Origin of the sequence: Antarctobacter heliothermus, from assembly GCF_002237555.1 — a bacterium.
Classification (GTDB): domain Bacteria; phylum Pseudomonadota; class Alphaproteobacteria; order Rhodobacterales; family Rhodobacteraceae; genus Antarctobacter; species Antarctobacter heliothermus_B.
The window spans coordinates 2,597,586-2,710,825 of record NZ_CP022540.1; the positions used below are offsets into that span (position 1 = coordinate 2,597,586).

99 protein-coding genes, 2 tRNA genes, 1 pseudogene and 2 riboswitches (2 of these 104 cut by a window edge) are annotated in these 113,240 nt (G+C 60.6%); of the genes and pseudogenes, 58 read left to right on the forward strand and 44 right to left on the reverse strand.

Going from position 1 to position 113,240, the window contains the following annotated elements; genetic code table 11:
- Positions 1 to 1,823 carry the 5' portion of an acetate--CoA ligase gene (acs, locus tag ANTHELSMS3_RS12400; RefSeq protein ID WP_094035132.1) on the reverse strand. The gene continues 151 nt to the left of window position 1, outside the view, so only the first 1,823 of its 1,974 coding nucleotides appear in the window; the start codon lies at positions 1,821 to 1,823; its stop codon lies beyond the left edge, outside the window.
- 434 nt (positions 1,824 to 2,257) lie between these two features.
- Between acs and ANTHELSMS3_RS12405 the strand changes: the two genes are divergently transcribed.
- From ANTHELSMS3_RS12405 to ANTHELSMS3_RS12415, 3 genes are all read left to right on the forward strand, one after another.
- A complete protein-coding gene (locus ANTHELSMS3_RS12405; RefSeq protein ID WP_094035133.1) occupies positions 2,258 to 3,274 on the forward strand; it encodes a C4-dicarboxylate TRAP transporter substrate-binding protein in 1,017 nt (338 codons plus the stop codon).
- Positions 3,275 to 3,388: 114 nt separating this feature from the next.
- Entirely contained in the window at positions 3,389 to 4,021 is a 633-nt protein-coding gene (locus ANTHELSMS3_RS12410; protein WP_094035134.1) for a TRAP transporter small permease subunit, read from the forward strand.
- Entirely contained in the window at positions 4,018 to 5,421 is a 1,404-nt protein-coding gene (locus tag ANTHELSMS3_RS12415) for a TRAP transporter large permease (protein WP_094035135.1), read from the forward strand. Before ANTHELSMS3_RS12410 ends, ANTHELSMS3_RS12415 begins: the two co-directional genes overlap by 4 nt.
- A 68-nt stretch (positions 5,422 to 5,489) precedes the next feature.
- Here the strand turns inward: ANTHELSMS3_RS12415 and ANTHELSMS3_RS12420 are convergent, their stop codons facing one another.
- Positions 5,490 to 6,689 carry a PLP-dependent aminotransferase family protein gene (locus ANTHELSMS3_RS12420; RefSeq protein ID WP_094035136.1) on the reverse strand — a complete coding sequence of 400 codons (1,200 nt, stop codon included), beginning with the start codon at positions 6,687 to 6,689 and terminating at the stop codon, positions 5,490 to 5,492.
- Positions 6,690 to 6,857: 168 nt separating this feature from the next.
- Between ANTHELSMS3_RS12420 and ANTHELSMS3_RS12425 the strand changes: the two genes are divergently transcribed.
- The 3 genes from ANTHELSMS3_RS12425 (at position 6,858) to arsJ (ending at position 10,010) form a co-directional block, all read left to right on the forward strand.
- Positions 6,858 to 7,685 (forward strand): arsenate reductase/protein-tyrosine-phosphatase family protein, encoded by an 828-nt coding sequence (locus ANTHELSMS3_RS12425; protein WP_094035137.1) that lies wholly within the window; start codon positions 6,858 to 6,860, stop codon positions 7,683 to 7,685.
- Complete coding sequence (locus tag ANTHELSMS3_RS12430; RefSeq protein WP_094035138.1) at positions 7,682 to 8,680, forward strand: ArsJ-associated glyceraldehyde-3-phosphate dehydrogenase; 999 nt, start codon at positions 7,682 to 7,684, stop codon at positions 8,678 to 8,680. Before ANTHELSMS3_RS12425 ends, ANTHELSMS3_RS12430 begins: the two co-directional genes overlap by 4 nt.
- A gap of 70 nt (positions 8,681 to 8,750) precedes the next feature.
- Positions 8,751 to 10,010, forward strand: coding sequence for an organoarsenical effux MFS transporter ArsJ (arsJ, locus tag ANTHELSMS3_RS12435; protein ID WP_094035139.1), 1,260 nt, complete (start codon positions 8,751 to 8,753; stop codon positions 10,008 to 10,010).
- Positions 10,011 to 10,017: 7 nt separating this feature from the next.
- On the opposite strand, the gene ANTHELSMS3_RS12440 is transcribed toward arsJ, so the two are convergent.
- From ANTHELSMS3_RS12440 to cobU, 4 genes are all read right to left on the reverse strand, one after another.
- Positions 10,018 to 10,473: a MarR family winged helix-turn-helix transcriptional regulator gene (locus tag ANTHELSMS3_RS12440; RefSeq protein WP_094035140.1), complete on the reverse strand. Its 456-nt coding sequence runs from the start codon at positions 10,471 to 10,473 to the stop codon at positions 10,018 to 10,020.
- Positions 10,474 to 10,551: 78 nt separating this feature from the next.
- Positions 10,552 to 11,304: an adenosylcobinamide-GDP ribazoletransferase gene (gene cobS / locus ANTHELSMS3_RS12445; RefSeq protein WP_094035141.1), complete on the reverse strand. Its 753-nt coding sequence runs from the start codon at positions 11,302 to 11,304 to the stop codon at positions 10,552 to 10,554.
- Positions 11,301 to 12,308: a nicotinate-nucleotide--dimethylbenzimidazole phosphoribosyltransferase gene (gene cobT / locus ANTHELSMS3_RS12450; RefSeq protein ID WP_094035142.1), complete on the reverse strand. Its 1,008-nt coding sequence runs from the start codon at positions 12,306 to 12,308 to the stop codon at positions 11,301 to 11,303. Before cobT ends, cobS begins: the two co-directional genes overlap by 4 nt.
- Positions 12,305 to 12,817: a bifunctional adenosylcobinamide kinase/adenosylcobinamide-phosphate guanylyltransferase gene (cobU, locus tag ANTHELSMS3_RS12455; RefSeq protein ID WP_094037096.1), complete on the reverse strand. Its 513-nt coding sequence runs from the start codon at positions 12,815 to 12,817 to the stop codon at positions 12,305 to 12,307. The genes cobT and cobU overlap by 4 nt, the downstream gene beginning before the upstream one ends.
- A 45-nt stretch (positions 12,818 to 12,862) precedes the next feature.
- On the opposite strand from cobU, the gene ANTHELSMS3_RS12460 reads away from it, so the two are divergent.
- Genes ANTHELSMS3_RS12460 through cobD form a run of 4 tightly spaced genes read left to right on the forward strand, consistent with a single transcriptional unit; the run spans position 12,863 to position 16,177 of the window.
- The gene (locus ANTHELSMS3_RS12460) at positions 12,863 to 13,447 is read left to right on the forward strand and encodes a histidine phosphatase family protein (protein ID WP_094035143.1); all 585 of its coding nucleotides are present in this window, start codon (positions 12,863 to 12,865) and stop codon (positions 13,445 to 13,447) included.
- A gap of 37 nt (positions 13,448 to 13,484) precedes the next feature.
- Positions 13,485 to 14,243, forward strand: coding sequence for a propanediol utilization protein (locus ANTHELSMS3_RS12465; protein WP_254694730.1), 759 nt, complete (start codon positions 13,485 to 13,487; stop codon positions 14,241 to 14,243).
- A complete protein-coding gene (gene cbiB / locus ANTHELSMS3_RS12470; RefSeq protein WP_439098645.1) occupies positions 14,240 to 15,175 on the forward strand; it encodes an adenosylcobinamide-phosphate synthase CbiB in 936 nt (311 codons plus the stop codon). Before ANTHELSMS3_RS12465 ends, cbiB begins: the two co-directional genes overlap by 4 nt.
- A 9-nt stretch (positions 15,176 to 15,184) precedes the next feature.
- Positions 15,185 to 16,177 (forward strand): threonine-phosphate decarboxylase CobD, encoded by a 993-nt coding sequence (gene cobD / locus ANTHELSMS3_RS12475; protein ID WP_094037098.1) that lies wholly within the window; start codon positions 15,185 to 15,187, stop codon positions 16,175 to 16,177.
- Here the strand turns inward: cobD and ANTHELSMS3_RS12480 are convergent.
- Genes ANTHELSMS3_RS12480 through cobO form a run of 4 tightly spaced genes read right to left on the reverse strand, consistent with a single transcriptional unit; the run spans position 16,174 to position 19,724 of the window.
- On the reverse strand, positions 16,174 to 17,619 hold the full coding sequence (locus tag ANTHELSMS3_RS12480; RefSeq protein WP_094035145.1) for a cobyric acid synthase: 1,446 nt from the start codon (positions 17,617 to 17,619) through the stop codon (positions 16,174 to 16,176). The genes cobD and ANTHELSMS3_RS12480 overlap by 4 nt on opposite strands.
- Positions 17,616 to 18,224 carry an HAD family hydrolase gene (locus ANTHELSMS3_RS12485; protein WP_094035146.1) on the reverse strand — a complete coding sequence of 203 codons (609 nt, stop codon included), beginning with the start codon at positions 18,222 to 18,224 and terminating at the stop codon, positions 17,616 to 17,618. Before ANTHELSMS3_RS12485 ends, ANTHELSMS3_RS12480 begins: the two co-directional genes overlap by 4 nt.
- Entirely contained in the window at positions 18,221 to 19,111 is an 891-nt protein-coding gene (locus ANTHELSMS3_RS12490; RefSeq protein WP_094035147.1) for a DUF1289 domain-containing protein, read from the reverse strand. Before ANTHELSMS3_RS12490 ends, ANTHELSMS3_RS12485 begins: the two co-directional genes overlap by 4 nt.
- A 4-nt stretch (positions 19,112 to 19,115) precedes the next feature.
- Positions 19,116 to 19,724 carry a cob(I)yrinic acid a,c-diamide adenosyltransferase gene (gene cobO, locus ANTHELSMS3_RS12495; protein WP_094035148.1) on the reverse strand — a complete coding sequence of 203 codons (609 nt, stop codon included), beginning with the start codon at positions 19,722 to 19,724 and terminating at the stop codon, positions 19,116 to 19,118.
- A 119-nt stretch (positions 19,725 to 19,843) separates the two neighbouring features.
- Positions 19,844 to 20,036: riboswitch (cobalamin riboswitch) on the forward strand.
- A 78-nt stretch (positions 20,037 to 20,114) separates the two neighbouring features.
- On the opposite strand from cobO, the gene ANTHELSMS3_RS12500 reads away from it, so the two are divergent.
- Genes ANTHELSMS3_RS12500 through cobJ form a run of 7 tightly spaced genes read left to right on the forward strand, consistent with a single transcriptional unit; the run spans position 20,115 to position 28,141 of the window.
- A complete protein-coding gene (locus ANTHELSMS3_RS12500; RefSeq protein ID WP_094035149.1) occupies positions 20,115 to 20,507 on the forward strand; it encodes a DUF1636 family protein in 393 nt (130 codons plus the stop codon).
- Complete coding sequence (cobW, locus tag ANTHELSMS3_RS12505; RefSeq protein WP_094035150.1) at positions 20,504 to 21,559, forward strand: cobalamin biosynthesis protein CobW; 1,056 nt, start codon at positions 20,504 to 20,506, stop codon at positions 21,557 to 21,559. The genes ANTHELSMS3_RS12500 and cobW overlap by 4 nt, the downstream gene beginning before the upstream one ends.
- A gap of 29 nt (positions 21,560 to 21,588) precedes the next feature.
- Positions 21,589 to 24,888 carry a cobaltochelatase subunit CobN gene (gene cobN, locus ANTHELSMS3_RS12510; RefSeq protein WP_094035151.1) on the forward strand — a complete coding sequence of 1,100 codons (3,300 nt, stop codon included), beginning with the start codon at positions 21,589 to 21,591 and terminating at the stop codon, positions 24,886 to 24,888.
- On the forward strand, positions 24,885 to 26,030 hold the full coding sequence (locus tag ANTHELSMS3_RS12515; RefSeq protein ID WP_094035152.1) for a hypothetical protein: 1,146 nt from the start codon (positions 24,885 to 24,887) through the stop codon (positions 26,028 to 26,030). Before cobN ends, ANTHELSMS3_RS12515 begins: the two co-directional genes overlap by 4 nt.
- A 4-nt stretch (positions 26,031 to 26,034) precedes the next feature.
- Positions 26,035 to 26,664 (forward strand): precorrin-8X methylmutase, encoded by a 630-nt coding sequence (locus ANTHELSMS3_RS12520; RefSeq protein ID WP_094035153.1) that lies wholly within the window; start codon positions 26,035 to 26,037, stop codon positions 26,662 to 26,664.
- The gene (locus ANTHELSMS3_RS12525) at positions 26,661 to 27,389 is read left to right on the forward strand and encodes a precorrin-2 C(20)-methyltransferase (RefSeq protein WP_094035154.1); all 729 of its coding nucleotides are present in this window, start codon (positions 26,661 to 26,663) and stop codon (positions 27,387 to 27,389) included. The genes ANTHELSMS3_RS12520 and ANTHELSMS3_RS12525 overlap by 4 nt, the downstream gene beginning before the upstream one ends.
- On the forward strand, positions 27,386 to 28,141 hold the full coding sequence (cobJ, locus tag ANTHELSMS3_RS12530; protein WP_094035155.1) for a precorrin-3B C(17)-methyltransferase: 756 nt from the start codon (positions 27,386 to 27,388) through the stop codon (positions 28,139 to 28,141). Before ANTHELSMS3_RS12525 ends, cobJ begins: the two co-directional genes overlap by 4 nt.
- On the opposite strand, the gene ANTHELSMS3_RS12535 is transcribed toward cobJ, so the two are convergent.
- Positions 28,114 to 28,869, reverse strand: coding sequence for a cobalt-precorrin-6A reductase (locus tag ANTHELSMS3_RS12535; RefSeq protein WP_094035156.1), 756 nt, complete (start codon positions 28,867 to 28,869; stop codon positions 28,114 to 28,116). The two genes, cobJ and ANTHELSMS3_RS12535, sit on opposite strands and share 28 nt — an antisense overlap.
- On the opposite strand from ANTHELSMS3_RS12535, the gene cbiE reads away from it, so the two are divergent.
- From cbiE to ANTHELSMS3_RS12570, 7 genes are all read left to right on the forward strand, one after another.
- Positions 28,868 to 30,067: a precorrin-6y C5,15-methyltransferase (decarboxylating) subunit CbiE gene (gene cbiE / locus ANTHELSMS3_RS12540; RefSeq protein WP_094035157.1), complete on the forward strand. Its 1,200-nt coding sequence runs from the start codon at positions 28,868 to 28,870 to the stop codon at positions 30,065 to 30,067. The genes ANTHELSMS3_RS12535 and cbiE overlap by 2 nt on opposite strands.
- On the forward strand, positions 30,064 to 30,441 hold the full coding sequence (locus ANTHELSMS3_RS12545) for a cobalamin biosynthesis protein (RefSeq protein ID WP_094037099.1): 378 nt from the start codon (positions 30,064 to 30,066) through the stop codon (positions 30,439 to 30,441). The genes cbiE and ANTHELSMS3_RS12545 overlap by 4 nt, the downstream gene beginning before the upstream one ends.
- Positions 30,438 to 31,232, forward strand: a complete 795-nt coding sequence (gene cobM / locus ANTHELSMS3_RS12550; protein WP_094035158.1) for a precorrin-4 C(11)-methyltransferase — start codon at positions 30,438 to 30,440, stop codon at positions 31,230 to 31,232. The genes ANTHELSMS3_RS12545 and cobM overlap by 4 nt, the downstream gene beginning before the upstream one ends.
- Entirely contained in the window at positions 31,225 to 32,538 is a 1,314-nt protein-coding gene (locus ANTHELSMS3_RS12555; protein WP_094037100.1) for a cobyrinate a,c-diamide synthase, read from the forward strand. The genes cobM and ANTHELSMS3_RS12555 overlap by 8 nt, the downstream gene beginning before the upstream one ends.
- On the forward strand, positions 32,535 to 33,269 hold the full coding sequence (gene cobA, locus ANTHELSMS3_RS12560) for a uroporphyrinogen-III C-methyltransferase (protein WP_094035159.1): 735 nt from the start codon (positions 32,535 to 32,537) through the stop codon (positions 33,267 to 33,269). The genes ANTHELSMS3_RS12555 and cobA overlap by 4 nt, the downstream gene beginning before the upstream one ends.
- Positions 33,262 to 33,993 (forward strand): precorrin-6A synthase (deacetylating), encoded by a 732-nt coding sequence (cobF, locus tag ANTHELSMS3_RS12565; protein WP_094035160.1) that lies wholly within the window; start codon positions 33,262 to 33,264, stop codon positions 33,991 to 33,993. The genes cobA and cobF overlap by 8 nt, the downstream gene beginning before the upstream one ends.
- A gap of 175 nt (positions 33,994 to 34,168) precedes the next feature.
- Entirely contained in the window at positions 34,169 to 35,755 is a 1,587-nt protein-coding gene (locus tag ANTHELSMS3_RS12570; protein WP_094035161.1) for a trypsin-like peptidase domain-containing protein, read from the forward strand.
- Positions 35,756 to 35,772: 17 nt separating this feature from the next.
- Here ANTHELSMS3_RS12570 and ANTHELSMS3_RS12575 read toward each other — a convergent pair whose 3' ends face one another.
- From ANTHELSMS3_RS12575 to ANTHELSMS3_RS12595, 5 genes are read right to left on the reverse strand one after another with little or no spacing between them, the layout of a single operon-like run.
- Entirely contained in the window at positions 35,773 to 36,423 is a 651-nt protein-coding gene (locus ANTHELSMS3_RS12575) for an energy-coupling factor ABC transporter ATP-binding protein (RefSeq protein ID WP_094035162.1), read from the reverse strand.
- Positions 36,414 to 37,202 (reverse strand): cobalt ECF transporter T component CbiQ, encoded by a 789-nt coding sequence (gene cbiQ, locus ANTHELSMS3_RS12580; protein ID WP_094035163.1) that lies wholly within the window; start codon positions 37,200 to 37,202, stop codon positions 36,414 to 36,416. The genes ANTHELSMS3_RS12575 and cbiQ overlap by 10 nt, the downstream gene beginning before the upstream one ends.
- 5 nt (positions 37,203 to 37,207) lie before the next feature.
- Entirely contained in the window at positions 37,208 to 37,774 is a 567-nt protein-coding gene (locus ANTHELSMS3_RS12585) for a cobalt ABC transporter permease (RefSeq protein WP_094035164.1), read from the reverse strand.
- Positions 37,771 to 38,388: a cobalt transporter CbiM gene (cbiM, locus tag ANTHELSMS3_RS12590; protein ID WP_094035165.1), complete on the reverse strand. Its 618-nt coding sequence runs from the start codon at positions 38,386 to 38,388 to the stop codon at positions 37,771 to 37,773. The genes ANTHELSMS3_RS12585 and cbiM overlap by 4 nt, the downstream gene beginning before the upstream one ends.
- Positions 38,389 to 38,391: 3 nt before the next feature.
- Positions 38,392 to 39,144, reverse strand: a complete 753-nt coding sequence (locus tag ANTHELSMS3_RS12595; RefSeq protein ID WP_094035166.1) for a DUF4198 domain-containing protein — start codon at positions 39,142 to 39,144, stop codon at positions 38,392 to 38,394.
- A 192-nt stretch (positions 39,145 to 39,336) separates the two neighbouring features.
- A riboswitch (cobalamin riboswitch) is annotated at positions 39,337 to 39,544 on the reverse strand.
- A gap of 162 nt (positions 39,545 to 39,706) precedes the next feature.
- Here ANTHELSMS3_RS12595 and ANTHELSMS3_RS12600 point away from each other — a divergent pair.
- From ANTHELSMS3_RS12600 to ANTHELSMS3_RS12650, 11 genes are all read left to right on the forward strand, one after another.
- Complete coding sequence (locus ANTHELSMS3_RS12600) at positions 39,707 to 40,396, forward strand: D-lyxose/D-mannose family sugar isomerase (RefSeq protein ID WP_094035167.1); 690 nt, start codon at positions 39,707 to 39,709, stop codon at positions 40,394 to 40,396.
- Positions 40,397 to 40,467: 71 nt separating this feature from the next.
- Positions 40,468 to 41,472: an aldo/keto reductase gene (locus ANTHELSMS3_RS12605; RefSeq protein ID WP_094037101.1), complete on the forward strand. Its 1,005-nt coding sequence runs from the start codon at positions 40,468 to 40,470 to the stop codon at positions 41,470 to 41,472.
- Between the two features lie 826 nt (positions 41,473 to 42,298).
- On the forward strand, positions 42,299 to 43,108 hold the full coding sequence (locus ANTHELSMS3_RS12610) for an enoyl-CoA hydratase/isomerase family protein (RefSeq protein WP_094035168.1): 810 nt from the start codon (positions 42,299 to 42,301) through the stop codon (positions 43,106 to 43,108).
- An 820-nt stretch (positions 43,109 to 43,928) separates the two neighbouring features.
- Positions 43,929 to 47,348 carry an indolepyruvate ferredoxin oxidoreductase family protein gene (locus tag ANTHELSMS3_RS12615; RefSeq protein WP_094035169.1) on the forward strand — a complete coding sequence of 1,140 codons (3,420 nt, stop codon included), beginning with the start codon at positions 43,929 to 43,931 and terminating at the stop codon, positions 47,346 to 47,348.
- On the forward strand, positions 47,345 to 48,478 hold the full coding sequence (locus ANTHELSMS3_RS12620; RefSeq protein WP_094035170.1) for a pyridoxal phosphate-dependent aminotransferase: 1,134 nt from the start codon (positions 47,345 to 47,347) through the stop codon (positions 48,476 to 48,478). Before ANTHELSMS3_RS12615 ends, ANTHELSMS3_RS12620 begins: the two co-directional genes overlap by 4 nt.
- Before the next feature lie 89 nt (positions 48,479 to 48,567).
- Positions 48,568 to 49,686 (forward strand): ABC transporter substrate-binding protein, encoded by a 1,119-nt coding sequence (locus ANTHELSMS3_RS12625; RefSeq protein ID WP_094035171.1) that lies wholly within the window; start codon positions 48,568 to 48,570, stop codon positions 49,684 to 49,686.
- Positions 49,687 to 49,767: 81 nt separating this feature from the next.
- Positions 49,768 to 50,661: a branched-chain amino acid ABC transporter permease gene (locus tag ANTHELSMS3_RS12630; RefSeq protein WP_094035172.1), complete on the forward strand. Its 894-nt coding sequence runs from the start codon at positions 49,768 to 49,770 to the stop codon at positions 50,659 to 50,661.
- Positions 50,658 to 51,530 carry a branched-chain amino acid ABC transporter permease gene (locus ANTHELSMS3_RS12635; protein ID WP_094035173.1) on the forward strand — a complete coding sequence of 291 codons (873 nt, stop codon included), beginning with the start codon at positions 50,658 to 50,660 and terminating at the stop codon, positions 51,528 to 51,530. The genes ANTHELSMS3_RS12630 and ANTHELSMS3_RS12635 overlap by 4 nt, the downstream gene beginning before the upstream one ends.
- Positions 51,514 to 52,308: an ABC transporter ATP-binding protein gene (locus ANTHELSMS3_RS12640; protein ID WP_094037102.1), complete on the forward strand. Its 795-nt coding sequence runs from the start codon at positions 51,514 to 51,516 to the stop codon at positions 52,306 to 52,308. Before ANTHELSMS3_RS12635 ends, ANTHELSMS3_RS12640 begins: the two co-directional genes overlap by 17 nt.
- Positions 52,305 to 53,048, forward strand: coding sequence for an ABC transporter ATP-binding protein (locus tag ANTHELSMS3_RS12645; RefSeq protein WP_094035174.1), 744 nt, complete (start codon positions 52,305 to 52,307; stop codon positions 53,046 to 53,048). The genes ANTHELSMS3_RS12640 and ANTHELSMS3_RS12645 overlap by 4 nt, the downstream gene beginning before the upstream one ends.
- 28 nt (positions 53,049 to 53,076) lie before the next feature.
- The gene (locus ANTHELSMS3_RS12650; protein WP_094035175.1) at positions 53,077 to 53,460 is read left to right on the forward strand and encodes an ectoine synthase; all 384 of its coding nucleotides are present in this window, start codon (positions 53,077 to 53,079) and stop codon (positions 53,458 to 53,460) included.
- A gap of 257 nt (positions 53,461 to 53,717) precedes the next feature.
- Here the strand turns inward: ANTHELSMS3_RS12650 and ANTHELSMS3_RS12655 are convergent, their stop codons facing one another.
- The 8 genes from ANTHELSMS3_RS12655 to ANTHELSMS3_RS25555 all read right to left on the reverse strand — a co-directional run bounded on the left by ANTHELSMS3_RS12655 (position 53,718) and on the right by ANTHELSMS3_RS25555 (position 60,235).
- Positions 53,718 to 54,503 (reverse strand): ABC transporter ATP-binding protein, encoded by a 786-nt coding sequence (locus tag ANTHELSMS3_RS12655; protein ID WP_094035176.1) that lies wholly within the window; start codon positions 54,501 to 54,503, stop codon positions 53,718 to 53,720.
- Positions 54,500 to 55,300 (reverse strand): alpha/beta fold hydrolase, encoded by an 801-nt coding sequence (locus ANTHELSMS3_RS12660; protein ID WP_094035177.1) that lies wholly within the window; start codon positions 55,298 to 55,300, stop codon positions 54,500 to 54,502. The genes ANTHELSMS3_RS12655 and ANTHELSMS3_RS12660 overlap by 4 nt, the downstream gene beginning before the upstream one ends.
- Position 55,301: 1 nt before the next feature.
- Positions 55,302 to 56,120, reverse strand: coding sequence for an ABC transporter permease (locus ANTHELSMS3_RS12665; protein ID WP_254694731.1), 819 nt, complete (start codon positions 56,118 to 56,120; stop codon positions 55,302 to 55,304).
- A complete protein-coding gene (locus ANTHELSMS3_RS12670; protein ID WP_198319799.1) occupies positions 56,117 to 56,506 on the reverse strand; it encodes a Rid family hydrolase in 390 nt (129 codons plus the stop codon). Before ANTHELSMS3_RS12670 ends, ANTHELSMS3_RS12665 begins: the two co-directional genes overlap by 4 nt.
- Before the next feature lie 37 nt (positions 56,507 to 56,543).
- The gene (locus ANTHELSMS3_RS12675; RefSeq protein WP_094035179.1) at positions 56,544 to 57,239 is read right to left on the reverse strand and encodes a cysteine hydrolase family protein; all 696 of its coding nucleotides are present in this window, start codon (positions 57,237 to 57,239) and stop codon (positions 56,544 to 56,546) included.
- Positions 57,236 to 58,249 (reverse strand): ABC transporter substrate-binding protein, encoded by a 1,014-nt coding sequence (locus ANTHELSMS3_RS12680; protein ID WP_094035180.1) that lies wholly within the window; start codon positions 58,247 to 58,249, stop codon positions 57,236 to 57,238. Before ANTHELSMS3_RS12680 ends, ANTHELSMS3_RS12675 begins: the two co-directional genes overlap by 4 nt.
- 136 nt (positions 58,250 to 58,385) lie before the next feature.
- The gene (locus ANTHELSMS3_RS12685) at positions 58,386 to 59,300 is read right to left on the reverse strand and encodes a LysR family transcriptional regulator (RefSeq protein WP_094037104.1); all 915 of its coding nucleotides are present in this window, start codon (positions 59,298 to 59,300) and stop codon (positions 58,386 to 58,388) included.
- Positions 59,301 to 59,533: 233 nt separating this feature from the next.
- A complete protein-coding gene (locus ANTHELSMS3_RS25555) occupies positions 59,534 to 60,235 on the reverse strand; it encodes a GntR family transcriptional regulator (RefSeq protein ID WP_198319800.1) in 702 nt (233 codons plus the stop codon).
- A 100-nt stretch (positions 60,236 to 60,335) separates the two neighbouring features.
- On the opposite strand from ANTHELSMS3_RS25555, the gene ANTHELSMS3_RS12700 reads away from it, so the two are divergent.
- From ANTHELSMS3_RS12700 to ANTHELSMS3_RS25560, 8 genes and pseudogenes are all read left to right on the forward strand, one after another.
- On the forward strand, positions 60,336 to 61,304 hold the full coding sequence (locus tag ANTHELSMS3_RS12700) for a Bug family tripartite tricarboxylate transporter substrate binding protein (protein WP_094035182.1): 969 nt from the start codon (positions 60,336 to 60,338) through the stop codon (positions 61,302 to 61,304).
- An 82-nt stretch (positions 61,305 to 61,386) separates the two neighbouring features.
- On the forward strand, positions 61,387 to 61,878 hold the full coding sequence (locus ANTHELSMS3_RS12705; protein WP_157733500.1) for a tripartite tricarboxylate transporter TctB family protein: 492 nt from the start codon (positions 61,387 to 61,389) through the stop codon (positions 61,876 to 61,878).
- 4 nt (positions 61,879 to 61,882) lie between these two features.
- The gene (locus ANTHELSMS3_RS12710; RefSeq protein ID WP_094035184.1) at positions 61,883 to 63,424 is read left to right on the forward strand and encodes a tripartite tricarboxylate transporter permease; all 1,542 of its coding nucleotides are present in this window, start codon (positions 61,883 to 61,885) and stop codon (positions 63,422 to 63,424) included.
- A complete protein-coding gene (locus tag ANTHELSMS3_RS12715) occupies positions 63,414 to 64,553 on the forward strand; it encodes a mandelate racemase/muconate lactonizing enzyme family protein (RefSeq protein WP_094035185.1) in 1,140 nt (379 codons plus the stop codon). Before ANTHELSMS3_RS12710 ends, ANTHELSMS3_RS12715 begins: the two co-directional genes overlap by 11 nt.
- Positions 64,553 to 65,473, forward strand: coding sequence for a fumarylacetoacetate hydrolase family protein (locus tag ANTHELSMS3_RS12720; protein WP_094035186.1), 921 nt, complete (start codon positions 64,553 to 64,555; stop codon positions 65,471 to 65,473). Before ANTHELSMS3_RS12715 ends, ANTHELSMS3_RS12720 begins: the two co-directional genes overlap by 1 nt.
- A complete protein-coding gene (locus ANTHELSMS3_RS12725) occupies positions 65,463 to 66,419 on the forward strand; it encodes a hydroxyacid dehydrogenase (RefSeq protein ID WP_094035187.1) in 957 nt (318 codons plus the stop codon). The genes ANTHELSMS3_RS12720 and ANTHELSMS3_RS12725 overlap by 11 nt, the downstream gene beginning before the upstream one ends.
- A gap of 31 nt (positions 66,420 to 66,450) precedes the next feature.
- On the forward strand, positions 66,451 to 67,590 hold the full coding sequence (locus ANTHELSMS3_RS12730) for a mandelate racemase/muconate lactonizing enzyme family protein (protein ID WP_094035188.1): 1,140 nt from the start codon (positions 66,451 to 66,453) through the stop codon (positions 67,588 to 67,590).
- 338 nt (positions 67,591 to 67,928) lie between these two features.
- Positions 67,929 to 68,051, forward strand: a pseudogene (locus tag ANTHELSMS3_RS25560) (IS5/IS1182 family transposase); the annotation flags it as partial.
- Positions 68,052 to 68,472: 421 nt separating this feature from the next.
- Here ANTHELSMS3_RS25560 and ANTHELSMS3_RS25565 read toward each other — a convergent pair.
- From ANTHELSMS3_RS25565 to ANTHELSMS3_RS12775, 9 genes are all read right to left on the reverse strand, one after another.
- A tRNA-Cys gene (locus ANTHELSMS3_RS25565) sits at positions 68,473 to 68,537 on the reverse strand.
- A gap of 246 nt (positions 68,538 to 68,783) precedes the next feature.
- Entirely contained in the window at positions 68,784 to 71,858 is a 3,075-nt protein-coding gene (locus ANTHELSMS3_RS12735; RefSeq protein ID WP_094035189.1) for a type III restriction-modification system endonuclease, read from the reverse strand.
- A 4-nt stretch (positions 71,859 to 71,862) separates the two neighbouring features.
- Positions 71,863 to 73,749 carry a site-specific DNA-methyltransferase gene (locus ANTHELSMS3_RS12740; RefSeq protein ID WP_198319801.1) on the reverse strand — a complete coding sequence of 629 codons (1,887 nt, stop codon included), beginning with the start codon at positions 73,747 to 73,749 and terminating at the stop codon, positions 71,863 to 71,865.
- A 13-nt stretch (positions 73,750 to 73,762) separates the two neighbouring features.
- Positions 73,763 to 74,431: a DUF4391 domain-containing protein gene (locus tag ANTHELSMS3_RS12745; RefSeq protein WP_094035190.1), complete on the reverse strand. Its 669-nt coding sequence runs from the start codon at positions 74,429 to 74,431 to the stop codon at positions 73,763 to 73,765.
- Complete coding sequence (locus tag ANTHELSMS3_RS12750; protein WP_094035191.1) at positions 74,428 to 77,700, reverse strand: helicase-related protein; 3,273 nt, start codon at positions 77,698 to 77,700, stop codon at positions 74,428 to 74,430. The genes ANTHELSMS3_RS12745 and ANTHELSMS3_RS12750 overlap by 4 nt, the downstream gene beginning before the upstream one ends.
- 222 nt (positions 77,701 to 77,922) lie before the next feature.
- Positions 77,923 to 78,840: a GIY-YIG nuclease family protein gene (locus ANTHELSMS3_RS12755; protein ID WP_094035192.1), complete on the reverse strand. Its 918-nt coding sequence runs from the start codon at positions 78,838 to 78,840 to the stop codon at positions 77,923 to 77,925.
- 577 nt (positions 78,841 to 79,417) lie between these two features.
- Positions 79,418 to 81,544: an AAA family ATPase gene (locus tag ANTHELSMS3_RS12765; RefSeq protein ID WP_198319802.1), complete on the reverse strand. Its 2,127-nt coding sequence runs from the start codon at positions 81,542 to 81,544 to the stop codon at positions 79,418 to 79,420.
- A gap of 75 nt (positions 81,545 to 81,619) precedes the next feature.
- Positions 81,620 to 82,186 (reverse strand): hypothetical protein, encoded by a 567-nt coding sequence (locus ANTHELSMS3_RS12770; RefSeq protein WP_157733501.1) that lies wholly within the window; start codon positions 82,184 to 82,186, stop codon positions 81,620 to 81,622.
- A 90-nt stretch (positions 82,187 to 82,276) separates the two neighbouring features.
- Positions 82,277 to 82,813 carry a hypothetical protein gene (locus ANTHELSMS3_RS12775; RefSeq protein ID WP_157733502.1) on the reverse strand — a complete coding sequence of 179 codons (537 nt, stop codon included), beginning with the start codon at positions 82,811 to 82,813 and terminating at the stop codon, positions 82,277 to 82,279.
- A gap of 615 nt (positions 82,814 to 83,428) precedes the next feature.
- On the opposite strand from ANTHELSMS3_RS12775, the gene ANTHELSMS3_RS12780 reads away from it, so the two are divergent.
- Entirely contained in the window at positions 83,429 to 84,859 is a 1,431-nt protein-coding gene (locus tag ANTHELSMS3_RS12780) for a hypothetical protein (RefSeq protein ID WP_094035197.1), read from the forward strand.
- 494 nt (positions 84,860 to 85,353) lie between these two features.
- On the opposite strand, the gene ANTHELSMS3_RS12785 is transcribed toward ANTHELSMS3_RS12780, so the two are convergent.
- The 3 genes from ANTHELSMS3_RS12785 to ANTHELSMS3_RS12795 all read right to left on the reverse strand — a co-directional run bounded on the left by ANTHELSMS3_RS12785 (position 85,354) and on the right by ANTHELSMS3_RS12795 (position 90,339).
- Positions 85,354 to 88,767, reverse strand: a complete 3,414-nt coding sequence (locus tag ANTHELSMS3_RS12785; protein ID WP_094037106.1) for a TM0106 family RecB-like putative nuclease — start codon at positions 88,765 to 88,767, stop codon at positions 85,354 to 85,356.
- A 482-nt stretch (positions 88,768 to 89,249) separates the two neighbouring features.
- Entirely contained in the window at positions 89,250 to 89,894 is a 645-nt protein-coding gene (locus ANTHELSMS3_RS12790) for an NADPH-dependent FMN reductase (protein WP_094035198.1), read from the reverse strand.
- A gap of 184 nt (positions 89,895 to 90,078) precedes the next feature.
- Positions 90,079 to 90,339, reverse strand: a complete 261-nt coding sequence (locus tag ANTHELSMS3_RS12795; RefSeq protein WP_094035199.1) for a hypothetical protein — start codon at positions 90,337 to 90,339, stop codon at positions 90,079 to 90,081.
- Between the two features lie 257 nt (positions 90,340 to 90,596).
- Between ANTHELSMS3_RS12795 and ANTHELSMS3_RS12800 the strand changes: the two genes are divergently transcribed.
- The 4 genes from ANTHELSMS3_RS12800 (at position 90,597) to ANTHELSMS3_RS12815 (ending at position 97,227) form a co-directional block, all read left to right on the forward strand.
- Complete coding sequence (locus tag ANTHELSMS3_RS12800) at positions 90,597 to 91,661, forward strand: hypothetical protein (RefSeq protein ID WP_094035200.1); 1,065 nt, start codon at positions 90,597 to 90,599, stop codon at positions 91,659 to 91,661.
- A gap of 379 nt (positions 91,662 to 92,040) precedes the next feature.
- Complete coding sequence (locus tag ANTHELSMS3_RS25570; protein WP_157733503.1) at positions 92,041 to 93,066, forward strand: hypothetical protein; 1,026 nt, start codon at positions 92,041 to 92,043, stop codon at positions 93,064 to 93,066.
- Between the two features lie 118 nt (positions 93,067 to 93,184).
- Complete coding sequence (locus tag ANTHELSMS3_RS12810; protein WP_094035202.1) at positions 93,185 to 95,890, forward strand: hypothetical protein; 2,706 nt, start codon at positions 93,185 to 93,187, stop codon at positions 95,888 to 95,890.
- A gap of 431 nt (positions 95,891 to 96,321) precedes the next feature.
- Entirely contained in the window at positions 96,322 to 97,227 is a 906-nt protein-coding gene (locus ANTHELSMS3_RS12815; protein WP_157733504.1) for a tyrosine-type recombinase/integrase, read from the forward strand.
- A 68-nt stretch (positions 97,228 to 97,295) separates the two neighbouring features.
- Here ANTHELSMS3_RS12815 and ANTHELSMS3_RS12820 read toward each other — a convergent pair.
- Positions 97,296 to 97,369 (reverse strand) — tRNA-Cys (locus ANTHELSMS3_RS12820).
- A 172-nt stretch (positions 97,370 to 97,541) separates the two neighbouring features.
- Between ANTHELSMS3_RS12820 and ANTHELSMS3_RS12825 the strand changes: the two genes are divergently transcribed.
- The 3 genes from ANTHELSMS3_RS12825 (at position 97,542) to ANTHELSMS3_RS12835 (ending at position 101,164) form a co-directional block, all read left to right on the forward strand.
- Positions 97,542 to 98,195 carry a protein-L-isoaspartate O-methyltransferase family protein gene (locus ANTHELSMS3_RS12825; protein WP_094035204.1) on the forward strand — a complete coding sequence of 218 codons (654 nt, stop codon included), beginning with the start codon at positions 97,542 to 97,544 and terminating at the stop codon, positions 98,193 to 98,195.
- 70 nt (positions 98,196 to 98,265) lie between these two features.
- Complete coding sequence (locus tag ANTHELSMS3_RS12830) at positions 98,266 to 99,669, forward strand: TolC family outer membrane protein (RefSeq protein WP_254694732.1); 1,404 nt, start codon at positions 98,266 to 98,268, stop codon at positions 99,667 to 99,669.
- 73 nt (positions 99,670 to 99,742) lie between these two features.
- Positions 99,743 to 101,164, forward strand: a complete 1,422-nt coding sequence (locus ANTHELSMS3_RS12835; protein ID WP_094035206.1) for a hypothetical protein — start codon at positions 99,743 to 99,745, stop codon at positions 101,162 to 101,164.
- Between the two features lie 120 nt (positions 101,165 to 101,284).
- Here ANTHELSMS3_RS12835 and ANTHELSMS3_RS12840 read toward each other — a convergent pair whose 3' ends face one another.
- Positions 101,285 to 101,605: a DUF6280 family protein gene (locus tag ANTHELSMS3_RS12840; protein ID WP_089280323.1), complete on the reverse strand. Its 321-nt coding sequence runs from the start codon at positions 101,603 to 101,605 to the stop codon at positions 101,285 to 101,287.
- A gap of 216 nt (positions 101,606 to 101,821) precedes the next feature.
- Here ANTHELSMS3_RS12840 and efp point away from each other — a divergent pair, with 216 nt between their 5' ends.
- Positions 101,822 to 102,385, forward strand: a complete 564-nt coding sequence (gene efp, locus ANTHELSMS3_RS12845) for an elongation factor P (protein WP_094035207.1) — start codon at positions 101,822 to 101,824, stop codon at positions 102,383 to 102,385.
- 91 nt (positions 102,386 to 102,476) lie between these two features.
- Positions 102,477 to 102,941, forward strand: a complete 465-nt coding sequence (locus ANTHELSMS3_RS12850) for a GNAT family N-acetyltransferase (RefSeq protein ID WP_094035208.1) — start codon at positions 102,477 to 102,479, stop codon at positions 102,939 to 102,941.
- 3 nt (positions 102,942 to 102,944) lie between these two features.
- Here the strand turns inward: ANTHELSMS3_RS12850 and ygfZ are convergent, their stop codons facing one another.
- Entirely contained in the window at positions 102,945 to 103,682 is a 738-nt protein-coding gene (ygfZ, locus tag ANTHELSMS3_RS12855) for a CAF17-like 4Fe-4S cluster assembly/insertion protein YgfZ (RefSeq protein ID WP_094035209.1), read from the reverse strand.
- A gap of 60 nt (positions 103,683 to 103,742) precedes the next feature.
- Here ygfZ and ANTHELSMS3_RS12860 point away from each other — a divergent pair, with 60 nt between their 5' ends.
- A complete protein-coding gene (locus ANTHELSMS3_RS12860; protein WP_094035210.1) occupies positions 103,743 to 104,420 on the forward strand; it encodes a TIGR04283 family arsenosugar biosynthesis glycosyltransferase in 678 nt (225 codons plus the stop codon).
- A 5-nt stretch (positions 104,421 to 104,425) separates the two neighbouring features.
- Here the strand turns inward: ANTHELSMS3_RS12860 and ANTHELSMS3_RS12865 are convergent, their stop codons facing one another.
- Both ANTHELSMS3_RS12865 and ANTHELSMS3_RS12870 read right to left on the reverse strand, forming a co-directional pair.
- Positions 104,426 to 106,174, reverse strand: coding sequence for an ABC transporter ATP-binding protein (locus ANTHELSMS3_RS12865; protein ID WP_439098646.1), 1,749 nt, complete (start codon positions 106,172 to 106,174; stop codon positions 104,426 to 104,428).
- A complete protein-coding gene (locus ANTHELSMS3_RS12870; protein WP_094035211.1) occupies positions 106,167 to 106,880 on the reverse strand; it encodes a phosphatase domain-containing protein in 714 nt (237 codons plus the stop codon). The genes ANTHELSMS3_RS12865 and ANTHELSMS3_RS12870 overlap by 8 nt, the downstream gene beginning before the upstream one ends.
- Before the next feature lie 126 nt (positions 106,881 to 107,006).
- Here ANTHELSMS3_RS12870 and ANTHELSMS3_RS12875 point away from each other — a divergent pair, with 126 nt between their 5' ends.
- On the forward strand, positions 107,007 to 108,203 hold the full coding sequence (locus ANTHELSMS3_RS12875; protein WP_094035212.1) for a pyridoxal-phosphate-dependent aminotransferase family protein: 1,197 nt from the start codon (positions 107,007 to 107,009) through the stop codon (positions 108,201 to 108,203).
- A gap of 17 nt (positions 108,204 to 108,220) precedes the next feature.
- Here the strand turns inward: ANTHELSMS3_RS12875 and ANTHELSMS3_RS12880 are convergent, their stop codons facing one another.
- Both ANTHELSMS3_RS12880 and ANTHELSMS3_RS12885 read right to left on the reverse strand, forming a co-directional pair.
- Entirely contained in the window at positions 108,221 to 108,904 is a 684-nt protein-coding gene (locus ANTHELSMS3_RS12880) for an ABC transporter ATP-binding protein (RefSeq protein WP_094035213.1), read from the reverse strand.
- Positions 108,897 to 110,183: a lipoprotein-releasing ABC transporter permease subunit gene (locus tag ANTHELSMS3_RS12885; protein ID WP_094035214.1), complete on the reverse strand. Its 1,287-nt coding sequence runs from the start codon at positions 110,181 to 110,183 to the stop codon at positions 108,897 to 108,899. Before ANTHELSMS3_RS12885 ends, ANTHELSMS3_RS12880 begins: the two co-directional genes overlap by 8 nt.
- 191 nt (positions 110,184 to 110,374) lie before the next feature.
- Here ANTHELSMS3_RS12885 and ANTHELSMS3_RS12890 point away from each other — a divergent pair, with 191 nt between their 5' ends.
- From ANTHELSMS3_RS12890 to ANTHELSMS3_RS12900, 3 genes are all read left to right on the forward strand, one after another.
- Complete coding sequence (locus ANTHELSMS3_RS12890) at positions 110,375 to 111,493, forward strand: pyridoxal phosphate-dependent aminotransferase (protein ID WP_094035215.1); 1,119 nt, start codon at positions 110,375 to 110,377, stop codon at positions 111,491 to 111,493.
- Positions 111,494 to 111,606: 113 nt separating this feature from the next.
- Positions 111,607 to 111,813, forward strand: a complete 207-nt coding sequence (locus ANTHELSMS3_RS12895; RefSeq protein ID WP_094035216.1) for a histidinol phosphate aminotransferase — start codon at positions 111,607 to 111,609, stop codon at positions 111,811 to 111,813.
- Positions 111,814 to 111,880: 67 nt separating this feature from the next.
- Positions 111,881 to 112,864, forward strand: a complete 984-nt coding sequence (locus ANTHELSMS3_RS12900; protein ID WP_094035217.1) for an Ldh family oxidoreductase — start codon at positions 111,881 to 111,883, stop codon at positions 112,862 to 112,864.
- Positions 112,865 to 113,002: 138 nt separating this feature from the next.
- Here the strand turns inward: ANTHELSMS3_RS12900 and ANTHELSMS3_RS12905 are convergent, their stop codons facing one another.
- Positions 113,003 to 113,240, reverse strand: the 3' portion of a protein-coding gene (locus tag ANTHELSMS3_RS12905) for a DMT family transporter (protein ID WP_094035218.1). Its footprint extends 197 nt past the window's final position; 238 of the gene's 435 nt are visible here — the last part of the coding sequence; the start codon falls outside the window, past its right edge; the stop codon is at positions 113,003 to 113,005.

Sequence of the window (113,240 nt, forward strand, 5' to 3'; positions counted from 1 at the left end):
GGGGCCCACTGGATCAGGTCCGGGCTGGCGATGGGGCCGATTTCGGTGCGGACCCAGGTGCGCAACTCCTTGCGCAGATCATCCGTCGGCTCGACGCCGTTCATCAGGGTGACGTAGCAGTAGATGCCCTGGCCCTTGATCTCGTGCGGGTAACCCACGACCGCCGCCTCGGCGACCTTTTCATGTGCCACCAGCGCCGATTCCACCTCGGCCGTGCCCATGCGGTGGCCGGACACGTTGATCACGTCGTCCACCCGGCCGGTGATCCAGTAATCGCCATCCGCATCGCGGCGGCAACCGTCACCGGAGAAGTAATAGCCTTTGTAATCAGAGAAATACGTCTTCTCAAACCGCGCGTGATCGCCCCAGACGGTGCGCATCTGGCCGGGCCAGCTGGCCTTGATCGCCAGAACGCCTTCGGTCGGCGAGGCGTCGATTTCCACACCCGATTGCGGGTCCAGCACCACCGGTTCGATGCCGAAGAACGGCTTCATCGCGGCGCCCGGTTTGGTTGCATGGGCGCCCGGCAGGGGGGTCAGCAGGTGGCCGCCGGTCTCGGTCTGCCACCAGGTGTCAACGATCGGGCAGCGGCCGCCGCCGACCACGTCGTTGTACCAGTTCCACGCCTCTGGGTTGATCGGCTCACCGACGGTGCCAAGGATACGCAAAGAACTGAGGTCACATTTTTCAACAAATTCCGTGCCTTGTCCCATCAACGCGCGGATCGCGGTCGGCGCGGTGTAGAACTGCGTCACTTTATGTTTTTCGCAAACCTGCCAGAAGCGGCTGGCGTCGGGGTAGGTCGGCACGCCCTCGAACATCACGGTGGTGGCGCCATTGGCCAGCGGACCGTAGACGATATAGCTGTGCCCGGTGACCCAGCCGACGTCGGCGGTGCACCAGTAGACATCGCCGTCATGCACGTCGAACACCACCTCATGGGTCAGCGCGGCATACAGGAGATAGCCGCCGGTGGAGTGCACGACGCCCTTTGGCTGCCCGGTCGAGCCGGATGTGTAGAGGATGAACAGCGGATCTTCGGCATTGATTTCAGCGGGTTGGCTGTAATCTGACGCCTCCAGCGCCATTTCGTTATAGTCAAAGTCGCGGCCATCGACCCATGTGGTCTGGCCGCCGGTGCGCTTGACCACAAGGCATTTGACGTCGTCCTTGCAGTGCAAGAGCGCCTTGTCGGCATTGGTTTTCAGCGGCGTCTTGCGGCCGCCGCGGGGGGCCTCATCCGCTGTGATCACAACTTTGGCGTCGCAGCCGTTGATGCGGGCGGAGAGCGCGTCAGGCGAGAAACCGGCAAAAACAATCGAGTGGATCGCGCCGATGCGCGCGCAGGCGAGCATGGCATAGGCGGCCTCGGGGATCATCGGGAGATAGATGATGACCCGGTCGCCTTTGCGAACGCCCAGCGTTTCCAACACGTTGGCCATGCGGCAGACGCGGCGGTGCAGATCGTTGTAGGTGATCGACTGGGCCTGTTCGTTGGGGTCGTCGGGCTCAAATATGATGGCGGTCTGGTTGCCGCGCGTTTCCAGATGGCGGTCGATGCAGTTGGCGGCGACGTTCAGGGTGCCATCGCGGAACCACTCAATCCCGACCTGGCCAAGGGTGAAGTCGACGTTCTTGATCTCAGTCGGGGCCTTCATCCAATCCAGCCGCTGCGCCTGTTCGGCCCAGAACCCCTCAGGGTCGCTGATCGAGGCCGCATACATCGCGTCATAGCGCGCCGCGTCGACGTGGGCCTTGGCCGTCAGATCCGCCGATGGCGGGTAAACGGGATTGCCGGTTACAGGTTTTGTCTGGTCGGTCATGGCAGGAGCTCCCTCTCCGAAGTGATCCGATGACGCGCCATTCCGTAGCGTCATCGGGTATAAGTTGGAATATATCGAAATCGGAAAATAATGAAATAAACTATTAGAAATGAAGGATTTAGGTGTAAAATATTTTCACAGAAGGCTTGAAAATCGTAAACAAGTTTGCCCAACCCTCGCTAAACCCTTTGTTTACAACGGTGCAATGACACCTCGTCGCAGGCAGGTGAAAAGGGCTTGGCTAGCACCCGGTGGGGGCGAGTGGCCTGGGTCTCGGGTGTGACAAAACGATGCGGTATGCCATGGTATGCGAAGTGTTAGCGCTCGCCCTTGCGAATCCCCAAGGTGCGGCAAAAGCCTTGCGGTATGGGTTCATTCGGCTAACCTCCCGCCCGAGGCGGAACATACCGCTGTCGAAAAATGGGGAGGACGACATGTCCAGCACTACTGCAAAATTGATGCTGAGCGTCGTGGCCGCGACGTTTGTAACCGAGGCCGCCGCTACCGAATGGAACGTATCCGTCTGGGGGTCACGTCGCGCCTTTACCGAGCACATCCACAAGATCGCTGACCTTGTGTCGGAAAAGACCGGCGGCGAGTTCACCATGAACATCTCTTACGGCGGTCTGTCCAAGAACACAGAGAACCTTGACGGTATTTCCATCGGCGCCTTTGAGATGGCGCAGTTCTGCGCCGGATACCACGCCGACAAGAACCGCGCGATCACCGTGCTGGAACTGCCGTTTATCGGTGTGTCCACGCTGGAAGAAGAGGTGGCTGTCAGCCACGCGGTCTATGCGCACCCGGCGGTGGCCGAGGAAATGGCGCAGTGGAACGCGCGGATGCTGATGACCTCGCCCATGCCGCAATACAACATTGTCGGCACTGGCGAACCGCGTGACGAACTGGCCGAATTCGATGGGATGCGCGTGCGGGCCACGGGCGGTCTGGGCAAGGCGTTTACCGCAGTGGGCGGCGTGCCGACCAGCGTGACCTCATCCGAGGCCTATCAGGCGATGCAGTCCGGTGTTGTCGACACCGTGGCCTTTGCCCAGCACGCGCACCTGTCGTTTGGCACCATCAATCAGGCGGACTGGTGGACCGCGAACCTGAACCCCGGCACGGTGAACTGCCCGGTTGTGGTCAACATCGACGCCTACGAGTCACTGCCTGACGATCAGCGCGCTGCTCTGGACGAGTCCGTTGATGAGGCGATTGCCTATTACCTTGAGAATTACGGCGAGTTGCTGAAGCGCTGGGATGAGGTGTTGGAAGAGAAAGGCGTGACCAAGGTCATGCTGTCGGATGAGGAACTGGCCAAGTTCCGCGAAGTGGCGGGCAAACCGATCCATGACGCATGGCTTGCGGACATGAATGCGCAGGGCCTGCCGGCGCAGGAACTCTATGACCTCGTCTTCTCGACACTGGAAAAGGCGCGCGCCTCCAACTGAGGTCGTGCGATCCCGCCCCGGCCTTTTGTGCCGGGGCCTCGTGTCAAATAGGACAAGAGGCCCCGGCGCAGGGCCGGGGCGGGCTTTTCCCTTTTACAAGACCGGAGAAAACTGATGGCCGGACATGCCTCCGTCCTTGAGGATGGCAGCCTGCTTTCCAGGCTCGACCGGGTGCTGGCACGGGTAGAGTGGGGCATGGCCCTCATCTCTGGCCTTGGGGCCTTTGCGCTGATGTGCCTTGCAGTGGTGTCCGTCACCGGGCGCAATCTTTTCAACGAACCGCTGCGCGGCTATGTCGACTGGATCGAGACGGCGATGCCGTTCATCGCCATTTTCGGTATTTCCTATGTCCAGCGCGCGGGCGGGCACATCCGGATGGACATTGTCGTGGGCGCGCTCAAGGGGCGCGCGCTGTGGGCGGCAGAGTTCATCACGACGTTTCTTGTCCTGCTGCTGATGGTGCTGCTGGTCTGGGGCACATGGGCGCATTTCGACCGCAGCTTTGACTTTTCCAAGCCGAACTGGAGCCGGGACAGTTCCATCGACATCGGCTTGCCGATCTGGCCCGCGAAACTGGTGGTGCCGGTGGCGTTTTCGGTGATCTGCCTGCGGCTGGTGCTGCAACTGTGGGGCTATGGCCGCGCCATCATCTTTGGCCTGAGTGAACCGGTGGCGGTGCCGCTGGTCATGTCGGCGGCGGAACAGGCACTGGCCGAGGCCGATCAGGTACAGGGGCACGACACATGACATCCATTGAAATTGGTCTCTGGGTGACCGGCGGCCTGTTGGTCATGGTCGTCCTTGGGATGCGGGTGGCCTTTGCCGCCGCCTTTTCCGGTCTGGTCGGTCTGATCTGGATCTTCTGGTCGAAAAAGGGCTACGACCCCGCCGATTTTGGCTGGGCGCTGACGGTGGCGGTCAAGACGGCGGGGCAGGTGCCGCATGGTAAGGTATCGTCGCAGGCGCTGTCGCTGATCCCGACCTTCATCCTGATTGGCTATCTGGCCTATTACGCCGGGCTGACCCGCGCGCTGTTCGAGGCGGCGAAACGCTGGATCGCATGGGTGCCCGGCGGGCTGGCGGTGTCGACGGTCTTTGCCACCGCAGGCTTTGCCGCCGTGTCCGGCGCATCGGTGGCGACGGCGGCGGTCTTTGCCCGCATCGCCATCCCCGAGATGCTGAAGGTCGGCTATGACAAGCGGTTCGCGGCAGGGGTTGTGGCGGCAGGCGGCACGCTGGCCTCCCTGATCCCTCCTTCGGCGATACTTGTGATCTATGCGATCATCGTCGAGCAAGACGTGGGCATGCTGTTGCTGGCAGGGTTCATTCCCGGCGTCTTTTCGGCGCTGATCTACGCGATCCTGATCATCGGGCTGGCGCTGACGATCAAAGGGTTCGGCCCGCCGGTGGGCGGGTTCACATGGCGGCAAAGGTTTGAAAGCTTGCCGCCCGCGCTGCCCATCGTGGCGGTGGTCGTGATCATCATCTTCTTTGTCTACAACCCGTTTGGCGGCGACAGTTGGGGCACCCCGACAGAGGGCGGGGCCATCGGGGCCTTCATCGTTTTCCTGATGGCGCTTTGGCGGGGCATGCGCCTGAAAGAGCTGAAGGACGCACTGATCGAGACGGCGAAACTGTCGGTCATGATCTTTACCATCATCTGGGGCGTGCTGATCTATGTGCGGTTTCTGGGGTTTGCAGATCTGCCCTCGGCGTTTTCCGACTGGATCACCGGGCTGCCCTATTCGCCGATGTTGATCCTTGTCTGCATCCTCTTGGCCTATGCGGTGCTGGGGATGTTCATGGATGCCATCGGGATGTTGTTGCTGACGCTGCCGGTGGTCTATCCGGCGGTCATGGCGCTAAACGGCGGTTTGTTCGTCAGTGCCGAAGACGCGACATTTGGCATGTCAGGGCCGATGTGTGCGGTGTGGTTCGGTATTTTGGTGGTCAAGATGGCAGAGTTCTGCCTGATCACCCCGCCCATCGGCTTGAACTGCTTTGTCGTGGCGGGAGTGCGGCCAGAGCTGTCGGTGCAGGATGTATTCCGGGGGGTGACGCCGTTCTTTGTCGCCGACGGGATCACCATCGCGCTGCTGGTGGCGTTTCCAAGCATCGTCCTGTGGCTGCCGTCGCTGGCCATGTGATCGTGCCTGAATAGCCCGGCAAGACCCTGCGTTCCGGCGCGGGGTCTTGTCCTTACCGGCCTTCGGCCTCAGGCGGCGCGGGTCAGTTCCATCCGGGTTGCGTCGGCAAGGCGGCGCACGCCCTCGGCCAGCACCTCTGGCGGATTGAGGGTAAAGTTCACCCGGATCGCCCGACGGTCACGCCCCAGAGGGTCAAACACGCTGGAGGGAGAGACGCAGACGCCATGGTCCAGGCCGGTTTTCATCAGCCGGTCGGTGTCCAGTGACGGATCGCGGGCGACTGCCCAGACGAACATGCCGCCTGTGGGCACCTCCCATGTGAACAGGTCGGACAGGTCCGTCGCCATAGCGGCGCACAGCGCATCGCGCCGCGCGCGGTACAGATCAAGGATGCCGGGCAGGATGCGGTCCGGCACGCCTTGTTCCATCGCTTGCAGCGCAATCCGCTGGCACAATCCGCTGGTGAACATGTCCGACCCCTGTTTGGCGGTGGTCGTGGCGGTGATCACCGCTGGTGCGGCAATGACCCAGCCGACGCGCAGGCCCGGTGCCAGCATCTTGGAAAACGTGCCAAGGTAGATGACCTGACCGTCGTAGACCGGCGCACCGGTGGCGGAGAGGTCCAGCATCCGGGGCAGGGGGGCAGCGTCATAATACAGGTGGCCGTAGGGGTCATCCTCCGCCAGCCAGCAACCGGTGGCCTGCGCCGCCGCAACCAGCGCGCGGCGCTGATCCACTGGTACCAGACGCCCCGAGGGATTGGAGAAATTGGGCACGGTATAGGCGAATTGCGCGCCCGTCATAGAGCCGTGCGGATCAAATCCGTTTTGTTCCAGCACCATGGCGCGGTACTGCGGGGTGCGCGGTTTCCAAGCGTCGATAGCGCCCAGATAGGCCGGTGATTGCGCCGCGATGGTGTCACCGCTGTTCAGCAGCACCTTGCCCAGCAACTCCAGCCCCTGCATCCCGCCGGTGGTGATCAGCACGTTGTCCCGCGTCAGTCGCAGATCGCTCCGGCTATAATCGGCGGCAATGCGGTCGCGCAGATCGGGCAGTCCGTCGATCGGGGAATATCCCAGTGCGTCCTGCGTGTGATCCGCGACCGCGCGGCCTGCGAAATCCGCCAACTCCGGTGCGGGCCATGTCGATGGGTCCGGCAGGCCCCCAGCGAGGTTCACCAGACCGGGAATTTGCCCAGCGGACAAAAAGGTCTGGGTTACGTCGTTGGTGTCATCCAGCCAGCGGGCAAAGGGGGCGCGTCGGGACAAGGGATTCCTCCGGTATGCGTTACATGGCCAGTTGGCGGCTCTCCTAACATGTTTCGGTAAACAGATGGCAAGAACAGATAACAGGTTCGGCGCAGTCTTGCCGCAGTATTTCCGAATTTCTGGAAATAGGGATTGAGCGTTTGGAATTATTTCCGTATTTCCGGAAATATGGAAAAAGAATCGCTGACTGCCCTTGCCGCCCTGTCACACTCCGGCCGTCTGGCCGTGTTTCGGTTGTTGATGCGGCGCTATCCCGATGCCGTTCCGGCGGGTGAGATCGCCGATGTGTTGAGCATGGCCCCATCCACTCTGTCAGCGGGATTGTCACATCTTCGCAATGCGGGGCTGGTAACGCAGACCCGCAACGGCACCTCGCTGCTGTACTGTGCTGATGTTGGCGGTGCGGGGCGTCTGATCTCATACCTCGGCGCGGACTGCTGCCGGGGGCGTCCAGAAATCTGCCTGTCTCACGTCCTTACGGAGTCTCCCATGACGGATCGCAAATACAACGTCCTGTTCATCTGTACCGGCAACTCTGCCCGGTCGATCTTTGCCGAAACGCTGTTGCGGGAACTGGCCGGAGATCGGTTTCAGGCCTTTTCGGCGGGCACCAATCCCAAAAGTGACATGAACCCGATTGCGCTGAAGGTTCTGGCCGACAAGGGGCACGATATCTCTGGTCTGCGGTCCAAGAACGTGACCGAGTTTCAGGGAGAGGATGCGGTCAAGTTGGACTTTGTCTTTACCGTTTGTGACCGCGCCGCAAATGAGGAATGCCCGCCGTGGCCGGGTCAGCCAATGACAGGGCATTGGGGCCAGCCCGATCCGGTCAAGGCGACCGGCACCGAGGCGGAAAAGCTGTTGGCGTTCCAAGACGTCTATGGTGCCCTGCGCAACCGGATCGCGTCGTTCACGGCGCTGCCGATTGGAACCTTGGACCGGGAAAGCCTGCAAGCCCGGATCGATGACATCGCCAAAACGAAAGATACGGTATGACCACTTACGCCATCAATGGGCTGGGCCGTATCGGCAAACTGATCGTGAGACCGATGCTGGAGGCAGGCGACACCATCGCCTTTCTCAACGATGCCGTCGGCGATCCGGCGATGCACGCGCATTTGCTTGAATTCGATACGGTCCATGGCCGTTGGGATGCCACGTTCAGCGCCGACAGTGATAGTCTGAGCGTCAATGGCACCCGCATTCCGGTGTTCGGGACGCGCAACCTAGACGATCTGCCGCTAGAGGGTGTGGACGTGGTGGTGGACTGCACGGGTTATTGCAAGACGGCCGAGCGTATCGCGCCCTATTTTGAGCGCGGCGTGAAAAAGGTGGTTGTCTCTGCCCCGGTCAAGGACGGAGGGGCGGCGAATATCGTCATGGGTGTGAATGACGGTATCTATGATGCCGACACGCATGATATTGTCACGGCGGCCTCCTGCACCACCAACTGTTTGGCCCCGGTGGTCAAGGTCATTCACGAGGCGATGGGCATCAAACACGGGTCGATCACCACGATCCATGACGTGACCAACACCCAAACCATCGTGGACCGGCCCGCCAAGGATCTGCGCCGCGCGCGGTCCGCGCTGAATTCGCTGATCCCCACAACCACCGGGTCGGCCACGGCCATCACGCTTATTTATCCCGAGCTCAAGGGACGTTTGAACGGCCATGCGGTGCGGGTGCCGCTGCTGAACGCCTCGCTGACCGACTGTGTGTTCGAGGTGGAACGGGAGACCACCGCCGAAGAGGTCAACGCACTTTTCAAGGCGGCCGCAGGGGGCGAACTGAAAGGCATCCTTGGCTATGAGGAACGCCCGCTGGTCTCGACCGATTACACCAACGATCCGCGTTCTGCGATTGTGGACGCGCCGTCGACCATGGTTGTGAACGGCACGCAGGTGAAGATCTACGCCTGGTACGACAATGAATGGGGCTATGCGCACCGGCTGGTGGATGTGGCCCATATGGTCGGCAAGCGCCTCTGAGCCGCGGCTTCCTTGGGCTGAGCGGGCGTTGCCCCTCCGCCCATACCATCCTCTCGACCGGAGTCCGGACATGACCGACACTGCTTCCCAACGCCCCGAGGGAATGGCCGCCTATATGGCCGTGACCGCTGCCTATTGGGCCTTCATGCTCACCGATGGCGCGCTGCGGATGCTTGTGCTGCTGCACTTTCACACGTTGGGCTTTTCGCCCGTCCAACTGGCCTACCTGTTCCTGCTTTATGAATTCGCGGGCATTGTGACCAACCTGTCTGCGGGGTGGATCGCCGCGCGCTTTGGCCTGACATCGACCCTGTATGCCGGGTTGGCGCTGCAGGTCGGCGCGCTGCTGGCGCTGGCGCAACTGGATCCGGCGTGGAGCCTGACTGCCTCTGTCATCTTTGTCATGGCGGTGCAGGGCCTGTCCGGCGTGGCCAAGGACCTGTCCAAGATGTCGGCCAAATCGGCGGTCAAACTGCTGGCGCCGTCAGGGCAGGGCGGGTTGTTCAAATGGGTGGCCCTGCTGACCGGGTCCAAGAACGCGATCAAAGGGCTAGGGTTCCTGCTGGGGGCAGCGATGCTGGCGATGTTCGGCTTTGTTCCGGCGGTGCTGGGGATGGCGGCGGTGCCGGGCGCGGTCCTGCTGGCGGTAAGCCTGCGGATGCCGTCCGGCCTGCCGACCGGCAAGAAAGGGGCGAAATTCACAGAGGTGTTTTCCAAGGATCGCAACGTGAACTGCCTGTCAGCGGCACGGGTGTTCCTGTTCGGGGCACGCGATGTGTGGTTCGTCGTCGGCATCCCAGTCTATTTCTACGCGGTACTGTCCGATGGCTCTGAGGCGGGCAACCGCTTTGCGTTCTTCACCATCGGCAGCTTTATGGCGGTCTGGACGATCCTCTACGGGGCGGTACAGGCCTATGCGCCCAAGGCGCTGCGCGCCGCAACCCGCCCGGCCTCTGAAATCGTCGGCGCGGCCCGTGGCTGGGCGCTGTCGCTGACGGTGGTGCCTGCGGTTCTGGCGGCGTTGGTGTGGTGGGCGGGGGCGCCGGCGGATTGGCTGACCCTGACCATCATTGCAGGACTTCTGGTGTTTGGCGCGCTGTTTGCGGTCAACAGTTCCCTGCACAGCTATCTCATCCTCGCCTTTTCAAAGGGCGAGCGGGTGACAATGGATGTCGGGTTTTACTACATGGCGAATGCGGCGGGCCGGTTGCTGGGCACGCTGTTGTCTGGCGTCAGCTATCAGATCGGCGGGCTGCCGCTGTGTCTGGCGACGGCGGCGGTCATGGTCGCGATCAGCGCCGTGGGAGCGTCGCGGCTGCGGGCGGACTGAGCCCCCTTCATTCGGCGTCGAGGATCGCATCCAGCCCGGCTTCCAGCCCGGCAAAACTCTCTGCCAACGTCGCTTCGATCTTTTTCTGATAGGCCATCGCCAACGGCAGCAGGTCGGCCATTATCTGGCGGCCCTTGTCGGTCAGCGCCAGCCGCACCAGCCGCCGGTCGCCCGCATCCACCGTCTTTTCGACATAGCCCGCCGCCTCAAGCCGCGAGGCGGCGCGGCTGACCTTGGATTTCTCCATGGCAACGCGTTCCTCGATATCGCGGACAGAGATCGTGGCGGCGCCGTCCAGCGGTTGGGCCAAATGGACCAGCACCCGCCACTCCGGGATCGAGATCCCAAACCGTTCACGGTACTGCCGCGCAAGTGCCTCAGATGTCTTTTCCGCCGCGACCGCAAGGCGATAGGGCGTAAAGCTGGCAAGATCAAACGGTGGCGGGTCGGAACGGGTGGTCATTTGGGCAGTCCATCAAGGGGCGATCCTGCCAGAGTATCCATGATCTCATTGCAAGTGCAATGAGGTTGAGGTGTCCCGTCAGAGTGTTGCGGCCAGTACTACCCACCCGGCGGTCTCAGCGGTCAGTTGTACCGCGCCCAGCACGTCGCCGGTCTGGCCGCCAAGGCTGCGCCGCGCCTGACGCGCCACCAATGCTGTCGCCAACGCCATGGCAGTCAGCACCGCAAGTGCCGCAAGGCCAAGTATCAGCGCCGCCGCCAAAGACACGATCAAACCCGGCGCCCAGACGCTCAGGGAATTGGGGCCGCGCGCGCGCGCCGCCATGTGGCCCAGCCCGTCCATCCGCGCGGGCGGCAGGGTGTCGAGCAGGATCAGCATGGCCAAACGGCTGGCCACGCTGACCAACACAAACCCGGCACCGGCCGAGGCGGGCAGCGCGCTCAGTGCCGATGCGGCCAGCCCCACCGCAAAGATCAGGGCAATGACTCCGTAGCTGCCGACCCGGCTGTCGCGCATGATCTCTAGCCGTTGGGTCCGGTCACGCCCGCCCGCGCCGTCAGCGAAATCGGCAAAACCGTCGTGGTGCAACCCGCCGGTCAGCGCGGCCAGTGCGGCCAGCGTGGCAAAGGCACAGGTTAGCCCCGGCAGGTTCAGAGCCGAAGCCCCGGCAAACACCCCCCATGCCACCAGTCCCAGTGGTAGGCCCACCAGTGGAAAGGCCCACCTTGCTTGCGTCAGCGTAGGTGCCGGATCAGCCAGCCGCCCCATCGGCAGCCGCGTCAGCATCATCATCGCCAGCCGCAGTTCGTCCAGTGGGCGGCGCGGGGTCATGCGCCCGAAATACCTGCTTCGGCAAAGGTGGCCATACCGTTGTGGCAGGCCAACGCACCTTTGAGGATCGGCAAGGCCAGCGCCGCGCCGGACCCCTCGCCAAGCGCCATGCCCATGTCCAGCAATGGGGCCTTGTCCATCGCTTCGGCCAGACGCCGGTGGCCCGGTTCACGACTTTGGTGAGCGATCAGGCAATGGGCCAGCAGGTCAGGATCGGCGGCAAACAGCGGCGTGACGGCGGCGGTGCAGATGAACCCGTCCAGCAGCACCGGAATGCGCGCCATCCGCGCCGCCAGCACTGCGCCACACAGCGCGGCCTGTTCGCGCCCACCAAGGGCAGCAAGCCGCATCATGGGCGACAACGCCCCGTGTTTATCAACCGCCGCCGTGATCACGCGGGCCTTGAGCGTCATGCCGTCCGCGTCGGATCCGGTGCCGGGACCAACCCAATCCTGCGCGGTGCCGCCAAAACTGGCAAAAGCGAGCGCGGCGGCAATGGTGGAATTGCCGATGCCCATTTCCCCCAGCAGAAGGATGTCGGCATCCGTATCGACCGCCGCCGCCCCCCTTTGCAGCGCGTCGAGGCAGTCCTCTTCCTCCATCGCCGGGGCGGTGGTAAAATCGCGGGTGGGCCGGTCAAGATCCAGTGCAATGACATTCAGATCGGCCCCAGCCGCCTTGCACAACTGGTTGATCGCCGCGCCTCCGGCGGCAAAGTTTGCCACCATCTGCGCCGTCACCTCTTGCGGAAAGGGGTTCACGCCCTGCGCGCAGACGCCGTGGTTGCCGGCAAATATCAGCGCCTGTGCCCGCTCGATCCGCGGGCGGTCAGTGCCCCGCCAGCCCGCCATAAACGCGGCGAGATCCTCTAGCCGGCCCAGCGAGCCCGGCGGCTTGGTCAGTTGCATCTGCCGCGCGGTGGCGGCCTCGGCGGCGGCGCTGTCAAAAGCGGGCAGGTCAAGGGCGGTCACGCCGTCCAGCGACGTCAGGGGAAGGTGGGTCATGCGGGTTTGACTTTCAGTGGATGGCCAGCGACGCAGAACCAAAGTTCATCACAGGCGTCGGCGATGCGTTGATTGACCAGCCCCGCCGCATCGCGAAAGGCGCGGGCAAGGGCGTTTTCGGGGACGATCCCGGCGCCAACCTCATTGGTAACAAAGATGACCGGCGCGGACTGGTGCGCCAGTTCCGCCGCCAGCGCGTGTGTCGCCGCCTGCCAGTCCTCATCGGCCAGCATCAGGTTGGTGAGCCACAGCGTCAGGCAGTCGACCAGCCGAGGCTCGGTGCCGTCGGTTTCACGCAACGCGCCGATCAGGTCGCGCGGTGCCTCGACCGTGCGCCAATCGGCGTCGCGGCGGGATTGGTGCAGTGCGATGCGGTCGGACATTTCGGTGTCGTGGGCTTGGGCGGTGGCAATGTAGATCGCGGGCCGCCCCAGCGCCAGCGCCATACGCTCTGCCAGGGTGCTTTTGCCCGAGCGTGCGCCGCCGGTGATGAGGATCGACTTTCCCATGCGGTCGTGACAAAGCATGTTCCGATCTGCTTGAAAAGCCCCGAAATGACGCCGCCTGATGCCTCTGAACTGCTGTTGATTCGCCATGCCCCCGCCCGACATGGCGGGCGTTTGTGCGGGTGCACGGATGTGGAGGCCGACCTTGGTGATCCGGCGATCTGGCAGCCTTTGCAGGCGCTAGTGGCCGGGGTGTCGCGGCGCGTGGTCAGCCCCGCCGTGCGGTGCCGTCAAACGGCTGAGGCGCTTTGGTCCGGGGCCGAGGTCGTGCAGGATGCCCGGCTGTGGGAGCAGGACTTTGGCACGCAAGAGGGGATGCCGTTTGCCGACATCCCCGATCTTGGCCCCTTGTCTGCACAGGATCTGGCGGACCATCGCCCCCCGGGCGGCGAGAGTTTTGCCGATATGGTGGCACGGATCACACCCGCCCTAGGCGAACTGGCCGCGCAGGCGCGCGAGGCTGGTCCGGTGGCGGTGGTGGCCCATGCGGGAACAGTGCGCGTTGGGCTGGCGATGGCGCTGGGCTCGGTGCCTGTCGCGCTGGCCTTTGAGGTGGCGCCATGGTCGGTGACGCGGCTGCGGGTTTTTGAGGGCGGCCTGTCCGTGGTCGCTGTAAACTGGCGGCCTTTGTAGCGGAATGGCCTTTGTCGCGGGACATTTTGGCGAATGGATGCAGGGACGGCTGCAACCTGGTGGCCCGGTGGTGCTGGTGACGCTGGCGTGCCCGGCCCACGGTGTCAGCGTCGAGCGAACTGGCGATGGCCCCTTGTCGCTGGAGGGCGATCCGCTGGTTGTCTCCTCGGCGCAGGCCGCGCACATGTTGGACAAAGTCGGTCTGCCTGTGGCGGGCCGCTACGTCATCTCGGCCGACTTGTTGCCCGGCGGCGGAGCAGGCATGTCGACTGCGGCGCTTGTGGCGTTGGCCCGTGCGGCGGGCTGTGACGACAGCGCGGCGCTGGCGCGCGCCTGTTTGGCGGTTGAGGGGGCAAGCGATCCGTTGATGTGGTCCACACCTGATCGGTTGCTATGGGCCTCGCGGCGCGCAGAGATCTTGCAGCGGCTGGACCCGGTTCCAGCCTGTGAGATCCTTGGTGGTTTTTGGGGGCCTCCTCAGCGGACGGACCCCGAGGATTCCGATTTTCCGGACATCGCGGATCTTGTCGCGGCGTGGCCGGGCGCGGATCTTGCTGCCAAGGCCGACTTGGCAAGTCAGTCCGCGCAGCGGTGCTCATCCTTGCGCGGGCCGGTCGATGATCCGATGCCCGAGTTGGGTAAACGGCTGGGCGCGCTGGGACACGCCCGCGCCCATACCGGGCCAGCCCGAGCGTTGATTTTTGCGCCCGGCACGGTGCCGGAGGGTGCGGAGCGGGCGATGACAGAGGCCGGATTGTCCGATGTGCTGCGCTTTGCGACGGGGGGCGGCGCGTGAGTTTTGCCCTGATCATGTTGGTTGCCCTGCTTATGGATGCGCTGATCGGCTGGCCGGACGCGCTGTACCGTCGGATCTCACATCCAGTGGTCTGGATCGGGGCGCTGATTTCGGGGCTGGACGCGCGTTTGAACCGTGGTCGAGCGCCGGGCCTTCTGCTCCTTGGAGGCGTGACCGTTGTCATTGTTATCTGCGCAGCCACGTTACCTGTTTTGCTGGTGGCGCTTGTGTTGGGGGACAGCTGGCTTGCGACTCTGATCCTTGGCCTGATGGCTTGGCCGCTGGTGGCGTCACGTTCGATGTATGACCATGTTAACGCGGTGCGTGATCCGTTGCTGAAAGGCGATCTGCCAGCCGCGCGCGCTGCGTTGTCGATGATCGTGGGGCGCGACACCCGCCCCCTTGACGATGCGGGGATCAGCCGGGCGGCTCTGGAGAGCCTGGCAGAGAACACGTCCGATGGGATCGTTGCGCCGCTGTTTTGGGGCGTGATCGGCGGTTTGCCGGGGATCGTGGCCTATAAGGCGATCAACACGATGGATTCCATGATCGGTCACCGCAATGACCGCTATGAGCATTTCGGCAAATGCGCCGCCCGGCTCGACGATCTGGTGAACCTGATCCCCGCGCGCCTGACGGCCCTGTTTTTTGCGCTGGTTTCTGGCCGGACGGGTGTGGCGCTGCGGGTTGTGGCCCGCGATGCGCGGCATCACCGCTCGCCCAATGCGGGCTGGCCCGAGGCGGCGCTGGCGGGTAGTTTGGATGTGCGCCTGTCCGGTCCGCGCGTGTACGGCGATCGCGTGTCGGATGAGCCGTTTGTGAACGCGCGGGCCCCTGACCCAGACAAGCACAGCATCAGCCGGGGACTTGCGCTTTATCTGCGGGCGATGTTTCTCTGCGGCGCGGTTCTTGTGGGGCTTGCGGCAGTTTAAGAGGGCATGATGCGCGATCACGGCGGTGATTTGGACCGGGCGATGGCTCGGTATGGAGGGGGCGATTGGCTGGACCTGTCGACCGGCATCAATGCGCGGCCCTATCCGTTTCCCGACCTGCCTGCGCGCGCATGGACGGCGCTGCCGACGGGCGCAGAGATCTCCGCTTTGGTGGTTACGGCGTGTGCAAATTACGGTGCGGGTGAGGGTGTGGATTGCGTGCCGCTTGCAGGTGCACAGGCGGCGATCCAATTGGTGCCGCGCCTTGCGCAGCCGGATGAGGCGCGCGTTCTTGGGCCAACCTACAACGAACACGCTGGATCGTTAGAGGCGCAGGGCTGGCGGGTAACGCAGGTTGCGGACATCGCTGGGCTGAAAGGCGCGCCTTTGGCTGTGGTCGTAAACCCGAACAACCCGGACGGACGCTTCTGGCCACCCGAAGAGCTGATTGAACTCGCTCGCCATGTGGGCCTGCTGGTGGTGGACGAGAGCTTTGCCGACCCGGTTCCGGAGTATTCGATGGTCCGCTATCTCGACCGCCTGCCAGAGGGCGTGCGGGTCGTGGTGTTGCGGTCCTTTGGCAAATTCTACGGGTTGGCGGGGGTGCGGCTGGGCTTTGCCTTGGGGGAAACCGCGTTGATCGCGCCGATGCGCCAGATGGCCGGTCCTTGGGCGGTCAGCGGTCCGGCGATTGCGGCGGGGTGCAAGGCTCTGGCCGACCGGACGTGGCAAGGCGCAATGATCGGGCAATTGGCGCGCGACGCGGTGCGGATGGATGCGCTGGCAGAGGCGGCAGGGTGGTCGTTGGTGGGGGGAACGGTTCTGTTTCGGACCTATGACACCGGCGATGCGGTAGCGGCGCAGGATCGACTGGCAGAGGCCCGGATCTGGACGCGTCGGTTTCCTTACTCCGACGGTTGGCTGCGGCTGGGTCTGCCGGGGCCAGAGGCGGATTGGTCGCGGGTGGAGGCGGCTCTGGCCCCGCCGCCCAGCCGATTTTAGCGCGAGGCGGCCAGAATGCTGGCCACATCCAGATGCGTCTCAAGGTGGTCAGCAAGCGCGTCAAGCGCGTCCTCGACCCCTGCGTCATAGGCTTGGGTTGCCTCAACACCAAAGCCCGCCAGCCACGCGGCGCGGAACGCATCATCGCGAAACATGCCGTGCAAATAGCTGCCCATCACGCGGCCATCGGCACTGATCGCGCCTTCTGGTTGGCCCTCGACAATGGCAAAGGGGCGGGCGCGGTCAAGGCCGTCGCTGCGCCCGATGTGGATTTCATAGCCGTGGAATCCGGTCCCGCTGGCGGCGTGGGTGGCCTGTACCTCTGTCAGGGATTTGTCCGCCGTCATGAGGGTGTCGATGCGCAGCAGGCCTAGACCGGGGTCTTTACCCGGCGGTCCTTCAATCCCGTGCGGGTCATCTACACTGTCGCCCAGCATCTGATAGCCGCCGCAAATGCCAAGAATGCGACCACCGCGCCGGTGATGCGCCATCAGGTCGATGTCCCAGCCCTGTTCGCGGACAAAGGCCAGATCGCCGCGTGTGGATTTGCTGCCGGGTATGATCACAAGGTCCGCGTCACCGGGGATCGGCAAGCCGCGCTGTAGCATGGTCAGCCGCACGCCCGGTTCCTGCGCCAACGGGTCGAGGTCATCAAAGTTCGCCATGCGCGACAGGCAGAGACAGACAATGTGCAGCCCCTCCGCCCGGTCAGGCGCACGCACGTCTAGCGCATCCTCGGCAGGCAGTTTCCATGCCTCGGGGAACCATGGGGCCACGCCGAACCCGCGCCAGCGAGTGCGCTCCTCGATCAACGCGTAACCGTCATCGAACAGACGAGGGTCGCCACGGAACTTGTTGATGATAAATCCACAAACGCGTTCGACGTCCGCCGGATCCATGACCGCCTGTGTGCCGATAATTTGGGCGATGACGCCGCCCCGGTCGATGTCCCCTGTCAGGATCACCGGCACAGCCGCCGCCTCGGCAAAGCCCATGTTGGCGATGTCACCTTTGCGCAGGTTTACCTCTGCCGGGCTACCCGCGCCTTCGACGATGATCAGGTCATGCTTGGCCTTCAGCCGGTCAAAGCTTTCCAGAACAGAACCAAGGAGTTGCGGTTTCAACTTTGCGTAGTCACTCGCTTTGGCGGTGGTCAGGCGCTTGCCCTGCACGACGACCTGCGCGCCTACATCCGTTTCGGGTTTGAGCAGCACGGGGTTCATATCTGTATGCGGGGCCAAACCGCAGGCCAATGCCTGCAAGGCCTGCGCGCGCCCAATCTCACCGCCGTCGCTGGTCACAGCGGCATTGTTTGACATGTTTTGCGGCTTGAATGGGGCCACGGACAATCCCCGCCGCCGTGCTGCGCGGCACAGGCCTGCCACCAGCATGGATTTGCCCACGTTGGACCCGGTGCCCTGGATCATGATGGCGCGGCTCATGATGTGATCCCCAGTTTTACGGGCAATCCGTCGCGGGTGTGGGTGTGAAAATGAAAGGCTTGCCAGCCACGCGATGCCGCTGCTGCGACATTGGCGCGGTTGTCGTCAATCAAAAGGATGGCATTCGGCGCAAGGCCGGACCAGCGTTCAATCGCACCGTAAAAACCTGCGTCAGGCTTGGCCATACCCATAGGACCGGAGGCGAAAATCGTCTCAACTCTGGCGGAGAAGCCCATGTTTTCCATGATATATTGCGAACGTGGGGCAGGGTTGTTGGTGCCGATCACCGCGCGCTGTGGGCTGCGGTCCAGCCAGTCGATGACCTGCGGGTCCGGGCGATCCTCAGACCGCAGCCAATGCGCCAATAGCGCATCGGAGGTGACGTTGGTGTCCTGCGTGGCAAGCCAACGGGTCAGTTCATCCTGCAAGGACAGCGCGCCACGCAACACCTGTGCTGCCTGCCCGGGCCGGTTGAGAAACGCGCGAAAGGCGCGCGGCGACAGGCCCAGATCGGCGTCCAGACGGGACACCCATCCAAAGGGGGCGCCCTCGGGTTCGGCGTTCAGGACGCCGTCGAAATCCCAGACGATCAGTTCGGCACTCATTTGGCTGGCAAGATCAGCGCCGTTGCCACATAGCCCGCAGGCATAGGCACCGTCGGCGGTGTGTCCAGCCCCTGCGCGATGTGATCGGGCAGCAGGTGGGTGTGCGGCCCGTCGGGGGATGTGCCGTCGGGCATCGGGATCTTGGCGTCGATCTCTATTCGAAGGCAGGGCGTTTCGATCACCCGCACCGGGCTGGCGTCGCGCAGTGGCAGGCCGGTGCGCGACAGGTGATCGGGCCACGTTGTGCCAGCGGCGCGGGTCAGCGTTGCGGCCAGTGGCGCGTTGCACCGCACTGTAAATCGCGCCGCGCGCCGTCCAAGGCCAAGGTCAAAGCGCGGACCACCTGCATCGCGTGTCAGCAGGGCCGCATCATCCGGCCCAAGGGCGGTCAGCGCGGCGGGCGCGTCGCGTATGGCGCGACCCACCGGGACGGCCAGCGCGATCAGCGTGGGTGCATCTGGGCGGTCAATCTCAAACGCGGTCAGGTAGCGGGCGGCCTCCAGCCTCAGTGCCGCGTCGCGCAGCGTCAAATTCAGTGCGCCGTCGCCGATCTGCACCGTGCAGGGCGTACCGGGCAGGCGGACCAACTCCCCGCTTGCGCCCCAGACGCCCGCGATCAGGCGTGCGCCCTCATCGCTGAGACGGCGCGCAGTTTCTGCCAGCAGGGTATCGCCCTGCCATGACAGACGGCGGGTCTTCAGCCCCAATCTTGCTGCGCGGGCGGGCAGATCTGCCCAGGCCGCCGACCGAAACCCCTCGGACGCGCTGCCCCAACCGGCGATCTCATCCAGACTGCGGGCGCAGCCGGTGCACAGTTGCGATGCCTCGTCGATCACGCAGCGCGCGATGCAGGGGCTGGCGGGCGGAAGGCGGTCGATACGGCTCATGGCCTTAGAACTCCACGCCTTTCTGCGCTTTCACCCCGTCACGGAACGGATGCTTCAGCAAGGTCATCTCTGTGACCAGATCGGCGGCCTCGATCAATTCGGGCTTCGCGTTGCGGCCCGTCAGGCAGACGTGGGTCATGTGCGGTTTCTGCGTCAGCAGGAAATCCACCACCTCATCAATATCAAGGTAGTCATTGCGCAGGGCGATATTGATCTCATCCAGAAGGACAAACTGGATGTCGGGGTCAAGGATCTGAGCCTTGGCAATCTCCCATCCGTTTTGCGCGGCAGCAATATCGCGGTCGCGGTCCTGCGTTTCCCAGGTAAAGCCCTCTCCCGTGACAAACAGCCGACATTCGTCGACAAACCGCTCGCGCAGGAACGTGGCCTCGCCGGTGGCGCGCGCCCCTTTGATGAACTGCACCACGGCGCAGGGCATCTGGTGCGCGATGCACCGCATGATCATTCCGAACCCGGCAGAGGATTTGCCCTTGCCCTTGCCGGTGTTGACGATGATCAGACCTTTTTCTTCGGTCTTGGTCTTCATCATCTCGTCGCGGGCGGCCTTGATGCGGCGCATCTTTTCGGTGTGGCGGGCGGTGGTGTCGTCCATGTTGCGTCTCCGGAAGCTCGGGGTTGGGCAGGCATGGCATTGCATGTGGGCATCGTCAATGCGGCTATGATCGGTGGGCGCGAGCTCTGCGAGCGATTGACAAGCGGATCAGAAGGGCGCACCACGCCTGCCACGATGGTTCCCCGGGCCCGCCCGGGGAGGAAAACAGGGAACGCGGTTCAAACCCGTGGCTGCCCCCGCAACTGTAAGCGGTGAGCGTTCTTGCAATGTGCCACTGGCCGGATCGGCCGGGAAGGCGCGAGAGCGCATCGACCCGCGAGCCAGGAGACCTGCCATCGGAGAGGTGAAACTGTGGACCGGGCGGGGTGCCCCGGAGGAGGTCGTGATGAATTCGAACCTGAAATCCTGCGGGCCGCGAAAGGCCACGCCATGAACGCGCCGGTGGAACTGCTGGTCTGCGTGAAATGTCGGCGCGGTGAAGAAATCCCCGATGAGGGCGTGCGGCCGGGCCAGCGCCTGCATGACGCCATCGCCGCGCGCGATCTTCCCGAGGGCGTGACCCTGACCCCGGTCGAATGCCTGCAAAACTGCGATTCAGGTTGCTCTGTCGCCATGCGCGGCGGTCCGGCGCGCTGGACCTATGTCTACGGAAACCTGCTTGAAACGTCGCATCCGGACCTGCTGGTCGAGGGGGTCACGCTGTATCATGCCGCCAGCGACGGGGTGATCCCGTGGCGCGCGCGGCCCGAACATTTCAAACGCAATTGCATCGCGCGCATCCCGCCCGAGCAGACCGACACGCCCGAAGAGGACAAGACATGACCGATCTCGCCAAACTTCCCGTCACAGTGATCACCGGCTTTCTCGGTTCGGGCAAGACCACGCTGATTTCGCACCTGATCCAGAACCCTGGCGGCAAGCGGTTGGCCGTGGTGGTCAATGAGTTCGGCGATGTCGGCGTGGACGGTGAGATCCTCAAAGGCTGTGCCATTCCCGACTGCCCGGCAGAGAACATCATGGAACTGGCCAACGGGTGCATTTGCTGCACCGTGGCGGATGATTTCATCCCGACGATCGAGGCGCTGATGGCGCTGAACCCGCGCCCGGAACACATCCTGATCGAAACATCCGGGCTGGCGCTGCCGAAACCGCTGCTCAAGGCGTTCGACTGGCCGGATATCCGGTCCAAGATTACCGTCGACGGGGTGATCGCGCTTGCCGATGCCGAAGCAGTGGCCTCTGGTCGGTTTGCGCCGGACGTGGCACGGGTCGACGCGCAGCGGTTGGCAGATGATAGCATCGACCACGAAACCCCACTTTCCGAAGTATTTGAGGATCAAATCGCCTGCGCGGACATCATTTTGTTGACCAAACCCGATCTTGCAGGGCCTGAGGGCGTGGCGCGGGCCAAGGCGCTCATCGCCGCCGAGGCACCACGCCCGTTGCCGGTGATCGAGGTCGCCGAGGGGGTGATCGACCCGCGCGTGATCCTGGGTCTGGAGGCGGCGGCAGAGGACGACATGGATGCGCGGCCCTCACATCACGACGCCCATGACGATCACGAACACGATGATTTCGAAAGCATCGTGGTGGACCTGCCCGAGGTTGACGATCCCGCCACGTTGGTCGCTGCAATCGAACGTCTGGCAAAAGAGCTGAACATCCTGCGGGTCAAAGGCTATGCTGCCGTGAAGGGCAAGCCGATGCGTCTGCTGGTGCAGGCCGTCGGCGCGCGGGTGCGGCATCAGTACGACCGCCCGTGGAAGCCGGATGAGGCGCGGGTCACCCGCGTGGTGGTCATTGCCGAACATGACGATGTGAAACCCGACGCCATCCGCGCCATCCTCGGCGCGGCCCCGGTGGCCGCAGAATAAGGGGCGGGCCACCGAGCACCGCATCCGCTATGCACGTCATCTTTCGCGAAAGCCACGGTCTGGAAGAGACCGAGACACCAACCGACCTGGCCCAGAGCCCGGCGGAACTGGTGGTCTTGTCTCTTTCCGATTCCGATCTGGGCGCTTTCGCTGCCGGGTGGGAGCGGGGCGGCGGTCGCGAAGGGCGAATGCCGACGCTGCGGTTGGCCAATATTGTGGCGCTGAAACACCCGCTGTCTGTGGATACTTATATTGAGCAGACGCTTGCGGGGACCAAGGGCATCCTGATCCGGCTGATCGGTGGCGTGCCGTATTGGCCCTACGGCATCCAGCAGATCGCGGCTTTGGCGCAGGAGCGGGGGATTGCCCTTGCCGTCCTGCCCGCCGATGGGCGTGCCGATGTGCGGCTGGATGAGGTATCTACCCTGCCAGTTTCGACACTGCGGCGATTGCAGCACCTTTGCGACGCGGGCGGTGCCGTGGCAGCACAGGCGGCGCTGGCACAGATGGCGCTGGCGGCGGGGCTGTATGCCGGGCCGGTGCGCGGTACGAAACATGTGCCAGAGGTTGGCGCGTGGCTGCCAGAACACGGGGTTTGCTGTCCGGTGCTGGCGCATGTGTCGCCTGAGAAAAAGCCACTGGTGCTGGTTGTTTTCTATCGCTCCTACCTCGTGGCGGCGGACCTCGCCCCGGTTGAGGCTTTGTGCGCGGCGTTGCGTGCGCGGGGATTTGACGTTTTTGGCCTGTTCGCCCCGTCGCTGAAGGCGCCGGGGGCGGCGGCATGGGTGGCGCGTCAGATCGCGCATCTGGCCCCTGCGGCAATCGTCAACGCCACCTCCTTTTCCGGGCGCGGCGCGCAGGGCACCTCGCCACTAGACGCGGGCGGTGTGCCGGTCTTTCAGGTGGCGCTGGCCACCTCGACACGGACCGCTTGGGCCGAGGCTGACCGTGGTTTGTCGCCCGCCGATCTGGCGATGCATGTTGTGCTGCCAGAGGTGGACGGGCGGTTGTTTGCCGGGGTGACATCCTTCAAGGAACCGCAGGAGCGGGATCCGGATCTGCAGTTTGCCCGCGTCGCCCATGTGCCGGATGCGGAGCGTATTGCGGCGGCGGCAGAGCGCGTGGCGCGTTGGGTTCGTCTGGCAGCCACACCTGCTTCGGAACGCCGTCTGGCGTTGGTGCTGTCGACCTATCCGGGGCGGGACTGGAACATGGCGCATGCGGTGGGTCTGGATGCGCTGGCATCGGCCAAGGCCATTCTCGAGGATCTGTCAGAGGCGGGGTACGCGGTCGAACCTGACCTATCTGCGGAGGCGCTGAGTGCCGCGCGGTTGAGATGGCCCTTGACCGCCTACAAGGCTGCTTTGCAACGCCTTCCCAAAGGGTTGCAGGATGATCTTGAGACGGCTTGGGGGGCAGCGGAGACGGACCCGGACTGTGTCGATGGGGCGTTTTCCTTTCGGGCGCTCCGCCGGGGCTCTGCCGTTGTGGCGTTGCAGCCTGAACGTGGGTCGCTCGCACAGCGCGACGACGATTACCACGATCTGGCGCGCGTGCCGCGCCATGCCTACGTCGCTTTTTACCTGTGGTTGCACGGCGAGACCGATGCGTTGATCCACGTCGGCGCACATGGGACGTTGGAGTGGCTTCCGGGAAAATCTGTCGCTTTGTCAGAAGCTTGCTGGCCAGAGGCGTTATGCGGGCAGATGCCGATTATCTACCCGTTCATCGTCAACGACCCGGGTGAGGCGGCGCAGGCCAAGCGGCGGATCGGGGCGATGACGCTGGGCCATGTGCCGCCGCCGCTGCGCGAGGCGGGTGTACCAGAGCGCCTGTTGCGGCTTGAGGCGTTGCTGGACGAATTCTCAAACGCGGATGGGTTGGACCCAAGGCGGCGAGGTCGGTTGATGCAGGACATCAGGGATGAAGCGCAAGCTGTTGGTGTTGAAGATGATTTGGGGGTTGAAACGGCATCCTGTCCAGCAGAGGCGATCACCCGGATCGACAGGTTTGTCTGCGACGTCAAGGAAAGCCAGTTTGGCGACGGCCTGCATGTCTGGGGCCGGAGTTCCGATGTTTCGCCGGAAAATCGCCCCGTCTTCGATGTCGCGCCATCGGCTCTGGCAGAACGGCGCGCTCTGTTGGATGCACTGGACGGGCGGCGGATTGCCTCCGGTCCGTCGGGGTCGCCGTACCGGGGCCGCACCGATGTTCTACCAACGGGGCGCAACCTGTATACCACCGATCCGCGGTCTGTGCCCACGCGCAGCGCCCATGCGCAGGGTGTGCGGTTGGCCGAGGAACTGGTGCGGCGTCACCTGCAGGATGAGGGCGACTGGCCGCGCGGGTTGATCGTGGATCTTTGGGGATCGGCGACCATGCGCACGGCGGGTGAGGAGTTTGCCATGGCCTTGCACCTGCTGGGCGTGCGCCCGGTCTGGGATGCGGGCAGCGAACGGGTCAACGGGATAGAGGTGCTGCCCATCGCGGAACTGGATCGTCCCCGGATTGACGTGACCCTGCGGGTGTCCGGCCTGTTCCGCGACGTATTCCCGACGCTGTCGGTGTTGTTCGGGCAAGCCGTTCAGGCGCTTGCGCAACGCGATGAAGCACCGGACTGGAACCCCTTTGTCGGAAAGGCGGGTGCACGGGTCTATGGCCCGGCTCCGGGTAGTTTCGGCGTCGGGATTGGCGCGCAGATCGGCGACTATTCCGACGAGGCCCGGCAGGCGGCGGGTGAGGCATGGCTGTCGGCGTCAAGCTGGGCCTATGATGACGGCGCGGGGCAGCGCGATGAGGACGGCCTGCGCGACCGGGTGCGGCAAGCCGACAGTTTTGTCCACCTTCAGGATTTGCCCGAATCCGATCTGCTGCTGGCTGAGGATTACGCCAGCCATGAGGCGGGTTTTGCCGCCGCGCAGGGCGTGACCGGCGGGCACGCCGCGCTGTATCACCTTGACATCACCGACCCGGACAGGCCGCGCGCGCGCGGCTTGACAGAGGAACTCGCCCGCGTCGTGCAGGGGCGCGCTGCCAATCCTGCGTGGATCGGCGGGATGCAGCGGCACGGCTTTCGAGGCGCGGCAGAGATTGCTGCCACTCTGGAGAACATGGCCGCCTTTGCGCAACTGGCCGATGTGGTGCCCGGGCATCTGTTCGATCTCTATTTTGATGCGACAGTGGGGAATGCAGAGGTGAGCGATTTCCTTGCCGATGCAAACCCCGAGGCATTGGCCGCGATGCGCGCCCGCTTTGCCGCATTGCACGAGGCGGGTCTGTGGCAAACGCGACGAAACTCTATCCTTGCGGCATTGGAGGCAGCGCAGTGAGCGCGCCGCAGGTCAAGGGCTGGTGCCCGGGCGCCTTCCGCCCAATGATGTCTGGCGATGGTCTGGTGGTGCGGGTGCGTCCGCCGTTGGGAGAGGTCAGCGCGGATCAGGCCACAGGACTGGCCGATCTGGCCGAACGACACGGCAGCGGCGTGATAGAGGCGACGGCGCGGGCCAACCTGCAACTGCGCGGTGTGACCGAGGCCGCCTATCCGGCGTTGATGCGGGATCTGCGCGCGTTGGCCCTGTTGGGCGATGCGGATAGCGAGGCACGGCGCAATCTGGTGCTGGACCCGTTTCATGCGCCGGGAACACAGTTGATTGCGCGCGGTCTGCTGGGCGGGCTGTCCAGCGACGAGTTTTCTGCGTTGCCCGGCAAGTTCGGTTTTGTAATCGACCCCGGCACGCCCCGGCGGTTGGCCGGGATCAGTGGCGACATTCGGATCGAGGGGGCGGCAGAGGGCATGATCCTGCGCGCCGATGGCTGTGCCTCCGGGCGTTTGGTGGCGGACGCGGAAGAGGCCGTTGCGCTGGCGCTGGATCTGGCACGCTGGTTCCTGAGCAGTGGCGGCGTGGGAGTGGATGGACGCGGGCGCATGGCGCGGCATTTGGACAGTGGACACGCCTTGCCCGATGCACTGACCGGAGACGTCAAACCAACTGCCGTCGCGCCAGAGCCGCAGCCGGGCCCACAAGGCACCGGGGTGTGTGTCGCCGCCGGGTTTGGCCAGTTCACTGCCGATGCCCTGCGCACTTTGGCCGTCTGTGGCGATGTGATCCGCGTGACGCCGTACCGGATGCTCTATCTGCCCACGGTCAGGATCTTACCCGACCACCCCGATTTGATCCTTGACCCGCAAGACCCGCTGCGCCGGGTACAGGCCTGCACCGGCATGCCCGGCTGTCCGCAGGCCACCGTGACAACCCGCGACCTCGCGCGCCGCCTTGCACCCCGTATCCCCGAAGGCCATCACTGGCACGTCTCTGGCTGTGCCAAGGGCTGTGCCTATCCGCGTGGCGCGGACCTCACCGTGGTCGGGCGCAACGGCGCATTCGACCTTGTCAAGCAAGGGACCCCGTGGGATGACCCCATCCGCCGCGGGCTCAGCCCTTCGGAAATCGATACAGAAATCAGGCCCTGACCCTATGCCCTATAGTTACGAAAAAGACGGCGCGGCGATCTACAAGGAAAGCTTTTCCACCATCCGGTCAGAGGCCGATCTGGACCGCTTTGCCCCTGAAGAGGAACAGGTGGTGGTGCGGATGATCCATGCGGCTGGCCTTGTCGGGCTGGAACGGGACGTCAAGGTCTCACCCGGTATGGTGGCCGCCGCGCGTGCGGCGCTGGACAAAGGCGCGCCGATCTTTTGTGACGCCTACATGGTGTCCGAGGGCGTGACCCGCAAACGTCTGCCGGCAGACAATGACGTGATCTGCACCCTGCGCGACCCGTCCGTGCCAGATCTGGCCGCCGATATGGGCACCACCCGGTCCGCCGCGGCGCTGGAACTGTGGCGGCCCCGTCTGGAAGGCGCGCTGGTGGCCATCGGCAACGCGCCCACCGCGCTGTTTCACTTGCTGGAAATGTTAGAGGATCCCGACTGTCCGCGCCCTGCGGCCATCATTGGCTGCCCGGTGGGCTTTGTCGGCGCACGGGAATCAAAGGATGCGCTTTGGGAGGCGCAGCCGGTGCCGTCGCTGATCGTTGAGGGACGGTTGGGCGGCAGTGCCATCACCGTCGCCGCCATCAACGCCATCGCGAGCCGCGCAGAATGAGGGGCGGGACGGTCTACGGAACCGGCCTTGGCCCCGGTGATCCCGAACTGATGAGCGTGCGCGCCGACAGGTTGGTGCGCCGCACACGCCACATCGCCTATTTCCGCAAGGCCGGGCGGGCGGGCCGTGCGCGTGGCATCGTCAACGGCATGCTGCGTGAAGACGTGGTGGAATTCGCCATGGAGTACCCGGTCACCACCGAAATCCCGCTGAGCGACCCGCGCTACAATGACATCCTGTCGGCCTTCTACGGTGACTGCGTCGCGCACCTCAAGGCGCTGGTGGCTGCGGGGGAGGACGTGGTGGTGCTTTGTGAGGGCGATCCGTTTTTCTATGGCTCCTTCATGCATCTCTATACCCGCCTGCGCGGCGAGGTGCCGGTGCAGGTGGTGCCTGCAATCACCGGCATGTCAGCGGCTTGGACCGCGACGGGTGAGCCCATCACATGGGGCGATGATGTCCTGAGCGTACTGATGGCGACCCTGCCAGAGGACGAACTGGCCGCGCGTATGGCGGATGCCGACGCGCTGGTGGTGATGAAGATCGGACGGAATATGCCACGCGTGCGCGCCGCATTGGAAAAGGCGGGCAAACTGGACCGCGCTTGGTTGGTGGAATGCGCCAGCATGGATGGGCAGGCGGTGATGAAACTGACCGACGCGGATGAGCGTGTCTCGCCCTATTTCTCCATCGTGATGGTCCACGGTCAGGGGCGGCGACCATGAGTGGCTGGGTCGTGATCGCGGGCCTTGGGCCGGGGGATGAGGCGCTGGTCACGCCCGAGGTGACGGCGGCGCTGAGTGAGGCGACCGACATCGTCGGCTACATTCCTTACGTCCGCCGGATCGCGCCCCGCGAAGGGCTGCGTCTGCACGAAAGTGACAACCGGGTCGAACTGGACCGTTCCCGTCATGCGCTGGAGATGGCGGCAGAGGGGCGACGTGTGGTTGTGGTCTCCTCCGGCGATCCGGGTGTCTTTGCCATGGCCTCGGCGGTGTTCGAGGCGGTGGAGGCGGGGCCATCAGAGTGGCGCGCGCTGGAGATCCGCGTGTTGCCGGGGATTACCGCAATGCTGGCGGCGGCGGCGCGCGCGGGGGCTCCGCTGGGCCATGACTTTTGCGCGATCAACCTCAGCGATAATCTCAAACCTTGGTCGCTGATCGAAAAGCGCCTGCGGCTGGCGGCAGAGGCGGATTTCGCAATGGGGTTCTACAACCCCCGCTCCAAGTCTCGGCCCGAGGGGTTTGGCCGCGCTCTGGACGTGCTGCGCGAGGTGTGTGAGCCAGAGCGTGTGATCATCTTTGCCCGCGCCGTATCCACCCCCAAAGAGGCGTTGCGGGTGGTCCATCTGTGCGATGCCACGCCGGACATGGCGGACATGCGGACTGTGGTTCTGGTCGGCTCATCCCTGACTCGGATCATTGAACGCGAGGGCGCGGACCCGTGGGTTTATACGCCCAGATCGGTCCCGGCATGAGCGACCCAGTCCAGCACCTCTTGCGGCGTCGCCACCTCGCGCCGGTCGGGCAGGGCGGGGCGGTCAATCATCAGGACCGGCAGGTTCAGCGCGCGCGCGGCCTCCAGCTTGGCCGAAGCACCACTGCCGCCCGCGTTCTTGGATACGATCAACTCGATCCCGTGCTGTTCCATCAGCGCGCGGTCGCCGTCCACAGTGAACGGCCCACGGTCCACCACGACGTTGTATTGCGGGAACGGCGGCAGGGTCTTGGGCGGATCGACAAGGCGCAACAGGTAGGTGTGCTGCGGGTTGGGCGCAAAATCATCCAGATGCATCCGGCCCACGGCCAGCATCACGCGACGCCCCGGACCGTCCAGCGCCCGCACGGCAGCGGAAATGTCCGGCACATGGGTCCAGTTGTCGCCGGGTTGCGGCTGCCATGCGGGGCGGGTGAGCGCCAGCATCGGGATGCCCGCCTCTGCGGCGGCATGCACGGCGTTGCGGCTCATTTGTGCGGCAAAGGGATGGGTGGCGTCCACCAGATGCGTGATGCCGCGGTCGCGGATGTAGCGGGTCAACCCATCGACCCCGCCAAAGCCGCCCACGCGTTGCGGCAGCGGCTGGCGGCGCGGGCGGTCGACCCTTCCGGCAAAGCTGACCGTGCCGTGCAGGCCGCGTTCCGCCATCAGGTTGGCCAGCGCAGTCGCCTCTGTCGTGCCGCCAAGGATCAAGAGGTTGGGTGTCATGGCTGAGGTCGCTCCGTGGCTGACGATCATCGGTCTGGGCGAAGATGGACCGGACGGCCTGACAGGTGCAAGCCGTGCCGCCCTTGAGGCAGCGGAAATCGTCATGGGGCCGCCACGTCACCTGTCGCTTTTGCCTGACCTGCCGGGGCAGCGGGTGGACTGGCCGGTGCCTTTTGCCGACGGGCTGGACCTGCTGGCGGGATTTGCCGGGCGGCAGGTTGTTGTGCTGGCCTCGGGCGATCCGTTCTGGTTTGGCGCGGGCAGTGTGATTGCACGGCGGTTTGCGCGTGAGGAATGGCGCGCCATGCCGGGGCCTTCGGTCTTTTCGCTGGCGGCGGCGCACCTTGGCTGGCCGTTGGAAAAGGTGCTGTGCCTTGGGCATCATGCGACCCCGCTGACGCGGTTGCGACCGCATCTGGCGCGCGGCGTGCGGGTGATCATGACGCTGCGCGACGGGGCGGCGGTGACAGAGCTTGCTGATTACCTGACCAATCTTGGCTTTGGCCCGTCACAGCTCTGGGTGATGGAGGCGTTGGGCGGGCCGCGTGAACGGGTCACAGAGGTGCGGGCCGGCGCGGAGTCGGAGGGCTTCGACCACCCGGTTGCGGTGGCCGTGCAGGTCGCGGGTGAGGGCAAGGCCTTGCCGCAAGCCTCGGGGCTGGACGACGGGGTCTTTGACAGCGACGGGGTGATGACCAAACGCCCGGTGCGGGCGCTGACCCTGTCGGCACTGGCACCGAAACCGTTTGAGAGGCTCTGGGACATCGGCGGCGGCTCTGGCAGCGTCGGGATCGAGTGGCTGCTGAGCCATCCCTCGACCGAGGCCATCACAGTAGAGCCGCGCGCCGACCGGATCGGGTTGATCACGGCGAATGCCACCGCACTGGGCGTGGATCGCCTGCGCGTGGTTGAGGGCAAGGCCCCCGAGGCGCTGGCGGACCTGCCGACACCGGATGCGGTCTTTATCGGGGGTGGGTTGAGCGTCGCGCTGCTGGACTGGCTTTACGCGCATGTGCCAGCGGGCACACGGCTGGTCGCCAATGCCGTGACGCTGGAAAGCGAGGCAGTGTTGATCGCGGCGCATCGCACGCGCGGCGGGTCGCTGCTGCGGATCGAGTTGTCAGAGGCAGCGCCTTTAGGGCCGCGCACCGGTTGGAAGGCGGCCTATCCGGTGGTGCAATGGAGCGTGGTCCTGTGATCGTCGCGGGGTTCGGGTTTCGCGCGGCGGCGACGGTCAGCAGCCTTGAAGACGCGCTGGACCTAACGGGGCACGCGCTGGAGGTTCATGCGCTCGCCACGGCGTCTGACAAGGCCGAAACACCTGCTTTTGCCGCAATGGCCGCGCTGGCGGGCCTGCCTGTCCTCGCGATTGACGGCGACAGGCTGCGGGCGCAGGACACGGAAACGCAGTCGCCGGACAGCCTTGCCGCGCGTGGCACCGGCAGCGTGGCCGAGGCGGCGGCGCTGGCGGCGGCAGGACCGGGCGCACGGCTGATCGCGCCGCGCGTGGTGTCCGCCGACAAAATGGCCACCTGCGCGCTGGCACAGACCGCAAAGGGAGACGACACATGACAGTGCATTTCATCGGGGCCGGACCGGGGGCGGCGGACCTGCTGACCCTGCGCGGGCGCGACCTGATCGCCGCCTGTCCGGTCTGCCTGTACGCCGGGTCATTGGTACCCGAGGCGGTGCTGGCGCATTGCCCCGACGGCGCGCGGATTGTGAACACCGCGCCATTGGATCTCGATGCCATCATCGCCGAAATTGCCAAGGCACATGAGGCAGGGCAGGACGTGGCGCGGCTACATTCCGGGGATTTGTCGGTCTGGTCCGCGATGGGCGAACAACTGCGCAGGCTGGACGCGATGGGCATTCCCTATGATGTGACGCCCGGTGTGCCGTCCTTTGCAGCGGCGGCGGCGGCGCTGGCGGTGGAACTGACGGTGCCGGAGATTGCGCAATCGGTGGTGCTGACCCGCACGCAGGGGCGCGCCTCTCCGATGCCCAAGGGCGAAAGCCTTGCCAATTTCGCCGCCACGGGGGCCACTCTGGCGCTGCATCTGTCGGTGGGACAATTGGAAAAGGCGCAAACCGAACTGGTGCCGTTCTATGGTGCGGATTGCCCGGTGGCGCTGGTTTACCGCGCAAGTTGGCCGGATCAACGGGTGATCCGCTGCACTCTTGGGGACCTCACGCAGGCCGTGGACGCGGCGATCTCGCGCACCGCGCTGATCCTCGTTGGTCCGGCGCTGGGTGCCGGGCTGACGGCCGAAAGTCAGCTTTATTCGGCGGATTATGACAGACGCTATCGGCCCCAAAGCGCCGACAGCCCATGGGCGGAGTGGCGACATGGCGATGATTGAGATGCCTCCGGGCCTGATGATTTCGGCCCCGGCCTCGGGAACGGGCAAAACGACGGTCATGCTGGGCCTGCTGCGCGCGTTGCGTGATGCAGGGCAGGTGGTGCAGCCGTTCAAATCTGGGCCGGACTATATCGACCCGGCCTTTCACTTTGCCGCCAGCGGGCGGGCGTCCTTCAACCTTGATACTTGGGCGATGGACGGTGGCCTGCTGGACGCGATCAGCGGACAGGCGGCAGGCGCCGACATCTGCATCGGCGAAGGGTCGATGGGGCTGTACGACGGCGTGGCGGCGCGCGGGCAGTCTGGTTTTGGGTCGTCGGCTGAGACGGCTTTGCGCATGGGCTGGCCCGTGGTGCTGGTCGTCGATGTGGGCGGGCAGGCGCAATCGGCGGCGGCCACGGCGCTGGGGTTCCGGGAATACATGCCGGACCTGCCCTTTGCGGGCGTGATCCTGAACCGCTGCGCCTCTCCCCGGCACGAACGCCTGACCCGGTTGGGGATGGAGCGTGCGGGGATCGAGGTGCTGGGCGTGCTGCCCCGGAACGGCGATCTGACCCTGCCGGAGCGTCATCTGGGCCTGATCCAAGCGGTCGAACACCCCGATCTGGAGGCCGCTATCAGCGGCTATGCCGATTTCCTGCGCGCCAATGTGGACCTTGATCGCATCCGTGCGGCGGCCTCGGGCGGCGGCACGGCAGGCGGCGCGCTGCCCCGGCCTCCGGCGCAACGCATCGCGCTGGCCCGCGACGCGGCGTTTTCCTTCACCTATCCCCATCAGCTAGAGGGCTGGCGCGCGGCGGGGGCCGAGATCCTGCCGTTCTCGCCCCTTGCGGATGAGGCACCGGATGCCTCTGCCGATTTGGTCTGGTTGCCCGGTGGTTATCCGGAACTGCACGCCGGGCGATTGGCGGCGGCAGAGACATTCCGCTCTGGTTTGCGGGCCTTTGCGGAAACGCAGCCCGTGCATGGCGAATGTGGGGGGTATATGGCGCTTGGTGCCGCATTGGTCGACAAAGAGGGCGTTTCGCATCAGATGGCGGGCCTTTTGGGGCTGGTGACGTCATATGAAAAGCGCAAGTTCCACCTTGGCTACAGGCGCGCTGTCTTGCAGGCGGGCCTGTCCGACTATGCCCCCGGCACGGCCCTGCGCGGCCATGAGTTCCACTATTCCACCATCCTCGACCAGCCCGACGCGCCCTTGGCCGCGGTGGCCGACGCGGATGGCAACGCGGTGCCAGAGACCGGATCGCTCCGGGGCAATGTGTCAGGCACCTTCTTTCACCTCATCACGGCGGAGGGATCATGAGCGGTTTCGTCAGTTTCGTCGGCAGCGGGCCGGGCGATCCCGAGCTTTTGACGCTCAAGGCGGTGGACCGTCTGAAACGCGCCGATGCGGTGCTGTTCGATGACCTGTCCTCTGGCCCGATCCTCAGCCATGTGCGCCCCGGCGCTGACCTGATCGGCGTCGGCAAACGGGCCGGGCGGCTGTCACCGAAGCAGCATCATGTCAGCCAGTTGCTGGTGGAGTATGCCCAAGAAGGCGGGCGCATCGTGCGGCTGAAATCGGGCGACTCGGGGCTGTTCGGGCGGCTGGAAGAAGAACAGGTCGCCCTGCGCGCCGCGGGCATCGAGTATGAGATCATCCCCGGCATCCCCTCGGCCGTGGCGGCGGCGGCGGCCTGTGGCATCCCGCTGACCCGGCGGCTGACCGCGCGGCGGGTGCAGTTTGTGACCGGCCATGATGCCACCGGTGAGTTGCCCGAGGATCTGGATTTGCAGGCGCTGGCCGATCCCAGCGCGATGACCGTGGTGTTCATGGGCAAGCGGACGTTTCCGAAACTGGCCGCTGCGCTGTTTGAAAAGGGCCTGCCAGACACGACGCCCGCGATTCTGGCCGAGGCGGTCGGCACGGCGGAGCAAAGCCTGCATCGCGACACGGTGGCGGGGCTGTCGACGCGGCTGGCGGGGGAGATCGGGACCAAACCGGCGCTGATCCTGTATGGGCCGATGGCCGAGCTGGGGGTGGGGTTTGACTGAGCTTTGGCTGGTGGGCATCGGCACGGGCAATCCTGAGCATGTGACGCTGGAGGGGCAGCGCGCGCTGCGCGAGGCGGCGGTGGTGCTGATCCCGCGCAAGGGCGCGGCCAAGGAGGACCTGGCGGAGTTGCGGCTGGGGATCTTGCGGGCCTCTGGCTCGTACGCGCGGGTGATCCCGTTTGAGATGCCGGTCCGGGATGAAGGCCTGCCCTATGCCGAGCGGGTGGAGCGGTGGCACGACGCAATCGCAACGCGTTGGGTGGCGGCCTTGGAGGGCGCGCCGGAGGGGCCGGTGGCGCTGTTGGTCTGGGGCGATCCGGGGCTGTATGACAGCACGCTGAGGATTGCCGCCCGATTGGACCCTGCGCCACGGGTCAGGGTGGTGCCGGGGGTGACGGCCTTGCAGGCGCTGACCTCGGCCCATGCGGTGCCGTTCAATACGGTGAATGGGGCCGTGGTGGTCACGACGGGGCGGCGGCTGCGGGATCATGGCTGGCCTGAAGGGGCCGGGACCGTGGTAGTCATGCTGGACGGAGAGTGTTCGTTTCAGAGCCTTGATCCCACCGGCATTTCGATCTGGTGGGGTGGTTTTCTGGGCATGGCCGAGCAGGTGCTGGAGGCGGGGCCTTTGGCGGAGGCTGGGCCGAAAATTGTGGCCGCGCGGGCTGAGGCCAGGGCGAAACATGGCTGGATCATGGACACCTATTTGATGCGGCGCGATTGAGCCTGTCCACATGTGGCGGCAAAGGTGACGTAGCGTCTTCAATGGCTTACAGAGACGGTTTTACCAGTCGTTAGGAAAGGCCGCGTGCCGGAGACGGCGGGAATTCCGCACTCGGCACCAGAGGTCGAGGTGTTAGACTGCTGTGCGAATCCTATGCCCGGAGTCCGCTATTCAGATGTCGATTGTTCGCCTTGCCGCCGCCGCTTTGTTGATTACCTATGCCAATACCGCCCCGGCGCAGGATCTGATGCTGTTCCCGCCGTCCACGTTCGGGCAGGTCGTCGCGCCGCAGACGGAATCCCTGCTGGGCGATGTGCAGCTAGAGGCGCAGGTGGGGGCCTATAACAACGAGTTCATTTCCAATTATGGGCCGAATTCGGTCTTTGCGCGCACGGGACGCGCGGTGGGGATGTTGCAGATTCTGACCAATGTGGGCCACGCGCCCTGCACCGGGTTTCTGGTGGAGGGCAACAAGCTGATCACCAACCACCATTGCGTGCCCGGCATCCTGAAAAACCCCCAGATGATCGAAAAGGGGGCCACCAGCATCGCGGCGGTGCAATTCCATGCGGGGTTTCTGCGCGACGGGCTGGACGACGGGGTAAAAACATTCCACGTCAACCCGGTGCCGCTGGAGACAAGCGAGGCGCTGGATTACACGGTTCTGCAAGTGCTGGGCGATGCCAATGCCGAGTTCGGCGCGCTGGAACTGTCGGCGGCTGCGCCGCAGGACCGCGATCCGTTCTGGGTGATCGGTCACCCGATGGGCGAGGCGCAGCGCATCAGTCGCGAAAAATGTCAGGCGGACAGCCCGGCTTTGGCGAAACAGCGGCTGCGGCATACCTGCGATACGTTGCCGGGGAATTCCGGCTCTCCGGTGATCGACGCGGGCAGCCAAAAGGTGATTGCGCTGCACCATGCGGGCAGCCGTGCGGGTGAGGTGAATTTCGCCGTGCCGATGGCCGAGATTCTGGCGCAGTCCAATGTATTGACGGCGGCAGTGCAGCCGCCAGCGGCACCGGATGCCGACAAACTGGACGCGGAAAAGGCGCTGGCCGAGGCGCTGGCGGAGTTGGAGAAGCTGCGGTCTGAACGGGCTGCTGCTGTGCTTGTCCCGCCTGCTGAAGAGCCGGTAGCGGAACCCGTTGCGGAAGCTGTTCCGGTTCCGGCTGCGGAACCAGTTGAGACCGAGGCGAGCCGCCGTGACATCCTGCGTCAGTCGCAAGCACAACTGAACGCGCTGGGCTGTGACGCGGGCACACCGGACGGGATCATGGGCCCGCGCACGCGCGAGGCGTTTCGCCGCTTTCTGGCGGAGAGCGATGTGGCGCTGGAGGTCAGCGATCTGGGGACGGCGCAGGCGCTGGATGCGATCCGGGCGCGGTCCGGGACGGTCTGCGCCCCGGTCGTGGTGGCCCCCAAGCCGGTATCTAGGGACGCGGCGGAGCCGGTCGCGGCGCCCAAGCCTGCCGCGCCGACCTATTCCATGGCCGGATCATGGCGCTGGACGGCAACCTGTCCGTTGGGGCAGGCGACCGGAACCACCGTTTATCGGTCGGCGGGCGGCAATTCCTTTACCGGCACGATCAGCGGCTCATCCGGCGCAGGCACCACGCGGGGCGTTTTGAGCGGCCGCAATTTCTCGGGGACGGAGACATTTGGTTGGGTGACAAACTCTGCCAACGGCACCTTGTCGGCGGATGGCCGGTCGCTGAATCTGAGCGTCTCGAATGGGTGCAGCGTCTCGGCGCGCAAGAACTAGCGCCTCGCCAGAGGTGTCTAAACCGGCACCAGCTGGCCCTCTGCCAGTTCCAGCGCGCAGGGGGCGATGGCCTTGCGAAACGCGGGATCGTGCGACACCAGCAGGATCGGCAGCGGCAGGGCCGTCAGGATCTCTGTCAGGCGGGCGGCGTTTTTCGGGTCGAGCGCGTTGGTGGGTTCATCCAGCAGGAGCACTTCGGGGTTCATCGCCAGCACCGTGGCGAGGGTCACAAGGCGCTTTTCGCCCCCCGACAGTTTATGCGTGACGCGGTCGCGCAGGTGGTGCAGGTCCAGATCATCCAGCAGGCGGTCGGTGATTTCCAGTGCCTCGGCGCGTGTTTTGCCAAGGTTGAGGGGGCCAAAGGCCACGTCTTCGGCCACGGTGGGGCAGAACAGTTGGTCGTCGGGGTCTTGGAACACCAGACCGATGCGGCGGCGGACCTCATGGAATTCTTTTTCGCGGCTGCGGGGGTGGTCAAACACGGTGACGGTGCCCGTGTCGGGCCGTTGCAGGCCAAGGATCATCCGCAGCAGCGTGGATTTTCCCGCGCCATTGGCTCCGGTGATCGACAGTCGTTCGCCCGCGCCCAGTTGCATGGACGCCCCCGACAGCACAGGCGGCTGACCGGGATAGGCAAAATGGATGTCATCAAGCTGGATCAGCGCCATGTGAGGTCCAATGCGATGAGGGAAATCAATAGGACAGTGAGCGCACCGGCGAATATCGCGTCGGCGCGGGTGGTGCGAAAGTCGTGCAGCAGACGGATGCGGCCGGAAAAGCCCCGACATTTCATCGCGCCCAGCACCCGCTCGGACCGTTCGATGGCGCGGACCATCATCATGCCAACGAGATAGCCAAAGCTGCGGTAGCTGTGCCAGTTTGTGCCGGGGCGAAAGCCGCGCACCTTCATGGCGGCGCGCAGGCGCAGGTATTCGGCGCGCAGCACCTCGATATAGCGGATGGTGAACATCAGCAGGTGAACGAGGGTTTCGGGGGTTTTCAGGCGATAGAGGGCGTGGCCCAGCGTCACCGGTTCCAGCGTGCCGACAAGGGTCATCAGCGCCAGAACCACGGCATTGGCGGTCAGGCCGATCTCTATGGCGCGGGCGACGCCCTGCCATGTGGCGGGATAGCCCCAGAGGGTAAAGATGACGTCGCCCGGCACGGTGAAGGGCAAGAGCGCCAGCATGAACAGGATGAAGCCGTCCACCATGGCGACCCGTTTCAGCGTGGGCCCGGCGGGCAGGCGCGACAGGGCCAGCAGGGTGAGGGCGGTGGCGAGGGCGGCGGTCAGGGCGGGCAGGGTGTCGAGTGCCACCACGGTGATGGCAAAGACCAGCGCCGCCACGATGCGCACGCGCGGGTCCAGCGCGCCGAGGCGGCTGGCGCTGCGCTCTGCCCCGGTGTCGGTCAGGGTGCTGTCACCGTTTGAGAGGACGTGTGCCATGCGCCTCAGCCGTTCAGCTTGCGCCGGGCGGCGATGTAGAAGGCAAGGCCGAACAGGCCAAGGATATAGCCCAGTCCGCCGAGGATGGTTTGCAGGTCGTTTTTCTCACGGTAGGCGGCGATTTCGCGGCGCAGGGGGCGCATTTCATCGCGGACGATGCGGGCGATTTCGGCCCGGTCGGCGGCGCTGAGGCCCGCGAGGGGGGCGGCGGTTTGCGGTGTCGCGGGTGGCGGGGTGTCGACGGGTTGGACGCCAAGGATCGCGGCGACCTCATCGGCGGGCATGGTGGTGTCGGCGACATGGCCCGCGCCAAGGTCGGCGCGGAAGGTATGGGTGACGGCGGTGGTGGGGGTGTAGAGAAAGAAGCCTTCGGCGTCGGTGACGGTCTCGCCCAGCAGCGCGCCGTCGGGGCCGTAGATCTGCACCGGCAGGTTGGGGGCCATAGCCCCGTTGGAAAAGCCGATCTCGCCCTCGATGGCGGTGCCGGAGGGAAAGACCGAGGCGATGACCTTATGCGCCAAGGCGGGCAGCGGCAGGGCGCAGAGGGTCAGGATCAGCATGAGGCGTGTCATGGCGCGGCCCCCTTGAGTGCGGTGAACAGATCAGGTTTGACCTTGCGCGCCAGCAGCACCGCAAAGCCGGTCAGCAGCCCCTCGATCACGATGACGGGCAGATGCGCGACAAAGATCAGGTGGGCGGCGGCGAGGAATTCCTGTCCCGTCATCATCAGCGACAACGCCACCCCCAAGGTGGTCAGCGCAATGGCCAGCGCGCCGGCAAAGCCACCCAGCAGCGCAGCCATCACCGGACCGCTGCGCGGGATTAGCGGCCGGATGGCCAGACCGACCAGCACGGCGGGCAGCGCGATGTTCACGGTGTTGATGCCCAGCACCGTCACCCCGCCAAAGCCAAAGAACACCGCTTGAAGCAGCAGCCCGACAAAGAGCGTGGGAAAGGCGGCCCAGCCGAGGATCAACCCGGCCAGACCATTGAGGATAAGATGCACCGAAGACGGGCCAATGGGCACATGGATCAGCGAGGCCACAAAGAACGCCGCCGACAGCACCCCCGCCGCCGGAATCCGTTCCAGCGGCAGATTGCGCAGCCCAAGAGCGATACCACCCGCTGCGGCCACGGCACCGCCGATGGCGACGGGGTTGGACAGGGCTCCGTCAACGATGTGCATGGCTCAGTCCAGATCCCAGGCGCGAATCCAGATCACCGCGTCCTGGCTCAGCTCTTTGCCCTCATGCTCGGTCTCTGGCCCGGCCCCGAGGGCGGCAAAGCCCCAGTAACCGGCACGCGGCACGCCAAAGGTGAAATAGCCGTTCAAATCCGAGATCGCCACAACTGCGCCGCCGGGGGGCGGGGTGGTGACGGGGGCCGAGGCGCTGCTGCTGTCCATGTCCGGCTCTGCGGCCATATACTCGATCTCGATCTCGGCACCGGCGACGGGTTTGCCATCGGCCAGAACCTGCCCGGTAAAGGTCGACCCGGTGAGGATGTTGTAGGGTTTGTTCAGCGGCACAATCTCGACCGGCAGACCCACCGGAGTCATCCAGTCGGTCGGCATCGTCCCGCGATTGAGGAACGACTTGGTGATCTGCTGGATGTAGATATCTTCGGTTTCCTCGAAATACGGCTCTGGCACTGTCACCAGCACATAGTCACCGGCGCGTTTGACCGGCACGCTGCCCTTGTAGGCCGCACCGCCGTTGGTTGGCCCGGTAAAGGTGACGGGCTCCAGCGTGTCGAGCAGGTCTGTCCGTTCCCCGCGGTGAAGCATGAAAAACTCGCGCGGGCGGGCAAGGTCCATGACATGACCGTTTTCGAACGGATGCCAGAACACCAGTTTCACCGGCACATCGCCGGGACGTTCGATCATCGTGTCGACGGTGTATTCCAGCAGGAAATGCGCGGGTGCCGCCGCTGGCACCGTCATACAGGCCAATGCCAATGCGGGTTTCAAAGTGGGAAGTAGAGTCACAATTGCCGTCCTTGTCCTTGTGCGCCATCCCCGGCGCAGAGCGTGACGGACGGCAGGAAGAGACGGCCAATGTCGGGACCGGGACGGAGTCCGGGCGACGAAGGCCAGACGCTTACCCCGTCGTCCGGTGGAAACCGCAGCCCTTTTGCGGGCGACGGGTGTCCGGCAGGTCTCCTGGCTGGCGGGTCAGTGTCTGGGCCTGCCTTCCCGGATTTCTCCAGTGGCGTCTTGGCCCGGACTCTCCGCTTACAGTTGCGGGGGCAGCTGCCGGTTAGGCGCGCAAGACGCGCGCGGCACGGCATTCCCTCTTTCCCCCGAAGAACGCGTCTTCGGGACCGGTCACGGGGTCGTGTCTGACAGATGGTCTGCGTCGGGGCAATGGACAAAGCGACACGGCAGGGCTTGGGTGCGGCATGGAGACGGCCAGTTGACGGGTCGGTTGACGCGCCGGTTGACGAGGGACGGGATGCGGTCGATAGCTGGACACAGGACTGCCATTCTGGACGGGGGAGAGGCCATGAAACGCTCACGCATCAATGCCATCATGACAGAGGCGGACGCCCTGATCCGACGGCATGGTTTTGCGTTGCCGCCCTTTGCGCAGTGGTCGCCAGAGGCGTTTGTGGCACAGGCCGGGGCGGCGCGTCATGTCATCGATTCGCGCTGTGGTTGGGACATCACCGACTATGGCGAAGGGCGGTTCGATGAGATGGGGCTGTTTCTGTTCACCCTGCGCAACGGGCTGTTGTCGGATCTGACCGGCGGGCGCGGCATGTGCTACGCCGAAAAGCTGCTGATTTCCCGGCAGGATCAGCTGTCACCGATGCACACCCATGTGATCAAGGCAGAGGATATCATCAACCGGGGCGGGGCGACTCTGGTGGTGGAACTGTACGGATCGGACGATCAAGGGTGCTTTGCCGAGGATCGTGGCGGGCAGGTGATGTGTGACGGTATCGTGCATGACTACGCTCCGGGCGAAAAGCTGCAACTGGCACCGGGGGAAAGCGTGACGTTGCGCCCCGGCGACTGGCACGCCTTTTGGGGCGAGGGCGGCGATGTGCTGATCGGAGAGGTCAGCACCGTAAACGACGATGAGACCGACAATATCTTTCGTGAGCCAATCGGCCGGTTTTCCGAAATCGAAGAGGATGAGCCGCCGCTGCATCTGTTGGTCAGCGACTATGCCAAGTGGTTGGCGGCCTGACAGCGGGGTCTTGCCAATCCGCCGCCCCGACGCCACTGTCAGCCGGCCACAAAAAAAACGGGGGACAGGCGATGTTGCGCAGGGCGCTGGGAAAAGGCGGGCCAGAGGTATCGGCGCTGGGCATTGGGGCGATGTCCTTTGCCGGGTTTTACGGTGCGGCCAGTGAGGCAAGCAGCCACGCGGTTCTGGACGCGGCGCTGGATGCGGGGGTCGATCACATCGACACCGCCAATGTCTATGGCATGGGCAAGTCCGAAGAGATCATAGGCCGGTTCCTGAAGCGCTATCAGGACAAGGGCAAGATCCCGTTCCGCATCGCCACCAAAGCCTCTATCACCCGCGACCCGGACACCGGGGCGCGCAGTTTCGACAACTCTGCCGCCCATCTGGAGTCGGAACTGGACCGCAGCCTGAAACGGCTGGGGCTGGAGCGGGTCGATCTGTTCTATGTCCATCGCCGCGATCCCCGGTTGGAAATCGAAGAGGTGACGCAGACGCTGGCGCGGCTGGTTCAGAAGGGCAAGATCGGCGCATTCGGATTTTCCGAGATTGCGCCCACCAGCCTGCGCCGGGCCGCTGCCGTGCATCCGGTGGCCGCCGTGCAGTCGGAATATTCGTTGCAGACGCGGCTGCCAGAGCTGGGTTTGTTGCAGGCCTGCGCCGAGTTGGGTACCGCTTTGGTCGCGTTTTCGCCGGTCGGGCGTGGCTTGCTGACGGACACACCTCCCACGTCTGCGCGGGTCGAGGCGGCACCGTTTCTCAAGGCCAATCCACGGTTCGCCGGTGACGCGCTGGACCGCAACATCGAGGCCAGCAAACCGCTGCGCGAACTGGCCGCCGAGGCGGGCTATCCCACGGCGACGCTGGCCATCGCATGGGTGTTGTCACAGGGACGCATCGTACACGCCATCCCCGGCACCCGCAGCCCCGGCCACCTGCACGATCTGGTGCGCGGGGCCAGCATGATGCTGGGCGACGACCTGAAGGCAGAGATAGAGGCGCGCCTGCCGGTGGGCTGGATTCACGGCGCACGCTATTCTGCGGATCAATCCATCGGCCCTGAAGATTATTGCTGATCCGCCGCGTCTGGCGGATCAAACGACGATCTGACGCGGGCAGGGGCAGGGCGTCTGGGAGGGTAAGTTGGAGGCGAGTAAGAGAAACGAACTTTTGTACGCGGATGTTCAATCCGGAACTAAAGATGGTCTGGGTAGAGAATTCGCGCGCATTGTGCGCATAAGGTATTGAGTTAGTTTGAGAAGGATCGTGCGCGATTGAACGTGGGAGTGCGTCGTTGCGTGCAGGATTAATGAGCCTGTAATGCGAATTCGGCTGACAGACCTAGTCGTAAGAAAACCGCCCCCTTTCTGGCAATGGGCAGGTCACCTATTGGGATAAGCTTACCCCCCCCAACTTTGGCACACGCTGCTTGACCCTTTCGCGGAGAAGCTTGCCGGCTAGCTGAAGACGGAGGCGGTCACCAAGTCCGCGACTCCGTCCTGAATGGCGACACCGCGCTCGGAATACCTGTCACAGGGCCCGCAGGATAAGTGCGTCTGGGGAAGGGGAGATCCGGGGTTCAACTCTTTTGCGCAACAATACCGCCAGTTCCCGGTCTTGTTGGTCGGGGAGCAGATCAATCCCTGCCACCATGCTGGAATTACGAGATGAATCCGTCGCAAGATTTGTGCAACAGAGCTCCCGCTCGTGGAAATGAGAACAAAATAGGCATCGGTGGCGAAACGATCATGCGTACTTCATAGACATCCACAGTTCCGACTTGGGCTGCATTGAGACGGAAACGGATATTTCTGTATAGAGATAGGCGATCTGCTCTCAGAAACTCCGTTCTGGTCAATAAGGACAGGGCGGCAAACGAATTTTACTTCAGGAGTATCAGAAATGACTGACGACCTTATTTTGTGGCAAAAAGATCCGGACGATGCCTTTGTGACCCTCGTCATGAACCGCCCTGAAAAGATGAACGCGATGGATCAACAGCTTGGTGACGCGCTGGAGGCGGCGATCCTGCGCGCGGTCAAGGATCCCGATGTGCGCGCCATAATCCTGACGGGTGCCGGGCGGGCCTTTACCTCCGGTTTTGATCTTGGCGGCGAAGATTTTGAGATGGACGCCGATCAGTGGCGCGCCGACATTGGCGAAAACATGCGTCGGCTCGGGGTGATCCGCGAGGTTCCGATTCCGATCATCGCTGCGGTCAATGGCTATGCCTTGGCGGGCGGTTTGGAGTTGATGATGTGTTGCGACATGGTTGTCGTCGCTGAAGATGCCCAATTGGGCGAGCCGGAAGTGCGCCATGTCTCTGCACCGCCAACCTTGATGTTGCCATGGACCGTGCCGATGCTTCATGCCCGCTATCTGATGTACACGGGTGATCTGATCGACGGGAAAGAGGCCGCACGCATCCACCTTGCCAACAAGGCAGTCCCGCTGTCCGAGCTTAAAGCAGAGACAGAGCGTCTGGCACGCAAATGTGCCCGCATGCCGGGAACGGCGATAAAATACGCAAAGGCGGCTCTAAATCATATGCAACAGACTGCCGGCCTCGAATCTTCATGGTCCTACAATCGCGAAACCACTGCGATCTTGCACGGAACGGAAGAAGGCAAACACTGGATGCGCCTGCTCAAGGAAAAGTCCTTGCGCGAGTTTCTGGACACGCGCGATGGCCCCTTTCGCGAACTGGATTAAACGAACTGACGGCCTCCCCCCAAAAGGTGAGGCCGCGCCGTCCACCCAGAGTGTCCGCGAAGCGCGCAGCACACTACGGTGAACCCATCTGTGCACGATCTGGTTTCTGGTCGAAACTTCTCCCGCCTCCGCATCGGGAATGAAGCCTGAGAACTCTGCTCCGTCAGGTGCCACCTTCGCAGAAGGTGGTATGCCTATTTCTTGAACAGCTGCGGATCGAGTTCGCACCTGCCCGTCATCGCCTTGCCTACCGTTGGTGGCGAAACCTCACATCTCGGCGATCAATCGGCCTGTGCGGAAAGCTGCGAACCAGCTGCCAATTGGCCCAGAAGGATGTCTTCTTGAGGATTTTCGGTGATTTGGCGGGTCAATCCCGTGCTACGTTTCATCAACGTCATTCACTGGTGCCGTCTGGTTACCCCTGCTTCGAACAGCACTTTTCCTACTCAGACTTGGCAATTTCTGATCGGCGCAAAAGGCGATGCACCTAATTTAGGCGCCTGAGCCAGAGCAGGGGAAATTTTGCCAATTTCTGTTTGCTTGAAATTCACACACGCACTAGCCTCAAACGCATAGGAGCACCTGACCGAATGACACCCCTGCCAGTCACCAAAGATAACGGATTGATCGCCCGCGCGGCGACGTCTTCCGTTGGCTTCGTGATGGCACGTCATTTCGGCTTCCGAAGGAAGCGGTTCGCGGGATAGCCAGGCCTAGGGCATCATATGCCTGCCGCTTGCTCGGCTAAGTGCGTTTGAACGCACGCGCCGAGGCTATCGTGATTTCACTATAAATCCGCATCTTTCCTTCCAGGTAAAACATGTCATTGCATCAATCTCTTGATGTTGACGAAAGGCTGTCTTGCGCAAAAGGCACTGTCTTTCTCAGCGGAGTACAGGTTCTGGCGCGACTCGCGCTGGATCAAAGTCGCGCCGACAGGGCTCGCGGGCTCAAGACCGGTGGCTATGTCTCGGGCTATCGGGGCTCTCCGTTGGCGGGGCTGGACCGGGAATTGATGCGCCTTTCCGCAGAATTTGCTGCGCATGACGTCCAATTTCACCCAGCCGTGAACGAGGATCTCGCCGCGACTGCGATATGGGGCACGCAGCAACTGGCGCAGAACCCTACACGCCGTCTGGATGGTGTGTTTGGCCTTTGGTATGGCAAGGGGCCGGGGCTTGATCGGTCAATGGATGCTGTGCGTCACGGCGCTGCATATGGGGCCTCACCTCTTGGTGGTGTCGTGATGTTGGTCGGAGATGACCACGCCGCATCCTCCTCAACCGTGGCGCATCAAAGTGATGCGATGCTCGCGGCTGCACATGTGCCGGTCCTGCATCCGACAACCCTGCAGAATTTACGCCTTCTCGGGCGCGCCGCAATAGAGATTAGCCGCCAATCCGGTGCTTGGGTGGCGCTGAAGTGCCAAACCGAACTGATGGAAATTTCTGGCTCCATCGACTTGGACGAGGAATTGCCACCGACCCTTCTTGGCACCTCAGAACCCGATCCCGCACTGCACACCGCGGTCATCGAAATGCCGCCTATGGCCGAATTGCGCATCGCACCGCGCATTGCTGCCGTGCAAAGGCTGGTGGCAGAGGCCGGACTGGACCGGATCACGACCGAGGCGCCGAATGCGACCATCGGCATCATCGCGACCGGCAAGGCCTCGATCGATCTGAACGGCGCACTCCTCGCTCTGGGCCTCTCGCCCGAAGACGCAGGCATCCGCATCTACCGTCCGGCACTGGTCTGGCCGCTGGAACCTACAGGTGCGCTGCGGTTTGCTTCCGGCCTGAAACAAATTCTGGTGGTCGAAGAAAAAGACGCCTTTGTTGAAACTCAACTGCGCGCCCTTCTGTCAGAACGGTTGAGCAGCGCCATGCCGCAAATTATGGGCAAACGCGACGCCACCGGAGAGGTCCTTTTGCCTGCGACCGGGGCGCTTGATCCACAATTGATCGCAACCGCCGTCGCCCGTTTTCTTGGGCGGGACGCTCCGGCGCCGGCGAAACAGACCTTGGCCGTCCCCACTCTGCCGCGCCGTCGCCCGTTCTTTTGCGCCGGTTGCCCGCACAACAGCTCGACCAATCTGCCCGAGGGCAGCCGCGCTTTTGCGGGTATTGGCTGTCATTCGATGGTGATCGGCACCGGACGCAACACCGACGGTTTCACCCAAATGGGTGCCGAAGGGGTGGTATGGCTTGGCCAATCGCCCTTTTGCGATGAAAACCATGTGTTTGTGAACATGGGCGACGGCACCTATTTTCACTCTGGCCTGCTGGCGATCCGTGCCGCTGTCGCCGCAAAAGTGAACGCAACCTACAAGGTGCTGTTCAACGACGCCGTCGCAATGACGGGCGGCCAGACACATGACGGAACCCTGACGCCCGGCGCAATCGGCGCACAGATCCAAGCCGAAGGCGTGCGCCACGTCGCCATCGTTTCGGACGATCCGGCCCGCACCCGCGCATCTGGCCTGCCGCCCGGTGTGAAAATCCATCACCGGGATATGCTGGATCGCGTCAGCCAAGAGATGCGCGACACGCCGGGCATAACCGCTATCGTCTATGATCAGACCTGCGCGACCGAGTTGCGCCGCCGCCGCAAGCGCGGAAAGGCCCCGGTTCCAACAGAACGCATCGCGATCAACTCTGACGTTTGCGAGGGCTGCGGCGACTGCACCCTGGTCTCTAACTGCGTCGCGGTAGAACCACGCGAAACGTGGAAGGGCCTTAAGCGCCAGATAAATCAATCCACCTGCAACACTGACAAAAGTTGCCTCGGCGGATTTTGCCCCAGCTTTGTCACCATCACCAATGGCGCGACGCAAAAGCCCGAAATATCCGGCATAGAGACACGACTTGCCGGGGCCATACTCCCGCAGCCGGCCCTCACTATGGACAGGCCCGCCGATATCTTGATTGCGGGGATCGGGGGCACCGGCGTGCTGACGATGTCTGCAATTCTCGGCATGGCGGCGCATTTGTCCAACCAGTCTGTGACCTTGCTGGATCAATCAGGTCTTGCGCAAAAGAATGGCGCGGTGCGCTCGCATGTGCGTATTGGCCACCCTGACATACAGAACCAACCCGCCCGGCTGACCGCCGGATCGGCCAGCCTGCTGATCGCCGCTGATGTCTTTACTGCTGCCGATCCGAATGCCATTGGCGTGATCGGGCCTCAAACGGCGATCATCGCCAATGGCTCTGCCCCACCGCCGGTGGAATTTTTGTCCGACCGCAATGTCGAAACCGGTCCTGAGGCCGCAATTGGCGTTCTCAAATCAGCCGGGCGCTCTTTCTGCCAGATAGATGCCCAGCATCTCGCCGTGCAGTTGATTGGGAGTGGGGCATTCGCCAACGTCATTCTTGTGGGGGCCGCATGGCAAAGTGGAGCCATCCCCCTCAGCCAGGACGCTCTTGAACAGGCTATCACGTTGAATGGCGTTGCCGTGCGTCAAAATCTTTTGGCCTTTGCGATTGGTCGTGCCGCAGTGGCAGCACCCGACCTGTTGACGCCCGCCGAACAATTGGGCGATGACGCCGACCTCGCAACGCGTCGGCACAAGTTTCTCACGGCTTTTCAGAGTACGGCCTGGGCGGACCGTCATGCCGCATTGGTGCGTGCGGTCGCAGAGGCCGAAACCCCCCTTGTTGGCGCACCCGGCGCACTGACCGAGGCAGTCTCTAAAACCGCCTTTCGCCTGATGACGTACAAAGACGAATACGAGGTGGCGCGTCTTCTCTCCTCGGATGAGTTTGTCGAAGAAATTCGCCGCGAACACGGGCCCGAGGCCAAGGTCACCTACCACCTCGCACCGCCGTTGTTGGCATGGCGCCGCGACTCTCGTGGGCGTCCGGCAAAAATGCGTTTCGGGTCATGGTTGGGTACGCCGCTACGGCTGCTCGCGCGTTTCAAGGGATTGCGCGGCACCGCTTTTGACCCCTTCGGCCATAGCCTAGAGCGTCGGACGGAACGCGCCCTGGTCGACCGGTACGAGCGCACGATCCGCGCCATTCTACCCTCTCTCAGCCCTGACACGCGTGACATGGCCTACCAAATCGCACTGATGCCCGGAAATGTGCGTGGATTTGGCCCGGTAAAGCACGATGGCCTCGTGGCTGCTGGAGAAACGCTCGATCAGATGCTCGACGCATATCTGGACCAGGCCAAAAAGCCCGCAAACGCACCAGGAAAAGTTAAACGCAAACCCGAAAAGGAAGGTGCGCTATGACCACCACGGACGCCCCGATTGCGCCACGGCCCTATGTCACCGGCAAAACCCAAACCGTTGTCAAACCGGTGGTCGGGATAGACGTATCCAAAGCCGTAAACCTTGCTACGAACGAGAGTGTTCACGGCCCTGCAACCGGCGTGGCCGAAGCCGTTGCTGCCGCTGGCGCCAATGTTCACCGCTATGCGGACGTGGGTTGCCGCGACATGCGCGCCGCAATCTCGGGCCATTTCGGGATCGAAGCAGACCGCATCATCTGCGGCAACGGGTCTGAGGAAATTCTCGACATGGCGGGGCGCGTCTATGCGCGTCCGGGCGACGAAATCCTTTATCCGGCACATTCCTTCCTGCAATTCTCCATCGTTGCCTACCGCATCGGTGCGACAGCGGTTGAGGCCCCGCTTGGCCCAGATTTCACCGTTGATGTAGAGGCGCTGCTGGCCGCCGTTACACCGCGCACCCGCATCGTGTTTCTGGCAAATCCCAACAACCCGACCGGCGTGCCCGTTCCCGCTGCGGATGTGCGCAAACTCGCCGCGCGTTTGCGCCCTGACATTCTGCTGGTGCTCGATTGCGCCTATGCAGAATTCGCGGATCAAGAGGCAGCAGATGATGCAATTCACCTCGCCCGCACTTTTCCCAACGTTCTCGTAACTCGCACTTTCTCAAAGGCTTACGGAATGGCAGGGCTGCGCTGCGGCTGGGGGTACGGCCCACGCGTTCTAATTGCAGCACTCGACAACATGCGCGGAATCGGCAACCTCAACGGTCCGGCACAGGCCGCCGCCGCCGTCGCAATTCAAGCACAGGACCATGTGCAGCGCGTTGTCGAACACGCGATCGAACAACGCGAATATCTGGAACGGCGCCTCGCAGAAGCACACTTTGACGTGCTCCGAAGCGCGACCAATTTTGTCTTTGCCCGCATCCCGCGTGATTCTGCCATTTCGGCGGCCGACTGCGTCACCGTTCTGGCGAAAAACGGCTATCTGATCCGCGCCAACGAGGATTACGGCCTGCCTGATCATTTGCGTATTTCGGTCGGCCACCACAGCGACATGGTGCGCGTCGCCGATATCCTTGCCTCCGCGACACGCGGCAATGGCCGTGGAGAGGAGGCGCTGACATGAGCGATTGAACGACTGGAAAAAGACGCAACAGAACGTCACTGCCATCTTCCTCCGGAATTGCCCGGAACCAACACTGACAGGAGAGAAAAATGACCAGACTGCCTAGAAGAACCACACTATCATTCGTCGCAGCCGCGGCGCTTGCAACGTTTGCCGGCATCAGCCCGGCTGTTGCGCAAGACACAGTTGACATCGGTGTCATTGCCAACCTCACCGGATCGAATGTCCTTCCCAGCGTCAATCTCGTTCGTGGGGCAGAAGCTGCGGCCAAGGCGATCAATGCCGACGGTGGCATCAACGGCGCGCAGATCAATCTCATCATCGAGGATTCGGAATACCGGGTTCAGGAGGCGTTGAATGCCGCGACAAAGCTGTATGATGTCGATGGCGTCCAGTCCGCAATTATGTTCGGTGGCTCCAACCTGATGATCCCGGTCGCCGAAATGGCCCGCGACAAGGGCCGTGTCCTGATCAACGTCTCTTCGTCCTCGCCGACCCTCGCGGATTTCACCGGCACCCTGTTCAGCGTTCTGCCGCTCGACAATATCGTCGGCAAGGCGCTCGGAGAGTGGACCTATGATCGCGGCGTCCGCAAAGCTGCCTTTGTCGTGCCGAACAACGCCTTCGGCACCGGATTGATGGAAGCTGCAGCCGCAGCCTTTACCGCGAAGGGTGGAGAGGTGGCCACCAAGGTCGCTTACACCGAAGGTCAGCCAGACTACCGCGCCGAGGTCCAGTCCGTTGTTCAAACCGGACCCGATGCGATCATCGTCACCGGGTATGGCGACGACTCCCATAAATGGTTCCGCCTCGCGCGCACCCTTGGCCTCGATGTGCCATGGTATGCCGCGTATCCCTCCATTCTCTCGATTGAAAATCCCGAGTGGATGGACGGAAAGCTCTTTGGTATCGACAACGGTGGCCTGAACCAAGGTCCAGCCAAGGCAGCGGTTGAAGCCTATAAGGCAGAGCACGGCGAAGACATGCTCGCGCATTACCTTTATGCCTATGACGCGATCGGCATTCTCGCCGCCGCAATGAAGGCTGAAGGCACCGATGCCGCAGACATATCCGCGGCTCTGCCTGGTGTTGTCCCGACCTATGAAGCCCTGACAGGCAAGATCGTCTGGGATGAAAAGAACCAGCGCATCGACCCGCCGCTTGACCTGATCGAATACAAAGACGGTCAGTTCATGAGTATGGACTAACGCTTTTTTCGGCACCCGGGCCGCTTTGGTCCGGGTGCCTCCCATCCGACAATAAAACACCTTCCGGGGAGTCCACCAACAGTGCAGGTCATCGTCAATTCCATGATCTATGCGAGCCAGATCGCCGTCATCGCCCTTGGCGTATCGATGTGCTATTCAATTCTTCGCTTCACGAATTTCGCTCAGATCCAATACGCTGTCGTCGGCGGTTATCTGCTTTATGTTTTGAGCGCGCTGCTTGGTCTCCCGATCCTGCCCGCGGCAATTCTGGCCATGGCCGGTACCGGACTTTTGGCTGTTGCCATCGACATGCTGGTCTTTGCCAAGATGCGCGAGGCCACAGCGGAGTCGAAGATGATCGCCTCTTGGGGTGTCGCTCTGTTCATCCGCTCGGTCATCGCGGCGATCTTTGGCGGTTCCGCGCTGTATATCGAAACGAACATCAGCCTCTTGCCCCTGTCCGGCGTTTTCATCACATCGCTGGATATCTTCGTCGTTCTCGCATCGCTTGGCAGTATGGTTGTTCTGCACCTTGCGCTGGTACGCACGCGCCTTGGCACAGCTTTGCGCGCCATGTCGAGCAACCTCGGCCTGTCGCGCGCGCGGGGCATCCCAACCGAGACAATGATCCGCCTCATGTGGTTCATCGTTGGCGCATTTGCGGCGATGGGTGGCATCCTTGTCGCGCTTCAGACACAGCTCACGCCCAACATGGATCTGTCGATCCTGCTGCCGGTCTTTGCGGCCGTCGCCATCGGCGGGATGAGCAATATTTTTGGCGCGGTTGCCGGGGCCTTCTTGTTGTCCTTCACCCAAAACGTGCTCATCGCCATCGACTTTGGCTCTCTCTTGGGCGGCAACCCTTGGTATCTGCCCGCACAATTCAAGGATCTGGTCGCGGTCACAGCATTGGTCATCGTCCTCATGGCAAACCTTCAGGGTCGATTGGCCCGCTGGGGAAAGGCGACAGCATGATCGAATTCCTGATCTATATGGGCACCATCGCGGGCATTTGGGCCGTCTTGGCCATAAGTCTCAACCTGCAATTCGGGATCACCGGTCTCGTGAACTTTGGTCAGGTCCTACCCTTCGCAATCGGCGCGTATGGTGCCGGAATCGCGACCCGCCACGAATTGGGCATTCCGGCGGGGGTCTTGATCAGCCTGATCGCTGCCCCTGTGTTTGGCGCTCTGGTGGTTTGGCCCGCGCGCCGCATGGCACAGGATTACTGGGCGCTGATCACCCTTGGCCTCGCTGAAATATTCCGCCTGCTGATGATGAATGTTCCTGCCCTCGGCGGCGGAGTCTACGGCCTCTCGGTCACACGGATGCCGGGCTGGAGCATCTCGTTCAGCCTGACACTGGCCCTGCTCGCGGTCGCCTATGTCATCTCGGAACGTGTCATAAGATCTCCGCTTGGACGCATGCTGAATGTCATCCGGGAGGATGAAATCCTAGCCTCCACCCTCGGGCGTGATCCATTCCGCTATCAACGCAGTATCGTAATGCTCTCTTGGGTGCTCGCGGGTCTGGCAGGCAACCTCTATGCCCATGTTACCGGCTATGTGCATGAATCGTCCTTCATGGTGATCGAGACGTTTGTAATCTGGACCGCAATGATCCTTGGCGGTGCCGGACGCACCATCGGCGTCATCGCGGGCGCGTTCTTTGTTCAGGCGCTTACCACTTCGACGCGGTTCATCGCACAATGGACAGATCTTCCATCAGACGTTGTCGCCAACCTACGTCTGGCACTCGTCGGGTTGGTGTTGGTGTTGATGATCGTCTACCGCCCTGCCGGTATTTTTGCGGAACGGAGGGCGCGCCATGTCGCTGAAGATTAAGAACCTCACCGTCCGCTTTGGCGGACAAACCGCCGTCGATGATGTTTCGCTGGATGTCCCTGCTGGCCAAATCACCGGCCTCGTAGGCCCCAACGGGTCAGGTAAATCTACAGTAATGAACGCAGCTACCGGGGTGCTGGTGCCTGACCGCGGCAGCATCCACATCAAAGACAAACTGCTGCACCCGGGTCGCCCAGGCGATACCGCCAGAGCTGGCCTTGGCCGAACCTTTCAAATTCCGCGTCTCGCCCGCCGCCTCACGGTATTTCAGAATCTGCTGGCGGGTGCGCGCGACCAACCGGGCGAACAGCTGTTCAGCCTATTCTTCCGGCCCCGCCGCGTCGCGGATGCCGAACGCTCCATTGAAAAACGCGCCCATGCCATCCTCAAGCGCATCGGCCTTGCGGCAAAACTGAACACCCTCGCCGGCGAATTGTCTGGTGGGCAGCAAAAGCTGTTGACCATGGGGATGCTGTTGATGAGCGATTGCAAGGTTTTGCTTCTTGATGAGCCCGCCGCCGGGGTCAATCCCGCTTTGATCGAAGAGCAGATCCTTCTCTTGCAATCGCTGCGCGATGAGGGGCGGGCGATCCTGCTGGTAGAACACAACATGGGCATGATCTCGCGGCTATGCGACAGCGTTTGTGTGCTGGATTCAGGAATAAAGATCGCTCATGGCGATCCCGAAACGGTGCAGCGCGATCCTCGCGTTATTGCGTCCTATCTTAGCATGCAGCCCGAACAGGCACCTGCCAAGAGTCAGGAGGCCCACCAATGACCAGTCGGCACACCACCAGCCTCTCCCTAACCGATGTCGATGCGGGGTACGGTAAGGTCGCGATCCTCAGTCGGCTCTCTTTTGCGACCGACCCGGGCGGAATACTGACCATCCTTGGCGCCAACGGCAGCGGCAAATCAACCTGCCTGAAGGCCTTGATGGGGCTTGCCAGCCTCACCGGCGGGACCATTCGCCTTGGGGATGAGGACATCACGAAAATGCCTGTCCATCGCCGCGTGTCGCTTGGCCTTGGCTATGTTCCACAGGTCGACAACGTGTTCGGCGATCTTTCGGTTGATGACAACCTGCGCATGGGGGCGTTCCTGCATCCGCAGGAAACGCCGGCACTGCGCGAACAGGCGCTGGAGTTGTTTCCCCAGTTAAAGCCACATCTGCGCAAAGCCGCCCGTCTCCTTAGCGGCGGCGAGCGCCGAATGCTCTCCATTGCGCAGACTCTGATGATCAAGCCCCGCATTCTCCTGATGGATGAACCGAGCAGCGATCTGTCGCCCAAACTGGTCGAAGAGGTCTTCGCCTGTATCACTGACCTGCGAGAACGGATGGGCATTCCGGTGCTGCTGGTCGAACAGAATGTCACCCACGCCCTGCGCATCGCTGATCGCGTTATTGTCCTCGCCGAAGGAAGCAAGGTGCTGGACCGCCCAACCGAGGCAGTGACACTTGACGAACTTGGCGAAATTTTCCTCGGCCGTCATCCGGTGACGGCGCAACAAGATTAAACGAATAAGGTCAAGAAAGAGAAATCAGATGATCGTATCGCACGTTGACAACATCAAAGGCACCGATGCCGACGCCTCCGGCCCTGGATGGCGCTCTCTCCGTTTCGGTCTGAAGAGCGATAAGCTCGGCTTTACCATGACCGAAACGACAATCGATGCCGGGGTCGACCATATCCTTTGGTACAAGCACCACATCGAAGCAGTCTATGTCATCTCCGGCGAGGGCGAGATCGAGAATTTTGAAACCGAAGAGATACATCCGATCAAACCCGGCTCTTTCTATGCGCTGAATGACAACGATCGCCATCGCTTTGCGTCCTTCACCGAAATGAAACTGATTTGCACTTTTGATCCGCCCCTTAGCGGGCGCGAAACGCACGATGAGGATCGCAGTTACTTGCCTGATCTCTGATCAGGCAAGTAACCCTTACAAACCATGTCCATTACGGGTGTATGGTACTGGGGGCTGTTGCAGGTTTCAGGGCGCGGTGCACAGGAAGATGTTTGAGCGGCGAAATGCGGGGCATGATCTACCTCAAGAACCTGAGATTCGTCAAATGGACCGATAATGCAACAGTCCAGGCGGCGGCACTGCCAACCGATGGTGTGATGCCGGACAGGGATCTGGTGGGTATCGTCAGACCCTGATCCGGCGATCGGGCAGGGGGGCTATTGCCGGGGCGTCAGTTCCAACTCTTGCCAGATGGTCGAAAAGAGCTGTTGGTATTCCGGCCGGTCACGCACCGTGACAGGGTCAACATCCTCATTGCCCCAAGGGGTTTCGTGGATTGTTTTGACGGTGGCAGGCCGGTTTGTCAGGACGACGATCCGGTTCGCCATAGAGATCGCCTCGCCAATGTCATGGGTGATCAGGATCACGCTGCGCCCTTCGTCGCGAATGATGCGTTTGACATCCGCCTGCAGCAGGATGCGGGTCTGAAAGTCCAGAGCGGAAAAAGGTTCGTCCAGCAGGATGACATCGGGATCAAAGGCCAGTGTCCGCATCAAGGCGGCGCGCTGGCGCATCCCGCCGGACAGGCCCGAGGGTTTGGACCGCTCAAAACCCGTCAGCCCGTAGCGGTCGATCAGCTCTTGCGCCCGTTCACGCGCGCGGACTTTGGGCACGCCCCGGATCTCCAGCCCAAGTGTGATGTTGTCGATCACGCTGCGCCAAGGCAGCAGCAGGTCTTTTTGCAGCATGTAACCGACATGGCCGGTGGCTTTTGAAACCTGCGTCTCGCCCACGGTGACGTGGCCGCCCTGCAAGGGGATCAGCCCGGCAATGGCGTTGAACAAGGTGGTCTTGCCGCAGCCCGACGGGCCGACCAGCGCAAGGATTTCGCCTTGGCGCAGATCCAGCGTGATGTCGCGGACGGCCTCGACGGGATGATCGCTGTGTTGGTTGTAGACGACGCGCGCGCTTTGGGCGGTCAGGACGGTGGGGGCAGGGGTCATGCGTGGCCTCCTTTGAGGAAATCCATGGCAATGGCGTTGAATTCGTCCGGCAGGATCTGGCTGGCTGCATGTGCGCCGTCTTGCATGATCGACAGCGACGCATTGGGGATTGCCGCTGCAAGCGCTTCGGAGAAATAGGCCGGGGTGAGGTGGTCGTTGGCGACCCCCATGACCAGCACCTGATGGGGGATTTTCGGCAGGTCGGCGCTGCGGTCAAAGGCCAGCAGCGCGTCGATCCGGCTGGCCATGATGCCGACATCGTGGTGGCCGCCATAGACGCCGCTTTCGCCGCTTTCGATCTGGTCGATGTTGTCGCGAATCCACCAACTGGGGTGCAGGAACAATGGCGTCGCCTTGATGTAGGCCTCTGGTCCGGCGGTCATCAGCAACTGTTTGCGGGTTTCAAAGCAGCGGCGGAAAAAGCCGTCGGCGGTGGTCCAGCCCGAGGCAAGGATGATCCGCCCCAGCCGGTCCGGGTGATCCAGCGCGATGACCTGCGCAATGGCCGCGCCGGTGGAATGGCCGATGAAATCCGCCTGCTCGATGTCCAGCGCGTCCATCAGCGCCAGAGTGTCCTCGGCCATCTGCTCGACCGAGTATTTGATCTGCGACCGGCTTGACCCGCCGGTGCCGCGATGATCGTGCAGAATGACGCGGAACTGTTTGGAAAAGGGGGCGATCTGGGGGGCCCAATAGGCCCCGATCCCGCCCAGTCCAGCGACCATCATCAGCGGCCGACCCGTGCCGTGTTCCTCGTAGTATAGCGTTTCGCCGTCAGGAAGGATGAGTTCGGACATTTTAGTGCTCCAGGTCGATGAAACGTTCAAGGCGCGCGACGATGGCCTCTAGCAAAAGCGCCATGATCATGAGGCTGAAGATGCCCACCCAGACCGCGTTCAGGTCGTAAAGCTGGCCTGCGTAGTAAACCATGTAGCCAAGGCCCTCTTCGGCAGAGATGTATTCGCCGACAACGGCCCCGATCAGCGCAAAGCCGACGTTGAGACGCAGGGCCGAAACGATCCACGGCACGCTGCCGGGGACGACGATGGTGCGGAAGGTCTGCCACGGGGTCGCGCCCAGCGATTTCATCAGCCGGATCAGGTCGGGGTCGATTTCCTGAGAGCCTTTGTGCGCCTGAAGGAAGGCAACGATAAAGGTGATGATCGACGCGATGGCGATCTTGCTTTCCATTCCCAGCCCGAACCAGACGATAATCAGCGGTGCCAGCGCGATCTTGGGCACCCCGTTCAGGGCGATCATGTAGGGGTGCAGGATCTTGGCCCAGAGCGGTGAAAGCCACAGTAAAAGACCCCCGGCGCTGCCCAGCGTGCAGCCAATGATAAAGCCAATCACAACCTCTTGGCCTGTCACCCAGAAATGTCGCAGCAGACTGCCGTCAGCGATCAGGCTGATGAAGGATTGCAGCACCCCCAAGGGGGTGCCGTAGATAAAGGGTTTCAGCCAGCCGACCCACAGACCGATCTGCCAAAAGGCGATCAGGGCAAGCAGGACGCCCGCCTGATACGCGCGGATGCGCAGGGCCTCGCCCAGATTGCTGCGTTGTCTGGGCGGGGAGGGGGCCTTGGCGGGGGGCTCTGTTTCGACTGCCATGGTCATCCGGGCTGTCCGAAGTAGGCGGTGGTGGCGATTTCGACCAGCAATTCTTCGCGGACCAGTTCCGCGATGATGCAGTAGCGCGCGGGCGGGTTTTTCCCGAAATATTCGGCGTAGACCTCATTGAAGGCGGCATAATCATCGCGGTTCTTGAGAAAGATCGCGTTGTAGCAGATGTCTGACAGGTCGCCGCCAGAGGCTTTGACCACGCGCAGGATCTCTTCGATGACATAGCGTGTCTGGGCTTTGACATCGCCCTTGTGCAGGCTTTCGCCATTTGGCCCAAGGGCAAGCATACCCGCGACGTATAGGGTGTCGCCGACACGTGAGCCGGGGACAAAGGGGGCAATGGGCGTCGGCGCGCCTTCGGGAATGACGGGAGTGAACATTGGCATGTCTCCTTTTGTATGGGCTTGGTCGGTGCGCTTAGCTGGTCAGCGTTGCGGTCACTTCGTCCAGCGTGGTGGTCCAGCCAAAGAAAGTGCGGATGGCAAAGATCGTGGCGTCCTGCATCTGGGACGGGCCCGCCTGAAGACAGCAGTCCTCGACCATGACGGGGTGGTATTCCAACCCAAAGGCATCGCGGATCGTGGTTTCGACGCAGACGTTGGTGGCGACGCCGCAGACCAGCAAGGTCTGGATCCCGCGCGACCGCAGGATCGAATCCAGCGGCGTGTTCACAAAGCCCGAGTACCGCGACTTGGGCACCAGAATGTCACCTTCTTTCACCTCTAGCGCGTCAATCAGGGCGTAATCCCAGCCGCCTTTGGCCAGCAATTGCCCCTTGAGTTCGGGGCGTTCCCGCATCAGGCGCAAGGCGTTCGATTTCGCCTGATTGACCGAGGTCGGGCCGCCGGCCTCGACATAGTCCGGGTCCCAGCCATTTTGCAGGAACACCACCTGCACGCCGCTGTCCCGGCAAAGCTGGGTCAGGGTTGCGACATTGCTGTTGACCGTTTCGGCGCCGGTCAGGTCGAACCCGGCCAGATCCAGATAGCCCCCGTGCGAGGCATAGGCGTTCTGCATGTCCACGACGATCAGCGCCGTTGTGGTCGGGTCCAGACTGACCGTCTGGGGCAGCGCCGGCAAATCCAGCCGGCGCGCTTGGGAGTCTTGCATCATGACAGGCCGAACTCCTTGGCGGCTTTTTCCGCAAAACTGCTGTCGACCATCTGCGCGTAGGGCAGGTTGGCGCGCAGCGTGCCTGCGCCGCTTTCGTGCGCGACCAGCGTGGCCCATTCCTGTTCGGTGATGACCGGGTTGCGCGGCACCAGCGGCACATCGCCAAAAAAGCGCGGGCGGGCGGCGGCGATCACGGCCGGATCGACTGTCGGGAATTCCTCTGCCGCCACGTCGATAAAGACCTGTTCGTCCTCGTGCAGCATACGCTCGGCCTCGGCGATGGCGTTGCAGTAGGCCTGTACCGCCTCGGGGCTGGTTTCCAGAAAATCACGGGTGACAAAGGTCGAGGAAAAGACCGCCGGGCCAAGCGCCTCGCCCAGAGAATAGACCACGTCCAGATCGAACTGCGTCGCGCCGATCGAGGCGTCCCATTCAAAGACGGTCGCATAATCCGCGCGCCCGTCTGCAACCGCCTGAAGCTGCGCACCAAAGGGCAGGGACATCCATTTTACATCGCTTTCGGGGTCGAGGCCCGCCTGTTTCATGGCGTAATAGGGCGTGGTGTAGGTGTTGGAGGGGAATTTCAGCGTGGCGATTGTCTTGCCCGCGAAATCCTGTGGCCCGGCAAAGGTCGTGCCCTTTTTGGCCACCACCCAGACAGAGATCATCCCGGCGATCTTGGCGATATTGACCATCTCGGCGCCCTCGACGGTCGCGTTGATCGACATGCCTGTGCCGGTGACGGCGAAATCGGCGGCCCCGGACAGCAGCGCGGGCACCGGCTGTGCAATGCCGCCAGCGGTTTTCAGGTCCGGGGTCATTCCATGCTTGTCAAACAGGCCGCGGTTGATGGCGACGTATAGAGGCATGTACAGCCCAAGGTGGATGGCCTCGGAAATGCGGGCGGGTGTGGCGGCCTGCGCCATGCGGGGCAGGGTGAGGCCGGCACTGGCGGCTGCGCCGGCCAGGCCTAAGACAAAGCTCCGCCGGTCCGTGGACGATAGCGTCATGGACAACTCCTGTTGGTTCGATCTGGAAACCGGCCTTGGAAAGATGTTTTCCGACCGGATGTTTGCAGCTTACCTCAGGAGGGTGTTTCGAAAAGTGCTGATGTGGCACGACGGCGTTGCGCTGTGCGCAACATGTCTAGACGGGCGCCCCAATCGCCGAGAAATGCGCAGTCAGGGCCGTCAGAAGTGCTTTGGCCGCAAATGACAGCTCTCGGTCACGGTGAACGCAGACAGTCACGCGCGCGGCGTCCAGATCGGGACAGTCCAGCGACAGCGCCCGCAGCCGGTTGGCGGCGATGTCCTTGCGCACCATAAAGGCCGGCATAAACGCGACGGCGTCCCCATTCATCGCGACCCTTTTGGTCAGCTCGATGGAATTGGTGTTCATCGCGATCTGCTGTTTGCCAGAGGCCCGTGCAATCGCCGAGTCCACCATTCGGCGCATCCCGAAGGATTGCTCTGGCAGCGCCAAAGGCCATTTCAGGACCGTATCCAGCTTCAGGCTGCCTTGCACGGCGAACTGTTCTAACGGGTGCCCCGGCCGAACAAGACAGCAGATCGGTTCGACGTGTTCGGTCACCACGCCAATGTCGTTTCGGTGCGGGCCGTTGAAGGTGATGCCAATGTCCGCCACGTCGTCCAGCAAGGCACCAACGATGCCATCGGTGGAATCCAGCCGGATTTCAAAACCGATCTGCGGGTATTGCGCCATGAAGTCGTTGACGACGGCGGGCAGAAATTCTGCGACCAACCCCTCGGCGGCATAAAGCGTCACCTGGCCGCGCCGCAGTCCGCGCAGATCGTCGATGGCGTCCCGGACCCGATCAAGATCGCGAAAGGTGCGGTGCGTTTGCCGCGCCAATAGCGTTCCTGCCGCTGTCAGCGTCATGCCCTTGCGGCTGCGTTCAAAAAGCGGCGCGCCGAATTGATGCTCTAGTCCTGCAATCCCGCGACTGACAGAGGAGGCCGTGACATGCAATGCCTCGGCGGCACGCCGGATTGATCCGGCACGGGCGGTTTCGTGAAAGTAGCGAAGGGCCGTGAATTCCATGTCGCAGATATGCACGGCGGCGGGTTGGTTGTCACCGGTCCATAATTCATGGCGGCGCGGGCTCTAGTAAGGCGGCGCGCGCACTTGAGAAGAGGGGGGTGTTCATTCGGGGATGCCGAAACGTCATGGCAAAAGCCGGTGTTGTCACATTCACTCGCCCAGTTTGCGAGATTGGGTGCTGATCGGACATCAAGGGACGTTTGCCGCGACCTTCACCACGACTTTGCACAGGCTCAAGCTGGCCCGGGCCTGCGAATTCGGCCGGTATGATCCGCGCAACTTAACAGATAATTTGCGGCTGCCTCGATATCGGCGATGGTCTCCGATTCGGATGTTTCCGCGTCTCCGGCTGCGATGGCCTCGACAATCCGTTCGTGATGGTCAGAACCGCGCAGCGTGAGGACGTATTCCGGGATCACATAAGTCAGGATCGGACCGGTGCGCAGCCACAGATTTTCAATGATCTCGTTGAGCAGCGGCACTCCGGCATTGCCATAGATCGTGAAATGGAAATCGCGATGTACATCCAGGTAACCCGAAAGATCGCGGTCACGGATCAGCCGTCGCATGGTGTCGAGCTGTTCGCTTAGGTTGGTAACCAATTCGGGGGTGACGCGCTGAGCAGTCTCGCGTGCGGCGCGCCCTTCTAACTCTGTCCGAATCAGAATGATCTCACGCAACTGCAGAGCGGCCACATCAGGCACGACCGCCGCGTTGCGCGGACCCGCGTCCAGCACGCCCTGCGCGACCAGATGGTTTACCGCGTCGCGGACCGGCGTGACCGAGGTGCCGAACATTTCCGACAAAGCCCGCAGGGTCAGCGTCTCGCCCGGTTCGAACCGGCCGGCAAGAAGCGCATTCTTTATCTGGTGATGCACCCGCGTCCATAGGGGAGCATTGTCCAGCTTATTAAAGGGGGTCGCCATTTTCATCATCACACGGGCCTTCTGTCGGCAGTCACTGATACATCCACGCCGGGGGTTTGACAAATGTTTTGCATCATGTTTGTTATAACACACAACAGGGAGGAAAGACATGTTGATAAATTCGATTCTTCGCGCCGCCACCGTTGCACTTGCAGCGACCTTCGTCGCCGGCCCCGGCATGGCGCAGGACTATCCCAGCAAGGAAGTCAGATGGGTGATCCCGTGGAATGCGGGTGGGTCCAACGACATCATGGCGCGCTACCTGCAGCCGATTCTGGAGGAGCAGGGTGTTTCAGTCGTGATTGAGAACCTGCCCGGCGGCACCGGGGCGGTCGGCATGGGCGCTGTCGCCACCTCGCGAGCTGACGGCTACACCATCGGCAACGGAACCAGTTCGACCTTGTCAATCATTGCACAGGGCAAGGCACCGCTCAGCAATGACGATTTCACCAACGTGATCCGTGTGTCGGTCGATCCGCTGATCCTGGTGGTTCCTGGTGACAGCGAGATCGACACGCTTGACCAGTTTCTTGCGCACATGAAGGACAACCCGGGCGACGTGACGATCGGCACGCCGGGCACCAACAACCTGAACCATATCTTTGCAGCAATGACGGCGCGGGGCGCTGGAGTCGACTATCGCCATGTGCCGTTCCCCGGTGGTTCGCGCGTGATCGCCGAATTGATGGGGAACCAGATCCAGGCCGGTGTGCTGAAGCCGTCTGAAACCATCGAGCAAATTCAAGCCGGCGAACTGAAACCATTGGGCGCTTTCTCGAACGAACGGCTGGAAATCTTGCCGGACATACCGACCTTTGGCGAAGCGGGCGTGGATGTCTTCCCCTACGGTCCAGTGGTGCAGATGGCCTACATTCAGGCGCCCGCAGGGCTTGACCCCGAAACCGAAAAAGCGCTGGCCGACGCCTTTGAGGCGGCCCTGACCAGCGAGCAGTTCCGTGAGTTCGCGGACAAAAACGGCTTTGTCATCGACCCGCTGCGCGGTGATGAGCTGGACGCGGAAGTTGCAGGCGTTGCCGGGGCCATCGCCGAAGTGGCGAAGCAGGTCTTCGCGGAGTGATCCGTCCTGCCTTGTAGTTCCTTGTCAAAGTACCACGCGACCGGCGCACTGCCGGCGCGTGGCCATCAGGAAGACCAACAACATGCCGACTCTTAATCTCGTCGCGAGCATCGCGACAAGCGCGCTGCTTGTCGGGTTGTCCTTGTTTCTCGCGGGGCCTGCGTTCGATCTGCCCGGTCTGGGTCCGAAAGGTGGGTTGCGGGCGGGGACTTTGCCGCAGTTTGTCGTGGTCGTCGTCATCGCCTTGGCCGTGCTGTCGGTCATCAATGATGTCGTCAAGTGGCGCGCCGACCGTCGGCCGGGACACATGCCCGAACAACCCTTTGCGCCGGTCCGCCAGGTGGTGGCAGTCGGAGGCAGCGTTCTGGTGTTGCTCGCGGCCTATGTCTTTGCCTGGGGTCCATTGCCGTTCCCGCTGATTTCATTCGTCTTCTTCACGGCTGTGGGCGCCATCCTGTCTCCACCCACCGAACGCACCCTGCGAGGCTACTCAAAGATAGCGCTTACCGGGCTGCTGTTTTCCACCGGGGTCTGGCTGATCTTTACTTTTGTCCTGAACGTCCCGCTGCGGTGATCCCATGGAAATTCTAAACAATCTTGCCGTTGCCTTTGGCAACGAACTTTCAAGCCCGTTGTCGTTGGGGTTGATCCTTGTTGGCGTCATGGTCGGGTTCACCTTCGGGGCGACCCCCGGACTGACGGCCACGATGGGCGTCGCATTGTTCATCCCGCTGACATTCCCGCTGCCGCCGGACATGGCGATCAGCATGATGATCGCGCTTTACTGCGGTTCGATGGCGGGCGGGGCGATTCCGGCCATCCTGATAAACATTCCGGGCACCCCCTCGGCAGTGGTCACAACCATCGATGGCTATCCGATGACCAAGAACGGCCGCGCGGTCGAGGCCTACGGATGGGCATTGGTGGCCTCGGTCGTGGGCGGCGTGGTGGCCTGGGTGGCGCTGGTCAGCCTTGCCCCGGCATTGGCTCGCTTGGCGCTCAAGCTTGGCTCGGCGGAATATGCCGCCGTTGCGTTTCTGGGGCTGGCGATCATCTCTTCGGTGGTCCCGGCTCCGCTGGTCAAAGGTGTGTTGGCCACAGTCATCGGCCTTGGCCTTTCGGTCGTCGGCTTTGACCAGATCACCGGGCAAGGGCGCTGGACCTTTGACAGCCTTCAGTTGACCCGCGGGATCGGGATCATGCCGGCCCTGATCGGGCTGCTGGTGATCCCCGAACTTATGATGACGCTGTTTCAGCGAGAGGCGCATGCCGAGGCACCAAAGACGGTCAAGGGCATGTTCCCGACGCTTGCCGGCTTTCTTGGTCAACTGGTGAACATGATACGCTCGTCGGTGATCGGGGTCGTGACCGGGATCATTCCCGCCCTTGGCGGCAGTGTCGGTGCCCTGATCGCCTACGATCAGGCCAAGCGTTTCTCGAAAAACCGCGACAACTTTGGCAAGGGCGAACCCGAAGGTGTCGTCGCCTCTGAAAGCGCCAACAACGGTGTGACCGGCGGCGCGCTGATCCCGCTTCTGACGTTGGGCATTCCCGGCGATACGGTGACGGCGATGCTCCTCGGTGGCTTGATGATCCACGGCCTGCAACCGGGGCCGCGCCTGTTCGATACCAGCGGCGACATCGTGTGGAATATCCTTGCAGCCGTGCTGCTGGCCAACATGGCGATCATCATCGTCGGCGCGATCGGGTTCCGCTTCTTTGTGCGGGTTCTGGATGTGCCAAAACATCTGTTGGCGCCCGCGCTGTTCGTTCTGGCCGTAGTTGGAACCTACTCGCTGTCGAACAGCTGGTTTGATGTGGTCATCATGCTGGGCCTCGGTGTTTTTGGCTTTCTCGCCACGCTTGGATCCATCCCCGTCTATCCCATGGTGATCGGGGTCATCCTTGGGCCCTTGCTGGAATCGGAAACCAGGCGCGCATTGGTCATCAGCGGCGGCGACTGGACGACATTCCTCACACGACCTGTCTCGGCCGTGCTCGTGACGGTCGCAATCGCGATCCTCATCGGCCCGACCATCACGAAATTCCTCCGACGCCGTTCCGGCGGCGCGGACCCGGAAACTCAACCCATCGACTCTAGGAGAGAACATGAAGATTAAGAAGGTAACCTGCCATTGGCTGAGCGCGCCTGTCGAACGCCCATTCACGTCGTCGCGTGGCTGGCTTTACAGCACACGCAACACCTGCCTGGTCGAGATCGAGACCGACGATGGCGTCGTCGGATGGGGAGAATGCTATGGCCCCTCTGCCGTTGCCAAGGCGTTTATCGAGACGCAACTGGCCGGCCAGATCATCGGCAGGGATCCGTTTGACGTCGAGGTGATCTGGGAACACCTTTACAATCGCATCAAGGACTACGGTCAAACAGGGATGGCCATCGCGGCGATCAGCGGTATCGATATCGCGCTGTGGGACATCATCGGCAAGGTCACCGACAAGCCTGTTCACAAGCTGATTGGCGGCGCGTTCCGCAACGAGGTTCAGGCATACGCCACCGGCCTGTATTTCATCGACATGGACCGGGTGACCGAGGAAGCCGTCGAAGAGGCTCAGAAATTCGTCTCGGAAGGCTTTCGGGCCATCAAGATGAAAATTGGCCTGGGGTCGCTGCAAAAGGACATCGACCGTGTCGCCGCCGTACGCGACGCCATCGGCCCCGATGTGCGCCTCATGGTCGACGCCAACCACTGCTACTCGGTGCCGAACGCGATACGCCTCGGTCGCAAGCTCCAAGAATTGGATATCGACTGGTTCGAAGAACCGATTTCACCCGAGGACATCGACGGCTACGTCGAGGTATCGCGCGCGCTCGATATGGCCGTGGCGGGCGGTGAGAACGACTTCACCCGTTTCGGTTTTCGCGACAAGATCGTGCGCAAGGCGATGGATATTGTACAACCCGACGTCTGCGCTGCGGGCGGACTGACCGAATGCAAGAAGATCGCCGCCATGGCCAGCGCACATGGTGTCGAATGCGTGCCGCATGCCTGGGGGTCAGCGGTTGGCCTTGCCGCGACGATCCACTTTCTCGCGTCGCTTCCGGATCAGCCTCCATGCCTTGTGCCACAACCTGTCCTGCTGGAGTTCGAGCAAGAGGAAAACCCCTTCCGCGACTTTCTGGCCAAAGAGCCGATCGTACAGAAATCCGGCGTGGTTGCCGTGCCGGGCGGACCCGGGTTGGGGATCGAGGTCGATCGCGATGTTATCCAGAAATACCGGGTGGCCTGATGCGCTTTGTCACCTTCAACGAAGGCGGTCGCACGCGCGCCGGCGTGCTGACAGGGCAGGCTGACGACGATTCAGCCGAGCAGGGCGAGGTATTGGACCTCGCCCACCACACCCTCAAGGATTGCTTGGGCGGTGTCGCGCCCGACCTGCTTGAAATGGTGTCGGCGGGCCTTGATCCGATCGCCCGGCGCCTTGCCGCGCTGGGGCAGCCTTCGGCATCGGCCTGTTTGCCCTTGCAGACAGTTCAGTTGCTGGCACCGCTGCCGAACCCGCCCCGTATCGTGGGCGCGGCACACAACTACACCTGCGCCCTGAAAGAGCGCGGCGTGCCCGCACCAAAAGCACCGGTTCTGTTCGAAAAGTCCGCCTTGACCGTCATCGGCCCGGGCGCGACCGTGATACTGCCCGAAGGCGCAGGAGGGATCACCTACGAGGCCGAATTGGCCGTGGTCATCGGTCGCCGCGCCAAGGAGATCACCCCGCAAGAGGCGATGGAATTCGTGGCAGGCTACACGCTGTTCAACGACATCAGCGCGTCCGAGATCATCCGCGCCGATGGCAGCTTTGACCGGGGCAAGAACTTTCCGACATTCGGACCGATGGGGCCGTGGCTTGCCACACCTGACGAGGTGAACCCGAGCGGAGGCCATCGCGTGACACTCGAGGTGGACGGCGTTTACCGTCAGGATGGAACAACAGCCGATCTGCTGTTCGGCGTGGCCGAGCTGATCTCCCGCCTCTCACACGCCTCCGCGCTGGAGCCGGGCACGGTGATCGCCACAGGCACGCCCGCCGGTGTTGCCCCCGTCCAGACTCCACCAACATGGCTTGAGCCCGGAACAGTCATGACCGTCGCCATCGAAGGGCTTGGGCAGCTTGTCAATCCGGTTGAAAATGGGAGATCCGTCAATGTCGGATGACATCGTACTTCTTACCAATCCGATCCATCCCGACGGTGAAAAAATCCTCCAGGGGCACGCCCGACTGATCGTCGCGCCTGACACGCAGCCCGACACGTTGCGGCGCTTGGCACAGGACGCGACCGGCATCATCGTTAGGGCGCAAATGCCTGAGGATATCGCCGATCATGCGCCGCGACTGCGGGGCATGGTGCGACACGGCGTTGGGCTGGATTTTATCCCCGTCGCTCGTGCCACCGAACGTGGCATCGTCGTGGCGAACCTGCCCGGCAGCAACACGGATTCAGTGGCTGAGTTCGTCATCGCAGCGCTTCTTAACCTTCGAAGGCCGCATGCCCGCTTTGACTCCGCACTGCGCGCCGAAGGCTGGGACAAAGCGCGAGCCGCAGCAGGCAGCAACTCCGAGGTCCGTCGCAGCGTACTGGGCGTTGTCGGAGTGGGCGCGATCGGGTCAAGGGTGGCACAGATCGCCGGAAACGGCTTTGGTATGCGGGTTCTGGGAGCATCGCGCCGCAGCGCCATGCCTGAAGGCGTCGAAGAGGCAACTCTGGACAGACTTTTCGCCGAAGCGGACGCCGTGGTCCTGAGTTGCGCGCTGACCGACGAAACTCGGGGCTTGGTGGATGCGCAGCGACTGGCTTTGATGAAGCCCGGTGCAGTGCTGATCAACGTTTCGCGTGGGCCTGTCGTGGACACGTCGGCGCTTGTCGCGGCGCTGAAAGAGGGGCGGCTGGCTGGGGCGGCTCTTGATGTGCATCAGACCCACCCGCTGTCACCCGACGACGACGTGTTTTCCTGCCCCAACCTGCTGCTGTCCCCGCATGTCGCCGCAATCACTGCAACCAGCATGCGGGCAATGAGCGTCGGCGCCGCCGAGGAGATGCGCCGCATCCTGTCTGGCGAAAGCCCCGTCAATTTCGTCAATCCGGAAATTCGCGGCGCGTGACGCCGAAAGCCCTAAGGAGACTTCAGTTCACATGCGTATCACCGAAATCAAGGCGGTTCCCGTCTCGTTCCGTGTTCCTCAGGGGCAGAATGTTCGGCTGGGTATCGGGCGCGCGGTCAAGCGCGATGCGGTTCTGGTCAAGGTATCGACCGACGAAGGGATCACCGGCTGGGGCGAGGCACACCACGGGCGCTGCCCCGGCGCAATCGCCAAGCTGATCGACACCACCATGCAAGAACTGGTGCTGGGTGCCGACCCTCTGGATTCAAACGGCGTCTGGGCAAAGGTGTACCGGATGCAGCTTGCCAGTCACGGGATGGGCGCGGCGGCGGCGATGGCTCTTTCGGGCATCGACATCGCCCTGTGGGATATTCGCGGCAAAGCGGCCGGATTGCCGATCTACCGCCTGCTCGGCGGCGGTTCGCGTCCGACACCCGCATATGCGGGCGGTATTTCTCTTGGCTGGCAACCGCCCGAAAGTCTGGCCGACGAGGCGCAGGAATACGTCGGAATGGGCTACCGTGCGCTGAAACTTCGGGTCGGCGACAGTGCTGCGATCGACGTGGCGCGGGTAAGCGCGGTACGGCAGGCGGTCGGCGACGAAATCGACATACTGGTCGACGCCAATACCGGCTATTCGCTGGACGACGTGCGCCGAGTCATGCCCGCCTACCAAGAGCTGGGCATCGGCTGGCTGGAAGAGCCGTTTCCCCCGCATGATTATCGCGACTATCGGCACGCCGCCGAATACGGCACGGTCCCTCTCGCCGCAGGTGAGAACCATTTCACGCGGTTCGAGTTTACCCGGATGATTGACGACGGCGTGGTCCGCTTTGCCCAGCCCGACTTGTCCAAGGCAGGCGGCGTCACCGAATGCGCCCGCATCGCAACCATGTGTTCCGCGTGGAAGATGAGCTTCAACCCGCACACTTCGGCGACCGGAATCAATATGGTTGCGTCGATCCACATGCTGTCCGCGGTGGACAACCCCGGCTACTTCGAAGGCGATCTTGCCCGGCACAATCCGTTCCGGGACGAGGTCTGCGGCACGCCCTACGAAATCGACGCAAGCGGCTGTGTATCGCCAAAAGACAAACCGGGCCTTGGGGTGGAAATCAATGAGGCCTTTGTCGAGGCGCATCCGTTGATTGAGGGGCCCTGCTACGTCTGAAGGAGACTGTTTCACTAATTCCGAGCGGACCGACCTCAAAGGCTTCAGGGACGGCTCACATCGCCAAGCCGAAGACCTCGTGGGCGAGGTCTTCGGCTTGGACGCCAGATTTCATGTTGCGACATGTCTGTTCTTGATGGTTCGGGTGGCTTCGAGGCAGCGGAGGGGCTGTTTGGCTGACGGGAGGGATAGAAAGCTCTTTTGACACCCGAGGACTGGATCGGAATTTTGCGGTAGATCGACCGAACCAAAAAAGGGCGGGCGACATCAGCGAGGCTCAGGATGCATTGATCGTGGTCGCACTGTGTGATTCACGTCTTCGATACCGGAACTGTAGTATGACTGCTCTTTTCTGGCTGAACGACGCTCAGGTGGGACGTCTGGAACCTTTCTTTCCGATGTCGCACGGGAAGCCCCGGCTTGATGACGGGCGGGATTTGAGCGGAATTATCTTCATCAACCTGAGCTACGCCCAGAAATTCGGACACTGACGTAAGCCGCGACTTGTAGTCTGTTGGTCTTCAATACGATGGAGATCAAAGAGGTCAAAACGGAAGCAACATCACCCAGCCTTTAAGACGAAGGTCGCGTTAGAGGCGCTGAGCCGCGATCTTCGATTACAGGATTGCCGGGGCACCGCCGCACCCGATTGCTGAACGCGGGTTTGAGTTTGTCAGAAATCGGTAATCAAATGGGGTGGTCTATCCGCCGTGCCGCTAACGTAATTGAACATTGCGACCGCGTTTCACTGAGCGAAACGGACTCTGTGCTGATCAAGTTGGCTCAATCGCAAGGGGGGGGACAGTGAACAAAACTATCAACCGACCTGCAAACCGCGCACCCCGCGCAATGAGAGAGGTGAGCCAAGTGCTTGAAAATAAATGGAGGCGAGTAGGAGAATCGAACTCCTGTACACGGATTTGCAATCCGTGTAATTTTGTTGATTTCATTGAATTTTCTCATAAAAAGAGATTATCAACGCCCGTGAAATATCAATGGGTTAACTGTCTAGTTGTAAAATGAAAACAGCATATAACGGACAGTAAAACCGCTTTCGCTGTTACGTAGTCTACTCTGATCGCGACATTTCGCAAAAAGATGTTTGCTGTCAAGTGATGAGGCCGATCTGCGAAAGGCGAGGAAAATGTCCCTCGCTCAAATCAACGCGGACCATAGCTATCTCCAAAGCATCACTAAGCGCCCCGAACAGCTGACATAAGTTCAGAAAAATCAGAAACGACATCATACTTCACGCGGTCATTTGGGACGCTGTTCGCGATCTCCGCGAAGAACTTTCTGGCGCACTTGATTTTCTCGCGCTCCAACTCGCGGAACTTGAGAGACGGCTGAGAGCCCTTTGTTTCCGCGACAAAATAGATGTGCTGAACCGCTTTCTCTTTGAAAGCTATCGCCCAGTCGGGGTTGTAGTCACCGACGGGCGTGGGGATCAGAAACCCCTGCGGTAGCTTCGAATAGACGACGATTTCTTTGCTTGTATCCAGGTCTTCGACAAATTTTCGTTCGACTCCGGATTCGACCACAGCATAATCGTAAATGTGGTTTCGCAACTTCCCGACGGCCTGCGTCAGGTCGGTGCCACTCTGGGTCGCGGGGAAAATATCTGTGTCGTATCTGTCGGCAGTTGCATCATATGTCAGATGCTCGATGACAGTCGTGGCTTTCTGCTCCTTGATTATGCGTGAGGCTTCGGAGATGAACTGTTCCGGATTGGCCTGGAACGTCGAGAACTTCGCAGCACTCATTCCGGTTAAGATTTTCCCGATCGTCCCACGCGTCAAGTCCGCACCTTCGGCAAGTTTGCCGATGACATCATATGAAACAAGCGAGTGGGCAGAGCTGCTTTTTTCGCTGCGTATACCTGATTGCTTAAACGCAGCTCCGGATCGAAGTTGGGCCTCAGTCAGCTCATCCGAAAGTTTCCCTTCGGTGACGACGTATTGCAGAGGCGAGACAAACAGATTGCTATCCAAAGCATTGATGCAACGCTTGATGAGATCCTGGGAGTCAAATTCGACCTGATAGACAGCCTTCCGGTTGATGCGCTGCCAAAGTTCCTGAAACTCCTTCTTTTCGAAGTTCTTGTTTCGCGGGATCGCTTTGGGTTTGCGGCCATCGCCCACCATGCCCTCGAGCTGGCTTCCGTTGAAGACGGTATCGATCAGCTGCAGGATCTGTTCCTGTTGGTCGAGGAGTTCATCGGGTAATGAAGCCAGCGTGCCCGCCTCACGCGCGTCATGATACGCTTGCGTGATGCCATCGTTGTCATCGATGTAGTCGTTCTTGACGAGATAACGCTCGATGCGTTTGGCCATGTCCTTGGACACAGTGGTTTCACTTCCGTTGACCGTGATCGACTTACCCTCAAAGTATTCCGCGTTAGCCTGGCGCGGGCGCTCCGACAGGTTTTCGGCGATTTCTTTCTGAAGGCCGCCAACAAAGTCTTTGTAGCTTTCGCTAGCCACAACGGTCAGGACGTTGACGTCATGCACGGTTGCCGCGTGATCCATACGGTCGCCGTTCTTGTTGACCGAAATGCGGAGGCCCCGGCCGACCTCTTGACGACGCGATATGGTGTTGTCGCTGTGCTTGAGCATGCACATCACAAAGACGTTCGGATTGTCCCAGCCCTCGCGCAACGCGGAGTGGGAGAAGATGAACCGCGTCGGCTCTTCGAAGGAAAGCAGGCGCTCCTTGTCCTTCAGGATCAGATCGTAGGCTGAAACGTCATCAGTCAATCCGGCGAACTCGCCGCGCGCTTTGACCTTTGGATCAACCAGCTTGCCCTTCTTGTCGATCGAGAAATAGCCGTTGTGGGTTGCTCCGACGTCGATGCTGTCCAGATGCTTTCGGTAAGCCTCATCCTCCAAGGGCAGCTCGCCAAGGTATTCGGCTTTCAGCGCTTCGTATTCCTCTTCGAAGACGCGGGCATATTCGCCTTTTTCGTCCTCGGCGTCGTAGTCCCGATACTTGGCCACCTCGTCGATGAAAAACAGGGAAAGCACCTTGATGCCTTTGTCGAACAGCTGCTTTTCGCGCTCAAAGTGGGCCGAGATTGTCTCGCGGATCTGAATGCGGCGGATGTCGCGTTCGGTGATGTCGCCATTGGCTTCACCGGCTTTCAGAACGGCTCCGTTTGTGAAATGCACCTCGTCCACGCGTGCATCGATGTCAGAGACGACGAAGTCGAGATACTGATCAAGTCCCTTGGACAGGTCGAACAGATTGCGTCCTTTCTCAACCTTGCGCAGCACCCGCTTGATGCCCGAGTTGGTTTTTACTTCCATCTCAACCCTTGCAACGGGGTCGCTTTTGGAAATCTGGATGCCCTCAAGGTACAGATACGCATTCGTGCCGGTCAGACCCTTGGCCTGAATGCCGCGCACCTCGATCTTCTTGACTAGCTTTTGGCTGAACGCATCGACCGCATCCAGACGATGCACTTTGCTGTGGGTTGTCTTGTGGGTCGCAGAATAGCGCAGTATGAACAGCGGATTGAACTTGGGCAGGGCGTTCTGTGTCGCCGTGCCTTCCATCTTCTGCGGCTCGTCGAGGATCAGGATGGGGCGGTTCTTGGCAATCACATCGATTGGCTTACGCGACTGGAAATCATCCAGCTCTTCGTAGATCCGTCGGTTGTCGGCTCCTGACGCGTTGAAGGCCTGCACGTTGATCACCATTACATTGATGCCTGCGTCCGAGGAAAAGCTCTCCAGCTCGTGCAAACGCTTGGAATTATAAATGAAGAACCGTGCCTTCTTGCCGTAGCTTTCGACAAAATGCTCAGCCGTCATCTCCAGCGACTTGGCCACCCCTTCGCGGATCGCAATTGACGGGACCATGATGATGAACTTGGACCAGCCATAGCGCTTGTTCATCTCGAAGATGGACTTGATGTAGCAATAGGTCTTGCCCGTGCCGGTCTCCATCTCGATGTCGAGGTTGATGGCCGCGCCGGGTTTGTAGCTGGCGGGTTTCGTGCGGCCGTTTTGATCGACAAAGTGGGTCAGGCTCTCCGACAACGGCAGGTTCTGGCGCTGCTGCACCTTGCGGATGTTTTCCAGCACTTGGGCCACAGGCATGGCGATGTCGGCATTGCGAAAGCCGTCTTCATCGGACCGCATTTGCGCGCGGACACCGGGATCGATCCGGTAGACCTGGGCAGCTGTGTTGGGCTGACCTTCGAAACAATCGACCACGGCCTCGACCGCCGCTGTCTGATAGGGTTGCGACTTGAACTTGATCTTCATGGGGTCAAATCGCCTTTACTTCGGTCTCGGGCGACATGGCTTTGAAGATCTGGCGCACGTTGATCTTGGTCTGATCGTCGGCAAAGCCGGTGTCCTTGAACACGATCCGCATAGGGGCGTGGCCTGCCAGCTCTTTGACCAAGTCTTCGGAGATGCCATCGTCGAAACAGGCCATCAGGGCGGTGTCGGCGACGAAGAAGACGGTTTTACCCTGCACGGTCTCGCGGCGGATGGGCAGGGTCAGGTCAACGCCCCAGTCGAGCAGGACTTGAAAGAGCAGATCCTCGCCCGTGCGGCCCGGTTTGACATTGTCGACGCGGGACAGCAGATCGGCCTGAGAGGTTTGATCCGGCGTGTAGAACACATCGGCCATGTTGGAGGTGTCGATCTTGAGCACACGGAAGCCGACATCACCTTCGCTTATTTCAGATAGGGCTCCAGCACGTCGAATTCTCTCTTTGGTGATTTCGGCAATCGTTTCAAAGCCCGCTTTGCTGGCAGATGATTGGTCAGGTGTTTGCTCAGGAATTTGCACAAGAACGAATTTGACTTGGTTGCGAACCGGAGTTGGTAAGGAGAAAACAGCCTCGGCAGTGGTTCCACTACCAGCAAAAAAGTCTAGTACGATTACGTTCGGATCGCTTGAGGTTGCGATCTGAATAAATTGACGGATCAATTGAACGGGCTTTGGAAACTGAACCACAACGGCTTCAGGAAAATGTTTACTCAAGTCTGCAGTGCCGTGTTGCGTGTAAATCCCATCGATCACACTGAACGGCTTTTCGCCTCGCTCGACGCCGTTTTCGTCACGCAAATATTGCTTGTAGTTGAGCGTTGTTTTCTCACCGTTGCGCACAACGATCACATGGTTGTCTTTAAGTGCTTGAATCACCCGATCACGGCCCCATAGCCACTGCCGCTGTGGGCTTACTAGTTCACCGCTCTCCAGTTCCACATCGTAGACAAGGTTGGGTCGGGCATCCATGCTCTTTGTCGCTTCGAGCGGCTTTAAGCGAAACGGACCACGTATCTCGAAGTGTTCATCCGTACCTTTGTAGTACCGTTCAACCTTTTGCGGATCGTACGGGAGTGAGAATGGTTCGAGGTCGGGCAAACTCCGAGCATACATCAGAACGTACTCGTGTTGGGTAACGGCATACTTTTCCTTTGGGCCGCCGCCGTAGCTCTTCTTCCAAACGAAGCACTCTACGAAGTTATCCTTGCCGAAAACCTCATCGCAAACCGCCTTCAAAGAAGACTGTTCGTTGTCGTCGATGCTTATGAAAATCATCCCGTTTTCGGTGAGCAGCGAGCGCGCCAGCTTGAGGCGTGCGTACATCATTGACAACCAGTCGGAGTGAAACCGCCCGTTCGCTTCGGTATTGGCTACAAGACGGTTTTTGTCGTCATCGACTTGTAGAGATTTCTCAAGGAAATCCTCGGAGCTGTCGGCAAAATCATCGTCATAAACAAAGTCATTCCCGGTGTTATACGGCGGGTCGATGTAGATCATCTTGACCTTGCCCAGATAGGTCTCTTGCAGCAGCTTCAGCGCCTCAAGGTTGTCGCCTTCGATAAACAGGTTCTGGGTTGTGTCAAAATCCACGCTTTCATCGCGCGCGGGGCGCAAGGTTTTGGCGATGGGGGCGTTGGCGGTGATCAGCGCCTCGCGCTTGCCCGGCCAGTTCAGGTGATAACGTTCCTGCGGCCCCTCGATGATGCTGTCCGACAATTCCTGACGCAGCTGGTCAAAATCCACCGCCATACGCAGCTTGCCATCCTCACCCGCCGCTTCGGTCACGCAGCCGGGGAAGAGCGCGCGGATCTTGGCGATGTTGTCCTGCGTCAGGTCAGGGCTGTGCATTTTCAGCTTTTCGATCTCGTCCGTCATGTCTTCCCTCTGCCTATTCCGGCTTTTTCAGATGCTCGAAGTCCGCCTGCGCCTCACGCAGCTGACCGTGCAGTGTCATTTTGATGTTGAATTGCGTCTCGCGTTTCAACTTGGATTTTAGCTGGCTGATCTCACGCTCTTTGGTTCTGAGGGCGTGCGTCCGGTCCATCCGCGCGCTCAAAGTTTCCGCGGTTTGCGGCACAATCGGCATGAGCGCCGTCAGGATTTGTTCATAAAGCACGCCGAGGTTGAGCGCCACTGGCAATGGGCTGCGGGGCGTGTCGATGGGAAACCAGTCCGAGCGCAGATAGTCCGAGAGCACCCATTTGGCGGTATCCGCCTCTGACGGGCGTTTATGGGCGGCGACGATTTGGATCTGGCCGTTTTGTTCCAGCTCAAACAGGATCGGAAAGGGGATGGCACGGTCGATGGCCTTCAGGACGTCGTCCTGCCCCGTATCGTTCTTCAGCGTGACGCGGAACACCTGTATCTCTGGCACGGATTTGGTGGCGGCGAGGTTGATCGTTTCTGGAGCTAGCTTGGCGCGCCATGTGATCTGATCGACCTGCGCGACGAATTTATCCTTGAGCGCGGTGCTGGCCTGCACACGGTCATAAATCCGCGTTTTGGGCACGACGCGTTTCAACATCGCCGATTTGGGGAAATCGTAGAGCGTGGTCATGCGGGGTCTCGTATGACGATGAAGGCGAGCAGCTCAAAATCATCGAGCCCGGCAATGGTGTGGGTCAGCGCGGTCGTGTGACCGCCGGAAAAGAGGCTGTCGAGGTCGCGTTCTTCCTTCACCTCGATCATGGATTTGATCGCGTCACTGAGCAGTTCAGAATACTTGCCCATCTCGCGCCCGTCGCGGGTTTCAGCGTTGAAGGCGTCGCAGAGCGCCTTGATCGGTTTGTCCAGACCCTTGCAGCTTGAGCGGATAAGGTCGAGCAGGCGCTTCACCTCGGTGTGATCCACGATGACGTTCGCATCGTTGTCGAGGTAGATCAGGTAGTAGGGGTGCAGCCGGTTCTGCTGGTTGACGTTCACGTCCGGGTGGATGTTGCGCAGGGCAAAGATCACACCGGATCGCAGCCCCGTGGCGGGGTTGGACGGAACGATGGCGTGCAGGCCCTTGGGTTGGCCCGCCAGATCGCCATGTTCCTTGGTGTAGTTCAGCAGGTCCATGCGGAAGTCGTTGAGGCCAAGGTCGGTGATCGAAACGCCGGTTTTGACGTCCTCAAGCTCGATGACCTCGTCCTGTAGGCGCTGCAGCTGGTCCTTGCGATAGGCGACGTCACTGCTTTTTGCCGTCAAAACGTTGTCTTCGCCAGTGCCTGCGAGGTCGACAATGTGCATCCGGTTTTCGACGCGTTCTTTGAGGTTGATGTATTCGTCCAGCGAGATGTCCGGCCAGTAGTTGACCAGCTGGATAGCAGAGTTGGGCGATCCAATGCGATCCACGCGGCCGAACCGCTGAACGATCCTGACCGGGTTCCAGTGGATGTCGTAGTTGATCAGATAATCGCAATCCTGCAGGTTTTGCCCTTCGGAAATGCAGTCGGTGCCGATGAGGATGTCCAGCTCTTCTGGCACCTCTGGCATGATCAGCGCCTTCTCTTTCGCCTTGGGGGCGAAGAGCGTCAGAACCGACTGGAAGTCGTAGTGAGGCTTCAAGGTCGTTTTAGGGTTGCCCGAGCCCGTGACGATGCCGGTTTCGGAATCCATCGCAGCCTTCAGGACTGGTGCGACATGTCGATAAAGGTATTCCGCCGTATCTGCGTAGGCTGTGAAGATCAAAACCTTGCGATTGCCAGGGTTCAAGGGGGCGGCCATCTTCTGCTTGATGACGTCAATCAGGTGCTGAAGTTTGGCGTCCTCTGCGACGCCAACCTTATCCATTTCGGTCAACAGGCCTTGAATGATCTCACGGTCACCGCCCAAGTCGACTTTCCAAGCTGGGATATCCATGTCAGCGAGGTCGATCTGGATTTTCTTGCCGATGGTAAATTCGCCAAGTCCCGAAAGGTCGTCATCGTCAGTATCCAGGTTATCCACGTCATTGAAAACGTCTTCAATCCTGCCGTTGCCGCCACTCGCCTCAAAGCGATCGATAGCTTCCAGCATCGCGCCAATGTTTCGGTCCAGCGCACCCAATGTCAGGCGGAATGCCTCTACAGAACTTTCAAGGCGCTTCAGAAGGTTCGTCGTCATTAACGCTTGGAGGCTGCGCTCGCGATCGGCCTGGCGCAACGTTCCTTTGGAACCTTCTGTCTTGGTGTCGTAGAGCTCCTCGTATTTCCTAAGGCGGCTTGGCTGGATGTAGTTTACCGGCGCGTAAACGGCCATTTTTAGCAGGGATAGGTCGCCATAAATCTCGTCAAACCCTACGACATCCTCGCGGAACGTAATTGGGAGATGATGGGAAATTGGCTTTTTGCGCTCCGGGAATTTCCCGATATCGGCCGTGTCGTAAAATTGCTCGATATGTTTGCGAGAACGCGCAATTGTCACCGAATCCAAAAGCTCAAAGAAATCAAGATCTAAAGCTCGGAGTATGGATTGCGCCGTGCGTTCCGCCGGAGGAAGCTCCGACCAAGTATTGAAAGCCGCTTGGGCCTTGCGGAAAATCTCTTCAACACTGGTTTTGGTCTTTAGGTTTCGGCTCAGCGTATCCGAGTGCCCTTCATAGGCCAATGCCAGCTGATTACGAAGGTCAGTGAACCTGTTGTTCACGGGGGTCGCAGAAAGCATTAGAACCTTCGTCTTTACTCCGGATCTGATTACCTTGTTCATCAACTTCTGATACCGAGTTTCCCGATCTTTGTAGACATCATTATTTCGGAAATTGTGAGACTCATCGATTACGACCAGATCGTAATTTCCCCAATTAACCCGATCGAGAGGTATTCCAAGTGACTCGCCCGATGTTCTTGATAGGTCGGTGTGGCAGAGGACATCGTAGTTGAAACGGTCGGCAGCAAATAGGTTTGTCTTGAGATTGGTGTTGTAGTTGCGCCAATTGTCGGCGAGCTTCTTGGGGCAGAGAACCAGAACAGATTTGTTCCGTAGTTCATAATATTTGACTACGGCAAGTGCGGTGAATGTCTTTCCTAAACCAACACTGTCCGCAAGGATGCAGCCGTTATAGGTTTCTAGCTTGTTGATTACCCCAGTGGCAGCATCTCTTTGATAGTTAAACAACTTGTTCCAAACGAGGCTGTCCAGATAGCCCGTCTGATCATTGGGCAGCACATCCTCGTCGATCTCCTCGAGGAATTCCCTGAAGATGTTGTACAGGATAAGGAAATATATTCGTTGTGGCGAGTTTTCTTGGTAAACGGTCTCAATGTGTTGAAGGACTTGCTCCGTTACATCTTGGACGTTTGCAGGGTTGGCCCAGACCTGATCAAACAACGAAAGATAAGTCTTTGCAGAAAGATCGTCATCAAAAGCATGCGTGAAATTTGAAACGGCGTTGCCTGGTTGGTAACCCAAATCAACGGCTGAAAACCCACTGATAGGTGAGAAAACCTTGTTCCCCTTCCGTGCTTCGATGGTCGCAAATTGCTGCATCGGGGCGTCAGTAGCGTTGGATTTGAATGTGGCCTTTTTCCGGATCCAATCCGCGCACTGTCTTGCAATGGCTTTCTGGGTTAATTTGTTCCGAAGATGAATCTCAAACTCCGTGCCGAAGAGGGCCGTTTCTCTAAGCTGCTTGGGGATAAAGAACTCTCTTTTCTCTTTTTTCGAGCGCCCAAGAGCCTCGTTCGGTATGAACGTTGGATCGGTTAGGATAAACTCGAGCTCTCTTACGCTTTCCAATTCATCCCGCAGCGCTTCGTATGCAAATATTGAAAAGCAACTGGCCGCCACTCGGATTTTCGCACCGGCTTCGGACCCTGCTTTCAGCTCATCTCCCAAGAGGACAGAAATGTTGTCGATGATTTTCAATAGATTTGCCTTGAATTCGGACGGTTTTTCCTAAGCGTAACGTGTAACGGCCTGTGTTCACAGCCCAAATTCTAACTATGTAAACGGATTGTCCGTGTGGGCGTTGTTGCAGAACTCACGCCTGAGACGTGAGAACCTACTTACCCTCAATCGGGGCTCGGCATCTATCAATGTGGCTTTAAGGACTGGAGGAAAAGTCCTGTCATGTTGGGGGGGCGTCACTCAGGCGGGAGGGGTCGCTTCTGCTTGTTGCCAGTCGTGATACGTCTGCTTCGATCCTTTGACCTTCCACTCCAGACGTCCGTTGCTGTTTCGATCCAATACCACAGCAGCGGCGGCTGAAGGACTGTTGAAAGACCAAGGTTTCGTGAATTTGAGCTTTTGATTGCCATCCGCGACCAAGATGCCGTCTGAGATAAGCTTGCCCTTCAAGCTGCCGTAACTTTGTTGAACATAGCCGGTCTCGGTAAGTGCTTCGGACCCTTCCAGTACAACAAATTCACCATCTTCCTCGACAGCCGTCGCTTTGACTCCGCTCTTATGACGGATCTCAAACTGCACTTCACCTTTTGTTCGTTCGTCCACAGGCTTCGCTGTCTGCGTCACCGCACGCGGTTGTGGCTTGAGCATATCCAAGCCGATCACAGGCAGTATGATGCGCAGGTTTGAAAGAAACTGCTCCATGTTGGCAACATCAGCTTCTGGCAGTCGCCGCCGGCTTGTGTCCGGTTGTGTGCCGTTATCCAACGTGACGCGACCTGCTCGGGCGGTTTGCTCTATGAGGCGCGCCTCTAGGTATTCCGCGTGTCCTTTGGAGAGGTCATCGTCACTTGTGGTAATGGTGATAGCCGTTTCCCAAAAGTCTCTTTTGATCGCGCTTTGCTTGATCCTCTCAGCTACGGAGTTTCCAGAGCCAATATAGGTGCGGGTTGTACCTGCTTTTTCGGGATCAGGACCCGATAGGATGTAGATGCCGGTCCGATCGACCTCTTCACGAGCGGTAAGGTCACCGAAAGCGGAAGCACCGCTTACAAAAAGCAAACCTGTCCAACCATGGATTGTCGCTTTTCGCAGCCCAGTTGGCTTCCCGTCGACGAGGAAAAGCTGGATTGTTCGACCGAATGAGCCCTCTGTTTGCACGATTCTTCCTTGAAAACACGATTCTAATAATTTCTTACACAGCACACTTTAACCACGAAATTACATGATTGTCGTCCCGTCGGGGCGGCTTTTACAAACGGACTGGAACGGGACTCAACGGGTCGTTGGCCCGCTCACCCCGGTCCAGGCATTCTTTTTTTGTTTGGTCCGTCCAAGATCCCTGACCGTGGCGGTCAACCTTAGTCCATCCCTAAAATCAGCCACCAATTGTTCCTGTCTCGCAGGCGAGCCATTCCTCGCGAGGCAAATTGGCATCTGATTTTGGCGCAGACACTTTCTTCGCAAATGTGGTCGATTGACAGTCCCGTTCAGGGCCATGGCTCGGGATTTGCCCTCTCCCACTCTGTTCCGCCGAATACATGCGTATTCGGTCAGATCAGGTGGCTGAGGCGCAACTCAGTCAAGCCGAATAGTCTGCAGTACAAAAGGGGCATTTTTCATAACCATATGTTTTTTCTCATGATAAGACATTCAATAATGGAGGAAGCCCAATTTGGAACAATGATTGACTAAATGCACCGTAAAGTCACGTGCAGCGTCTTCAGACTTTTGCCAATTAAACGAACTTGGAGTACAGTTGATGTTCCGCGATATCAGATGTCTCAGGTATGTCCGGACACTCCTTAAGAACCCTGCCATCATCCGCGCGACCGACCGCCTCTCCCAGCAGCACCTCCAACGCCCGCCCCTCCATTTCGCGTTGCTCAAACAGGGTGTCTGCGATTTTCAACAGAGCGGGTTGGTTTTCCGTGAACAGTGCGGTCGCCTTTGCCTCTGCAGCCTTAAGCCGTGCTGTGGCCCGGACAGCCAGATCATGCGGGATATCATAGGGGCGCGGTGGATGGGGTATGTCGTGCCAGAGCAGTGTGGTTTCATCGAATCCAAACTGTGCTTCGGCTTGCAGGGCCAGCCGGGTGGCCTTGGCGAGATCGCTGTCGATCCCGCAGCCCGCACCGTTTGAGATCGAGTTGCACAAGAGGTGTTCGGCCGCGCGGCCCGCGAGCAGCATCGCCAGGTCGTCGTTCAAGGTCTTGTTGGTCTGCATCACCCGTTGGTCACGCAGCACCGCGCCGCCTTTCGGCGTGACCCGCGCGAGGGTGGCACGTGGCAACCCTAGAACGTGACCAATGAGGAGATGTCCGGCCTCGTGTGCTGCAATCCGGCGCAGCAAGGGGGTGTCCGGACACGGTAGATAAAGGTCGGCCGCGCGCCTTAAAAGCCTGTCCGAGATATCGCTCTGCGCCTCGCGCGCGAGTGTCCGGGTTTTGCGAATAAAGTCATCAATTTCTGCCCCTGTCGCCCCGATCATGCGTGCCGCGATGTGGCGTAGTTCGCGCGCCTCAACCACGTGTCCGAGCTTGGCCTGAAGAAACGAGGTGATTGCCGCGAGATTTAGCGGAGCAATTGCAATGTGACGATCAAAGCGCCCGGCGCGGACCACCGCCTCATCCACGACAGTCAGGTGGTTTGTGGCCCCGACAAGAACCACGCCCGCCGTCGCATTCACGCGGTCGATTTGTGTCAGCAAGCCTGTGACGACCCCGATCATGTATCGGCTATTATGGACCTCACTGTTTCGAGCATAGAAGGCGTCTATCTCATCAATAAAGAGCACCGAAGGCGCGCTGTTGATGGCCTCGTTGACAGCCATGTCGAGGGCGCGCAGCATGTCACCCTGATGACCTGCTTTTTGGCAATCTGCGTAACTTGTCTTGATCAGCGGCAGCTTGGCGTTGTTCGCGAAGGCGGTCGGCAGAAGGGTTTTTCCAGTGCCGGGCGCACCATAAAGCAGCAGGCTGGATGTGATCTGATCCCACGCCACGTCGCCGGCTTGCCAGGCCTCCACATCCTCTTGTAGCTGCATAAAAGCCGCGACGGCCTCATCCTGACCAAAGACATCACTGAGCTTTGGCTCTGCCTCTTGCGGGGCGGCGGCGGCAAACCGCGACAGGCGCTGCGCGACCTCGATTGCGGTATCGGCCTGGAAGGCCATGATGAGTTTTAAACTCGTGAGGCGGCCAAGCTCTGTCATCGTCGGCAATGTGTCCACAAGCGCACCGGTGACACCTGGGCTGGTCGGCGTATGCGTCAGCGACAGTACAGCGAGGATCATCTCGTGACTGATAGGCGCGAGACGTAGATCATGCCCAACCAGGTCCTGCACTTGGGGAGAGGTGATCTGTTCGGAGGGGGTGAGTATCAAGACGCTGTGCCCCTCATGCAGGAAGCTGCGCAGTTTGACTTCCGCAAGCGCGATGATGGTCTTGCCGCTGGTGGCCGCCTCTGGCGCGCGCCAGATTTTGCCGGAGCGCCCAACCGCAAAAGCTTCTGGATATAGCGCTTGAGCAGCAATCTCGACGATCTCACCCATATCGTGATCGGGCAAGGTGAGACAGACTGGCCGCCCATCTCGCATCAGCGCTGTCAGGGCGCGATCCTTAAAGGTCTTGGCGAGCTGCAAGATCGCCAGAGCCTGCATGCAATGTGTGCCGTTGAGCGGCGCGGGCGTCGGCGGATCGAGCAAGGGCGCGTCTTGGGGGGCAGCTTCAGGTTCAGGCCAGCCCGGAACTTCATCGTCGACGTGACTGATCCGCTCAAAGAGATCACTGACAGTCAGGGCATGCTCGAGCAGATGGGACTTGGCAGCGGCGAAACCGGGGAGTGAGGAAAAATTCTGGGTCATGGTAGACCTCCAAAGCATTGGAATGCAGACCACGGCGACAGCGTCGTGGCCTTATAAAGAGGGAGGGTGAACCGTTCAGGCGGCGTTCAGCTGCGCGGGAGCCTCATCAAGCGTCTCGCTCACCTCGAGTGCGTTGAACGCGCTGCGCAGGCTCTCAAACGGGTGGTTCCGCAGGCGTGGGATCTCCGACAATGCGATCTGCTGCTGTGAGGCCTTGGAGGCGCTGAACTTGACCACATTATGATGCAGGATCACCAGTGCCAGAAGATCGAAGGCATCGTGGCGATAGCCGCGCACCCCGCTGGCGTGGCGAGGGTTGCCATGGGCGACCTTGAACCAGAAGGCGTTGTTCTCTGCGCTCAAGCGGACCTTGATCTGCAACCGCAAAGGGCGGTCGTTCAGATAAATGAGGCGGTCGAAAGCTTGAAACTCAGGCGACGGATGACTGTCGATGCCAAGGCGCATCAAGAGGCTATCGCAGAGCAGCTCAGCGGCGCTGCCAAAGCGTTTCGCGTGGTGGGTTTTGGCCGCCGTCGAGATGTCGGGAAACGCGTGCAGCTCGGTGAGCGGAACAAGCGCGTCTGCGCGCGGCGCGGGGTCGCGCGGCAAATCGAGCCCACGCAAATAGGGTTGTGTGATCATGATCTGATCCTTTCGAAAGAGGGAGGGCGTGCCGAACGTCACGCCAAGACTGGCGCGGAGGTTCGACACGCGACTGACAGGCGCGGCGGGCTATGCCGCCAGCGCTGTAAGGGCCTCGCTCGGGGTGGGATCAGGATCATCATCGCGGTGATAGGCGACAGCACCAAACCGCTCCAATGCAAAGAGCGCGTTCAGTAGAGTATCGGCCTCATCGATCAACGCATTTACAGCAAGATCAGACGCGGTCGCGCCACGCACACGGAACAAACCACTGTGACGGATGTAGCGCTCATAAAGCGCAAGCATGTCGCCATAATCGGTCAAGGACAGGCACAACTGATAGACCTGCGCGATCTGTTTGAGAGCGTGATCGGCAGCGCGGCGGTTGGGCGTGTTGAGCACTGTCTCCAGCGCCGCATCAAGCGCAGACCAAGCCTCATCGGCCTCGCTCTGGAACAGCGCCAGTGCTGGATCAAAACGGGCACCGCCAGCGAGCTCCAGGTCGTTCTCTGACGTCACCGCGTGATGCGCGGCGCGCAGCAACCCGCGAAACGCGTGGCTTACAGGGGTGTGTGAATGTGGGACTTCATGCACGCCATCGGGCGTGGTAGGGATTGAATCAGCCATGTTGATCTCCTCAGAAGATTGGCGTGGTTAGGGCGTTGTGGGAGGGACCAACTCCCGCTTCGCCCGACTTAAAGAACGCTACATGTTCAGCGCTCCCATTAAGAATCTATGGCTGAGATTTTGGCTTCCAAGAGTCAAAGGCCAAGAAAATCGTGCCACGCGCGCTAAGCTGCAGAAACGACTCGCGATTTTTTATGAGGGTTTTGATGGTTGAATACTGGCGATGGATCGATCTGCGCCGAATGACAGTGTAAAATGGGGCGGATTTTGTTGAAAAACTCGGCCATCGGAAATTCGCCCCGAAAATCCGGAACATCGTTCTCGCAAGGCGTCTTCTGGCCAACGTCGTTCGCAGAATGGCGCCATCGCGGGAAGTTGTTCCGCCGATTAGCACCTTCCAAGTCGAAAACCGAGTTTTTCAACACAATGGGCGGAAGGACGAAGCCGCTCGCGCGGCAATGGCGCTTGTTGCTGTTTTTCTGAGATGACACCCTTTGAATGTCTCCTCTGGGCCGATTCCAAGTGAGTAGACGCCTTTATTAGGGGACAAATTTCTGCAAACATAGCTCTGAAAATGAACAATGCGGTTTTCCAATCCGGCACAAGGAACCTCACGTGCAGAATGCAATAGAGACACTTAAAGACTTGACCGAAACTCAACCCTATCGGGTTGCGTGCCAGAATTCTGGACATGTCCAGGAAACGTGGGGACCTATTCTGCGTGATTACGAAAGGATCACGCCACAGCAGTACCGCAGGTTCTTGGATTTCGACGTGAACCAGCATTGGACCACGTTGTATCGGCAGGTCGCCCTTTCACTGGACAACAATAACTTTCGTCTCGCTCTGGCCGCGCTTACTGCTGACGAAGTAAATGTCGCCGGCCGCATTGACGAAGCAACTGACGTTCCGGGTGTGGGCATTGGGACCGCGTCCGCGCTGCTCTGCACGATTGACGGCCGTTGGGGAGTATGGAACGGCACAACGGAAGCTGCATTGAAAAAACTCGGGCTTTGGCCGATCTTCGAGCGCGGTCTAACCATTGGTGGTCGCTACCTAGTCGTGAGCGACGTTCTGATAGACTTAGGGGAGCAACTGAACGTCACCCAATGGGAACTCGACCACCTGATGTGGTTGGTCCTGCAAGATGATCCCAACACGGTTCTTGAACCAATACAGAAAGCAGAATCCGGTACTTTCAACGCACTGATCGAAGAAACGTCCGGCTATGATCTCTCGACCTGTCGTTTTGTTCGTCACTCCCCAAAATCGGTCGGTCTTTGGAAAAAATCACGGGCGAACCTTGAACATTATTTTGGGTATCAGCGTGACGACAACGCCAACCCGTATCATAACGCGGAAGTCGTGTTTCAATTCATCCCAAGCGAAAACTCTGCGACTGCCTTATTCGTTGGTGCATATCGGGTGCTAGATCAATGGAAGTTCCCTGAAGATCAACGTCAACATATTCTGTATCGCGCGGAGTTCGGCGAAAACGACGATCATCCGCACTCTCGGTTTGACCTGGAGCGCTTGCCTGAATTCGAAGAGTTTGTCGGTCGCGTAGAGGTGGAATGGGGCACCGGTGCGCGCGCGTGGTCGCAGTGGTGCAATACGAACCAGAAGCGGATTGCAAAGCACACAACGCAGGACGAGTTGCTGTCCGAAGCGTACGAGAAAATCGCCGCAGGTGTAAAGTATCGCACCAAACACGATAGCGACCGCGAGATTCAAGTTCAAAAGACCGTTAAGGCAGTCGCGTTGAAGGCGGGTTGCGATATTGAAACCTTAATCAAGCGGCTCGCACATGAACAAGGTCACCGGTGCAAAATCACAAACATTCCGTTCGAGCCAAGTGGGTGGAACGCGCCATCACCTGATCGGATCGATAGCGATGATCGCGAATACGCAGACGGCAAAGTTCAAATCGTCTGTAAGTGGGTAAACTTTGCTAAGGGTAACAAACCAGACGACGTGTTCCGCGAACTTATGCTCCAAGCCGCCGAATGTATGAAGGGAGTGTTGACTACCAAAAGTTCACTTTGAAGGGAGTGAGACGCGAGGCACGCAATTATTTCCCCCAATGGCATGAGTGCGGTCATCATTCCAATCTGCCGCAAATCTGCATAGCTGACCTTCTGCAACGGCTACTTGAATTTGCAAGCGCAGCGAACGGCGACTTCGACGGGCCGTACCGCAGCATTTCAGGTTGTGGTTGAATGTCCGCTGGGCCGTTCGTGTCACTCAACCCCAACCCAAAAAATTAATTTGTAGAAGCTGTAGAGCCAGTAGGCTTTCAATCTCAACGTGTACTGAGTATCTCGCTCCCGTGCCATCACTGAATTTGATGCCGCCCTCAGCTTATATATGTTCTATACAAATAGCAGCTTCGGCGCGCCGCAATGCAGCATACTGGGCTCGGATCCAATGTCGGAAACGGGTCAGACTTGTCGTTCTACATTCATGGCGGGAAACATGCGCAATTGGGCTGCTGCACGCTTTGGTCTGACGCCAACGCGTCGTTGCAGCTTGTGAAAGCTTCAAGTCTCGATTTTCTGACTCATCTCAAGATACCGGCAGAATGCATTGATCAACTGCATTTGGCGTGGTGTCTGACAATCAGCCTCAAAAACCTGAGGCGACGCGACCAAAATGGCCAGACACTGCGCCCGAGAAATGGCCACGTTGAAGCGGTTCCCGCTGTAAAGAAACTCCATGCCTCTTGGCGCCTCGGCATGATTTGACGTTGCCATCGAATAAATCGCAATCGGTGCCTCCTGACCTTGGAATTTATCAACGGTTCCAACACGTGCAGTCGGCAGACATTTCTGAATTTCAATCACTTGCGCGTTGTATGGCGCAATGATCAGAATATCCTCAAGTGTGACCGGCTTGGTCACTCCATTCCGATCCGTCCATGCTGCGCCTTGGTTTAAAATATCTTCCACCAAGGATTTGACTATGTCGGCCTCTTCAATAGACGAGCTGGTGTTGCCGCTATGTGCTACCGGTAGAAAGCGCATTCCAGCACCCGATGCAGCGCTCTCCGTTTCAACGAGTTGCTGCTCGCACCCTTCAACTGCATGCAGTTTGCTTTCGTAGAAAAGTTCGGAATTAAACGCGCAAATCTCTGGGTGTAGGCGATAGGTCGTTCCAAGGAAAAGGCCTTGGCTCGGCTCGATTGTTTGACGACCCCCAAGCAAGTGATCCAGTGCTGAAACGCCTGTTCCATCTGGATGCGTCCCTTGCGTTGGCTGTTCAAGTTGCTGTGGATCACCTAGCATGATCACAGTTTGTGCCGCTTGGGAAACGGCCAAAACATTAGCAAGAGACATCTGACCAGCTTCATCAACAACAAGCACATCAGCGGCTTCAAAAGCATCTTCTCTTGCCCAGAAGAAGTGGGTCGCACCAGCGACATGAGCTTCACCGTTAGCAAGCTTGCCTAAAACATCATCATTGTTTTTTGCGAAGATGAGGTTCGGTCCGTCGGCCTCCTGATTACCCTGCTCGGGCTTTTGAATGCAGGTCAGATCGACGCCCATTGTTGGCGCAGCTTCAATCACTTTATCAATCAGGTTGCGGATCACTTTGTGGCTGTTTGCCGTTATCCCAACCTTCTTACCTTGCCGCACAAGCTCACAGACCATCCGAGCGCCAGTGAAAGATTTTCCTGTCCCTGGAGGTCCCTGAATGGGTAGCACACCGCCATTCATTTCCCTTGCGATACGCAATGCTGCATCAAGGGTTCCTTCACCATCGGCTTGGAAGGGTTGGCCACCAATATCCATCGGTGCGCGAAGCAATAATTCGCGCGCGCTTTTATAAGGGCCATCACCTTCGATGCCGTTTTCGGCGACGTATTCACCCAGGCGAAACAGCGAGGCCGCTTGTTCCTTAGGATCGATGAACTTGTGCGCGAAAACGGCTTCGGGATGAACATCGGCAGTCGCTTTTGACTTCTTTATATCGACTGTTTGATTTTCTGACGATACAGCGACAGCAGTACCAACTTTATCGCCACCAACATTATGCAGGCCTTCGCCGCCTCTGACGTCTGTATCCTGCGCGTCAAATTTATAGCGATGTGTGGGAATTCCGGTTTTGGATGTCTCAACAACATCGATCAATTGCAGGCGACCAATGCCCGCCTTTTCTTCCAGAAGTTCGATACCGCTCAATGCTTGAAGTCGGAATTTTTCCCACCAAACAGCTTTGTTTTCACGGCGATGCCAATCAAGAACATAAGCCAATATCCAGCGCGCTTGTTGTTCTGATGAGCGCTCTTCAGGATCAACGGGGATGTCATTGGCAAGCTGTTCAATCAGAGCCAGAACGCGCTGTTGCTGTTCGCTGAGTTCCTCGCTTGGGCCATCCTGTCCAGGCTCAGGACGCGGAATTTCAGCACCGTCTGCCACTCTTGAGGCCCTTAAGTCTTCGAGCCAGTCACGCAAGCTCTTCGTCGCAAAGCAATCATCAGCATTGTAAGCTGCGACAACCGCCATAGTGTCCGCGTCAATAGATGGAATGTCGTCAAGCTCTAAGCCTGCGGTCACTCTCGTCAGTGCCATGTTGGCATCCCGCAATGAAACCTTGCGTTCATATCCACAGAATGGCTCAAGTTTCTTAAGTGAATAGCTTTCAACGCTGGCACGAATAGCGTGTTTTGTGACTGTCAAAAGATCGACCAGAACCTTGCCTCGGAGAAGATTGTCCACTTCATCTTCACGCGTTGCGTAGCGTCCCATTAGACGTTTCAGAGCCCCGGCTTCATAGCCGCCAAAGTGATAGATGTGCATGTCTGGGTGATCCGCGCGCCGCGCTGTCACAAAATTAACAAAGCGTTCAAAGCAAGCTTTCTCGCTCACGCGATCAAATGCCCAACCTTGTTCGTATTGCTCAGCACCGGCATCATCAAAGTAGCTGTAGCCGAACAGATATTCTAACCCTTGCTCGCCAACAAACTGATCACTTTCAATGTCAAAGAAGACGTCTCCAGTCGAGGGTTTGGGCAGTGCAGCAAACCCGAATTCGGGAACTACATCCAAAAACTCAAACTTCCGCTCACCTGTCTCTCGCGCAAACACCTGGATTGCAGCTTGCGCACGCACTCTCTCAAATGATGCCGGTGCACCTCGTTGAGGTTGGAAAGGCACTGGGCTTGGCATGTCTGCCAACGTCTTTGCGGTACCGAAGCCATTGGCTTGGAGCTCGGAGATTTGGTTTTTTGATATGCCCGCCACCAAGCAGAGATGATCATCGGCACGTCGCCTGTTGTCACACTGCTGTTCCCATCGACACACATCGCAGTGACTTTTTGGGTCAGGATATTCGATTTGGTCTTCTGGCAACTCCAGAGCATTTTCTGCAGCCGCCTTCACACGCCTGAAATACGCAGCATAGTCCGCAAACCGAAACTCCTGCGGCTGATAGTCAGACCACGGCGCGACGACAAAAACCTTTTCAGGCGGACGCCCCTGCGCATTGGCGAGAAGATCAGCATAAAGGCAAAGCTGATGGACTGTGCCGCCTTTTGTTTCTCGTGCCAGCTTGGTGTCGATGATCTCATAGGAAAAATCCCCCAAATCACTCGGGACCTCCACTCGCCGTAGAACATCCGCTCGGCCACTCCATCGTCCATGTCGGAGTGCCGCTTGAATAATAATTTCTGAGCCATTGCGCATGGCTTCGAGGGTCGCATCAACAGTAGAGTCGGTGATATCAACGCCTTCGATTTTGGTCAGTTGATGACCCGCATCCCGAAGATGTTGAATATATGCGTCTTCATGCCTTTGGCCTCTTTCACGGAGGATCTCGAGCAGAGGATCGTAGTTCTCAGGCCTCTTTATCGCACCCGTCGCAACCTGCACATCAAGTGCTGTTAGGTGGCCGCAATTGAGATGACCAACAAGGTCTGTGGCGCTGAGTTGTATGGTGTCATTAATTATCTTCATAAAAAGCGCCATATCAAATTAGATTGATCTACGTTGCCATTCAACCAATTATTCATGCAAGCCTTTTGCTCTATCTGATGTCGCCCATCATGGATAAAAAGAGAAATAATAACGCAATTAGTTTCTCCCGTTGATTTTTCTGGGCAACTATCGGGGAGGGCTGTCGTAAACCACGCTAGTAGTCTCGGCCTGTACACACAGCCTCTCCACAGACTGTAAGTTCGACCTGCATCAATTTTCGCGGTTGCAGCGAATGTCGGGAATGCGGGTTGCGACCGCAACATCTCGCCTCTCTGGCCAACGGCAGGTATGGGCCGGAATTCGGCCTCGAACAGGCCATTGACCAAGCTTGCGCTGATGTCGGCTCTAGCAAAGACGCAGCTACTTTGACTTCTGTCATGATCAAGTCGCCATTTTCAATGGGCATCGCGGGATAGGCTTGCTGCCCGCACCGGCCCTAAGCGCCCAGACCTTCGGGCCTGTCATGGCGCGTTGCGTTGTGACGGGTCGCGGTTGAATGCGCCCGTCGCGGCGGTATCGCCCTCCAGGCGCTGACGCTGCGCGGCCTCTGCCCACCATTCCAGCTGATGGAACGTGCGCCCGACGTAGCCGTCCCATTTCACGGAGTCCGAGTTCCATGCCCCTTCGTTGTCGAGGATCTCTTGTGCCTTGGGAAGGTGGGACATTGCCGACACCGGCAGGCACCCAAGCTCAGAGAGAAACCCGCGCATACCTATGGCCGCGCGCGCACCGCCCCATTGGCCGGCCGAATAGGTGACAATGGCGCTCGGCTTCCACGCAAAGCGCGACGCCCCAAAGTGGTTCAGAAGATGTGCGAGTGCTGGGGACATGGAGTGGTTGTATTCCGGGCTGACCATCACATAGCCGTCTGCGGCCAGGATTGCCTCCGCCAGATCGCTCAATGTCTGGGGCGCGCGTCCCTCGGCATAGGCGAAATGCGGCTTGAAGACGCCCCCCATGTTGTAATCCAGCGGATCGATGATCTGCGCGTCATGAGCGCGGTCGGCGATAAGACGGTGACACATCATACTGACGCGCTGGCCCAGCCTTGCCGGTCGGGGCGGAGTACTGTCACGGGCTGAACCCAAAAAGATGAGGAATTTCATGCTTTGATGATAGAGCGGCCGGGCGATTAACTCAACTGGGCATCCCGGATGGTCCGCAAGTTGTGAGTTCGGGGGCGCCAAGATCACGCAGCCGAAGCGAAAGTCCGGTCTGGTGAAGTTGCAGCGTGGCGATTGATGGTATCGACAAGGTCCGGTTTGGGCCGGATTCAACAACGAAGAGGATTTACCCCTTCTTTTTGTGTTCTTTGGCGACAATGATGCCAGCCTTGCCCAAGACCAGAATTAGAACGCCACCGATCCAGCCCGCGACAACCGAATTTATCGCAACAGCAGTCCCCATCAACGCTAGCCCAATGTTTCCAACCAACAACGTGAGCGCAATCGCGCATAGGATGGGTACGATCAAAAGTAGCTGAACGAAAAGCGGGTAACCGCGAAACCGTTTCCATATAGCGGCGGCAAAAGGTTTGGTGCGTTCGAACATGTGTTAACTCTTTGATGATCAGCCCTCGCGACGAATGCGTGTCTGGGCCGATTAAACTCAAAGACTAGCCTAGACGACGTGACACTTAGTGACCACCCGATTTCGCACATGCAGCGAATGCTCACTTTAGCGGGCCGCACCGCAGCATCTGTCAACCTTACTTCAGGTCCGAAAAGGGCCGGGAGTGACGATGGCGCTTGCCCATGGGTTTGCACCGAGATTGAATAGCAGTAATTTTCATAAGGTCAGAAGTGCTCATGCCAATCTACGAGTTTGCCAGCGAAGAAATCCGCCCCCTGCTCAGGACCACGTTCAGCCAAATGCAGCTGCAGGAGCGGCGTGATCTTCAGCGCCTTCTTAGGGCGAACATCTCAGTGGTTGCACCCGACACGCTGGTCATCGCGGAGGAGTTCGGGGACTGGGACGAGTCGCGGCGGCGCATCGACCTTCTTGGAATCGATCGCGATGCGAACCTCGTCGTGGTCGAGCTCAAGCGAACGGAAGACGGCGGCCATATGGAACTTCAGGCCATCCGCTATGCCGCGATGGTCTCGACCATGACCTTCGATCAGGCCGCCGACGTTTTCAGTCGCTATTTGGCACAGATCGGCAAGGCCGACACGGATGCACGGACCGAGCTGCTCGAGTTCCTCGGGTGGGAGGAGCCCGATGAAGATGCATTCGCGCAAGACGCCCGGATCGTCTTGGCCTCGGCCGAGTTCGCTCGCGAGCTAACGACATCGGTTCTCTGGCTCATCGAGCGCGGCATCGACATCCGCTGTGTGCGCCTCCAGCCTTACGACCACGACGGCCGAGTTTTCGTCGATGTCCAGCAGATCATCCCGCTCCCGGAGATGGCGGAATACCAGGTTCGGGTCACCGAGAAGAAGCGCAAGGAGCGCGAGGCGCGCTCGGACACCCGAGACTGGACCAGCTACGATGTCAGTCTCGGTGGACGTAAGCTCTCCGGGGTGCGGAAGCGGCACGCCATTTATCAAATATTCCGCCATCTCGTGGAGGAAGGCATCGCCCCGGAGAAGGTCGCCGAATATTGCGGCCCGCGCGCCAAAAGGGCGCTCGTTTCTGTTGATGGGGAAGTAAACGCGAAAGACTTCTATCGCCTCGCGAAAGACGCGCGGGCGAAGGAGGGGCGCAGCTTCGACCCGACTCGATACTTCTGCGGTGAGGATGAGCTCCTCCACTTCGATGGCCGGACATACGCTTTCCTGAACCAATGGGGCGGGGCGGACTGGAAGCAAGCCATTGTCAATCTGCTCAAGGCATTTCCAGATAAGGGGATCGAGTTCGCGCCATCCGAATAGCGGCCCCAATCGACTGTTTCTTCCACTGGTCGATTTGCGGTCCTTAGTTTTTTGCGACAACTGCGGCGAACGTCCAGTTTGACGGGTCGCGCGGCAGCATAGCCTTCAGTGACTGCATGCCTCCTTTGGGCCGTCCTTGACGACCGGCCCATCCGGTTCGACGGCCGCACCGCAGCACTGTCGAGGGGGGCAACGCCTGCTGTGGGCCGTGAACAGCACCGCCGCCGCCCTAAACATGATGGATCCGTTCACACTACTTCATTTTGGTTTGTAGGGAGGTTGAGAGGTGTCGATAGAATCTATTCTTACTTGTTCTTTCTTTTTTAGAAACTACTTCCCTAACTTCCCTAATCCCCGTTTCCGAAGAGGTAACTAGGCCATGCGAAAACAAAAACCATTAGCGCCGCTGTTGTGTCAAGCTGGTACGGCAGAGATGCCGATCCTACCGCTGCTTCTAGATATTGCGCGAAATGCTTCAAATTTATCCAGGATCGGCGGTCCGAAAGTTGGCATAGTACCACCGATTGATCAGGGGGTTTTGCAATCTTCTCTAGTCAATTTTGTGAATTATGTCTCTGACATGCTGCTGTCTACAATAGAAGAGCGTGACGATCTACGTACAGACAGCCGTCATGTACGCAAGCCTGGAAAAAGGTTTGATGTGAATGCATGGCTCCCTTCGATAGTTATCTTAATGAAATTGGCGCAGGCCGAAGCTATCGGCAAGCGCAAAACACGACTCAATTTAGTTTCCCGCTACTTAGAGAGGCCTGGAAGATGGCATAACCCTGAAGGTGTAGGGGAAGACCAAGTAAAATATTGGCGCATCAAAAATCGAAATTTTAACCCAATATTTACGAAGGATTTCGCACTCCGCACAACTGCACTCGCGATTCCGGCAGAACTTGATCGTTTAACTATTGCGGAGCAAATGACTTATATGCGTGAATTGCATGTTCGTGCAAAAAACCTGTTTGAACCTTTGACTGATAATCTCTTTCCAGCCGAAGCGTTTTGGTTATTTTTTGATTTCTCACTGCATGAGGATCAAGAATTAGTTGATTTCATTTCTGCATTGGCACCCTACCGCCAGGAAAGCATTCCAGCCCGGCTGGCTGGCTTCGCAAAGGCATTAATGCCAGCAATCGACGAGATGAAAGATCTGTTCCCTGATGTGGAGCAGCCGGCCGGAGAAGAGTTTCGCGCCCTAGCGTTCTTGCAGGCCATTAATAACGGGGCAGCCGCGGGGTTTATAAAACCAAGTGTCAAAGGTTTAGATGGCTTGATTTTGAGTGGGGGCCATACTGAAGAAGAAGGAGCGAGGGATGCCAGCCTCACAATGCAATTTGAAGAATGGATAGATAAGGACAGCAGCTTGTCCTGGCTTCCACTACGTCTCAAATAAGTGACCGCATCCATTTCGGCTCACATCCCGCATTAAAAGTCAAGGGTGCGATAAGGCTTATCGCGCTCCCGCTTTCGTCTGACGGACTTGGGAAGATATTCCTGAAAAGGAGAACCCAATGACCGATAAAATCATGTTTACACTCTTGGACGCTGTAAAGCCGAAGGTGTTGGCGAAAAAATATCACATTAAAAATGGGGAGCTGCGAAAGGAAACCTCCGCACACTTATCCAAGGGACGGGTTTCACTTCGATCCGTTTCGGATTTGGAGGATTTCGGAAAATTTCTTGAGACAATCAATACCTCGCAAGCCTTAATGTATGGTGTGACCAAGTCCGGACGAAATTCTGAGGTAATAACCAGCAGGCAACTCGAGGAATCGAATAGCGGACCGAATACGATTGCGAGAACCAAGACTTTTTTCAAATGGAGAGAAGGTCCATCGATTTTTATGATGGATATCGATTACGATGAAGGTCAAGCGTCATACACGAGTGACGAGCTGATAGCAGAGCTGCGCACAGCCATACCAGAGCTAAATAGTGCCAACATGCTTCACACTCATTCTTCGTCCTCGATGATCTACGATAGCGAAGGGAAACAGCTGACTGGGGAGCGGGGGCATCGAGTTTACATTGCCGTAAAATTGGGAGTGGATATTCCGCGTTTAGCCGAGCAGATTGCAATAAGATTATGGGCTTCTGGTCGCGGATACATAAAAATTTCGAAAAGCGGTACGATGCTTGAGAGGACCACTATCGATGGTAGTGTCTATCAAGAAAACAGAATTGACTTTCCAGCAGGTGCAGAGCTTGGAGATGGGCTGCAACAATGTAGGAGCCGTCCGCGAATCTTCAATGCGCTGGACGGGGAAAGCGGTCTTTTCGATTCAGAAAACCTAGTATCAGATGCACCTAGAGATATGGTCCAAAGGGCAGAACACGCTAAAAAAACCGCAAGACACCTTTCTGAACCTGAGGCAACTCAGAGGAGAATCCAATGGAAGCGCCAGCGCGCACTAGCATTGGGTGAGTTTGCAGCCGACCTTGAACTCGAGACGAACAAAACACTGGATTTGGCCCTGGATAAGAGAATCCTGAACAAGGATTTCATACTTGAGGTACAACTCAAAGGACGAATGGACTTCGACAAGATTTCAGTTGGAGAAATCCTGAGTGAAACAAGAAGATATGATCAGGCCCTTTGTCGTGACCCGTTGGAGCCAGACTACAGGGATGGCGAACCGGTGGGAAAATTGTACCTCGGTGGATCTCCACGCCTCCATTCATTTGCTCGCGGTGGAATGACCTACAAGTTGGCGCGGACGCGAACCATCCCAGGGGAAACATATCTTGCAACCGACGAAACGATAAGAACTATGAAAGAAAGTGGTCAATATTACGATTTGGGTGATGTCCTCGTTACCGTCGTAAAAGGACGGCCAGAGGCATTACTTTCTAGCGCTTTTTCCTACCAGATCGCTAAGATTGCGCAATTCACCAAGCCAACTCGAGGCGTGACGGGTTCTCAAAATATAGACCCTCCCCCAGAAATCATTAAGCAGATACTGGAACTACGTTCTACACGCGATTTGTTGCCCCTCCGGGGCACTTCCAACCTGCCAATAATCCGCCTAGATGGTTCTATTCAATCTCAGGCTGGATACGATCCTCATTCACAAATCTATGGCGACTTTGATAGCGATATTTTTGGAGAAATCCCACAATATCAAACAGATTCCGATTATAATCAGGCGCTTGAAAAGTTGCTTAGTCCCTTCGATGAATTTGAATTTGCGAACAAGGAATCAGAAACAGCATTACTTGCCGCTATTTTTACTGCAATCGTTCGTGCCAGTTTGGATAAGGCACCTGCATTTGTGGTTGACGCCTCCGACCCCGGCGCGGGCAAATCTATGCTTTGCGAGGCAATTGGAGCGATAGCTCTCGGTCGTCGGCCGGCGACGATGGCGCCACTAGGCGAAGGTAGGGAGGACGAAACACGTAAGCGCGTCATGTCTGGTTTGTTGCCGCCAGCTGAGCCGGTGTTCAATATCGACAATCAAAATGGTCGGGTAGATAGTCCAGTGTTGAGCCAGCTACTGACCTCTTCAGCGATGACAGACCGGCTGTTAGGTCAGAGTAAATTGGCATCAGAAATACCAAACCGTGTCCTTATTTTAATGAGTGGAAATAATATTGAATTCTCTGAAGAGCTGTCTCGCCGGATTTTAAAAATGACGCTTAGGGTAAATGAAAATGGAGTTTTTTCGCGAAAATATAGAAACGATGTTGTCAAAATGATCCTCGAAGAGCGTGAAAGCTTTGTGGTCGCCGGCTTGACGCTACTGAGCGCAGCGCTTTGCAGTCAAGACAGCCATGAAGGACCAGGTATTCCTAGTTATTCGGAATGGGATAGAGTAGTCCGTCGGACGGTGCTTTGGATCAATAGGACACTTGGGAAAAGTTACATTGATCCACTCACAATTATGCAGTCGGCGATGGCAACGGCGCCGGAACGCCAAGAGATATATCCTCTCCTTGAGAGCCTCGAAAGGACATTTGGAAGTGATACTTTCACGGCATCAGATATTCTAGCGTCGAGTGCTGATGACAGGTTGTTGGAAATTCAGGTTAAGGGATTAACGGGACGAACAGGCCCATTGTCGCCACAATCTGTGGGAATTCATCTTGCACGGCTCCGCGGTAGAAAGATCGGTGACCTCAGATTGTTGCATCAAGTGATAAATCATACCGGACACTATAGATTGGAAAGAGTTGCATCGGTTGAGGCGACTTCTCTGAACTTGGCGGGAGGTAACTGAAATGAATTTTCGTGATATTGCACTTATAACAAGCGCGGATCTTGCAAAACTTCACGGGTATGCAAACGTAACTTCCCAGTGTCGAGCTTGGTGGAGGGGGCTTGGTATCAAGCCTCTCCCTGGGCGAAGAGGTGTTTACGATCCTAAGCACGTGAGGGAGCGACTTGATCAAGCCGGAGATGTCTTGCCCGAAGCTAATTTAATTGAAACGCCATCGGATTCTCTAGTTTCTCAAAGAAGGAAGCGCAAACATGCCGAATGATAGTTTGCCCCCCGAAGTGCATCGAGTACGATGCCGGTTATCCAATGGTAGGTTTCGGTACTACTTCAGCTTACGAGGACGAAAAGGTACTGGTTTCTACCGATCATCGGAGCGGCTCCCAAAAGAACGCGAGTTTCATGAGGCGTATGTTGCAGCGATAGAGGCAGCTATGCCGCGCGTTTCTTCATATCTGACGTCAAGTTTGGTTGATGACTACTTGGTGTCACCGAAATTCAAGCGTCTCAAACAGCGCACCCAAAAAGACTATTTAGGCTGGTTGGATCGATTTTCGCATGAGTTTGGCGATGATCCGGCGGCGATGTTCGAAGAGTGGGAATCTCTTGGAGAAGTTAACGACTGGCGTGATGCTTGGAAGGACAGCCCAAAACAATACGACTACGCTGGCACGGTTGTCACGATCTTGATGAATTGGGGGGTCAAGCAAGGTAAGATCAGGCGGCATCACTGCACTTTCGACAAGGTCTACAAGGCCGACCGTGCCCACATCACATGGACGCCTGCCTACATCGAGAAATTCCTGTCTGTTGCACCGGATAACATCGGGCGCGTTCTGATTGCTGCGACAGAAACCGGTTTGCGTCCTGCCGATCTCGTCCAGCTTCGTCGCTTCAACGTCGAAATCTTGCCCTCCGGAAATCGACGTCTTCGCATCCCCACGCAGAAGAGGGGCGTTTACGCACACATACCGATCACGCCAAAAATGGCTGAGATCATTGATAGTGCGCCAGATGGACAGGAATATATCCTGACTAATCCGTCAGGGAAGCAGTGGACGGAGCGCTATGCTTCGCAGCGGTTGAGCCATTGGAAGAACAAAGCAGGTCTGACTAAAGAGGCGCTGGGTTACAGCCTCCACATGCACGATTGTCGTGGGACGGCGACTACGAAATTGCTCGAAGCGGGAGCGGACGCGTTTCAACTGGCCACGGTGTTCGGCTGGAACTTGCGTTATGCCACGCAGATGATTGAGGTCTATGCTGTGGTCGGAAGTGACAAAACCGACAGGATTTTGGAACTGGTTCAACGCGCCGAAAAGAACGCCTCAAGAACGTAATTGTAAAATGCCCTGTAAAATGACTCTCTGTAAATCGGCCAATTATCGTCTAAGTCATTGAAAGTAAATGGAGGCGAGTACCGGAATCGAACCGGTGTACACGGATTTGCAATCCGCTGCGTAACCACTCCGCCAACTCGCCAGAGTGGCGGTCTGATTAGGCGCTACCGCCGCTTCCGTCAAGCAGATATCTTTGCCGCCGTCAGGTGGGCCGAAGGGCCACATTTGCCAAGTTTGGTGGCTTGGGTCATTGCCGCCGCGCAGCAGGTGTGGCACAACCGCCATCACAGGTTCTGAACGGAAGAGTTTAGTACATGACTGACTTTACTACCCGCCGCCGGATGATGGTCGACACACAGGTGCGCCCGTCGGACGTCACCGAATTTCCGATCATCGACGCCATGCTCGATATTCCGCGTGAGGCGTTCGTGCCGCGCGACAAGGTCGAAGCTGCCTACGCCAGCGAGGATGTCGATCTTGGAGAGGGCAGGGTCCTGCTGGACCCGCGCGTTTTTGCCAAGATGCTGGACGCCCTGAACCTGACCAACAGCGATCTTGTGCTCGATGTCGGGGCCGGTCTGGGGTACTCCTCTGCCGTGATCGCGCGCATCGCCGAGGCCGTCGTCGCCGTCGAGGCGGATGAGACGCTGGCCGAAGAGGCGCAATCGCTGCTCAGCGAACATCATGCCGACAATGTTGTCCTCCACATGGGGCCGCTGACCGAAGGGGCGCCGGAACACGGTCCCTATGACGCGATTATCGTCGAGGGCGGTGTCGAGGTTCTTCCGGACAGCCTTGCCGCGCAGCTCAAGGATGGCGGGCGTATTGCTATCATCTTTATGGAGCAGGCGCTGGGGACTGTGCGGGTTGGACACAAACGGGACGGCCGGATCACTTGGCGCTATGCCTTCAATGGAACGGCTCCAGTGGTCAACGGCTTCGAAAAAACGGCGGCTTTCGCTCTTTGAGCAAGTCGCGCAGGGCCTGAGGGCAAACGAAAAGATGGGGAAGCCGGTGCTGGGCAGGATTCGCAATAACATGGCGCGCGGGGCTGTGTGCCTTGTTCTTTTGACCGGAGCAGTAACACCCGCTTGGGCCGATACCCTCGCCGAGGCGCTGGAAGCTGCGTATATGAACAGCGGCCTGCTGGAGCAAAACAGGGCAACGTTGCGCGCCGCAGATGAGGACGTCGCACAGGCCTTGGCAGAGCTGCGGCCTGTTCTTCGATGGACGGGCAACGTTCAGCGCAGCTATGGCCGGTCGGGCAGTTTCAGTTCGTCAGCCGGGCGGTTTGTGCAGGGCGGCAGCGTCACCAACGATGCCAGCATCAACCTGATCGCGGAAATCGTTCTTTACGCAGGCGGCCGTAACAAACTGGCGCTTGAGGCGACAAAGGAGCAGGTGCTTGCCACCCGCGCCGATTTGGTCGCCATTGAACAACAGGTCCTGTTGCGTGCCGCCGCGGCCTTTATGAACATTCGCCGGTATTCCGAAACTGTCGGTTTGCGCGAAAACAACGTGCGCGTGATTCAGCAAGAGGTGCGCGCCGCGCGGGACCGGTTTGAGGTTGGCGAAGTGACCCGCACCGACGTGGCCCTTGCAGAGGCGCGGTTGGCCGCGGCGCGCGCTGCCTTGGCGGCCGCGCAGGGCGATCTGCTTGTGGCGGGAGAAGAGTATCTTGCCGCCGTGGGCAAGCCGCCGCGCAATCTGATCAACCCGCGTTCGCTGCCAAAGCTGCCCGGCAGCGTGGCCGACGCCAAACGTCAGGCGCTGCGCCAGCACCCGGATCTGACGGCCCAACAACACAGTGTGACCGCCGCGGAACTGACCATTCTGATCGCAGAAGGGGCCAAAAAGCCGACGGTGTCGTTGCAGGGCTCCTACGGCGTGACCGAAGACTTTGACGATGGCGACTTTTCGCACGGTGGGTCGATCACACTGGGCGCAAGTGGTCCGATCTATTCCGGCGGCGCGCTCGATTCGGCGGTCCGCAAGTCGGTTGCCAACCGGGACGCGGCGCGCGGTCGTTTGCATGTTGTACTGCGCCAGATTGAGCAGAACGTCGGTCAAGCCTACGCCAACTTGCGTGTCTCGCAGGCCAACCGCACTTCGTTCGAAGAACAAGTGCGCGCTGCAACCGTCGCATTTCAGGGGGTCCGCGAAGAGGCCAAGCTGGGCGCGCGCACCACGCTGGACGTGCTGGACGCGGAACAGGAATTGCTGGACGCCCGTGCCAGCCTGATTTCGGCGCAGGTCGATGAGGCCATCGCGTCCTATCAGGTGTTGTCGTCGCTGGGTTTGCTGACCGCTGAGGCGCTGCACCTGAACGTGCCTGTCTTTGACCCGGCTGCCTATTACAACATGGTCAAAACCGCGCCACGCGCCCGGTCAAAGCAGGGCGCAGAACTGGACCGTGTCCTGAAGGCTCTGGGAAAAGAGTAGTTTTGTCTGCGTCTGTTGTGCGGAGACCTGTTTTGCGGGTACACTCTGTCCCGAGGCAAGAGTGGCAAGAACAATGTCAGACCCCGTTACAAACGTCGAAATAGAGGACGTCCTGTCGTCAATCCGTCGACTGGTCTCCGAAGAAGAGCGGCCGCCCCGCGGCGCGCAGCGGTCTGTTCCAGAACGTCTGGTCCTGTCGCCTGCGCTGCGTGTGCCGGATGCGGCGGATCCGCCGACCAAGGCACCCGGCCGAGGTCGTGAGGCGCATGCGCCCATGGTCCTGACGGAACCCTCTGTCACCCCCGTCGCGCACAGGCCACCGCCGCCACCGACAGTGCCCGAGCCCGATGAGATTGCCACACTGGTTCTTGGGGCAGAGGACAGCGCTGAGGCCACCGCACCCGAACCGGCAGACACTCAGGTTGCTGAGACCGTCGATCCGCTGGCCGTTTGGTCCGCCGATCCGGACGGGACATCGGACAAGCCGATCGATCTGGCTCCGGCCCTGCCCGAAGATGACCTTGGCGAAGCCGATGCAGCGCTTGTTCCGGTGGACCCTGACGCTGACCAGATGATCGCCGATGACGCCGACCTTACAGGAAACGTGACAGAGGACATCGGGCCAGAGGAAATCGAGCCTGAAGATATCGAGCATGACACTGAGGCCGGGCAGATCGCCGCGCTGCGTGCCAGCCTGTCAGATATCCTTGCGCCTGATCCGGGGGCAGGGGACGACGACGTCCTCGAAACGGCAGATGACCCCAATGGGTACGCCGCTCAGCTGTTTGCACATGCCGATGTTGACGTTGATTCTGGCACCGACACAGAACTTGACCGGAAGATTGCCACGCTGGAACAGATGTTGGCACGTCAATCTCAAGATTGGGCACCCACCACGCCATCCGCAGACGATACCGATCCCTCGGAGCCTTCGGAGGCCGCTGTCGCGCCAACGGCTGATCCCGATGATGCAACAGCGATGGGTGACGGCGCGGATGTGACGTCGGACGGAGCAGACGACGCGGACACCGCGTTGCAAGAGGTGGTTTCCGCCGTGGCGGGTGCCGTCTCGGACGATCCGTTGAACGGGGCAGGGCCGGTCGACCCATCGCCAGACATGGCAACGGCGATACCGGATGGCGACATTTCCGCTGTCGATGCTCTTGAGCCTGAGGACTCGGCAGAGACACCCGCCGCCACCAGCGCGGTTCCGGGCGACGCACGCCCTGCATTTGTCCGCCACGCCCCGTCAGAGGCGCTGGATTGGGAAGATCATGCGCCGGGGGCAGACTCGCTCCCCGATCCTGTTCCAGAGGCAGAACCCGACCAGTCGGCTGCCGTCACGAAGCTGAGCGAAGAGGCCTTACAGGCCATTGTGTCAGAGATCGTGCGCCAAGAGCTTCAGGGTGCATTGGGCGAACGCATCACCCGCAACGTGCGCAAACTGGTCCGGCGTGAGATTCACCGCGTTCTGATGAGCAAGGATCTGGACTGATCCTTTGCGTCCGGCGCGCTGCGCCGGGCATACCAACGCGCGCCCAAACCAACACCCTCCCCAAAATGAAAAAAACGCGCCCGTAAAGGGCGCGCATTTTCAGGTGGGTCAGGGAAATGGTCAGGCGGCTTCGGCTTGCTGTGCGGCGTTGCGACGCTCGCTTTCTTCGCGGGACAGCGCGACAGAGGTGCGAACACCTTTCGACACGAAATCCATCAGGCCGGATACGACACGTTCATTGGGGTCGATCCCGGCACAGCTCAATACTTCGCGGCCATCGCGGGACCGCGCCCAGCGGGCGATCTGCTCGGGGCCATTTCCATACTTCTTGTCGTCGGCGATTGCATCGTCGAGGGCAGCCAGCACCACAGCCGCAAACAGTTTGCGAGCGCGGTTGCCTTGCTCGGCGTTGAACGCGGTGCTGTCAACGAAATCCTTCATGTTTCGACCTTTGATTATTGCTCTTGCGTTTTTAGGCGTGACGCGGGTTATGGCGTATTCGTATCGATTCGGATACCCCGATGCTGCATACCACCTATGCAAAATTTGCATAACATTCTGCGAGTGCAGCACGAGATACGTTGCCTTGCATGATGGCTGAACGCCAGATATAGGGTCCGTCAATCAATCATCAACCTTTTGACACGGTTTTGCCCCATGCCAAAGATCAACGGTAACGAAATTCGCCCCGGTAACGTGCTGGAGCATAACGACGGTCTCTGGGTCGCCGTGAAGGTCGATCATGTGAAGCCCGGCAAGGGCGGCGCATTCGCTCAGGTCGAGATGAAGAACCTGCGCAACGGCTCCAAGTTGAACGAACGCTTCCGCAGCGCCGACAAGGTAGAGCGCGTGCGCCTTGAACAAAAGGACATGCAGTTCCTGTTCGAGACAGACGGCATGCTGACCTTCATGGACACCGAAACCTTTGATCAGGTCGAACTGCCCGCCGACATCCTTGGCGAACGTCGACCCTTTCTGCAGGACGGCATGACCATCGTGGTGGAATTCCACGACACAGAGGCACTGAACGCCACGCTGCCGCAAAAGGTCGTCTGCAAGATCGTCGAGACAGAGCCGGTGGTCAAAGGACAGACCGCTGCCAACAGCTTTAAGCCTGCCGTTCTCGACAACGGTGTGCGCATCACGGTGCCGCCCTTTGTTGGACAGGACGAAGACGTCGTCGTGAACACCGAAACCATGGAATATGCAGAGCGCGCCTGACCTCGGGGCTCGCGCGCAAATCCCCCGTCTTTGCCGGGGGTGACAACTGAACTGATCTAAGGCCTCCGGCGCATCGCCAGGAGGCCTTTTGATGATCGACACCGCAACAGACCACGACATTCCCACGCTGGCCGACATGCTGTATGCGCTCAACGCGCATCACGCCGCCGACCTGCCCGGCCGGTTCCACACAGACGGCACAGAGGCCGCGCTGAGGACGTTCTTTGCACAAAAGCTGGGGCAGGGCGCGTGTGTCCTGCTGTACCGCACAGAGGGCGTGCCGCGTGCCTACCTGATGTGGCAGATCCTGGATCATGCCGGGACCGCGTTAGAGCATCCAAGGCGGCAGGCTTTGCTGGACCATATCTACGTCCAGCCGATCTGGCGGCATCGTGGTCTTGCGCGGCGGCTAATCGCGCGGTTTGAACAGGACAGCCGCGCTCAGGGCTGCACGGGCTGGATCACGCGTGTTCACGCCTTCAACACCCCCAGCGCGGCGCTGATGCGCGGCGCGGGGGCGCATTTGGCGGTAGAGGTCTATGAAAAACGGCTTTGAGCCTCAGCCGCGCCAGTGGACCTTGGCCTCACCCGCCGACATGTCCTCGCCGGCGCGGTCAAACCGCAAGTAGGCAAGGCCAAAACCGTCCGCCTGTGTCAAAAGCGTTCCGGCAACCTTTTCGCCGGACAGGATCTCGGTCCCCACGGGGGCCGAGCCGTCGACCGCGACCCGTGTCAGGCCTTTGCGCAACTCTGTCTTGTGTTTCATCCGCGCAGTGACTTCCTGCCCGACGTAACACCCTTTGCGGTGATCGACGCCGTTTAACCGCTCAAAGCCGACTTCAAGGATAAAGGTGTCCGGCGTCAGTTCGATGCCCGTCTGGGGCACGCAGGCTGCCACTCGCAACGCATCCCAATCCACGGCCTCGCCCGGCTGACCGGCATAGCCGCGCCATCCCAGCGACGGATGGCGCGGATCGGCAAAGGCACCCTCGGGCGTGTCGCCAAGGCCCCGACTGACCTCAATGTCGGTCTCTTCGATTTCTACCGGAGAGCGCAGTTTATACATCATCAGACGTTGTTTCAGCGCCGCCACCTGTTCGGCGTCTGCATCAATCAGCACGTCTTCACCGTCGGGTACCAGAAAGAAGTCGGCCAGATATTTGCCCTGCGGTGTCAGCAGCGCGGCATAGACTGCGCCGTGGTCCAGACGGGCCACGTCATTGGTCACCAGCCCTTGCAGAAAATCGCGTGCCCCGGCGCCCCGCACCCGCAGCACTTTTCGGTTATCATCCGCCATTCGCTTTCCCTTTCGTCCTCGGGTCGCATATAGGCCCCTAGGCAACTTCCGAACAGGCCCATGCGCGCACCGATTTCCATTGTCATCCCCACGCTCAACGCGGGCGACAGCCTGCCGCTCTGCCTTGGCAGCCTGTCCGAGGGACTGCAAGCCGGGCTGATCCGTGAACTTGTGATCTCTGACGGGGGGTCCACCGATGGCACGCTGTCCATTGCCCAACAGGCGGGCGCGCGGGTCGTGACGGGTGCCGCGTCGCGTGGCGGGCAGTTGGTGCGCGGCACGCAGGCGGCAGAGGGGGATTGGCTGCTGGTGCTGCACGCGGACACCCGACTGGCAGAGGGCTGGACCGGGGCCGTGACCACCGCTCTTTCGCAGCCCGGTGCCTATCATTTCCGGCTGGCTTTTGATGTGGCGGGTGTGATGCCCACTTGGGTGGCCTGCTGGGCCAACCTGCGATCGCGGCTTTTCCGGCTGCCCTACGGCGATCAGGGCCTGTTGATTGATCGCAAGACATTGGAGGCTGTCGGCGGGTATCCCGACCTGCCGCTGATGGAGGATGTGGCGCTGGCGCGCCGCCTTGGCCGCGTGCTCAAACCGCTGCCCGCAACGGCGATCACCTCGGCAGAGAAGTACCAACGCCAGGGCTGGTTGCGGCGCGGGGCGCGAAACCTGACCACTCTGGCGCGCTACTTTGCCGGGGCCGATCCAGAGAGGCTGGCGCGGTCCTACCGCCGCTAACGCCCTTATTCCGGCGAGTCGAACTGAAGCCGGTACAGATCGGCATAGGCACCGCCCTGTGCGATCAGCGCGTCATGGGTGCCTTGCTCGACCACACGGCCCGCCTCCATCACCACGATCTTGTCGGCATTGCGCACGGTGGACAGCCGGTGCGCGATCACCAGCGTTGTGCGCCCCTGTGACAGCTGTTCCAGCGCCGCTTGCACCACGGCCTCAGACTGGGCGTCCAGCGCGCTTGTGGCCTCGTCCAGCAGCAGGATTGGCGTGTCCCGCAGCAGGGCGCGGGCAATTGCCACCCGCTGCCGCTGACCACCCGACAGGCGCGATCCGCGCGGGCCGACCTGTGTGTCCAGACCGGCCTCCAGCCGGGGCAGGAAATCGGCCACATGCGCCGCACGCAGGGCGCTGTCCAGTTCCGCATCGGTGACATTGCGGTCCAGCACGATATTGTCGCGCAGCGTCTCATCGAACAGCAGCGCCTCTTGGCTGACGACAGAGATCATCCCGCGCAATGTGCGCAGTTTCATCGCGGCCACGGGCACGCCGCCGATCTCGACGTCGCCGTCCTGCGCCTCTGCCATCCGGGTCAGCAGATTGAACACTGTCGATTTCCCCGCGCCGGACGCCCCGACCAGCGCCGTTGTCTGTCCCGGCGCCGCCTCAAAGCTCAGGCCCTGCAGCACCTGCGTGTCGCCAAACCGCAAGTTGACATCGCGCAGGGAAATCCCCGGCGTGCCTTCGGGCGGGGGCACGGGGCTGTCGGGATCGCGCAGCCGGGGCTGGGTGTTCAGCATCTCGATGATCCGCTCGATGCTGGCGGCGGCCACCTGCCAGACGCCCGATACAGCGCCCAACCGGCGCAGCGGCTCAAACGCCAGTCCGATGGCGGTGAAGAAGGCCATGAAATCGCCCACCGTCTTTTCGCCGGCCAGAATCTCGCCGCCGCCGAAATACAGCACCCCGACAAACCCAATCCCCGACATCAGGTCGATCAGACCGGGGAGAGAGGCCTGACCCGCCGCCGACCGCGTTTCCGCCCGGATGCGTTGGCGCGTCAGGGCGCGGTATTTCTTGCCCATCCAGCGTTCCAACTGGTTCAGTTTGACCGGCGTGATGCCGTGAAACACCTCGTTCAGACGGGTCGACAGCCGCGCCGCAATGTCCCGCACGTTGCGGGCGTTCTTGCGCACAAACCGTTGCAACAGCACCGACGGAAACACCAGCAACGGCGCGCCCACCAGCGCCACCAGCGTCCAGCGCCAATCGATGAACAGCGCCACCCCGAACAATGAGATCAGCGCCACCACGTCGCGCCCGGCTCCCGTCACCAAAGTGCTCCAGACCTTGGAGATGGCGTTTACATCGCCCTCGACCCGCTGGATCAGGTAGCCCGGCCCGTGTTCGTTGTGAAACTCCGGGTCCAGCGTCATCAGGTGTTGCAGCATGTCCTGCCGGATATCGCCCATCGACATCTGGCTAACCCGCGTCAGCAGCACCTTTTGCACCACGCTGGCCACCGCCCGCACAACAAAGATGCCCATGACGATCACGCCGACCCAGACCAGCGCATCGGCATTGCCGCCGACAAAGACATCGTCGAACATCGGCTTCATCATGTAGCTGAGCAGGCCGAACATGCTGCCCTCAAGCGCCATAAAGACCATGGCGATAGCCATCAGCCCCGCATAGCGTTTCAGGTAGCGCTGCCAGAGCCAGAGAAACAGCCGCTTGGGAGGGGGAACCGGATCAGCCACCCATCAGCTCCCGCGCGCAGTCTATCTCGGGGCGGCGCGCGTCCCATGCGGGCTGAATGATCTTGGCGGCGTATTCGGTGCGGATCCAGTCCTCAAACCCGATCTCGCCCAACGACAGACGCGCCTCATAGACACGCAGGATGTAATCCTGCACCCCGGTCTTGGTGAAATCGAGGTGGATGTAGCGCAGGCCCAACTGTTTCTTGGCCTCCGCGATCGGGACATCCTCGAACACCAGCAGATACATAGCCGCAACAAACCCGGCCCGGTCGGCGCCGGACTTGCAGTGAAACATCATCGGCTTTTCCGCCGCCCGCAGCGCGTCGATCACACCGACGATGCGCTTGCGCGGGGCCGCCTCACGCGCCCACAGCTTGGCGTCGACCATCGTCATGCCCAACTGCTGCAGGCTTTCCCGCTCGAACAGGTAATGGGCAAACCGGTCCTCGCCGCGCAGGTTCACCACCGTCTTGATCCCCATGGCCGCATAGCGTTCAAACCGCCGGTGCGTTGGCTGGTTCGACCGGTACACCCCCGGCGCGATCTGAAAGAAATTGGTCCAGAGCACCCGCAGAAACGCATGGTCGAACAGGTGGTAATGCAGCCTTGACCACCGCCGCGCAGCGGGCGTCGAAATATCCGTGCCAAAAGACCGGCGCAGCTTGCGTTCCGCCTTGTCCAACCTGCTCCAGAGTCGTGCCAGCATGTGCGATGGGTTCCCAGCGTTCCGGCGGGCGGTTTACGCGGCATTCGGTGGGCTGTCCAGCAAAGCGCGTATTGACGGCAGGCCGCCGCCGGGTAACGTCGCGCCGCGATAGACAGGAGTTCCCCAATGCCGCTGTCCAATGGACGCCCCCACATGGCCCTTCCGGGGCCCTCCATGATGCCGGACCGCGTATTGCAGGCGATGCATCGGCCCGCGCCGGACATCTATGACCTTGATCTGCACGACATGGTGGCCAGTCTGGTGCCGGATTTGCGCCGTGTGGCGCGCACCGATGGCCATGTGGCGATGTACATCTGCAACGGCCATGGTGCATGGGAGGCGGCCCTGTCCAACACCGTGGCGCCCGATGAGACGGTGCTTGTGCCCACCACCGGTGCCTTTGGCCATGGCTGGGCGGAAATGGCGCGCGGGCTGGGGGCCGAGGTCGAGATTGTCGAACACGGTCGCACCACCCCGATTGACCCGGACCGGGTGTGCGCCGCGCTGGCGGCGGACAAGGGCCACAGGATCAAGGCGGTGCTGGCGGTCCATGTCGATACCTCCTCGTCGATTCGCTCCGACATCGCGGCCCTGCGCAGGGTGCTGGATGAGGTCGGGCACCCGGCCTTGCTGATGGCCGATTGCATCGCCTCGCTGGGCTGCGATGCGTTTGAGATGGACGCATGGGGCGTCGACGTGATGATCACCGGCTCGCAAAAGGGGCTGATGGTGCCGCCGGGCATGGCCTTTGTGTTCTTCAATGACCGCGCGGCAGAGGTGCGCCGCGCCATGCCCCGCGTGTCGCGCTATTGGGACTGGGCGGCGCGCGCCGAGCCTGAGATGTTCTATCAGTATTTCGGCGGCACCGCGCCGACGCACCACCTGTACGGCCTGCGCGCGGCTCTGGACATGATCCACGAAGAGGGCATGGAACACGTCTGGGCGCGCCATGCCCGGCTGGCCCGCGCCATCTGGGCGGCGGGAGAGGCATGGGGGGCAGAGGGGCCGTTCCGCCTGAACGTGGCAGACCCCGCGCACCGCTCTCATGCGGTGACGGCGGCGGCCTTGGGTGCGCCGGACGGCGACCGCCTGCGCGCATGGTGCCGCGATGAGGCGGGGCTGGTGCTGGGCATCGGGCTGGGCGTGGGTGATCCCGAAGACCCGACAAACTCGGGCTATTTCCGTTTTGGCCACATGGGGCATGTCAACGCCCACGGCATCCTTGGCCTGATCGGCACGGTGGAGACGGGATTGACCGTGCTGGACATTCCGCATGGGGCAGGGGCGATGGATGCGGCGGTCAAGGCACTGACCGCTGCCTGATGCTCACAGCACGCGGATCACTCCGCGTGCAGCCCGCCGCTGTCCAGTCGCAACCGTCGGTCCATCTGCGCCGCGAGTTCCAGATTATGGGTGGCGATCAGCGCCGACAGGCCGGTTTCGCGCACCAGCGTCATCAGCGCGCCAAACACCCGGTCCGATGTGGTGGGGTCAAGGTTCCCGGTCGGTTCATCCGCCAGCAACAGGCGCGGCGTGTTCGCCATCGCGCGGCAAAAGGCGACGCGCTGTTGTTCACCGCCTGACAGCGCGGCAGGGCGGTGTTCTGCGCGATCCTTGATGCCAACGCTGTCCAGCAGGGTCAGCGCCCGCGCCTCAGCCTCGGCGCGGCTCGCACCATTGGCCAGTTGCGGCAGCACGATATTTTCCAGCGCGGTGAATTCTGGCAGCAGGTGGTGGAACTGATAGACAAACCCGACATCCGCCCGCCGCACTGCCGTGCGCCGCCGGTCGCTTTGACCTTGCATCGCCTCGCCGCCAATCTCGACCGTGCCCGCATCGGGTGTGTCCAGCAGCCCAGCAATATGCAGCAGCGTCGACTTGCCCGCGCCTGAGGGCGCGACCAGCGCCACGACCTCACCGCGTCCGACCGTCAGGTCGATGCCGCGTAGTACGTTCACCTCGTTCGGCTTGCCCTTGTTATAGCTCTTCTCAATGCCCGTCAGGCGCAGAACCGTGTCACTCATAGCGCAGCGCCTCCACCGGGTTCATCCGGGCCGCACGGCGCGCCGGAAAGATCGTGACGATAAAGCTGAGACCCAGCGACAGCGACACCGCCGACAACACGTCTTTCAGGTGCAACTCGGCGGGCAGGGCATAGATGCCCCGGATCGACGGGTCCCAGACCCCGCCGCCTGACAGGTAGTTCACTGCGGCAAAGATCGGGTCGATGTAGATGGCAAACAGCGTGCCCAGCAGCACCCCCAGTGCTGTGCCGATCAGCCCGGTAAACGACCCGCAGATGAAAAAGATACGCATGACGGACCCTTCGGTCAGGCCCATGGTGCGCAGGATGCCGATGTCGCGGCCCTTGTTCTTGACCAGCATGATCAGCCCGGACACGATGTTCATCGTGGCGATCAGCACCAGCACCGACAGGATCACGAACATCACGTTGTCTTCTATATCCAGCGCCCGCAGGAACCCGCCGCTGGCGTCCTGCCACGTCCAGACCAGCGCGCCCGCACCGGCGGCCTGTCCGATGGGGCTGCTGTATCGCTCGACCTCCTCGGGGTCTTCGACGGTGATCTCCAGCTCATCCGCCACGCCCTCGCGGTTGAAATACAACTGCGCCTCGGCGAAGGGCATGTAGATCCGCGTGCGGTCAATGTCATAGCGCCCGGCGGTAAAGATATAGGTTACGTCATAGGTCTTGACCCGCGGCGAAACCCCAAACGGCGTCTTGACCCCGTTGGGAGAGATCAGGTCGATCTTGTCGCCCAGACCCACCCCCAGCATCTGCGCCACACCCGACCCGATGGCCAGGCCGCCGTCAAAATCTGTCAGGTTGCCACGGCCCGTCTCGGGATCGGCGATGCGCGGGATCTCAACCAGATCCTCCTGTGCGATGCCAAAGACCTCAACCCCGGCATTGCGGCCATTGCCCGTCGCCATGACCTGTCCCTTGACCAAAGGCGCCACCCGCGTGACGCCCGGCACGCCGCGCACGCTCTCGGCCATGGCGGCATAGTCGGGCAGGGTCCGCGTCGGTATCCCGGCCTCATCTACATGCTGGATGTGGTAGACCGTGACATGGGCATTGGCCCCCACGATCGTGTCCACAAATTCCGCCCGAAAGCCCGACCGCACCGCCAGCGTCGCGATCAGCGCAAACACCGCCAGCGTAATCCCGATCAGCGAGATCCACGTCATCACCGACACCCCACCCTCGGCGCGTTTGGCGCGCAGATAGCGCCAGGCGATCATCCATTCAAACGGGGCAAAGGGCGGCGGCTGGCGCGTCATGGGGCTCTTTCTGGTCCTGCTCGTGGCGGAAACTGGCCTTTTGCCCGGTCCGGGTCAACCAGTCCGCGCCCCTGCCGCGCGACCATCCGCCAGTTGTGGCCGCCGCCGCGGGGCCAAGGCGGCCCAACCGCCACCCGCGCCGCCCGAAATCCCTCGTTGACGCGGCCGCCCGCGCCGCCATATTTGCGCCCATGACTGGACCCCGTTACCCCGCCCTCATCGCCTCGCTTCCTTCAACCGTGCCCTTTGTCGGCCCCGAATTGCAGGAGCGCGCCCGTGGCATGCGTTTTCAAGCCCGCCTTGGCGCCAACGAAAACGTCTTTGGCCCGTCGCCCTTTGCCGTCGCCGCCATGCAGGATGAGGCGGCAGAGATCTGGAAATACGCCGATCCTTCGCATCTGGACTTGAAAGCCGCGCTGGCGGACCACCTGCGCTGCACGCCACAAAACATCCTGATCGGTGAGGGCATCGACGGGCTGCTGGGCTATCTGGTGCGGCTGCTGGTGGGGCAGGGCGATGCGGTTGTCACCTCGGACGGGGCGTACCCGACCTTCAACTACCATGTGACCGGCTTTGGCGGCGTGTTGCACAAGATCCCCTACACAGGGGATCACGAAGACCTTTCCGCCCTGATCGCCAAAGCGGCAGAGGTCGACGCCAAGATCGTCTACCTTGCCAACCCCGACAATCCGATGGGCACATGGCACAGCGGGGCTGCCATTGCGGCGGCGCTGGACACGCTGCCCGACGGCTGCGTGCTGGCGCTGGATGAGGCCTATGTGGAATTCGCCCCGGAGGGCACAACCCCCGATCTGGATGCCGAAGATCCCCGCGTTCTGCGGTTCCGCACCTTTTCCAAGGCTTACGGCATGGCGGGCGCGCGGATCGGATATGTCGTCGGCGCGGCAGAGACGATCAAGGCGTTTGACCGGATTCGCAATCATTTCGGCATGAACCGCATTGCACTGGCCGGGGCGCTGGCCGCGCTTGGCGATACCGAATGGTTGAATGAGGTGATCCGCCTGACCGCCGAAGGGCGGGATGGAATCGCGCGCATCGCCAAGGACAACGGCCTGACCACACTGCCTTCGGCGACCAATTTTGTGGCGGTCGACTGTGGCAGGGATGGGGATTTTGCCCGCGCCGTTCTGGCGGGTCTGATTGATCAGGGTGTCTTTGTCCGGATGCCCTTTGTGGCCCCGCAGGACCGGTGCATCCGCATCAGCGCGGGCCGGCCCGAGGATCTGGAAATCCTGGCCGAGGCCCTGCCAAAGGCGTTGCTCGCGGCGCGGATCACCCTCAACCCCTAAGCATTTCCGGCAAACTGCAACAATTTTCACCACCTCGCGAAATCCTGACCTGACTTGTCGTCCTGCTGCGCTACCCTCTGCAAGCGGAGATTGCAGGTGTAGGAGGCCGCGCAATGAAAAACCGTCCATCGAAGCCGGTCGAGGATTACACGACCGTCAACATGATCCTGATTTTTGCGAACATGCTATGGGTTTTTGTGGCGCTCTGGTCCTTTTGGGGGCTGGGCGTGGTGCTGATCCTTGCGGTGCTGCTCAATCATCTGATCACGCGGATCGACACCGTCCGCCGCCGCCGGGACAGCCGGTTTCGCGGCATCTGATCCCTGCAAATCCGGTTTCCGTTTTGCTGCGTGGGGCATAGGGTCCGCCAAACGCAGGAGCCAAGCCATGCCCAACATCACCATCACCGAGATTTTTCGCCTGTCCGAAACCGCGTTGGCGGCACATGGGGCGCAGCCCGCCATTGCCGCCGAAATGGCCCGTGCCATCGCTTGGGCCGAGGCGCGGGGAAACCGGATTTGCGGGCTGTACTACCTCGAAAGCTATTGCCAGCAGTTGAAATCTGGGCGCGTCGATGGCGCGGCCGTGCCGGAAATCAGCCAACCCCGCGCGTCCGAAATCCGGGTGGATGCGGCACATGGTTTTGCCCAGCCTGCCTTTGCCGCCGCGCTGCCGCAGGCGTTGCAGGCCGCGCGCGACACCGGGATCGCCAGCCTTGCGCTGCGCCACGCCCACACCTGTACCGCGCTGGGCTATTTCACCGAACAGATTGCCAAGGGCGGTGCGCTGGGCCTTGGTCTGACCAATGCCTCGCCCATCGTCGCGGCTCCCGGCGGCAAGACCCGTGTGATCGGCACCAATCCCGTCGCCTTCGCGGTGCCGGACGGGCAGGGCGGTGTGGCGATGATGTTCGACCAGAGCACGACAACCGTCGCCCTTGGCCGGATCACCATGGCCAAGGCGGCAGGCGAACAGATCCCCGAAGGCTGGGCCGTGGACGTCGATGGTCGCCCGACGACAGACCCCGACGCCGCGCTGAAAGGCTCGCTGTGTTCTGCGGGCGGCTACAAGGGCTGGGGCCTTGGCCTGATGGCCGAGATCCTCGCCGCCTGTCTGGGCGGCGGCATTCTCAGCAAGGATGTCAAACCGTTGAAAGCGCCAGAGGGCGCGCCGCATGACCTTGGCCAGTATTTCCTGATCATCGACCCCGGACAGGGCGATTTCTTTGATCGGTTGTCGGGGTTGGCAGAGGTGGTCACGCGGGATGAGGGCGCACGGATGCCCGGCGCGGGCCGCGTGCCCGCCGAGACGGCAGACGTGCCAGAGGCGCTCTGGCAGCAACTGCGCGATCTGGCGGGTGAACCTGCCTGATCCGCGTGGTGCTGTGCCGCCGGGTTAACGCCCCGTACGCCGCCCGGTCACAGGGGCGTCTTTGTCACCAAAAGGTAAATTCGTCTCTGTAACCCCTTGATTTTTCGTCGCCTGCGGTCTGTCCACGCGTGGACAGGCTCAGGCCCGCTGGGTGATCCAAACCCCCAGTGCCATCACCGCAATCCCCGTGGCACGGGTCAGCGTGAGGGGCGAGAGTCGCGCCCCGAACAGTCCGAAATGATCAATCACGGCGGCACTGATCAATTGCCCGACGAGCACGAAAAAGATCGCGTTCCCTATCCCGAATTTCGGCGCGATCATCGTCACGGACAGAACGTAGAAGGCCACGAAACACCCGCCCAGAAACAGATGCCGC

Coding starts and splice junctions, on each gene's coding strand:
- ANTHELSMS3_RS12405 (WP_094035133.1), top strand. CDS start 2,258: ATGTCCAGCACTACTGCAAAATTGATGCTGAGCGTCGTGGCCGCGACG.
- ANTHELSMS3_RS12410 (WP_094035134.1), top strand. CDS start 3,389: ATGGCCGGACATGCCTCCGTCCTTGAGGATGGCAGCCTGCTTTCCAGG.
- ANTHELSMS3_RS12415 (WP_094035135.1), top strand. CDS start 4,018: ATGACATCCATTGAAATTGGTCTCTGGGTGACCGGCGGCCTGTTGGTC.
- ANTHELSMS3_RS12425 (WP_094035137.1), top strand. CDS start 6,858: ATGGAAAAAGAATCGCTGACTGCCCTTGCCGCCCTGTCACACTCCGGC.
- ANTHELSMS3_RS12430 (WP_094035138.1), top strand. CDS start 7,682: ATGACCACTTACGCCATCAATGGGCTGGGCCGTATCGGCAAACTGATC.
- arsJ (WP_094035139.1), top strand. CDS start 8,751: ATGACCGACACTGCTTCCCAACGCCCCGAGGGAATGGCCGCCTATATG.
- ANTHELSMS3_RS12440 (WP_094035140.1), bottom strand. CDS start 10,473: ATGACCACCCGTTCCGACCCGCCACCGTTTGATCTTGCCAGCTTTACG.
- cobS (WP_094035141.1), bottom strand. CDS start 11,304: ATGACCCCGCGCCGCCCACTGGACGAACTGCGGCTGGCGATGATGATG.
- cobT (WP_094035142.1), bottom strand. CDS start 12,308: ATGACCCACCTTCCCCTGACGTCGCTGGACGGCGTGACCGCCCTTGAC.
- cobU (WP_094037096.1), bottom strand. CDS start 12,817: ATGGGAAAGTCGATCCTCATCACCGGCGGCGCACGCTCGGGCAAAAGC.
- ANTHELSMS3_RS12460 (WP_094035143.1), top strand. CDS start 12,863: ATGACGCCGCCTGATGCCTCTGAACTGCTGTTGATTCGCCATGCCCCC.
- ANTHELSMS3_RS12465 (WP_254694730.1), top strand. CDS start 13,485: ATGCAGGGACGGCTGCAACCTGGTGGCCCGGTGGTGCTGGTGACGCTG.
- cobD (WP_094037098.1), top strand. CDS start 15,185: ATGCGCGATCACGGCGGTGATTTGGACCGGGCGATGGCTCGGTATGGA.
- ANTHELSMS3_RS12480 (WP_094035145.1), bottom strand. CDS start 17,619: ATGAGCCGCGCCATCATGATCCAGGGCACCGGGTCCAACGTGGGCAAA.
- ANTHELSMS3_RS12485 (WP_094035146.1), bottom strand. CDS start 18,224: ATGAGTGCCGAACTGATCGTCTGGGATTTCGACGGCGTCCTGAACGCC.
- ANTHELSMS3_RS12490 (WP_094035147.1), bottom strand. CDS start 19,111: ATGAGCCGTATCGACCGCCTTCCGCCCGCCAGCCCCTGCATCGCGCGC.
- cobO (WP_094035148.1), bottom strand. CDS start 19,724: ATGGACGACACCACCGCCCGCCACACCGAAAAGATGCGCCGCATCAAG.
- ANTHELSMS3_RS12500 (WP_094035149.1), top strand. CDS start 20,115: ATGAACGCGCCGGTGGAACTGCTGGTCTGCGTGAAATGTCGGCGCGGT.
- cobW (WP_094035150.1), top strand. CDS start 20,504: ATGACCGATCTCGCCAAACTTCCCGTCACAGTGATCACCGGCTTTCTC.
- cobN (WP_094035151.1), top strand. CDS start 21,589: ATGCACGTCATCTTTCGCGAAAGCCACGGTCTGGAAGAGACCGAGACA.
- ANTHELSMS3_RS12520 (WP_094035153.1), top strand. CDS start 26,035: ATGCCCTATAGTTACGAAAAAGACGGCGCGGCGATCTACAAGGAAAGC.
- ANTHELSMS3_RS12525 (WP_094035154.1), top strand. CDS start 26,661: ATGAGGGGCGGGACGGTCTACGGAACCGGCCTTGGCCCCGGTGATCCC.
- cobJ (WP_094035155.1), top strand. CDS start 27,386: ATGAGTGGCTGGGTCGTGATCGCGGGCCTTGGGCCGGGGGATGAGGCG.
- cbiE (WP_094035157.1), top strand. CDS start 28,868: ATGGCTGAGGTCGCTCCGTGGCTGACGATCATCGGTCTGGGCGAAGAT.
- ANTHELSMS3_RS12535 (WP_094035156.1), bottom strand. CDS start 28,869: ATGACACCCAACCTCTTGATCCTTGGCGGCACGACAGAGGCGACTGCG.
- cobM (WP_094035158.1), top strand. CDS start 30,438: ATGACAGTGCATTTCATCGGGGCCGGACCGGGGGCGGCGGACCTGCTG.
- ANTHELSMS3_RS12555 (WP_094037100.1), top strand. CDS start 31,225: ATGATTGAGATGCCTCCGGGCCTGATGATTTCGGCCCCGGCCTCGGGA.
- cobA (WP_094035159.1), top strand. CDS start 32,535: ATGAGCGGTTTCGTCAGTTTCGTCGGCAGCGGGCCGGGCGATCCCGAG.
- ANTHELSMS3_RS12570 (WP_094035161.1), top strand. CDS start 34,169: ATGTCGATTGTTCGCCTTGCCGCCGCCGCTTTGTTGATTACCTATGCC.
- ANTHELSMS3_RS12575 (WP_094035162.1), bottom strand. CDS start 36,423: ATGGCGCTGATCCAGCTTGATGACATCCATTTTGCCTATCCCGGTCAG.
- cbiQ (WP_094035163.1), bottom strand. CDS start 37,202: ATGGCACACGTCCTCTCAAACGGTGACAGCACCCTGACCGACACCGGG.
- ANTHELSMS3_RS12585 (WP_094035164.1), bottom strand. CDS start 37,774: ATGACACGCCTCATGCTGATCCTGACCCTCTGCGCCCTGCCGCTGCCC.
- cbiM (WP_094035165.1), bottom strand. CDS start 38,388: ATGCACATCGTTGACGGAGCCCTGTCCAACCCCGTCGCCATCGGCGGT.
- ANTHELSMS3_RS12595 (WP_094035166.1), bottom strand. CDS start 39,144: ATGACGGTGCCAGCGGCGGCACCCGCGCATTTCCTGCTGGAATACACC.
- ANTHELSMS3_RS12600 (WP_094035167.1), top strand. CDS start 39,707: ATGAAACGCTCACGCATCAATGCCATCATGACAGAGGCGGACGCCCTG.
- ANTHELSMS3_RS12605 (WP_094037101.1), top strand. CDS start 40,468: ATGTTGCGCAGGGCGCTGGGAAAAGGCGGGCCAGAGGTATCGGCGCTG.
- ANTHELSMS3_RS12610 (WP_094035168.1), top strand. CDS start 42,299: ATGACTGACGACCTTATTTTGTGGCAAAAAGATCCGGACGATGCCTTT.
- ANTHELSMS3_RS12615 (WP_094035169.1), top strand. CDS start 43,929: ATGTCATTGCATCAATCTCTTGATGTTGACGAAAGGCTGTCTTGCGCA.
- ANTHELSMS3_RS12620 (WP_094035170.1), top strand. CDS start 47,345: ATGACCACCACGGACGCCCCGATTGCGCCACGGCCCTATGTCACCGGC.
- ANTHELSMS3_RS12625 (WP_094035171.1), top strand. CDS start 48,568: ATGACCAGACTGCCTAGAAGAACCACACTATCATTCGTCGCAGCCGCG.
- ANTHELSMS3_RS12635 (WP_094035173.1), top strand. CDS start 50,658: ATGATCGAATTCCTGATCTATATGGGCACCATCGCGGGCATTTGGGCC.
- ANTHELSMS3_RS12640 (WP_094037102.1), top strand. CDS start 51,514: ATGTCGCTGAAGATTAAGAACCTCACCGTCCGCTTTGGCGGACAAACC.
- ANTHELSMS3_RS12645 (WP_094035174.1), top strand. CDS start 52,305: ATGACCAGTCGGCACACCACCAGCCTCTCCCTAACCGATGTCGATGCG.
- ANTHELSMS3_RS12650 (WP_094035175.1), top strand. CDS start 53,077: ATGATCGTATCGCACGTTGACAACATCAAAGGCACCGATGCCGACGCC.
- ANTHELSMS3_RS12655 (WP_094035176.1), bottom strand. CDS start 54,503: ATGACCCCTGCCCCCACCGTCCTGACCGCCCAAAGCGCGCGCGTCGTC.
- ANTHELSMS3_RS12660 (WP_094035177.1), bottom strand. CDS start 55,300: ATGTCCGAACTCATCCTTCCTGACGGCGAAACGCTATACTACGAGGAA.
- ANTHELSMS3_RS12665 (WP_254694731.1), bottom strand. CDS start 56,120: ATGACCATGGCAGTCGAAACAGAGCCCCCCGCCAAGGCCCCCTCCCCG.
- ANTHELSMS3_RS12670 (WP_198319799.1), bottom strand. CDS start 56,506: ATGTTCACTCCCGTCATTCCCGAAGGCGCGCCGACGCCCATTGCCCCC.
- ANTHELSMS3_RS12675 (WP_094035179.1), bottom strand. CDS start 57,239: ATGATGCAAGACTCCCAAGCGCGCCGGCTGGATTTGCCGGCGCTGCCC.
- ANTHELSMS3_RS12680 (WP_094035180.1), bottom strand. CDS start 58,249: ATGACGCTATCGTCCACGGACCGGCGGAGCTTTGTCTTAGGCCTGGCC.
- ANTHELSMS3_RS12685 (WP_094037104.1), bottom strand. CDS start 59,300: ATGGAATTCACGGCCCTTCGCTACTTTCACGAAACCGCCCGTGCCGGA.
- ANTHELSMS3_RS25555 (WP_198319800.1), bottom strand. CDS start 60,235: ATGATGAAAATGGCGACCCCCTTTAATAAGCTGGACAATGCTCCCCTA.
- ANTHELSMS3_RS12700 (WP_094035182.1), top strand. CDS start 60,336: ATGTTGATAAATTCGATTCTTCGCGCCGCCACCGTTGCACTTGCAGCG.
- ANTHELSMS3_RS12705 (WP_157733500.1), top strand. CDS start 61,387: ATGCCGACTCTTAATCTCGTCGCGAGCATCGCGACAAGCGCGCTGCTT.
- ANTHELSMS3_RS12710 (WP_094035184.1), top strand. CDS start 61,883: ATGGAAATTCTAAACAATCTTGCCGTTGCCTTTGGCAACGAACTTTCA.
- ANTHELSMS3_RS12715 (WP_094035185.1), top strand. CDS start 63,414: ATGAAGATTAAGAAGGTAACCTGCCATTGGCTGAGCGCGCCTGTCGAA.
- ANTHELSMS3_RS12720 (WP_094035186.1), top strand. CDS start 64,553: ATGCGCTTTGTCACCTTCAACGAAGGCGGTCGCACGCGCGCCGGCGTG.
- ANTHELSMS3_RS12725 (WP_094035187.1), top strand. CDS start 65,463: ATGTCGGATGACATCGTACTTCTTACCAATCCGATCCATCCCGACGGT.
- ANTHELSMS3_RS12730 (WP_094035188.1), top strand. CDS start 66,451: ATGCGTATCACCGAAATCAAGGCGGTTCCCGTCTCGTTCCGTGTTCCT.
- ANTHELSMS3_RS12735 (WP_094035189.1), bottom strand. CDS start 71,858: ATGAAGATCAAGTTCAAGTCGCAACCCTATCAGACAGCGGCGGTCGAG.
- ANTHELSMS3_RS12740 (WP_198319801.1), bottom strand. CDS start 73,749: ATGACGGACGAGATCGAAAAGCTGAAAATGCACAGCCCTGACCTGACG.
- ANTHELSMS3_RS12745 (WP_094035190.1), bottom strand. CDS start 74,431: ATGACCACGCTCTACGATTTCCCCAAATCGGCGATGTTGAAACGCGTC.
- ANTHELSMS3_RS12765 (WP_198319802.1), bottom strand. CDS start 81,544: ATGACCCAGAATTTTTCCTCACTCCCCGGTTTCGCCGCTGCCAAGTCC.
- ANTHELSMS3_RS12770 (WP_157733501.1), bottom strand. CDS start 82,186: ATGATCACACAACCCTATTTGCGTGGGCTCGATTTGCCGCGCGACCCC.
- ANTHELSMS3_RS12775 (WP_157733502.1), bottom strand. CDS start 82,813: ATGGCTGATTCAATCCCTACCACGCCCGATGGCGTGCATGAAGTCCCA.
- ANTHELSMS3_RS12785 (WP_094037106.1), bottom strand. CDS start 88,767: ATGAAGATAATTAATGACACCATACAACTCAGCGCCACAGACCTTGTT.
- ANTHELSMS3_RS12790 (WP_094035198.1), bottom strand. CDS start 89,894: ATGAAATTCCTCATCTTTTTGGGTTCAGCCCGTGACAGTACTCCGCCC.
- ANTHELSMS3_RS12795 (WP_094035199.1), bottom strand. CDS start 90,339: ATGTTCGAACGCACCAAACCTTTTGCCGCCGCTATATGGAAACGGTTT.
- ANTHELSMS3_RS12800 (WP_094035200.1), top strand. CDS start 90,597: ATGCCAATCTACGAGTTTGCCAGCGAAGAAATCCGCCCCCTGCTCAGG.
- ANTHELSMS3_RS25570 (WP_157733503.1), top strand. CDS start 92,041: ATGCGAAAACAAAAACCATTAGCGCCGCTGTTGTGTCAAGCTGGTACG.
- ANTHELSMS3_RS12810 (WP_094035202.1), top strand. CDS start 93,185: ATGACCGATAAAATCATGTTTACACTCTTGGACGCTGTAAAGCCGAAG.
- ANTHELSMS3_RS12815 (WP_157733504.1), top strand. CDS start 96,322: ATGCCGCGCGTTTCTTCATATCTGACGTCAAGTTTGGTTGATGACTAC.
- ANTHELSMS3_RS12825 (WP_094035204.1), top strand. CDS start 97,542: ATGACTGACTTTACTACCCGCCGCCGGATGATGGTCGACACACAGGTG.
- ANTHELSMS3_RS12830 (WP_254694732.1), top strand. CDS start 98,266: ATGGCGCGCGGGGCTGTGTGCCTTGTTCTTTTGACCGGAGCAGTAACA.
- ANTHELSMS3_RS12835 (WP_094035206.1), top strand. CDS start 99,743: ATGTCAGACCCCGTTACAAACGTCGAAATAGAGGACGTCCTGTCGTCA.
- ANTHELSMS3_RS12840 (WP_089280323.1), bottom strand. CDS start 101,605: ATGAAGGATTTCGTTGACAGCACCGCGTTCAACGCCGAGCAAGGCAAC.
- efp (WP_094035207.1), top strand. CDS start 101,822: ATGCCAAAGATCAACGGTAACGAAATTCGCCCCGGTAACGTGCTGGAG.
- ANTHELSMS3_RS12850 (WP_094035208.1), top strand. CDS start 102,477: ATGATCGACACCGCAACAGACCACGACATTCCCACGCTGGCCGACATG.
- ygfZ (WP_094035209.1), bottom strand. CDS start 103,682: ATGGCGGATGATAACCGAAAAGTGCTGCGGGTGCGGGGCGCCGGGGCA.
- ANTHELSMS3_RS12860 (WP_094035210.1), top strand. CDS start 103,743: ATGCGCGCACCGATTTCCATTGTCATCCCCACGCTCAACGCGGGCGAC.
- ANTHELSMS3_RS12870 (WP_094035211.1), bottom strand. CDS start 106,880: ATGCTGGCACGACTCTGGAGCAGGTTGGACAAGGCGGAACGCAAGCTG.
- ANTHELSMS3_RS12875 (WP_094035212.1), top strand. CDS start 107,007: ATGCCGCTGTCCAATGGACGCCCCCACATGGCCCTTCCGGGGCCCTCC.
- ANTHELSMS3_RS12880 (WP_094035213.1), bottom strand. CDS start 108,904: ATGAGTGACACGGTTCTGCGCCTGACGGGCATTGAGAAGAGCTATAAC.
- ANTHELSMS3_RS12885 (WP_094035214.1), bottom strand. CDS start 110,183: ATGACGCGCCAGCCGCCGCCCTTTGCCCCGTTTGAATGGATGATCGCC.
- ANTHELSMS3_RS12890 (WP_094035215.1), top strand. CDS start 110,375: ATGACTGGACCCCGTTACCCCGCCCTCATCGCCTCGCTTCCTTCAACC.
- ANTHELSMS3_RS12895 (WP_094035216.1), top strand. CDS start 111,607: ATGAAAAACCGTCCATCGAAGCCGGTCGAGGATTACACGACCGTCAAC.
- ANTHELSMS3_RS12900 (WP_094035217.1), top strand. CDS start 111,881: ATGCCCAACATCACCATCACCGAGATTTTTCGCCTGTCCGAAACCGCG.